Below are 114,181 nucleotides of genomic sequence, written 5' to 3'. Positions count from 1 at the left end.
GCTGGTGTGCGAGCGAGCCGGCGGTGCGAGTGATGCCATCGTCCATCGTCGAAGTGTAGGCCGGAAATATGTTTGACACAGAACTAGTTTGGTCACAAACTCATTCCATGGAGATCACCACCACCGTCGCCCGCCCCGAACCTCCCCAGGACCTGTCCGGCATCGTCGGACATCGCTTCATCTATACCTACGCCAACGGCTGGCAATACGAGATGTACGTCAAGAACGCCACCACGATCGACTACCGCATCCACAGCGGTCACGTCGGCGGCCGCTGGGTGAAGGATCAGACCGTGGACCTCGTCGCTCTCGCGACGGATGTCTACAAGGTCTCGTGGAACGAGCCGACGGGTACGAGCGTCGTCGTCAATGTGCTCCCCGCGTCGCGCGTGCTGCACGGCACCATCTTCTTCCCCCGCTGGATCGAAGTCGACGGGCACAAGACCGTGCTCTTCCAGAACGACCACCTCGACGACATGCAGCGCTATCGCGACGAGGGTCCCACTTACCCGATCTACGTCGTTCCGGAGTTCGCCCACATCACGCTCTTCGAGCACGTCGGCGAGAACGACGAGACCGTGATCGACACCGCCCCCGGCGACCTGCCCGCCGGCTGGTCGGACCGGACGAACTGATGGCCGCCGACGCGCACCTCACCCCCCTCACCCTCTCCCACGGCGATCGCACCCTGCGCGGGTGGCAGTGGGAGCCCGTCGCCGGCGTTACCGATGCCGCCCCGCGCGTGCTGCTCGTGCACGGATTCAGCGCGGACGCGACCGGCGGGCATCAGCTGTTCGTTCAGGCCGCGCGTCACCTCGTCGAGCGCGGCGCCGTGGTTCGCAGTTACAGCCGGCTCGGTCAGGGCATGAGTGATGGTGTTTTCTCGGAGATCACGATCGGCGACGAGGTCGACCAAGTGGTGGGCATGATCCGTGCCTTCGCCGTCGAGGGGCCCGTCCATGTCGTGGCGCACAGCCTCGGCGCGGTGGAGTCCGCTCTCGCCGCGGCTCGCGTGCCCGAGCTCGTTCGCACGCTGACGCTGTGGTCGCCGGCGGGCGTCGTCGTCGACGACATCACGGTGCACGACGCGATCCAGGGCCAGTCCCTCGCGCCGGCTCGCGAGCAGGGATGGTTCGATTTCGGAGGGATGCCGCTGGGCATGGCGTTCATCGACGAGGTGACCGCGGGCCTCGACGTCTACGGGCCTGTTACGACCTACACCGGTCCTGCCGACGTCGTGCACGGAACGCAGGACACGATCGTGCCGGTGGAGTACGGCGCTCGGTACGCAGAACTGTTGCCGGGTGCGTCGCTCACCGTCGTCGACGGTGCGGACCACGGCTGGTCGTCGACCCCGTGGCGTCGGCGTCTGTTCGAGATCCTCGACGCACGAGTGGGCTTTGCGGACTGACTTCGGGCTCGCCGTCGCGTCACGTGGGGCGCGACGGCGAGCGCTCGGCTAGCCGCCGTAGGGTGCCCGGGTCGCGATGATCGTGATCATGCGCTCGAGAGCGAAGACGGGGTCTCGCGACGCGCCTTTGACCTCGGCGTCGGCGCGTGCGGTGGCGTGGATCGCCATGCCCAGCGTGTTTCCGGTCCACCCGACGAGGTCGCGGCGGGCGCGGTCGACCTGCCAGTCCTTCATGCCGAGGCGCTGGGCGAGCACCGACGACGACTCCCGGGTTCCCGCGACGCGGGCCATCGTGCGCAGCTTCATGGCGACGGCGGCGACGAGCGGCACCGGGTCGGCTCCGGATGCCAGCGCGTGCCGCAGCGCGAGAAGAGCGGGGCCGTACTGGCCGGCGATGGCGGTGTCGGCCACGGTGAAGGCCGAGGTCTCGACGCGCCCCCCGTAGTAGCGCTCGACGGTGCGCTCGTCGATGTCGCCGGGGACGTCGGAGATGAGCTGCTGGCAGGCGGCGGCGAGCTCGGTGAGATCGTCGGCGAACGCCGAGACGAGAGAGCGCAGAGCGACCGGGGCGATGCGCTTGTGCGCAGCCTTGAACTCGCCGACGGCGAAGTCGAAGCGGTCGGAGTCGCGCTTGACGGCGGGGCAGGCGATCTCTATGCCATTGCCCTGACCGGCACGGATGCCGTCGAGCAGCTTCTTGCCGCGAACGCTCGCGCCGGTGTGCCGCAAGACCACCGTGGCGCCGTCCTGGGGGTGGGCGAGGTACGACACCGCCTCGGTGAGGAAGGTGTCGGTGCACTTCTCGACGCCGCTGACGCGGACGAGACGCGGCTCGCCGAACAGGGAGGGCGACGTGACACTGAGCAGGGTGCCGGCGGCGTAGTCGTCGGCACGGATGTCGGTGACCTCGAGGCTGGGGTCTTCGCTCTTCAACATCGATCGGATGCCCGCGATCGCGCGCTCCGCGCAGACCTCTTCGGGGCCTGAGACGAGGACGAGGGGCGCGGGTTGCGGAGAGCGCCACGAGACCTGAGGAATGGTCGACTTCGCCTTTGCGGGGGCGGAGCGTCGGGGAGCCGGGGTCACTCTCCCAGCCTACCGATCGGTTCCGACATCGCCGGGCGGCGGCGAGTCGCCGATCCCCGCGTCGGCTCGCTCCCGCCACAGCGTCAACCGTCCGTCTGCATCGAGCCAGACCGCGAGTGCGCCGTCACGATCGGTGCGTGCCGCGGTCGTTCCGAGAGCCGTCAGGAGGCCGAGGAGCTTCGCGGTCGGATGACCGTAGTCGTTGTCGGCGCCGACGCCGATGAGCCCGACCGTGGGGTGCAGAGCGCGGTAGAGCTCGGCATCCTGATCGGCGCTGCCGTGGTGCGAGACCTTCACGACCTGCACGCGGGGGACGTCGATGCGCCGGCGGAGGGTGTATTGCGCCTGCTCACCCAGGTCGCCCAGGAGCACGGTGCGCGGGAAACCCGCTCCGACGACGTCGAGGGCGACCGAGGCGTCGTTGCCGGGTTCGACGTTCGGCAGCGGGCCGAGCGCCTGCCATCGCGTGGTGCCCACGGCTCCCGTCATCCCGATCGTCGCGAGCTGGAGGCGGGCTCCTGCGGCCGCGAACCGGTCGAGGAGCCGCTCGTCGTTCGCCTCGTCGGGCGGCCCGTGGACGAGGAGGTCCACCCGGCCCACGATCGCCGACGATCCGCCCACGTGGTCGAGATCGAAATGCGTGAGGACGACAACGGCCAAGCGCTCCACCCCGAACGTCTGCAGGCAGTGGGTCAGAGCCTCCGGCTCGGGTCCGGTATCGACGAGAGCCACGGCGTGCCCCGATCGCCACAGCGTCGCGTCGCCCTGGCCCACGTCGCACATCGCCACCTGCCACGCGGCAGGAACCGTGAGCGGCCCTGCCACCGTGCGCACGGCCGTCTGCCCGAGCACGAGGCCGAGCACGACGGCGACGGCGGCGGAGGCCAGAGCGGTGATTCTCGGCAGCCTTCGAGGCCGGATGACGGCGAGGCTGATGGCGGCTCCGACCGCAGCCAGCAGCGTCGCCCCGAACAGCCCGTCGGGCCACGGCAGGTTCTGCGCCGCCACCGCCGCGGTCGTGTGCGCGACGGCGGCGATCCAGGCCGCCGGCACCCAGGCGAGTGCGGTCAGTCCGTCTCGTAGCCAGGGCAACGGGGCGATACAGGCCAGGGCCCCCGCGATCGTCGCCGGGGCGGCGGCCGGGTCGGCGACGAGGTTAGCCGCGACGCCCAGCAAGGGGACGTGCGGATCGATCAGCACGATGAGCGGTCCGCAGACGAGCTGGGCCGAGGTGGGCACCGCCAGGGTCAGGGCGAGGGCGCGTGGCATCCATCGTTCCAGGCCGGTGGCCAGCGGCCGGGCGAGCACCAGCAGAGCCCCGGTGGCGGCGGCCGAGAGAGCGAAGCCGAGGGATCGGGAGAGCCACGGGTCGATCACGAGAAGAACCGTCACCGCGAGCGACAGCACCGCCACACCGATCGCGGGGCGCCCGAGCGCGAGGGCGATCATCGCCACCGTCGCCATGGCGGCGGCGCGGACGACGCTGGGCTCGGGCGTCACGAGAGCCACGAAAGCGGTCAGCACCAGCATCGCCCCCACCACCCGTGCGCCTCGGGACGCTCCGCAGAGAGCCAGCACGGCGAACGCCGCACCGACGACGATCGCGCAGTTCGCGCCAGAGACCGCGGTGAGGTGCGACAGCGACGAGGCGTTCATGGCGGCCTCGGTGGCGGGGTCGAGGCTGGAGGTGTCGCCCACGGCGAGTCCGGGGACGAGACCTGCCCCCGGCTGTGGGAGGCCCCGTGTCGAGGCCACGAGACCGTCGCGGAGCCCCTCGAAGACGGCCCACACCCCGCCCGGGGCCGAGGCGGTTTCGATCGAGCTCGCCCGCACGACGAGAGCGGCTCGATCCGCCGGGTCGGAGGGCACGGCCCGTCCGGTCAGCCGGACCTCGCTCCCCATGCTCGCATCGGCCAGCGCCGAACGTCCCTCCGGATCGACGAGGACGCGAGCGGGGATCGTGCCCGTCACGGCGAGCTTCCCCGCGCGAACGCGTGTGGCGACCGCGTCGAACCAGGCACCGCCGTCGGGCGAACCGTCGATGCGCCCGGTGACGACGACCTCGAGCTCGAGGTGTCGTCCCCCGTCGGTCTCGAGGGCGGCGATCTGCCCCCGGGCCGGACTCACCGACGCCACGGCCCCCGCCGTGGCAGCCGAACAAGCGAGGGCGACGGCCACGACGGCGAGGAGCGCGGTGCGTCGCCACGCGTAGAGTGCGGTGGCCGCGGACGCAGCGACGGTGAGCACCACCGAGAACACGGTGGCATCCGAGACCATCGTCGCCCCGCCCGCGGCGGCCCAGGTCGCTGCGGCGACGGAGACCGCACGAAGAGAACGTCGGCGCGCACCGGGTCGGCCCTTCACACGCGCACCAGGTCGCGAAGTCCGGCGAGCATCTTCTCGCCGATGCCCGGGACCGACAGCAGATCGTCGACGCTCGTGAAACGCCCATTCGTCTTGCGCCACTCCAGGATGCGGTCGGCCATCGCCGGCCCGACGCGCGGGAGCTCGTCGAGTTGTTCGCGTGTGGCGGTGTTGAGGTCGAGAGGTCCGCTGGCGCCGCCGCCCGCACCGGAGGCGGGGGCGACGGTCTCGGCGCCGACAAGGGGAACGACGATCTGCTCGCCGTCGGCCACGGGACGCGCCAGGTTGACCGCGTCGCGCTGCGCATCGTCGGAGAAGCCTCCGGCGCGACCGATCGCATCGGCGACCCGGTCGCCGGCATCCAACCGGTACAGCCCCGGCTCACGCACCGCGCCCGCGACGTGGACGTACAGTCCCGTTCCGGCGGGCAGACCCGCGGGCGACGAAGAAGATGACGGCGTCGGTTCGACGATCTGGGCACCCGTCGCGCCCCGCAGCATGCCGATGCCGATCGTGACGGCGAAGGCGAGGAGCACCAGGACGATCACCGCCCCGATTCCGAGGCGGGCTCGAGGGGGCAGTGCGCCCATCGCGGGTCCGGCGGAATCACGCTCTGCGCTGCCTGGACCCTGCTCCGTTTCGCGCGGGGCGCCCGGCGTCGCCGCGTTCGTGGAGAGGGGCCGGTCGGTCACGCCACGACGCTAGACAAACGGTCCTCCTCCGCGTGGAGTGCAAACGCCAGCCGGTGGACAGCCACATGCATTCTTCTGATGTGGAGGACCCGCACGCCCTGCTCGCTCAGGCCTTCTCCTCCTCGGTGGGAGGCGGGGAGTTCTCCGCCTCCGGAGCCATCACCGTTTTCGCGGTCGTCGTCCCGCCCATGCCGTACCCTCGCTACACCGCGTTCGTAGACCAAGGGATCGGCATGCAGCACCGCGACCACTCGCAGCAGATGAAGACCCATGCGCAACGGCGCGATTTGTGGCGTCGGCACCCCCTATGGGTATACGACCCGGACGACTGGAAGCTGATCACGGGGAGCCAGACGGGTGATTTGATCTGTCCGAAGCCGGGATGTCGGGCTGAACTGGTCAAGGTCCAGCGATCGAACGGGACCCGCTTCCTCAGGAACAGGCCGGGAACCGTCGATTGTGGGCACGCGTTCGGAAGGGTTTCTCGCGGCGGCCCTCCGTCCGCCGAGCACACTTGGCTCCAGCAGAGGCTGGCCATGCTCTGCGCCGACCTCGGCTACGCAGCGTTCCCGGAGTACGCCCACGCCGACGTGTGGGTGGACGGACCGCGTCCGCATGCCATCGAAGTGCAACGCTGGACGACCGATTTCGCCGCGCGCACGAGCGCGCGAAGACACGCCGGTGCCGACGTGATCTGGTTACTTCCCGAAAGCGCCACCAGTCCCCAGCTGAAGCGCGCGCTTTTCCGGCAGCCAGCGGCCCGCCTTCGCGTTTTCCAAGCGCCTGGTCGCTCCGTGGAGGCGCGTCCGTGGGAGCCGGGGCACACGGGGCGAGTCCGCCTGTGGGTGGGTGCCACGGTGATGCGCATGGCCGATGATGGACGATCCCTCACGAGCGCGGGAAACTACGACGCACGAGAATTCCTACGGGAAGTCCTGAGCGGTGAGCGGCTATGGTACGGACCCAACGCGGTCGGTTTCGCCTACGGTTCCGGGTGGGCGCGGGTGGAGGATGTCGCGGCCGTGCGTGCCGTACATCGGCGGCCGGCCCGACCGAGAGTGCAAACAGAGCCTGCAGCTGCTGCCACAACGGGGTCCCCACCTTCTCCGCAGCCGAGCGACCGTCATGCGGGGAACGTGAGCGCGACTCCCCCGTCACCCCAGGCTGAGCCCACGGTCACGATCACGGCGACGGAACGCGAGACGGCTCCCTCCGCGGACATACGTCTCACACCGACCGACGAGGACGCAACGCCACCCCTTTCGATCGATGGGGCGGGGCATAGCCGCATGAGTGGAGACAGCTCACAGCCGAAGCGCTGGATCCATCGGCTCCTCTCCTGGCTCTTCCACTGACCCGCCTCAAAGCTACTTCGTCGACGCCGGGCTTCTCGATCGCGCCCGCGACGGAACGATCTACTTTCGCCCTCGCTGAATCCCTCGACGCCGCCCCCGAGAACGACGGAGGCCACGGCCCCCCGCACTCCGCAGAGCGCCGGGGACGTGGCATCCGGAGCGAGAACCTACTTCGTCGAGAAGCTGACCACCTTCGGCGGACGCACCACCGCGCGCACGATCTCCCGCTCGCCCAGGGCGCGGACGATGCGCTCGTCGCCGCGGGCGAGGGCCTCGAGCTCGTCGGCGCCGATCTTGGCCGAGACCTCGAGCGTGCCGCGCACCTTGCCGTCGATCTGCACGACGGCGGTGACCGTGTCTTCGACGAGAAGCGTGGGGTCGGCCTGACGCCAGGTCGCGAGTCCCACGAAACCGTCGTAGCCGAGCGTCGCCCACATCTCTTCGGCGGTGTGCGGGGCAAAGAGGTCGAGGGTCATCGCGATGACCTCGGCCGCCTCGCGGACGGCGGGGTCGCTCGCGCCGGCCTTTCCGTCGATCGCCTTGCGGGTGGCATTGACGAGCTCCATCAGGCGGGCGACGACGACGTTGAACTTCGTCTGCTCGATGAGGTTCGCGGCATCCGCCAGCAGGCGATGCGTGACACGGCGGAGCGAGGAGTCGCCCTCGGCCCAGACCACGTCGGTCTCGCTGTCGACGTCGTGAGCGATGCGCAGGGCGCGGGCGAGGAACTTGGCCGCACCCGTCGTCGAGACGTCGTTCCAGTCTTTGTCGTCTTCCACGGGGCCCGCGAAGGCGAGCGCGACGCGCAGGGCGTCGGCACCGTGGGCGTCGAGCTCCTCCTGGAACAGCACCAGGTTGCCCTTGCTCTTCGACATCTTCGTGCCGTCGAGGATGACCATGCCCTGGTTGATGAGGCTCGAGAACGGCTCGGTGAACTCCACCAGGCCCATGTCGAAGAGGGCCTTGGTGATGAAGCGCGCGTACAGCAGGTGCAGGATCGCGTGCTCGACGCCGCCGATGTAGAAGTCGACGGGGCCCCACTTGTTCGCCTCGCGGGCGGAGAACGCCTCGGTCTCGCTGTTCGGCGACAGGAAGCGCAGGTAGTACCACGAGCTGTCGACGAAGGTGTCCATCGTGTCGGGGTCGCGCAGCAGCGTCTGGCCCGTCTCGGGGTCGGTCACCTGCACCCAGTCGGTGGCCGCGCCGAGCGGCGAGGTTCCCTTGGGCTTGAGGTCGAGTCCCTCGACCGAGGGCAGCGTCACCGGCAGCTGGTCGGCGGGAACCGGCGTGATCGAGCCGTCCTCCCCGTGCAGCATCGGGATGGGCGTCCCCCAGTAGCGCTGACGCGAGATCAGCCAGTCGCGCAGGCGGTACGTCTTGGCGGCGCGGCCGACGCCCTTGGCTTCGAGCTCCTCGATCATGCGGGTGATCGCGTGACGCTTCGACAGCCCGTTGAGCGAGCCCGAGTTCATCATGCGACCGTCTCCGGTGAGCGCGATGCCGGTCTTGACCGGATCCAGGTCGTCGATGTCGCCGAGCGGGTCGATCGGCACGCCCTCGTCGTCGAGCTCGATGACCGGGATCGCGCCGGTGATCGGCGCGGTCGTGTCGACGACGACCTTCACGGGCAGGTCGAAGGCACGGGCGAAGTCGAGGTCGCGCTGGTCGTGCGCGGGCACGGCCATGACCGCGCCGTGACCGTAGTCGGCCAAGACGTAGTCGGCGGCCCAGATGGGCAGCTTCTCGCCGTTGACCGGGTTGATCGCGTGGTGACCGAGGAACACCCCGGTCTTGGGGCGGTCGGTCGCCTGACGCTCGATGTCGGTCGCGCGCTGCACCTGAGCCAGGTACGCCTCGAACGTCTCGCGCACCCCCTGATCCGCGGATGCCGCGAGCTCGGTCGCCAGATCGGACTCGGGCGCGACGACGAAGAACGTCGCTCCGTGGAGCGTGTCGGGGCGGGTGGAGAAGACCGTGATCTTGTCGTCGCGGCCCTCGATCTCGAACTCGATGTCGGCGCCGATCGAGCGGCCGATCCAGTTGCGCTGCATCTGGATGACCTTGCTCGGCCAGAAGCCCTCGAGCTGGTTCAGATCGTCGAGCAGGCGGTCGGCGTAGTCGGTGATGCGCAGGAACCACTGCGTCAGCTTCTTCTTGACGACGACGGCGCCGCTGCGCTCGGAGGTGCCGTCGGGCAGCACCTGCTCGTTGGCGAGCACGGTCTGATCCACCGGGTCCCAGTTGACCAGGGCGTCCTTGCGGTAGGCCAGGCCCTTCTCGTACAGCCTCTGGAACAGCCACTGGTTCCAGCGGTAGTACTCGGGGTCGCTGGTGTGCAGCACGCGGCTCCAGTCGAACGAGACGCCGTAGTCTTTCAGGCTCGCCTTCTGCTGCGCGATGTTGGCGTAGGTCCACTCGACGGGGTCGGCGCCGCGCTTGATGGCGGCGTTCTCTGCGGGCAGGCCGAACGAGTCCCAGCCGATCGGGTTGAGCACGTTGTAGCCGCGGTGGCGCCAGAAGCGCGCCACGATGTCGCTGTAGAGGTAATTCTCGGCGTGGCCCATGTGCAGGTCGCCCGAGGGGTAGGGGAACATCGCGAGCACGTACTTGCGGGGGCGCGTGTCATCGTCGCCCCCGGCACGGAACGGGTCTTTCTCGGCCCAAGCCTGCTGCCACTTCGCCTGGATGGCGTGGGTGTCGAAGCCCCCCTCGCGGGGGTCTGCTGCGGAGTTCTGAGACACGGGTGAAGCCAATCGTGAAGGTCGGGGGGCCGCGGGGACCAACTCCCAGGCTATCGGACCCGCCGTCACCACCCGGGCGGTACTCGGGCACCGAGAGCGGCGAGGGGCGCTCGCGCTTTGATCCCCACCTCGGCGACCTCGGATGCCGCGACCGAGCGCCACGTGATCCCGCCGCCGGCGCCGACCCAGGCGGCATCCCGCTCCACGACGACGCTCCGGATGACCATCGCGAGGTCTGCCGCCCCGTCGTCGCCGATCCAGCCGAAGGCGCCGGAGTAGATGCCGCGCTCGGCTCCCTCGAGCTCGGCGAGGATCTGCATCGCAGACCTCTTCGGAGCCCCCGTCATGCTTCCGGCCGGGAACGCGGCGTCGAGCAGCTCCGCGATCGTGGTCCCGGGCAGGAGTCGCCCCGACACCTCGCTCACGAGCTGATGCACGGTCGGATACGTCTCCACGTCGAGGAGTCGGTCGACCCCGACCGTCGACGGTTCGCAGACGCGCGACAGGTCATTGCGCATCAGGTCGACGATCATGACGTTCTCGGCCTGCTCCTTGGCATCCGCCCGCAGCTCGTCGGCGAGGGCGCGATCGCGAGCGGGATCGGCGGAACGCGGACGCGTGCCCTTGATGGGGTGGGTGTGCACGCGGCCGTCGTGCACCTCGAGGAAGCGTTCGGGAGAAGCGCTCACCAGCGTCGCGCCACCGATACGGACGAAACCCGCGTGGTGCGAGGCGGAGGCTTGCCGCAGCCGCCGGAACACCGCGACCGCGTCGTGCTCACCCGGCACCGTGAAGCGGGTGGTGAGGCACAGCTGGTAGGCGTCGCCCTCGCGGATCCGAGCGCGGCACGCCTCGATGAGCTCGGCGTAGCGGTCGGGACTCACGCGAGCGGATGCCATGCCCCGGTTCGCCGCGGGATCGACGGCCGCGGCCGGCGGCGCGGCGGCGGCCCGTGCGGCGAGGTCGGCGTCGCCGAAGACGTGCACGCGTCGCCGGGTGTGGTCGAACGCGAGGAAGGTGTCGACACGGAGCCAGGAGTCCCGGCCCTCGTAGGAGCGCCAACCGACCCATCCGCCGCGGAACGGACCGGCGTCATCGGCCGCGTCGCCGAACGTTGCGACATCGCTCTGCAGGGCCCGGTCACTCGCGTCAAGGCGTCCGGTGCCCATCCAGCTCCACCCCGATGAGGCGTCGCGGCCGGCGTCGAGCCAGAACGCATCGCCCGCCGCAGCGAAGAGGTGCAGGAACATCGCCTCGGGGTCTTTCCACCGCGCCAGGGTGAACGGGGGAAGCGAGCGGGGCACGCTCCCAGGCTAGAGCGGTGCGGCGGGCCTAGGCTGACGGAGGTGAACGATATTCTCACGTCACTGCTCGACCTGGTCCGCGACGTCGACCCGGTGCTGCGTACCGTGGTCGCGGGCGTGGCCATGATGCTCGAGACCAGCGTGCTCGTGGGCCTCATCGTTCCGGGCGACACCATGGTGATCGTCGCGGGAACCGCCGTCGCCTCGCCGCTCGAGGGTGTCGTGCTGGCCGCGGCCATCGTCGTCGGGGCCCTGATCGGCGAGAGCTTCGGGTTCTGGCTGGGCCGTTATTTCGGTCCGCGCATCCGCTCGTCGCGCCTCGGACAGAAGCTCGGCGAACGCAACTGGGAGCGCGCCGACCGGTACCTGCGTCGGCGCGGCGGACCGGCGATCTTCCTGTCACGATTCCTGCCGGTGCTCCATTCCCTGGTGCCGCTGACGGTCGGCATGAGCGGCTACAGCTACCGTCGCTTCCTCGCGTGGACGACTCCCGCGTGCCTCGTCTGGTCGAGCCTGTACGTCACGGTGGCGGCCTCGGCCGCGGGTACCTACCGCGAGCTCTCCGACCGCATCCACTACGCGGGCTATGTCTTCGTCGGCATCCTCGTGGTCTTCTTCGTGCTGGTCTTCGTCGGCAAGAAGATCATCGAGCGCATGGAACGCCGTCACCTCGCCGATGAGGCCGCCCCCCTCGAACCGGTGGACGGTGACGTGAAAGACTGAGGGAGATGCCTCGCTCTCCTCGCGCCAAAGTGCTCTGGTTCGCCCGACTCGAGCGCCGTTTCCACCGCTGGCGCGAACGTCGAGCGCGCGCACGCGGCCTGCGTCCGGCCGTCACCGGGTTCCCGGGGTACGGCTCCGAGGAGTGGGTACGCGTTCTCGGCCGCGTGCTGATCGCCCCGCCCATCAAGCGCACCTCCACGGGGGAGTTCGCGAGCCTGCGGGGGTGGCGCAGCTTCGCCGCCGTTCCCGTCGGCTTCGCCCAGGTCGATGTCGTCATCGACGGGGTCACGCACCGCGTCGTGGCGGATCGCGGCGGAGTGATCGACGCGAAGCTCCCCGCGACCCTCTCCCCCGGCTGGCAGACCATCACCATGTCGGTCGAGGGCAGCGAGCCCGCCGAGACACGCGTGTTCATCGTGGGCTCCGGCGTGCGGTTCGGCGTCGTCAGCGACATCGACGACACCGTCATGGTCACGCTGCTCCCGCGCCCGCTGCTCGCCGCCTGGAACTCGTTCGTCGTCGACGAGCACGCGCGCCAGCCCGTGCCGGGCATGGCCGTGATGCTCGAACGCCTCACTCGCGAGCACCCTGGTACGCCGGTGATTTACCTCTCGACCGGCGCATGGAACGTCGCACCGACCCTCACGCGCTTCATGCGCCGACATCTCTTCCCCGCGGGATCGTTCCTGCTCACCGACTGGGGCCCGACGCACGATCGCTGGTTCCGCAGCGGTCGGGAGCACAAGGAACAGAACCTCCGCCGCCTCGCTACGGAATTCCCGCAGGTGAAGTGGCTGCTGGTCGGCGACGACGGGCAGCACGACGACGCGATCTATACCGGGTTCGCCATCGAGCACCCTCAGAACGTCGCCGCGGTGGCGATCCGCAAGCTCCTCCCTGCCGAAGCGGTGCTCGCCGGTGGCCGCACCGTGGTCGACGACCACTCCGCGGCCGAGGTGCCGTGGGTGACCGAGTCCGACGGCGCGGGCCTTCTCGACCGACTCCGCAGCACGGGCGTCATCTCGAACGACGCCTGATCCCGGATGCCGCGGCGCCGGTCGCCGTGCGCTTGTTCGGCGACAGGCGCGATGGCGGTCGCACCAGAGATCGAGGTGGCGCATATCGCGAGGCCGTCCGCGGCCGCGGCCCGGCCCGCGGTCCGATGTCGGAGGGGACGCGTACGGTGGAGGCATGTGCGGTCGATTCGTCGTAGCCAACGTGGCCTCCGAGCTCGTGGGGGTGCTGCGCGTCGACGTCGAGGCCGACGAACTGCCGAAGCCCTCGTACAACATCGCTCCCACCTCGCAGGTGGCGATCGTGCTCGACTCGATCAAGAGCGAGCCACCGGTGCGCCGCCTCGAGGTGGCGCGGTGGGGCCTCATCCCCGGGTGGGCGAAAGACCGTGCAATCGGCGCGCGGGCGTTCAACGCGCGCAGCGAAGACGTCGAAGACAAGCCGATGTTCCGCAACGCGCTCATCAAGCGACGCGCCGTGATCCCGGCATCCGGGTACTACGAGTGGAAGACCACCGACGAGGGCAAGACGCCGCACTACATCCACCCCGCCGACGGGTCGCCCCTTTTCTTCGCGGGGCTCTACGAGTGGTGGAAAGACCCTGCTCTCGCCGACGACGACCCGGCGCGCTGGGTGCTGAGCTGCACGATCCTCACCCGTGACGCGATCGGGCGACTGGGATCCATCCACGACCGCATGCCGTTGTTCATGGACCCCGACTTCGCCGACGCCTGGCTCGACCCCACGACCGAGAACGTCGGAGACATCCTCGATGCGGCCATCGACGCCGCTCCCGACATGGCCGAGACCCTCGACGACCATGTGGTCTCTTCGGCGGTGGGCAACGTCCGCAACGACTCCCCCGAGCTCATCGAGCCGGTCGAGTGACGCAACTCGCGACTCACAACGTCCTGACGCGCGAAGAGTGGACGGCCGCCGTCGAGGCACACGCGGCACGAGCCGACGCGCTCACGGCCGATCACCGCGCTCGTGCGAGCCGGGCGCAGAAGCACCCGGTCGAGGACTTCCTCTTCACGTACTACTCCTACAAGCCCGCGATTCTGCGACGGTGGCACCCGGGGGCGGGCGTCCTGCTCGAGGGGGCCGGAGAGCGCTCCACATGGCGCTGGTACCGGACCGAGGGCGCCGGAGTCGAGGTGGATGCCGAGCGTTTCCGTACCGAGAAGGGGTCGATGTACCGCGGGATCGTCAACCTGCTGCGTGCAACGCTCGACCGACCCGCACGGTTCGGATGCTTCGGGCTGCACGAGTGGGCGATGGCCTATCGCTCCGACGAGGTGCGGCACGCCGTTCCGCTGCGTCTCGGCCGCGACGGTACGGACGCGGTGGTCGACGCCCACGACCTCACGTGCACGCACTTCGACGCTTTCCGGTTCTTCACTCCCGAGGCGGTACCACTCAACCGCACACCGCTCCGACGCGAGGACCAGGCCGCGCGCGAGCAGCCCGGGTGCCTGCACGCCGGAATGGATGTCTACAAGTGGGCCGTGAAGCTCGGACCCTTGGTTCCCGGTCCGCTGCTGCTCGACGCGTTCGAGCTCGCGCGCGACATCCGCGCGCTCGATATGCAGGCCTCGCCGTACGATCTCACCGCGTGGGGCTATGCGCCGGTGCCCATCGAAACGCCCGAGGGGAAGAGCGAGTACGTTGCGCGACAGAGAGCCCTCAGCGCTCGCGCCCAGCGGTTGCGAAGGGCCGTCCTGCTCGCGGTGGCGGCATCCGACGACACGCCCGGCGGCGCCGATTTCTTGCACTCCCGATCTGTGTTGTAAGCTCATGGAGTTGCCTCAAACGGGGCGGAAAACAGAAAATGGGCCTGTGGCGCAGCTGGTAGCGCACCTGCATGGCATGCAGGGGGTCAGGGGTTCGAGTCCCCTCAGGTCCACCACAAGAGAAAGCCTCCGCTTCTGCGGGGGCTTTCGTCGTTCGGTGAGCGCTTCTCGGGCTCCCGCTGCGCACCGGATTCGGATCTTCGCATCGATAGCGGATGCAAGGGGCCGCGGCATCCGATTCTGCTGACGCGATCCGATTCCGGCGCGTTTGGTGACCGACGCGACGCGACGCGCGAAGGGCTGGACCTCGACCCCGGATGCCGCGACCCGGCGCACGCGCGGACGATCCCCACCCCGCGTGGTGAGGGCGCCTCCCCCGACGGAAGAGGCGCCCTCACCACGGTCTCAGCGGGCCACCACCGTCTCGCGCGACTTCTGCTGCTGCGCCTCGCGCATCACCAGTTCGTCGTCGAGCCAGTTCGGTGCCTTATTGCGCAGGGCGAAGACGTACACGGCGAGAGATGCGGCGATGATGACCGTCACGTAGACGATGAACAGCGGCACCTGCTCGGCCGACTGCGCCCCGGCGTAGAGCAGCGGCGCCGTCCCGCCGAACAGCGAGTTGGCGAGGGCGTAGCCGAGCCCGACGCCCAGGGCGCGCACGTGCGTCGGAAACAGCTGCGCCTTCACGAGCGCGTTGATCGAGGTGTACCCGGTGAGGATCACGAAGCCGCCGAGGAGGATCGCGAAGGCGGCGAACTCGTTGGTCTGCTGCGGAAGCATGGTGATGAGGAACCAGGTGTACAGCACACCGCCGACGCCGAAGAAGACCAGGAGCGACTTGCGTCCGACCTTGTCGGACAGCCAGCCGCCGAGGGGCTGCATGAGCATCAGCGCGCTCAGCGCGATGAGGTTGATGACGGTGCCGGTGACGACGTCTCCCCCCGAGAAAGCGGTCTTGACGATGTTCGGCCCGGTGACCGAGTACGTGTAGAACGCGACGGTGCCGCCGGCGGTGATGGCGAAGCACAGTAGGAGCGGTCGCCAGTTGTTGACGAGAAGGTCGCTCATCGACCCGGAGTCCTTCGCGCGACCGGCCTTGGTGTCGTCGAGCACGTGCTTCTCGAGCGACTCGTCCATGGTGCGACGCATCCAGAACACCGCCACCGCTGCGACGCCGCCGATGGCGAAGGCGACGCGCCAGCCCCAGGTCGAGATGGCCTCTTCGTCGAGGGTCAGCACCATGATCAGCAGTGTCGTCTGAGCGAGGACGTGTCCGCCGACGAGCGTGACGTAGTGGAACGACGAGAGGAACCCGCGGCGGCCGGGCATGGCCGCCTCGGACATGTACGTGGCACTCGTGCCGTACTCGCCGCCGGTGGCGAAGCCCTGCAGCAGGCGCGCGAACACGAGGATCACGACGGCGCCGACGCCGATCGCCTCGGCGGTGGGCGCGAACGCGATGATCAGCGAACAGAACGCCATGAGCGACACCGACACGGTCAGCGACAGGCGGCGGCCGTATCGGTCGGCGAAGCGGCCGAAGAACCACGAGCCGATCGGCCGCATGAGGAAGGTGACGGCGAAGATCGCCCACACGTAGATGGTGGAGTTCTTGTCATCGGAGCTGAAGAACTGCGACTCGAAGTACACCGCGAAGACGGAGTAGACGTAGACGTCGTACCACTCCACGAGGTTGCCGGCCGAGCCTTTGAGGGTGTTCGAGATCGAACGCCGCAGACTCGTGGGGATCGTTGTCGTCGTCGACATGAGGAATCCGATCGGTCGAGGGACGTTGGTCGTCTCGTCACCGCCGGCAGAGGAGCCTCCGGCGGCGGTGACGAGGCGTATGGGCCATCGTGGTGGCCGACGGCTCGGTCGATCGAGATCCTTACAGTGGCCTTACATTGGGCACCACGGCGACGTGGAGCCTGTGTCTACGATGGAGCATGCACGTACTCGTCGCCGAGGACGACGGCTCGGTCGCCGCGGCCCTCGTCTCGGCCCTGAGCCGCGCCGGCCACACGTGCACCCGCGTCTCGCGGGGCAGCGACGTGCTTCTGCGCCACCGCGAGGTACAGGCGGTGCTGCTCGACCTCGGCCTCGAGGACAGGGACGGGCTCGACGTGCTGCGCGATCTGCGCGACGTGAGCCAGATCCCCGTCATCGTGGTGACCGCACGCGGCGACGAGCGCTCGACGGTCCGTGCCCTTTCTCTCGGTGCCGACGACTACCTCGTCAAGCCCGTGCGCCTCCACGAACTCCTCGCCCGCCTGATCGCCGTCACGCGCCGATACAATCCCCCCGCAGAGCCGACGCGGGTAGAGACATCGGCGCTGTCGATCGACGTCGACGCGCGGCGCGTCAGCATGGCGGGCCGCGATGTCGCCCTCACGCCGAATGAATTCGGCATCCTGCTCTCGCTCGCCCGTCGGGCGGGGACCGTCGTGAGTCGCCGGGTCATCCTCGACGAGGTGTGGGGCGACGCCTACGCCGCGTCGTCGCGCTCGTTCGACGTTCACATGGGGCAGGTGCGGCAGAAGCTGCCCGATCTCACCATCACGACGGTCCGCGGCTTCGGCTACCGCCTCGAGGACGCACCGTGAGACGGCGCGTTCTGCTCCCCCTGCTCGTCTTCGGGCTCATCGCTGTGATCGCGGTGCTCATCCCGATCGCCCAGTCCATCGCCGACTCGCGCACGCAGCAGATCGCCCTGCAGCGCCAGGCGTCTCTCGATCAGGTCGTGCAGCGCGCGAGAACCGCTCTCGTGCAGGGAGGGACGTCGAGCCTGCAGGCGTACGTCGACCGCTTCCACGCCGTATACGGCGAGGCGGTGCTCGTGCTCGATGAGAAGGGAGATGCGGTCGCCTCCGCGGGCGGCCTCTCCCCCGGTCTCGACGTGCGATCCATCGCCGGAGCGGCGTCGCGGGCGATCCCACAGGTGTCGCTGCCCCGCGTCACGCCCTGGGCGCCGGACACCGCGCTGGTCGCCGTACCGGTGATCTCGGCGGGTGACCTGTCAACGGGAGTGGTGGTCCTCGAGGTCGACTTGGCGCGCGCGAAGGCCGACGTCGCGTCGGCCTGGGTGCTGGTGGTCATCGTCGGGCTGCTGCTGCTGGCCGCTCTCATGGGGGCCTCTCTGCTCTGGACGCGGTGGATTCTGCGCCCCGTGCGCGCTCTCGACTCCGCCGTAGCCGCCCTCACGGCCCATCGTGAGGCGGTTCCGCTGCGGCCGACCGGGCCGCCCGAGCTGCGACGCCTCAGCCGCGCCTTCACGACCATGACCGACGAGGTCGAGAACACCCTCGAGCAGCAGCGCGGCTTCGTGGCCGACGCGTCGCACCAGTTGCGTACTCCCCTCGCCGCCATCCGGCTTCGCGTCGATTCGCTGCCCCGGGATCCGGATGCCGCGGACGACCTCGCCGCGGTCGACCACGACCTCGACCGACTCGAGCACACGGTCGAGCGCATGCTGACCCTCGCCAACGCCGAGCACCGCGCCTCGGCCTCGCGACAGGGATACGACGCCGCGCGGGACGAGGGGGCTCAGCGCGAGTGCCGGGTGTCGGCATCCGAACTCGGCGATCTGCACCGGTGGCGACTCGACGAGGCAGGCGTGATGCTCGACGCCTCGGACGACACCGTCGTCGTCGTCCCGTGCGGCCGCGCCGACCTCGAAGAGATGGTGCAGGTGCTGCTCGACAACGCCGCGAACTACGCCGGCCACGGGGCGCGCGTGCGCCTCGCCCTGCGCGAAGACGATCGGGGCGTGTCCCTGCACGTCGACGATTCGGGCGCGCACCTCGCGGACGCGGATCTCGACAGCATGGGAACACGCTTCTGGCGTGCGGGGGCCCACCGGTCATCGCCCGGCACGGGCCTGGGCCTCGCGATCGTCGCCGAGCTGATGCGCACCGCCGGCGGCAGCCTTCGCCTCGAGCGCTCACCCCTCGGCGGGCTCGGGGCCCGGCTCGAGTGGACGCGGCCGTGAGTACGCTGACCCGCCGCGCGTTCCTCTCCGTGGCTGCCGGAATGGGAGCGGCCTCGCTCGTCGCCTGCTCCACGCCCGCGACGACACCGCTGGTGCTGGGGTGCGGTGAGGCGGGCGGAAGCTACCTGGAGTTCGGTCATCTGCTGGCCGCCGCGACGCGATCGTCGAGCGTCGTGACCGTCTCGCCGCTCGCCACCGAGGGCAGCATCGACAACCTCCGCCTCCTGCGGGAACGCGCCGTAGACCTCGGGCTGTCGCTGGTGGATTCGGCAGCAGATGTCGGCAACGACGTCGTCGCGATCGGGCGGGTCTACCAGAACTACCTGCAGTGCATCGTGCGCGCGGACGCGGGGATCTCGCAGCTCGCCAACCTCGCGGGGCGCACGGTCTCGCTGGGCGCCCCGGGATCCGGCGCGGCCGCGACCGCCCGACGCGTCCTCGATGCCTCGGGGGTGATTGCGGCGGGGCCGGGGCGACCGAACACGGTGGAGCGCACGTTCCGCGAAGCCGTGGACGACGTGGCCGCGGCGCGGATCGACGCGTTCTTCTGGTCGGGCGGCGTTCCCACCCCGCAGATCTCGGAGCTGGCGCAGCAGGTACCGGTCATGGTCATTGACACGACGCCCGCTCTCTCCGTCCTGAGCGCGCGGTACCCCGACGTCTATGCGGCGACGACGATCCCTTCCGGCGTCTACGGCGCGGCGCGGGCGGTACCCACGATCGGCGTCGCCAACCTCCTGCTCGCCCGCGCCGATCTCGCCGACGGTGTGGCCCGTGCGCTCGTCGACGCCCTCATCGATGACGCCCCGGGCCTCGTGCCCCCCGATGCCCTCGGCATCCAGTACCTGACTCCTGCGAGCCTCATCGACACCTCGCCCCTCGCGCTGCACCCCGCGGCCGAGCGTCGGTATCGCGAGCGGTACGGCTGAACGGCCTCAGTTCACGCAGGGTACCGACCCCGCTCGCATCGGTTGCTGCGAGTCGGTGTACACCGACGACGTCGGGCTGGGCGACGCCGACGGGGCGGTCGTCGCGGGGGCGTCGGTCGCCGACGGGGCGGCACTCGTGCCGGCATCCGGGGTGGCGGCGGGCGCCGGGTGAAGCAGGGCGGCGACCTGGGCGGCGATCGCCTTCTGATCGACGATGTTCACGCTCTCGCCGTCGATCGTGCCGAAGCGCTCGACCGGCAGGGTCTGGAACGTGACGTCTCCCCCGGCGAGGCGCTGGGCGGTCGAGGCGAGGCTGAGCAGGTCGAAGCCCTTGTCGACGGCCACGTACTGCTTCGCGGTGTCGAGCAGATCCTGCAGGCGTCCGAAGTCGGTGAACGTCTGGGCATCGCGGAGCTTCAGGGCGAGCGACACCATGAAGGCCTGCTGACGGCGCGTGCGGTCGAGGTCGGTGAGGAAGACGTTCCGGTACTCGGTGTCGCGACGCTGACGCACGAAGGCCATCGCCTGCGACGCGTCGATCTGCTGCGGCCCCGCCGCGAAGTCGGCACCGGAATAGGTGTCGGCCGTCGCGTGGTTCAGACACACCGAGATGGGCTGCACGGCCTGGGCGACCCGGTAGAACGCCGCCATCGTCACCTCCACGAAGTGGTCGATCGGCACGCCACCGAGGAACTGCGACACCGTCTGCATCTCCTCGGTGCGAGCGGCGTCGCGTGCCTGTTGATACGCGTCGTCTTCCGAGACACCCGCAGCGCGGAGCTCGTCGTCCTTCGCGGCGAAGGCTCGTCCGTAGGCCTCTTTGATCTTGCCCTTCTTCGTTCCGCCAGGGGCGCCCGCATAGTCGACGTAGTCGTCGCGCGGGATCGACACGGCGACCGCCTGGCCGCCGCCGGCCGGGATGTGCACGTACATCAGGACGTTCGTGTTGTAGCCGCCGACGGAGGCGTCCTCGGCATGGATCGCGTCGTAGATCTCCTGCGGGTAGGGCTTGCCGTCCTCATCCACGCGGCTGTCGAGCCCCATGATGAGGATGTTCTGCTCCCCCTCGTCCTGGGCGACCCCCGGAGCGGCGACCGGCATCACGGCATCGGAGTGATGGATGCCGCTGGCCGCCCCCGCGAGATTCACGGCGACGAACGCCACCGTACCGACGACCACCGTGGTGGCGACAGCGGCGACGATGAGCAGAAGCCGGCGACGGTTGCGCCGGACGCGATGCGAGGTCGGTGACACCGCCCCAGCATGCGCCACCGCGGCTATGAATCCGGCGTATGAACGAGAACGCCCCCTGCCAGAGGCAGAGGGCGTCGACGGGGAGAACGTCAGTCGGCGGCGTGTGCCGGCGTGGGCAGCTCGATCGGAACGACCGGGCAGTCCTTCCACAGGCGCTCGAGGCCGTAGTACACGCGCTCTTCCTCGTGGAAGACGTGCACGACCAGGTCGCCGAAGTCGAGAAGGATCCAGCGGGACTCCTGGCGACCCTCGCGACGCACGCGCTTGTGGCCGTGCTCGAGGAGCTTTTCCTCGACCTCGTCAGCGATCGCGGCGACGTTGCGCTCGTTGCGACCGGTGACGAGGAGGAAGATGTCGACGAGCGGGAGGGGCTCGGAGACGTCGAGGGCGACGATGTCATCGCCGCCCTTCGCGTCGGCGGCGAGGGCGGCGATCTGCGCCATCTCGCGACCGTTATCGGTGGCTGTCATCGGAAGACTCCTGTCGTGAAGGCGAGGCCGAGGGTGACGGCCACCGCCAGGAAGAGAGCACCGGTCGTGATGATGAGCCCGATGAGGAGCTTGCTCCCCTTCTCGGGCGCCGGCGGACGAATGATCTCGCCGGGTTGCTTGACCGTGCTGATCGCGGCACTCGCAGCGATCGGGGTGGGTGACGAGGCGGGCGGGAGCTCGCCGTCGAGGAGCACCGCGTCGGCGTCACGGCCGTCGGTGGTGCCGGGTGCGTGGCCGACCGAGCCCAGGCCTTCGGGCAGTTCGAAGGTGCCCGTGATCATGACCTCGCCGGTCGCGGTGACGGGGCCCACCAGCGGAACGCCGGTCGGGGTCTGCGACAGGATCAGCGCGTTCGGGGTCGACACGCCGCCGCTCGCGGCCGCGTTGCGTGAGAGCAACTGGTCGAACGAGTCGGGAAGGGTGACCCCGGGTGTCGCACCGTCGAGCAGGTCGGAACCGAGGGCCGGGTTCACGACCGAGGCACCGGTACCGGAGTCGGCGGCGACCGGAGCCTCCGCGGTGTCGGGGGCGGCGGGACGGAAGATCGCGGGTTGAACGGACTCGTCTTCGACCTGCGCGGCGGGCGCGGCGTTCTGGCGCGGCATCGACGACTCGAGGTCGGAGCTGATCACGGGCACCGCGGCGGTGCGGATCTTCTCCTGCGCGCGCACCTGGCGGCGGGTGAGTCCGGTGACACCGAAGTCGCCGTCGCGAAACGCGCCGTCGAACGACTCGGGGCGGAGCGCGGGAGCGAAGGACTCGTCGCGCGCGGCGACGCGCGCGGGCTCCTCCGAGACGGCGGGTCCGTGGTCGGGCGATGCCTGGTCGTCTGTGGCGTGCTCGACGGTGGGCTCCGCCACAGCGGGCTCGGAAACCCGGTCGACGACCGGCGCTTCGGGAGCTTCGACCGGTGTCTCGGCATCCGGACTCTCGCCCTGGGGCTGCGGAACGATGATGGGCGTCGCGCCGGTCTGGCGGAGCTCGCGCAGCTGACGACGGGTCAGCGCGGGAGTCTCGGGGTTCTCGGGAGTGCTCATGCTGTGCTCCGGTAGAGGTGGTGCTTCGCGATGTACTGCACGACGCCGTCGGGCACGAGGTACCACACGGGGTGGCCTCGGCGCACACGGGCGCGGCAGTCTGTGGACGAGATCGACAGGGCGGGGATCTCCAGCTGGCTCACGTTCTCGGACGGCAGGCCCTCCGTGGTGAGGACGTGACCCGGGCGAGAGACGGCGACGAAGTGCGCGAGGTCCCACAGTTCCTGGTGGTGACGCCAGCCGAGGATCTGCGCAACCGCGTCGGCGCCGGTGATGAAGAAGAACTCCGCACCCGGGCGCTGACGCTGCAGGTCACGCAAAGTATCGATCGTGTACGTGGGCCCCGCGCGATCGATGTCGACGCGGCTCACGGTGAACTGCGGATTGGATGCCGTGGCGATCACCGTCATGAGGTAGCGGTGCTCGCTCTCGGTGACGTCGTCTTTCTGCCACGGGCGGCCCGTCGGCACGAAGACGACCTCGTCGAGATCGAACGATTGAGCGACCTCGCTGGCGGCGACCAGGTGACCGTGATGGATGGGATCGAACGTCCCACCCATGACCCCGATGCGAGGGGCGCGCGTCACCGACATACGGTGGGCCTCAGTGGCCGTGCGCCTCGGGGGTGGGCGTCCCGTGCTTCTGGGTGTACGCCGCAGCCTTGTGCGCGTGACGGTTCGACACGTTGCGGTATGACAGGGTCACGAGGCTCAGGGCGACGAAGGTCAGGAACGCCACGGCGCCGTACCAGAAGGTCTGGGCCTGGACGTTGCCGCCGTGGTGGGCGCCTTCTTCTGCGGCGTGGGCCAGAAGTGCGACGAAAGTCATCAGTGCTCCGATCAGAGGTCTGCGCGAGGCGCGCGTCCCATTTTAGGCGGTCAGGCGCGTACCTGGCCGTCGCCGCGCCCGAGCCACTTGGTGCTCGTCAGCTCGGCGAGGCCCATGGGTCCGCGGGCGTGAAGTTTCTGGGTCGAGATCCCGACCTCGGCGCCGAAGCCGAACTCACCCCCGTCGGTGAAGCGGGTCGAGGCGTTCACCAGCACCACGGCGGAGTCCACCTCGGCGAGGAAGCGGTCGGCCGCTTCGGGGTCGTCGGTGATGATCGACTCGGTGTGGTGCGTTGAGTACCGACGGATGTGCGCCAGCGCGTGATCGAGGTCGTCGACGACGCGGACGGCGAGGTCGAGGGTGCCGTACTCGCGCGACCAGTCGTCATCGGTCGCCGGGACGACCCGCGAGTCGTGCGCGCGCGTCTCGTCGTCGCCGTGAACGGTCACGCCGGCAAGGTCGAGGGATGCCAGCAGCTCCGGCAGCAGCCGGTCGGCCGCCGTGCGGTGCACGAGCACCGTCTCGACGGCGTTGCAGACGCTCGGGCGCTGTGTCTTGGCGTTGAGCACGATGTCGTGGGCCCAGTCAACGCGCGCGGTGGCGTCGAGGTAGATGTGCACCACCCCGGCACCGGTTTCGATGACCGGAACGGTCGACTCGGTGACGACGGTCTCGATGAGCCCGGCGCTCCCGCGCGGGACCAGGACGTCGACCAGCCCGCGGGCGTTCATGAGGGCCTTCGCCCCGTCGCGGCCGAAGTCGTCGACGCTCTGGATCGCCTCGGGGCTCACGCCCTGGCTCGCCAACGCGTCGCGCATGATTTGCACGAGCCGCGCATTGGTGCTCTGCGCCGCCGACCCGCCGCGCAGCACGACCGCATTGCCGGAGCGCAGCGCGAGCGAGGCGATGTCGACGGTGACGTTGGGACGGGCCTCGTAGATCGAACCGACGACGCCGAAGGGCACGGCGACCTTCTCGAGCGAAAGCCCGTTGGGCAGCGTCCGACTGTCGAGCACGCGACCGACAGGGTCGGGGAGCCCGGCGACGTCGCGGACCGCGGCGGCGAGGGCCGACACGCGCTTCTCGTCGAGCCGCAGCCGATCCAACAGCGCCTCGCCGATGGCATCGTGCCGCCCTCTCTCGAGGTCGAGAGCGTTGGCCGCGACGATCTCGGTCGACGATGCCTCGAGGGCGTCGGAGATCGCGTGCAGGAGCACGCTCTTGCGCCCGGAATCGAGCAGTCCGATCTCGCGCGCGGCGTCTTTGACCAGACGCAGGCGCTCGTCGACGGAGGCGGCGATCACGGTCATGCGCTCAGTGTACCGGCGCGGGTCACGGCACCCACGGGGCCGGTCGACAGGGTCACGGGATCGGGGTGAGGGGCGAACCAGGTGCCCACCGACTCCCCCGAAAGAGCGGATGCGACGAGGTCGGCGCTCGTCACGAGCACACCCACCCCAGCGGTGGAGGCGAGCTTGGCCGCGGAGGCCTTGGTCGCCGCTCCCCCAGTGCCGACGCCGTTGACGACACCCGCGCCGAACTCGAACTCCGATAGGTCGTCGCCCCAGGCGACGTCGGTGATCGGACGCGCACCGGGCTCGCTCGGCGGCCGGGTGAAGAGTGTCTCGATGTCGCTGAGCAGGACCAGCGCATCGGCACCGATCAGCTGCGCTACGAGGGCGGCGAGCCGATCGTTGTCACCGAAGCGGATCTCGTGGGTGGCGACGGTGTCGTTCTCGTTGACGATGGGCAGGATGCCGAGACCCAGCAGCCGCTCCATGGCGCGACGCGCATTGGAGCGGTGCGTGGCGTTCTCGAGATCGCCGGCCGTGAGCAACACCTGCCCCGCGAGAAGGCCGAAACGGTCGAGCGAGGTCTGGTAGCGCCACATGAGGACGTTCTGTCCGACCGCGGCGGCGGCCTGCTGGGTTGCGAGGTCGTGAGGACGGCCTTCGAGATCCAACAGGGGGAGGGCAGTCGCGATGGCACCCGAGGACACGAGGACGACCTCGGTGCCGGCGCCGTGAGCGCGAGACAGAGCCTCGACGATGGTGTCGATGCGGTGCGCACCGTCGCCGCTGATGGACGACGACCCGACCTTCACCACGACGCGAGCGGCGCCGGGGATATCGGCGCGCGTCGTCGCGGTCACCGCTCCTCGTCCTCGAGAGAAGCCGAGGAGGACTCGCCGTCGGGCGAGATCCCCACCGCACGCGCCGCGCGTCGCTCGGCCTCGAGCTCGGCGCGGGCGTCGGCTTTGGCATCCATCCGCTCGTGATACTCGGCGCGACGCTCCGACGAGGTGCGGCGGGAGTTCTGCACCAGGCGCGGGTCGGTACCGCGCGGGGCCGTCATCAGCTCGGCGGCCGAGGTGAGGGTGGGCTCCCAGTCGAAGACGATGCCGTCGCCGGGCCCGATGACCACGGTCGCGCCCGCCACGGCACCGGCGCGGAACAAGCCGTCTTCCACGCCGAGGCGCGCGAGGCGGTCGGCGAGGTAGCCCACGGCCTCCTCGTTCTGGAAGTCGGTCTGCTGGACCCACTTGACCGGCTTGTCGCCGAGGATGCGGTACACGGGACCGTACGTGCCGCCCTCGACCTTGATCGTGAAGTCCTTCTCGGCACCGCGGGGGCGGATGACGACCCGCTCGGCGGGCGTCTGGTCGATCGTGGCCAGGCGGTGCTGCTCGACGATCTCTCCCAGCGCGAAGGTGAGCTCGCGCAGGCCCGACCGGCTGACGGTCGAGATCTCGAAGACGCGGAAACCGCGGGCCTCGAGGTCGGGGCGCACGAAGTCGGCGAGCTCGTGCGCCTCGGGGACGTCCACCTTGTTCAGGGCGATGATCTGGGGGCGGTCGAGCAGGGGAACCTGCCCCTCGGGCACCGGGTAGGCGGCGAGCTCGGCGAGGATGATGTCGAGGTCGCTCAGCGGGTCACGACCCGGGTCGAGCGTGGCGCAGTCCAGGACGTGCACGAGCGCCGTGCAGCGCTCGACGTGGCGGAGGAACTCCAGCCCCAGCCCCTTGCCTTCGCTCGCGCCCTCGATGAGGCCCGGGACGTCGGCGATGGTGAAGCGCGCGTCGCCCGCCTGCACGACGCCGAGGTTCGGGTGGAGCGTGGTGAACGGGTAGTCGGCGATCTTGGGGCGCGCGGCCGACACCGCCGCGATCAGGCTCGACTTACCTGCCGACGGGAAGCCCACCAGCGCGACGTCGGCGACGGTCTTGAGCTCGAGGACGACGTCGCCCTCGTACCCGGGCGTGCCCAGCAGGGCGAAACCGGGAGCCTTGCGCTTCGGCGAGGCGAGGGCCGCGTTGCCGAGGCCGCCCAGACCGCCCGGAGCCGCGACGAAGCGCATGCCGGGGGTGAGCATGTCGACGAGCACGTTGCCGTCGGTGTCCTTCACCACGGTTCCGAGTGGAACCGGAAGTTCCTGGTCCTCGCCGAGGGCACCCGACCGGTGGTCGCCCATGCCGAATCCGCCGTTGCCCGCGGAGCGGTGCGGCGAGTGGTGGTACGACAACAGGGTCGTGGTCTGCGGATCGGCGACGAGCACGACGTCGCCACCGCTGCCGCCGTTTCCTCCGTCGGGACCGGCCAGCGGCTTGAACTTCTCACGGCGCACCGAGACGCAGCCGTTGCCGCCCTTTCCCGCACGCAGGTGCAGGGTCACGCGGTCGACGAAGGTGACCATGGCGGGTCCTTCCGGGTGTGGCCGGCGAAGCCGACTCGAAAAAAGAAGAGGGGGTGGGCAGCGCCCACCCCCTCGTGCGCCGAAGCGCGGGAATTACTCCGCTGCTGCGGTGACGATGTTGACGACCTTGCGGCCGCCCTTCGCGCCGAACTGGACCGCACCGGGTGCCAGGGCGAACAGCGTGTCGTCGCCACCGCGGCCGACGTTGGCGCCGGGGTGGAAGTGCGTGCCGCGCTGGCGGACGATGATCTCGCCGGCGAGAACGACCTGGCCGCCGAAGCGCTTCACGCCGAGGCGCTGTGCGTTGGAGTCACGACCGTTACGGGTGGAGCTTGCGCCCTTTTTGTGTGCCATCTCTGCGTCTCCTGGCTCTTACTTGATGCCGGTGATCTTGACGCGCGTGAGGTCCTGACGGTGGCCCTGGCGCTTCTTGTAGCCGGTCTTGTTCTTGAACTTCTGGATCACGATCTTCGGACCGCGCTCCTCGCCGAGCACCTCGGCCGTGACCGAGACCTTCGCGAGCTTGTCGGCGTCGGTCGTGACCGCGTCGCCGTCGACGAACAGGACGGCGGGCAGCTGGATGCTCTCGCCGATCTTCGCCTTCTGGCGGTCGAGCACGACGACCGTGCCGACCTGGACCTTCTCCTGGCGGCCGCCGGCGCGCACAACTGCGTAAACCACTTCACACCTGTTTTCGTTCGGGAGCGCGGAGCTCCGGTTGTCTGATGACGTCGGGAGGGCCTCACGGCCCAAGTCTCGGTGCGATCCGGCGAGCAAACCCGCGGGGTCACGCTCCCCACGGGAGTGGACGCGACGCACCAAGGGTCAAGTTTAGCTCACCTCACGGCATCCGGCAAAAGCATTCGACCCGCGTGTCGATCGTAGGATTCTCGGATGGCGATCCTGATCGACGACCCGCAGTGGCCCGCGCACGGACGGCTGTGGGCTCATCTCGTCAGCGACAGCGATCTCGACGAGCTCCATGCCTTCGCCGCGGCGGCCGGAATTCCCAGACGGGCATTCGACCTGGACCACTACGACGTCCCCGACGAGCGGCACGCCGATCTGGTGCGCGCGGGAGCCGAGCACGTGGGCGGTAAGGAGCTCGTGCGACGGCTGCGCGCCTCGGGACTTCGAATCACGGCGCGAGAACGGCGTCCCACACGGTGAGGGGTCACCGTCGGTCACTGCGAGCAAAGCTCTGCGACCGAAGGTGACCCCTGACGCGAGGAATCGCGGGTTCAGGACTCGGTCGACGGCTGTGCGTTCACCGGGGTGCCCGTCAGGGCCGCGGTGGTCACACGACGACGCGAGCGCCCCTGACCCGGAGCCTTGGGCTCGGGCAGGGCCTCGAGCACCGACTCGAGGAGCGCGTCCTTCTCCGTGCGCGGAGCCTTCGGCTCGCGCTTCTTGCGGGGTCGCTTCTCGCGAGCCGGCGCAGGGGCTTCGGAGACGGCTTCGCTCTTCGACTCGAGGACAGCCTCGACGGATGCCACGACCGCCGCTTCGACGACGGCAGGGTCGTCGAGGTTGGGCTTGACGGTCGATGCAGCGATCTGTGCGAGAGCGGACTTGACGCCCTCGGTGATCACGTGGGTGCCCCCTGCCTGGGCAGCCGCTCCCCCGGCGCTGTTCTGCGCGGAGGCGTTGCCGCCACCGTTGCCGTTGCTGTTCCCGTTCCCGTTCGAGGCGCCGCTGTTGCCACGGCCGCGACGGTTGGTCGAGCCGTTGCTGTTGCCGTTCGACGAGCCCGAGGGACGGTGCTTCGCCACCGGGTCGTGGTGCACGATGACGCCGCGACCGGCGCACACCTCGCACGCCTCGCTGAAGGTCTCGAGCAGGCCCAGGCCGAGTTTCTTGCGGGTCATCTGCACGAGACCGAGCGAGGTGACCTCGGCGACCTGGTGCTTCGTGCGATCGCGGCTGAGGCACTCGATGAGACGACGCAACACGAGGTCGCGGTTCGATTCGAGCACCATGTCGATGAAGTCGACGACGATGATGCCGCCGATGTCGCGCAGGCGAAGCTGGCGCACGATCTCTTCGGCAGCCTCGAGGTTGTTCTTCGTCACGGTCTCTTCGAGGTTGCCGCCCGAACCGACGAACTTGCCGGTGTTGACGTCGACTACCGTCATCGCCTCGGTGCGGTCGATCACGAGCGAGCCGCCCGACGGCAGCCAGACCTTTCGGTCGAGTGCCTTCTCGATCTGCTCGGTCACGCGGAACGCGTCGAACGGGTCCTGCTCGCCCTCGTACTTCTCGACCCGCTCGAGCAGGTCGGGGGCGACGCCCTGCAGGTACGACGAGATCGTCTGCAGTGCCTCGTCACCCTGGATGAGCATGCGCGTGAAGTCCTCGTTGAAGACATCGCGCACGATCTTCACCAGCAGGTCGGGCTCGGAGTGCAACAGGGCGGGTGCCTGGATCGTCTTGACCTGGCTCGACACGTGCTCCCACTGGGAGGTGAGGCGCTGTACGTCGAGGGTCAACTGCTCCTCGGTAGCGCCCTCCGCGGCCGTGCGCACGATCACACCGGACGACTCGGGGAGCACCTCTTTGAGGATCTTCTTCAGGCGCGCACGCTCGGTGTCGGGAAGCTTGCGGGAGATGCCGTTCATCGTGCCGTTCGGCACGTACACGAGGTAGCGGCCCGGCAGCGAGATCTGGCTCGTCAGGCGGGCGCCCTTGTGCCCGACGGGGTCTTTCGTGACCTGCACGAGGACGCGGTCCCCCGACTTCAGGGCGAGCTCGATGCGGCGAGGCTGGTTGTTGGTCTCGACGCCGTCCCAGTCGACCTCACCGGAGTACAGCACGGCGTTGCGGCCGCGACCGATGTCGACGAACGCGGCCTCCATGCTGGGGAGCACGTTCTGCACGCGACCGAGGTAGACGTTGCCGATGAGCGAGGCGTCCTGGTTGCGTGCGACGTAGTGCTCGACGAGCACGTTGTCTTCGAGGACGGCGATCTGGATACGACCGGACTTCGAGCGCACGACCATGACGCGGTCGACGGCCTCGCGACGGGCGAGGAATTCGGCCTCGGTGACGACGGGGCGACGACGCCCGGCCTCGCGACCGTCACGGCGACGCTGCTTCTTCGCCTCGAGACGCGTGGAGCCCTTGATGCGCTGCGGCTCGGTGATGACCTCGACCGCGCGCTGACGCACGGGCGGAGTGGTGGGAGCATCGGGGGCATCGTCACGGGTGTCGTTCGCTCCCCCGCGGCGGCGGTTACGACGGCGGGCGTTGGCCGAGACGCGCTCGCTGGGGCTCTCGTCATCTCGGTCGTCGAAGTCATCGCGGATCACGACGGGCGGAAGCGCGGGCGCATAGAAGTGAAGGGCCGTCGAGACGGCGGATACGAAGTTCTCCGGAAGCAGGCCGAGCGACACGGCGGTCGGACGGGCGGGCGTCTCGGGCTCGGCGGGGGTCACGGCCTGAGCGGGAGCGACCTCGGGCTGCTCCGTCTCCCTCTCGGCGGGTGTCGAGTCCTCCGAGGCGGAAGCGGATGCCGGCACCCCGGCCTCAGCGATCGGCGCGACCTCATCCGCAGTCGGAGCGGACTGCTCCGACGCGTCGACCTCAGACCGGTCGTCCGCGGCGGCGGGGATGTCCTCCACGTCGAGCACCGCGGGCGCCTCGGTGTCGTCGGCGGCCGCGTCTTCGGCATCCTGGACCGCAGCCTCTTCTTCGTCGACGACGGGGGCGACGTCGGAGGTGGCGGTGTCGCGAGAGATCGGCGTCTCGTCGGTGGGGTTCTGTTCGTCTGTCACATCGGCCATGTCGGGGTACTCCCTGGCGGACGACACCGCGCGTCGTCCGACGAAATCTCATGCGGCGCCGCACCCGGCGGGGCCGCGAACTCACTCGGTCTGCAGCCGGCCTGCGGCCCGGGCTGCGAAGGGCGGTCATCGCCCGAAGTCTTCTGGGTGATGTTCCTGCGGCGCGGCCGCGGTCACATCGGCCTTCATTATCGCACGAAGTGCCGGGAACGCCCACGACCGGCGCGATTGCCGATACCCATCGACGGGGACATTTCGCGCCGGGCGGGGCCTCGATATGGTCGAAGCTCCGGCGAAGGGGGCCAGCCGGGGAGGGATCATGCCCGCTCATCCCTCTTCGGATCGCACGTTCGCCGACAACACCGTGGGTGTCGTGACGAACGGATCGCCCATCGACTTCTTCGGCATCCTGCGCGACGTTCCCGTTCATGCTTTCCCGCACCTCGCGGAGGTTGTGCCGACCCTCGACGGGCACGCGTTCGACGAGACACCGCCCAATGTGAACCGGGTGCTCATGCCCGGGCCTGCGAGTCCGCTTGACACCCACAACGACACGGCGTACGCGAACTCCGTCGCCGTATGGGAGGCGCACTATGCCGCGCGAGACAGCGGTCCTCCCCCGGGTCTCGACCTCTTCACGGGCGAGGTCGTCGACCACAGCGTCTTCGCGACTCACGAGTGAACCCGTTCAAAGCGACCCCATAGCGGCGCGGTGAGAGAATCACGGCATGAGCGAAACCGTCATTCCCCGCCGTCCGATCGTCGTCGCGATCTGGCTGGTCTTCGCGGGGGTGGTGGGCTGGTGGGCGGCGTTTTCACTCACCATGGAGCGCTTTCATCAGCTGATGAATCCGGGGGCCGCGGCATCCTGTGACTTCAGTGTGCTGGTCCAGTGCTCCACGAACCTCGAGTCCGCGCAGGGCAGCGTGTTCGGCTTCCCCAACCCGATCATCGGGCTGGGTGCCTGGATCGCCCCCATCGTCGTCGGAATGGCACTGCTGGCCGGTGCCCGGTTCGCACGGTGGTTCTGGGCGCTGTTCTGGCTCGGCTTCGTCTTCGCGTTGTGCTTCGTGATCTGGCTCATCGGGCAGAGTCTTTTCGTGCTGGGGACGCTGTGCCCCTGGTGCATGGTGACATGGTCGGTCGTCATCCCCTCGTTTTTCGTCGTGACGTTGCACGTGCTGCGCGAGGGGGTCATCCCCCGCCCCCGCGTGCAAGAGATCGCCGACCGTCTCATGGTCTGGGTGCCGCTCATGACCATCGTGGCTTTCGCGGTCGTCGCGGTGCTGGCGCAGGTGCGCCTGGACGTGCTGTCTCAGCTCTGAGCCGTCGGGTCGCCGCGCAGTCCGGGAAGGTCGCCCGGCCGCCACGACCATCGCGGGTCCCCTCCACGCGGGGGCCGAGGCGCGCGGGGCCGGGCTTCTCAGACAGTCGGCGCACAACGACGAAGGCCGCCACCCCTCACGGGGCGGCGGCCTTCATGGCATCCGGGATCAGGCGAACCAGATTGCGAGCTCGCGCTCGGCGGACTCGACGCTGTCGGATCCGTGGACGAGGTTCTGCTGCACCTTGAGGCCCCAGTCGCGGCCGAAGTCGCCGCGGATCGTGCCGGGGGCGGCGGTGGTGGGATCGGTCGTGCCCGCGAGCGAGCGGAAGCCCTCGATGACGCGGTTGCCGGCGAGGCGGATCGCGACGGAGGGGCCCGACATCATGAACTCGAGCAGCGGCTCGTAGAAGGGCTTTCCCTCGTGCTCGGCGTAGTGCCGGGCGAGGGTCTCGCGGTCGGGCTCGACGAGGCGGATGTCGACGAGGGCATAGCCCTTCGCCTCGATGCGCGCGAGGATCGCGCCGGTGAGGCCGCGGGCGACGCCGTCGGGCTTGACGAGGACGAGGGTCTCTTCGGTAGCCATGGGTCATTCTCCGTTCGAGAGGTCGGGGGAAGCGGCGCGTCGGGCGTTCTGCCGGTCGAGCGCCGCTCCCTTGATCGTCGCATACGCCCACATGCCGCCGAAAATGACGGCGACGACGGCGAGGGCCGGAACGAGGAAGCCTCCGAGCAGCAGCACGACCTGCAGCCCCCACCCGGCGAACAGCGCCCAGCGGTGCCGGAGCGATCCCGATACGGCGACCATCGCGATCGCCATGACGACGCCTCCGACGATCCCCCACCACGGCTCGATACCGAGGGGCAGCACCTTGAGGCCGTAGACCACGAGGCCGCCGAGGAACACGATGATCGACTCGAAGCCGAGGACGACGGCGCCGAGAGACTCCTGGGCGCCGCGTTGACGACGGGGGCGCGGGACGCGAGATTCGCGGGGGCTCATCCCTGCGACCCGGACTTCCAGTCTTCGAGGTCGGCGAGGCGCAGGGCTTCACCGGCGAGCACGACGGACCCGGCGATGACAACGGCTCGGCGGTCCGACTCCGCAGCCCACGACCGAGCCGCGTCCGCGGCGTCTTCGAGCGTGGAGTGGACGGTGACCGGCAGCTCGGCCGCCTCGGCGATGTCGGCGATGACGTCGGGATCGGTCGCGCGGTCGCTGGCGGGGGCGGTGGCGAACACACGGGCAACTCCCGGGACGAGCGCCGACACGATGCCGGCGGCATCCTTTCCCTCGAGGATGCCGATCACGGCGCCCCACTCGTCGATGTCGAACGACTCCTCGAGTGCGGCGACGAGGGCGCGCGCGCCGTGCGGGTTGTGCGCGGCGTCGACGAAGACCGTGGGCGACGTGCCGAGGAGCTGCAGGCGACCGGGTGAGGTGGCGTTGCCGAGACCATCGGCGATCACGTCGGCCGCGAGGGGCTGCGTGCCGCCGCCGATGAGCGACTCGACCGCGGCGACCGCGAGGGCGGCGTTGGCGCCCTGATGCGCACCGTAGAGGGGGAGGTAGACCTCGGAGTACGTGCCGGCGACACCGCGGATATCGAGCTGCTGCCCGCCCACCGCCAGGGTCTGGCCCTCCAGGGCAAAACCCTCGCCGGCCACGGCGACCGTGGCCCCCTCCTTCTCGGCGCGAAGGCGGATCACCCGCAGCGCTTCCTCCGGCTGCGCGGCCGACACGACGGCGGCGCCGGGTTTGATGATCCCCGCCTTGACGGTCGCGATCTCGGCGATCGTGGAGCCGAGACGGTCGATGTGGTCGATGTCGATGGGGGCGAACACCGCGACATCGCCGTCGGCGGTGTTGGTGGAGTCCCACTCCCCGCCCATGCCGACCTCGAGCACGAGCACGTCGATCGGGGCATCGGCGCACACGACGAAGGCGAGCACGGTCAGCAGTTCGAAGAACGTCAGCGGCGCGTCGTCGGCCGCGGCCAGCTCGGCATCCACCATCTCGACGAACGGCTGGATCTCGTCCCACGCGTCGGCGATCGCCGCATCGGCCACGGGCTCGCCGTCGATGAGGATCCGCTCGGTGAAGCGCTCCAGGTGCGGGCTGGTGAACAGGCCCGTACGAAGCCCCATCGCGCGCAGCAGGCTCTCGATCATGCGGCTGGTCGACGTCTTGCCGTTCGTGCCCGTCACATGGATGACGCGGTACGTGCGCTGCGGGTCGGCCAGCAGTTCGAGCACGCGGCGCGTGCGCTCGACGCGCGGCTGCACCCACTGCTCGCCCTGTCGTTCGAGCAGCGCCGAGTAGACGGCATCCGCCCTGGTCCGGTCGCTCATGCGGAGGCTCCGATCCGTGCGACGGCCACCGTGACGGCACCGACGTTCGCGTAGGTCTTGGCGGCGATCACCGTCTCGTATTCGGCGGGCGCGAAGTCGCCGCGCTCGATCAGGCGACCCTCGGGACCGGCGAGCACGACGGCCTCGGCGAGGGTCTCTGATGCCACGCCCGCACCGTCGAACGCCTGGGCCACGGCCTGTGCGTCGGCGTCTTCGACGAAGGTGAGCGAGAGGAAGATCCGGTCGCTCACGTCGAAACCGGCGGCCTTGCGGGTGTCCTGGATGCCGCGGATCATGTCTCGCGCCAGGCCCTCGGCCTCGAGCTCGGGGGTGGTAACGGTGTCGAGCAGCACGAAGCCGCCGCCCGCGAGCACGGCCAGCGCCTCGCCCTCGGGGCGACCCGCGGTCTCGACGACCAGGTCGTACTCGGCGGGATCGAGGGCGATGCCGCCCGCGACGACCTGTCCGTCGACCTCGCTCCAGTCGCCCTCACGGGCGGCCTTGATCGCCTGCTGCACCTGCTTGCCCAGGCGAGGTCCGGCCGCGCGCGCGTTGACCGAGAGGCGGTGCGTGATGCCGTACTCGGCGGCCGTGCCGTCTTGCAGGGCGACCTGCTCGACGCTCTTCACGTTGAGCTCCTCGCGGAGGATGTCGTCGAACTGCGCCAAGCCCACGGCATCCGGGGTCACCACCGTCAGACGCGGCAGCGGCAGGCGCACGCGCTTTCCCTCGCGCTTGCGCAGCGCGTTGGCGACGCTCGAGACCTCGCGCACGGTGTCCATCGCGGTGCGGATGTCTTCCGCGGCGGGGAACGCCGAGGCGTCGGGCCAGTCGGTCAGGTGGACGCTCCGTCCGCCCGTGAGGCCCTGCCACACGCGCTCGGTGACCAGCGGCAGCAGCGGGGCGGCGACTCGGGTCAGCGTCTCGAGCACCGTGTACAGCGTGTCGAAGGCCTCGCGGCTCGTCGGGTCGTCGGTCACGCCCACCCAGAAGCGGTCGCGCGAGCGGCGGATGTACCAGTTGGTCAGCACCTCGGCGAAGTCGCGCAGGCGCTCGGCCGCGGTCGTGGAGTCGAGTCCCTCGAGGTCGGCGGCGACGCCCTGCACGAGGTCGCCGGTCAGGGCGAGGATGTAGCGGTCGAGCACGTCGGTCGAGTCGGTGCGCCACTCGGCGGTGTAGCCGTCGGTGCCGGAGGCGTTCGCGTAGGTCGCGAAGAAATACCACGCGTTCCACAACGGCAACAGGAACTCGCGCACGCCCCCGCGGATGCCCTCCTCGGTCACGACGAGATTGCCGCCGCGCAGCACGCTCGACGACATGAGGAACCAGCGCATGGCGTCCGAACCGTCGCGGTCGAACACCTCGCGCACGTCGGGGTAGTTGCGAAGCGACTTCGACATCTTCTGGCCGTCGTTGCCGAGCACGATGCCGTGGCACGACACCCCGGTGTACGCCGGGCGGTCGAACAGCGCGGTCGAGAGCACGTGCATGACGTAGAACCAGCCGCGGGTCTGACCGATGTACTCGACGATGAAGTCGGCCGGGGCGTGCTCGTCGAACCACTCGTGATTCTCGAACGGATAGTGCACCTGCGCGAACGGCATCGAGCCCGAGTCGAACCACACGTCCAGCACGTCTTCGATGCGGCGCATCGTCGACTGCCCGGTGGGGTCGTCGGGGTTCGGGCGCGTGAGGTCGTCGATGTAGGGGCGGTGCAGGTCGACCTCGCCGTCGGCGTTCACCGGCAGGCGACCGAAGTCGGCCTCCATCTCGGCGAGAGACCCGTACACGTCGACGCGCGGGTGGTTCGGGTCGTCGCTCTTCCACACCGGGATCGGCGAGCCCCAATAGCGGTTGCGGCTGATCGACCAGTCGCGCGCGCCCTCGAGCCACTTGCCGAACTGGCCCTCCTTGACGTTCTCGGGCACCCACGTGATCTGCTGGTTGTTCGCCAGCAGATCATCCTTGATGTCGGTCACGCGCACGAACCAGCTCGACACGGCCTTGTAGATGAGGGGGTTCCGGCAGCGCCAGCAGTGCGGGTACGAGTGCTCGTACGACGCTTCGCGCAGCAGACGCCCGCTCTGCTTGAGCATCCGGATCAACGGACGGTTCGCGTCGAGCCACAGTTCGCCCTCGACGTCGGTCACGGCCGACAGGAACCGGCCGCCGTCATCGAGCGAGATGATCGTGGGCAGGCCCGCCGCATCCGCGAGGCGCTTGTCGTCCTCACCGTAGGCCGGCGCCTGGTGCACGATGCCGGTGCCGTCGGACACGGTGACGTAGTCGTCGACGAGGATCTTCCAGGCGTTGCCGGTCCCCCACGTCTCGGCGTCGGCGTAGTAGTCGAACAGGCGGTCGTACGACACGCCCTCCAGCTCGGAGCCCAGGATCGTTCTCTGAACGGCCTCGCGGGCGGCATCCGCGCTGTCGTATCCGAGGTCTTTGGCGTAGTTCGCCAGCAGGTCCTCGGCGAGCAGGTACCGGTGCGCGACGGCCTCGAACGCCTCGTCGGGAGTGCCGTCGGGCGCGCGGTGCACGTCGGCGGCGCCGCCGGGTCCGCCCTCGATGACCGCGTACCGGATGCCGGGACCCACCGCCAGCGCGAGGTTCGTGGGCAGCGTCCACGGCGTCGTCGTCCAGGCGAGCGCTCGGACGCCGGTGAGGCCCAGCGCTTCGGCCTTCGCCCCGACGAGCGGGAAGGTCACGGTGACCGAGGGGTCCTGCCGCATCTTGTAGACGTCGTCGTCCATACGCAGCTCGTGCGTCGACAGGGGCGTCTCGTCGCGCCAGCAGTACGGCAGCACGCGGTAGCCCTCGTAGGCGAGGCCCTTGTCGTGGAGCGTCTTGAACGCCCAGAGCACGCTCTCCATGTAGGTCGTGTCGAGCGTCTTGTACCCGCGGTCGAAGTCGACCCAGCGCGCCTGGCGCGTGACGTAGTCCTGCCACTCGCGCGTGTACTCGAGCACCGACTCGCGGGCCTTCGCGTTGAAGGTGGCCACGCCCATGGCCTCGATCTCGTCCTTCTCGGTGATGCCGAGCTGCTTCATCGCCTCGAGCTCGGCGGGGAGCCCGTGCGTGTCCCACCCGAACACGCGGTCGACTTTCTTGCCGCGCATGGTCTGGAAGCGCGGGAAGACGTCTTTCGCGTACCCCGTGAGCAGATGTCCGTAGTGCGGCAGACCGTTGGCGAAGGGCGGGCCGTCGTAGAACACCCACTCTTGGGCACCCTCGCGGTTCGCGATCGAGGCGCGGAACGTGTCGTCGCTCTTCCAGAAAGCGAGCGTGTCGTCTTCGATGGCCGGAAAGCGGGGGCTCGGGACGACGGATGCCGACGACGCAGCTCCCGGGCCGGACATCGGGGTCGTGGCATCCGGTGTCGTGTTCGACGCGTCGGCGGCCGAGCCGAAGGATGAGGGGCGTGGGTAGGTCATGTCACTCCGCGGGTCGAGGTCTCCTCGCCGGGACGACCCTGTCAGGCCGCGGTACCACCCTGCATTGCGCCATCTTCCGAGGGCGCCGCTCTCACTGCGGCTGTGACGGGCCTGCCCCGCGCGGTTCTACTCCGAGCCTGGACCCGTTTCTTCCGCGAGCTCCCCGGTGATGGCCGGATCGATGCGTGTGCACCCAGTCTACGTCAGCCGCGCGGAGCGCGGTGCGGTCGATGCTTGACCATCGAGTGTCCGAGAAACCCGGACGCGGGGCCGGTGTCGTCCGGGTGTTGTGGACACTCGCCCCCTGCACGGATCCCGCCGCGTCAAATGTTCCGAACGTCCTGTTCATCCTGCGCGACCTGAACTGCCCTCGAGTGTCCGAGAAACCCGGACGTAGGGCCGGTATCGTCCGGGTGTTCTGGACACTCGACCCCTCCGTTCGGGCCGCAACCCGGCGAACGCGGACTCAGGCGCCCGGCGGGCGGACACCCGCGGCCGCCAGCAGTTCCCGGGTGAACGGATGCCGCGGCGCGGCGAAGACGCACGACACGGTGCCCGAGTCCACGACGCGCCCATCCTTCATCACGATCACGTCGTCGGCGATCGCGGCCACGATGTCGAGGTCGTGCGTGACGAAGATCATCGCGAGGTCGCGCTCGCTCTGGAGGGCGAGAAGACGATCGAGGATCTTCGCGCGCACCGAGGCGTCGAGCGCCGAGACCGGCTCGTCCAGGACCAGCAGGTCGGGCGACACGGCAAGGGCACGGGCGATGGCGACGCGCTGGCGTTGTCCACCCGACAGCTGCGCGGGCCGACGGCGGGCGAACGCCGGAGACAGCCCGACCTCCTCCAGCAGAGCGGCGACCGCCCGGCGCCGCTCTGCGCGGCGCACCCCGCCCGCGGCGACCGCCTCGGTCAGGGTACGACCGACGCTCCAACGGGGATCGAGAGCGCCCCAGGGGTTCTGCTGTACGAGCTGAACCCGGCGGCGGTCCGATCCGCGAGCCGCATCGGGCGTCCACGGGCGGCCCTCGAACGAGAGGGCGCCCGCGTCGGCCGCGGTCACACCGACCGCGAGACGCGCGAGCGTCGTCTTCCCCGACCCCGACTCCCCCACCACCGCGAGAGTGCGACCGCGGCGGACCTCGAACGACACGTCGTCGACGGCCACTCGTTCACCGAACCGCTTCGTCACGCTCCGAGCGGTGAAGAGCGGTGCGTCGGTGCGGGGGGCTCGACCGAGCGGCTCGTGGGACACCGCCGCGACGAGCTCGCGCGTGACGGGATCGCGAGGGGATGCCAGCACCTCGGCCGTGACGCCGGTCTCGACGACCCGTCCTTCGTGCATCACGACGACGCGGTCGGCCACCCGGGCGACGGCCCCCAGATCGTGGCTGATGAACACCACGGCGACGCCGTCGTCGGCGATTCGGCGCACAAGGTCGAGCACGCGGACCTGCACCGTGGCATCCAGGGCCGTGGTGGGTTCGTCGGTCACGAGGACGGCGGGCTTCGCCGAGAGAGCCGAGGCGATCAGGGCGCGCTGACGCAGCCCGCCGGAGAGCTCGTGCGGGTACTGGCGCGCGCGCTCGTCGGGCTCGGACATCGACACTCGGTCGAGGCTGTCGCGGACGCGGTCCGCGAGGGCGTCTCCGCGCACGGCGGGCTCGTGGATGCGCACCGGCTCGGCGACCTCGGCGCCCACGCGGCGCAGCGGGTCCAGCGAGACGAGAGCGTCCTGCGACACGAGGGCGATGCGCCGCCCGCGCAGGGACCGCCACTGACGCTCGGTCAGCGAACGCGCCGAGGGGCCGTCGATCTCGAGGTCGTCCACCGACCAGGACAGACCCTCGGGAACGAGCCCCAGCAGGGCGCGCGCGCTCATGGACTTGCCCGCGCCCGACTCGCCCACGATCGCGACGCACTCCCCCGGCGCGACATCGAGGTCGAGGCCGCGGACGATCGCACCTTCGGGGCCATCGACGCGCAGACCGCGTAAACGGAGGCCGCTCACGCGCCCCGCTCCTCGGAACGCGCCCGGACGATGCGACCGATGACGCTCACGCTCACAACGGTCGCGGTGATCGCGAGGCCCGGGAACACCGCGACCCACGGGGCCTGCAGCAGGAGGTTGCGGCCCGCCGAGAGCATGAGCCCCCACTCGGCCGTGGGTTCGGTCGGACCGAGGCCCAGGAAGCTGAGGCCCGCCGCCGCGAGGATGCTCGTGCCGATACCGATGGTGGCGAGGACGCTCACGGCACCCAACACCCCGGGCAGCACGTGCCGCACGTGCACGATGAGCGCGGGAACGCCGATGATGCGCGCTGCCTCGACGTGTTCGGTCGCGGCGAGGGAGCGGGTCTGCGCCCGCGCCAGCCGGATGTACACGGGCACGGCGGCGATCGTCACGGCCACGGCGATATTGGTCGGCCCCGGTCCCAGCACGGCAACCACGAGGAGGGCGACGAGGAACTCGGGAAAAGCCGAGAGGACGTCGACGACCCGCATCGCGGCGGCATCGACGCCGCGTGGGGAGACGGCCGAGAGCGAGCCCGCGATCACACCGACGAACAGAGCAAGACCGGTCGCGAGAAGGCCGATCCCCACCGATCGACCCGCGCCGAACACGACGCGCGAGTACACGTCACGCCCGCTCTGGTCGGTACCGAACCAATGCGCGGAGCTCGGCGGCTGCAGGGCGGAGCGGACGTCGGTCAGCAGCGGGTCATGTGTCGCGAGAAGATCCGGGGCGATGGCGGCGAGGGCGATGGCCGCGAGCACGGCGCCCGAGATCGATAGCGCGACGGTGCGCCCGGGCCGGGTGCGCGGAGCGAGCGCGGTCACGCGGGCACCCCCGCCCTCGCGCCCAGTGCCGGCTCGGCGACACGCAACCGCGGATCGATGAGCGGCACGACGAGATCGACCAGGGTGTTGACGACGACGAACACGAGCGCGCTCAGCAGGATGACGCCGGTGATCACGGGAAGATCGCGGTCGGTGATCGCCGCGAGCGTCACCCGGCCGATGCCGGGCCGCGCGAAGACCGTCTCGACCAGGACGGCGCCGCCGAGAAGCGACCCGACGAGGTATGCGGCGAGTGTGACTCCCCCTGCTCCCGCGTGACGCAGCGTGTGGCGCAGCGTCTCGCGCCGCGGCGTAGCGCCGCGGGCGCGGACCGTCAACAAGAACGGCTCGCGCTCGGCCGCTTCGATGCCGTCCCGCAGCACTTGAGAGAGCAGAGCGGCAACCGGCAGGGCCAGGGTCACCGACGGCAGCACGAGCGACGCGGCATCCCGCCCTCCCGACACCGGGAACCACCCGAGCTGGAACGAGAAGACGCTCAGCAGCACGAGCCCCGTCCAGAACACCGGCGACGACAGGACGACGAGCTCGACGCCCGAGGCCACCGCCCGACCCCGACGCCCACGCACGAGCAGCGCCGTCGCGAGGGCCAGCAGCAGGGCGATCACGAGCGCGAGTCCCGTCAGCTGCAGGGTGGGTCCGAGCTGGCGACCGATCACCTCGGTCACGGGGAGGCGCAGCTGGTACGACTCCCCCAGATCGCCGCGCACGAGACGCCCGAGGAACGCCGCGTACTGCTCGAGCACGGGGCGATCCAGGCCGAGATCGCTGCGGATCCCCGCTTTCACGGCGTCACTCACCTGCGCCTGTGGGCCGAGCATGACGTCGACGGGGTCGCCCGGAATGATCCGGAACGCCACGAACGCGAGCGTCGCCGCGCCCCACAGGACGAGAACGACGGATGCCACGATCCCGCCGAGGCGCCTCAGCAGGGCGCGCGAGCGAGAACGTGGCATCCGACCAGTCTGTCCGAAACGCGGCGGCTCAGCCGACGGAAGCCGTCGCGAAGAGCGGGCGACCGTAGAGGTCGAACGTCAGACCCGACACCTTCGGGGTGACGGCGCTGATCAGCGCGGGACTGTACAGCGGCACGATCGCCGCCTGCTGGGCGTTCCACTGCTGCACCTGTGCGTAGATCGCGTTACGGGCGGCCGGGTCGGTCGTCGAGGCGGCCTGCTCGAGCAGAGCGTCCATGGCCGGGTCGCTCACTTGCGAGGCGTTCTGGAAACCGTCGGTCGCCAGGTGGCTGCGCAGCAGATCGGCGTCGACGCCCGAGAAGCCCCAGTCGGTGACGTCGTAGGTCTTCGGGCCGTACTGCTCGTTGTAGGCGCCGGGCTCCAGCACCTCGCGCTGCAGGTCGAAGCCGACGGCTTTGAGGTCGCTCTGCACGGCGTTGGCCAGTGCCGCACGATCGTCGGGCACCGGGGTCCACGCGATCCAGCGCGCGGTGAGGCGCTGGCCGTTCTTGGTCCGGATGCCGTCGGCATCGCGCCCCGTCCAGCCCGCCTCGTCGAGGAGGGCGTTGGCGGCTGCCTGATCGAACGGCCACGTCTGCTCGAGGCTCGCGTCGTACCCGGGAGTGGTGGCTCCCAGAATGCTCCAGGCGCGGGGGTACTGGCCGTAGAAGATCTCCTGCACGGCGGTGTCGACGTCGATCGCCTTCGAGAACGCCTGGCGCACCTTCTGGTCGGCGAAGACGCCGTACTTCTCGTTGAGGAAGAGCGAGTACGGCAGGCCGGGGTAGGCGATGGACTCGACGGTGTCGTCGGACGGGACCTGCGTCACGAGGTTCGGCGGAAGGTTGGTCACGACGTCGGCCTGTCCGCTCGACAGAGCACCGAGACGCACCGAGGCCTCGGGGAGGATGTCGACGCGGAGGGTCTTGAACGCCGGCTTGCCGCCGCCATCGGGGCCCCAGGCGTAGTCGTCGTTGCGGGTGTAGACGATGTCCTGGTCGGGCGTGTACTCGGTGAGTTCGAAGGGACCCGTGCCGACGGTGACGTCGGGACCGCCGGCCTTGAGCTGGTCGGCCTTCGTCGACAGCACCGCGGGCGAGTAGAAGCCGAGCAGAGCCGTACTGGCCGCCTGCAGGAACGGCGCGTAGGGTTGGGTGAAGCGCACGCGGACGGTGTGCTCGTCGACCACGTCGGTACCCGCATACAGGTCGCCGCCGAGCATGCTCGCCGCCTGCGCCGAGGCCGTGTCGGGGTTGGCGATGCGGTCGAAATTCGCCTTGACCGCGGCGGCGTCGAAGACGGTGCCGTCGTGGAAGGTCACGTCGGTGCGCAGGCGGAAGAGGTAGCTCGCGCCGCCGTCCTCGACCTCCCAGGACTCGGCGAGCCACGGCGAGAACGTGCCGTCCGGCTCCTGGAACACCAGCGAATCGAGCACGGCTCGCTGCACCATGGCGGAGACGTCGAGCTGGCTGGTCTGCGGGTCCATGTGACCGGCCGACAGGTTCGCGCCCTCGATCGCCCAGACCACCTCGCCGTCGCCCGAGGCGGCGGGATCGGTCCCCGCGCACGCCGAGAGCGAGAGGGCGGCGACGGCCGCCACAGCGACCGCCGAGAGCACGCGGCGCGAAAGCGAAGAAGGCATGGGGAAACCTCGGAATCTCTGGTGGGAAGGCTTTCAGCTTACCGGGGTTCCTGTACCCGGTGCGGAAAGTCACCGGTCGATCGCGCGCTGACAGCGAGCGGGGGCGGGTCCGCGCCCCGCCTGCGAAGACCTGACGCTCATCCGCATCTGCGAGGGCGCGCCACGACGCGCGCTCCCGCGAGACCCCCGGTATCGTGGATGCCACACCCATCAGGCACGCTCACACAGTGCCGCCCATATCGCTCGAGGAGTACCCTATGGCCACCATTCCCGACAAGCCCGCCCTGGAAGGCCTCGAGCAGAAGTGGGATGCCGCGTGGAACGAGCGCGGCACGTACGTCTTCGACCGGATCCGCGCCGCCGAGGCGGGTCGACAGGGCGTCTACTCCGTGGACACCCCTCCGCCCACGGCATCCGGGAGCCTCCACATCGGCCACGTGTTCTCGTTCACGCACACCGACGTGAAGGTGCGCTTCGAGCGCATGCGCGGAAAGACCGTGTTCTACCCGATGGGCTGGGACGACAACGGCCTGCCGACCGAGCGCCGCGTGCAGAACTACTACGGCGTGCGCTGCGACCCCTCGCTCCCCTACGACGCCGACTTCACCCCGCCGTTCGCGGGCGGCGACAACAAGAGCAGCAAGGCCGCCGATCAGGTGCCCATCAGCCGCCGCAACTTCATCGAGCTGTGCGAGCAGCTCACGATCGAAGACGAGAAGCAGTTCGAAGACCTGTTCCGCGAGCTGGGCCTGAGCGTCGACTGGACGCAGACCTACCGCACGATCTCCGACGACTCGATCCGCACGAGCCAGCTGGCGTTCCTGCGCAACATCGAGCGCGGCGAGGCGTACCAGTCGATGGCGCCGACGCTGTGGGACGTGGACTTCCGTTCCGCGATCGCCCAGGCCGAGCTCGAAGATCGCGACCAGCCCGCGGCCTACCACCGCGTGGGCTTCGCCAAGACCGACGGCTCGGGTGACGTGTTCATCGAGACGACCCGCCCCGAGCTGCTGCCCGCGTGCGTGGCCCTCGTCGCCAACCCCGACGACGAGCGCTACCAGCCGCTGTTCGGCACGACCGTGCGCACCCCGCTGTTCGACGTCGAGGTGCCCGTGCTCGCGCACCCCCTCGCGCAGAAGGACAAGGGCTCGGGCATCGCCATGATCTGCACCTTCGGCGACGTGACCGACATCATCTGGTGGCGCGAGCTCGACCTGCCGAACCGCACGATCATCGGCAAAGACGGGCGGATCGTGGCCGAGGCTCCCGACGTGATCGTGACGGATGCCGCGAAGGCGGCCTACGACGAGCTCGCGGGCAAGACCGTGTTCAGCGCCAAGAAGCGCATCGTCGAGCTGCTGCAGGAGTCCGGCGCCATGGAGGGCGCTCCCAAGCCCTTCACCCATCCCGTGAAGTTCTTCGAGAAGGGCGACCGGCCGCTCGAGATCGTGTCGACGCGCCAGTGGTACATCCGCAACGGAGCACGGGATGCCGAGCTGCGCGAGCGCCTCATCTCGCTCGGTCGCGAGATGTCGTGGCATCCCGACTTCATGCGCGTGCGATTCGAGAACTGGACCAACGGGCTCACCGGCGACTGGCTCGTGTCGCGTCAGCGCTTCTTCGGCGTGCCGATCCCGGTCTGGTACGGCCTCGACGACAGCGGTGAGCGCGACTACTCGCGCGTGCTGACGCCCGACCTCGCGTCGCTGCCCGTCGACCCGACGGTGGATGTGCCCCCGGGCTACACCGAGGACCAGCGGGGCGTTCCCGGCGGCTTCGATGCCGAGCGCGACATCCTCGACACGTGGGCGACGTCGTCGCTCACCCCCCAGTTGGCCGGCGGCTGGCAGCGCGACGAGGAGCTGTGGAACCTCGTCGCTCCGTTCGACCTGCGCCCGCAGGGACAGGACATCATCCGCACCTGGCTCTTCTCGACCATGTTGCGCAGCACCCTCGAAGACGACCGGAGCCCCTGGTCGGATGCCGCCATCTCGGGCTTCATCGTCGACCCCGACCGCAAGAAGATGTCGAAGTCGAAGGGCAACGTGGTCACGCCCGCAGACATTCTGAAGCAGCACGGCTCCGACGCGGTGCGCTACTGGTCGGCGTCGAGCCGCTTGGGCACCGACGCGGCGTTCGACCCGCAGAACCCCACGCAGGTGAAGATCGGCCGGCGCCTCGCGATCAAGCTGCTGAACGCGGCGAAGTTCGTGCTGTCGTTCCCCGTGCCCGAGGGTGCCGAGGTGACGCACGCGCTCGACGCGTCGATGCTCGCGACGCTGGATGCCGTCGTGCGCGACGCCACCGCCGCGTTCGAGGCCTACGACCATGCGCGGGCGCTCGAGATCACCGAGTCGTTCTTCTGGACCTTCTGCGACGACTATCTCGAGCTGGTCAAGGAGCGCGCGTACGACCAGACCGACGTGGGCCAGGCTTCGGCGGCCCTCGCGCTGCGCACGGCCCTGTCGACGCTGGTGCGCCTCTTCGCGCCCGTGCTGTCGTTCGCGTCCGAAGAGGTGTGGTCGTGGTTCGAAGAGGGCTCGGTGCACACCGCCGCGTGGCCCGAGCCGCTCGGCATCGAGGGTGACCCGGCCGTGCTCACCGCCGTGAGCGCCGCGCTGATCGGCATCCGTCGCGCCAAGACCGAGGCGAAGGCCTCGCAGAAGACCAAGGTCGCCTCGCTCACCGTGTCGGGCCCGCACCTCGAGGCGCTGCGCCTCGCCGAGGGCGACCTGCGCGCCGTGGGCCGGATCGAGACGATCTCGTTCGCCGAGGCCGACACCACCACCGTGACCGACATCGTGTTCGCACCCCAGGAGGCCTGATGCAACTCGGAACCCGTTGGACCGCCCGCGAGCAGCCGCCGAAGGCTGTGCCCGAGGCGCTGCACGCGCAGATCGCCGCCGTCGAGGCCGCGCTCAACCCCGATGGCCTCAGCGCCCCCGCGCCGCGGTGGACGTTGACGTTCCTCGAGGGGCGCCCCGTCGCCGAGCTCGACACCGGGGTCGTCGTGTCCCAGGATGCCGCGGGCGAGGTTGTCGTGCGCTACGACGACGACGCCGAGTTCGCCTGAGTCGAATCGCTCACGACCGCGAAGAACCCGCCGACGCCCTCACGGGTCGGCGGGCTCGATCCGTGAGGGCCGGGGGCCACATCTCTGCACGGCGAGGGGTCCGGGGCGGAGGAGAATCGGGCTGCGGAGGACGAATCCGCTCGATGAGTCCTCCGCCAGCAGAATCCCCTCCCCGAACGCGCGGGCGAGCCTCCGGTCTCTCGCGCCGAGGTCGCCCGACCTACCGGGGCAGCAGGTACCGTGCGACGTCGTCCGACATCGCGCGGGATGCCGCGAGCCCAGCGCGACGAGCCGGCTCGGTCTCGAGGCGTGCGACACGTCGACGCATGCGACGCTCCGCGATGGTCGCCATGGCCTGGGCGCCCACGAGGAGGGCGTTCTCGAGGGGCGTCGGCCGGGCGGAGACGGCGATGGTCTGCGTGATGGCGCTCATGCGGAGCCCCTCTCGGTCGGAAGCGGAAAGATGTCGTTGCGGATCGTGACGGGGCGCACGCCTTCGCCGGTCTGATCGCGGTAGCGCGCCACGGTCTCGTCGACGAGCGCGTGGATACGCCTGACGAGGTCCTGCGACTGCTCCGCGGTCAACCGGGCGGTCGCGGTCGAGATGATCGCGGCATCCCGCCACTCCTCGGCCTCGGCCCACCCGTGATTCGCGAAGTGCATGAGCTGTTGGTGGCGCAGCGTGAGTGTCTCGGACTGCACGGCCTCCATCACGGCTCGCCCCGCGGGGGTGTTGTGCATCTCGGGATTCGTGAGCGTCACCATTCCGGCGGGGCGCTCCCACCATCGCTCGCGCGCGGTCCCCCGCCCGGCCACCTCGCGGATGAGATCGTGTCGAGCCAGAGCCCGGAGGTGATAGCTCGTCGATCCGGTCGACTCTCCCGTGAGTTCGGCGAGGCTGCTCGCCGTCTGGGGGCCGTACTGGCTGAGGATGTCGTAGAGCCGCACACGCAGGGGATGCGCGAGCGCGCGAAGTGCTCCCGCATCCAGAACCCTCTCGGGGTGGGGTGTCGGCTGATCGGGCATGACCACAAAGATACCTTTGCAAACGTCTATATGCAATGACATCTTTGCATGCGTCGAGAGACGGGCCGTAGGCTGGAGAGATGTCGGATGCCGTGAACAATCCCCTCCTCGCGCCGCCCTCGCTCCCCTACGACCTGCCGCCCTACGGCAGTATCGCCGTCGAGCACTACCTCCCCGCGTTCCACGCCGCCTTCGCGGCGCAGCGGGCCGAGGTCGACGGGATCACCGCTCAGACCGCGGAGCCCACCTTCGAGAACACGCTCATCCGCCTGGAGCGCAGCGGCGAACTGCTCGACCGCGTCGCTCGCACGTTCTACACCGTGGCATCCGCTGACGGCACTCCCGAGATCCAGGCCGTTGAAGAGGAGCTCGCTCCCCTGATGTCGGCGCACCGCGACGCGATCCAACTCGATGCCGATCTGTTCGCCCGTATCGCCGCCGTGCACGCGCAGCTCGACGACCTCGACCTCGACGCCGAGAGCCGCTACCTCGTCGAGCGGTACCACCGCGAGATGTCGCTGGCCGGCGCCGGTCTCGACGACGCGCAGAAGCGGACGCTCACCGAGCTCAACCAGCGCTTGTCGGTGCTGACGACCACGTTCGAGAAGAACCTGCTCGCCGACACCAACGAGCTCGCGGTGGTGTTCGACTCCGCCGACGAGCTCGACGGCCTGAGCGAGGGCGAGCTCTCGGCGGCGGCGCAGGCGGCCACGAGTCGCGGTCTCGACGGGCGCTATGTCGTAAATCTCACGCTGTACACCGGTCACCCTCTGCTCGCGTCGCTGACGAACCGAGAGAGCCGCCGCCGTCTGCTCGAGGCCTCGCGCTCCCGCGCCACGCGCGGCAACGACAACGACAACCGCGCGGTCCTCCGCGAGATCGTGCGCCTGCGGGCCGAGCGCGCCGCGGTGCTCGGCTATCCCTCGCACGCCGCCGCCGTCCTCGCCGACCAGACGGCGGGGTCTCCGGATGCCGCGCGCGACCTGCTCCGCCGACTCTCCACCCCCGCTGCCGCCAACGCGCGCGCCGAGCAAGAGGCTCTGCAGAGGATCGCCGAGGCTGACGGCATCCGGATCGAAGCCCACGACTGGGCGTTCTACACCGAGAAGGTCCGCGCCGAGCGGTATGACCTCGATCGGGCGGCTCTGCGTCCGTGGTTCGAGGCAGAGCGGGTGCTGCGCGACGGCGTGTTCTTCGCGGCCGAGAAGCTTTACGGCATCCGCATGACCGAACGCCACGACCTGCAGGGCTATCACCCCGACGTTCGCGTCTTCGAGGTGCACAACGCCGACGGCAGCGAGCTCGGCCTGTTCCTGCTCGACCTGTACACGCGCGACAGCAAGCGCGGCGGCGCGTGGATGAACTCGATCGTCACGCAGTCGGCCCTCCGCGGCACGGCCCCCGTCGTGGTCAACAACCTGAACGTGAACAAGCCCGCCCCGGGCACCCCGACACTGCTGACCCTGGATGAGGTCACCACCCTCTTCCACGAGTTCGGGCACGCCCTGCACGGCCTGTTCGCCACCGTGACCTACCCGCACTTCGGCGGAACGGCCGTCTACCGCGACTTCGTCGAGTTCCCCAGCCAGGTGAACGAGATGTGGATCCTGTGGCCCGAGATCCTGACCAACTACGCGCGGCACATCGACACCGACGCACCGCTGCCGGCCGATGTCGTCGAGCGTCTGCACGCCTCCGATGCGTTCAACCAGGGCTTCGCGACGAGCGAGTATCTCGCGGCCTCGTGGATCGATCAGGCGTGGCACGGACTGTCGGTCGCCGAGGCGTCGGCCGACATCGACGTCGCAGCGTTCGAAGCGGAGGCCCTCGCGGACATCGGGCTCGACAACCCCGCCGTACCCACCCGCTACGCCTCGACGTACTTCGCCCACGTGTTCTCCGGTGGCTACAGCGCCGGGTATTACTCCTACATCTGGAGCGAGGTGCTCGACGCCGACACCGTGGAGTGGTTCCGCGAGAACGGCGGGCTCACTCGCGAGAACGGCGACCGTTTCCGCCAGCGCCTTCTGGGCGTCGGCGGGTCCGGCGATCCCCTGGCCGCATACCGCGACTTCCGGGGCCGGGATGCCGAGATCCGGCCGTTGCTGGAACGTCGCGGACTCGCGGGCTGAGCTCGGTGTGCCCGGCCGCTCTCGGCGTCCGGGCACGCGGGCTCACACCGCGTACTTGAAGCCGACGTGCGAGTCGGCGAAACCGAGTCGCGTGTAGAACCGGTGGGCGTCCACGCGGGCGGCGTCGGAGGTCAGCTGCACGAGGGCCGCGCCGGTCGCGGGTGCGGCGACGTGCATCACCCAGCGCATCACCGCGCTACCGATCCCACCGGAACGCACACTCGAAGACACCCTGACCGCCTCGACGAGCAGCCGGGTGGCCCCCTGACGCGCCATACCGGGGATGACGGTGAGTTGCAGGGTGCCGATCACCTCCCCCGCCGCATCGTCGACGACCATCAGATCGTTCAAGGGCGCCTCGAGGACGCTCCGCAATGCGGTGGCGTACGTTCCTTCGTCCGCAGCGTCGCCGCGATCGCCGCGCGCCGCACTGACGGGGTCATCTGACAGGAGCGCCATCAACGCGGGCAGGTCGGTCGGCTTCGCCCGGCGGACGGTCACCTCGCCGATGCGCGCGGTCACCGTCGTGGGCAGATCGAGGTTGGAGAGCACGCTCTCCATCCTGCCCTGCGCGTCAGCGCCAGCCGAGCACCTCGCGCACGACGGCTTGCGACGCCGGTGAACCGTCGTTCTTGATGGAGAGCAGCTTCTCGCTGGAGACGAGGGCCCCCGACGCTCCGTACGCGTCCGAAAGGCCCTGAACCGCCTGACGGACGAGAGGCGCCGCGTCATTGCGATCGGCACCGCCGCGCACCGAATAGTGGGGGTAGACGAGCAACTCGGTCCCGTCGGCCGTCCGTCGCGCACAGGCGACGACCACGGTCGGAGTCGCTCCTCTCCAGAACTTGGGGAAGAACTCCAAGCCCGTCCCCTCCGCGAAGAACTCGACGACTCCGCGCTTCCACGACTTCGCCACGTCGCCGAGGCGGACGTCATGGGCGGTCCACTCCGAGCCGCTCTCCCGGATCGCGGTGGCGAAGGCGTCGCCTCCGTCGGAGAATCCCGCCGCGATGAGCGCATCTGTGGCGCGGCGGACAGCCGAGGCGGGCTCGTCACGAACGAGCATCCGCGCCCCACCCCGCGTCAGTCCGTTCCATCTGACGGGACCGACGTGGGCGTCTTCTCCGGATCCGCGCATGATCACAGCGACCACGCCCTCCCCACGGCGTCATCGGCTTCGCGGTAGGCCTGGGCCGCCGTCCGAGCCGCGTCGGCGGCGGCGCGGCCGACATCGGCCAAGCGGTTCATCTCGGAGAGCCAGGCCCCCTGCTTGGCGGCGTACGCGTCAGCCGCGTCGCCCTGCCACCCCCCGAGAAGGGTGTTTCGTGCAGAGGCGAGCGTCGCAGTTTCGGCGGCGGTGCGCTGAACGGCGGCATCGATGGACGAGGCCGTCTCTACGAGCCGATCGGGCTTGATCGAAAAGGACGTCATGCGCGCGGACTCTCCCTTCACATGTCGCGACGCGCGAGTTCGAGCGCGTCACGGATCTTGGCGAGAGCTTCGGTGTAGCGCTCGTGCGATTGGCGGACGGCGGCGTCGAACTCAGCGTCGGGTGAGGGACGATCGTCGTCCTCCGTGACGTCGTCGTCGACTTCGTCCCACGAGTCACGCAGTGCGCGGAGATTCTCGGATGACATCTTCCGCAGAGCCTGGGCAGCAGAAGTCTGGTCCTCGCCGCGGAAGACCGCTTCGAGGCTGGTCTCACCGAGGTCGATACGCGACTGCACGGTGCGCCACTCCGCGCCCATCTCGCCGGCGCGAGCACGGGCGGCACGATGCTCGTCGGCCTTTCGGCGCTCCTCGGCCTCGATCGCGGCGCGCGCGTTCTCGCGCTCGTCGTCTTCGCGGAGAAGCCGTGCGAAGGTCTCCGCCATCGTGCGGAAGTCGCCGACCAGCCGATCGTCGTCGGGGCCGGGAAGGTGATCCATCATCGGGTCGTCGATGCGCGCCATCAGACTCGCGCCGCCGCTCCGCGCGCCAGGCCCTCGTACAGATCGGCCATGCGCATCGCACTGTCGGTCATCGTGCCGATGTTTCCGACCATCCCCGAAACGAGGTCGTAGATCATGTTGATCCACTTGTACGCCCACCGCGCATCTTGAATCAGGTCGTACACCGCGATTCCCGCTTCGACGGCCGCTACGAGCCAGCCCGCCACGGGAACCGCAGCTTCGGCCGCGATCCGCAGGAGCTTCTGCGCGAGACGGTCGAGGATCTTCAGGATCTTGCCGACAGCTTCTTTGCACAACAGGATCAGCACCTTGATCGCCGTCGCCACGGTGCCCGCGGGTCCGGCCACGACGGTGTGGGCCTGCGACATCACGCCGGCCGCTGCGACGAACGCCTCGGAGCCCTTGCCGGTCCACGACGCGAGGGGCGGGAGAAGCCCCATCGCGTTCTGACCGATCGCGCTCATGGCATCGCCCGCGTGCGTCCAAGCGAACTGCGCCTCGCGCATGCGCTCCCAGTCGCCCGAGAAGGGCTTCGTCACCTCTTCGAGGAGCGAGTAGCCGACGAGCTCTTCGAAGAGCCAGTCCACTCCGCCGAAGATCGGACCCGCCTTCCAACGGATGCTCTCGATCTCGGGATCCTCTCCCTGGGGTCGAGGGAGGAAGGAGCGCACGTCCTGCTTCTCGGTGACCGTTCGAGACGCGGACAGTCCGTCTCCCACGCGGTCGGAGATTCCCGATGCCGTCCCGTCGGCCCACTCGACGGCCGAGTAGCCGTCCCAGAAGGCTTGATTGAACAGGTTCCCGTCGGGCTCGCCGTAGCGACTCGACGCCCCGCCCTGCGCAGCGCCGAGAGTCGGCGCGGTGCCCGGCGAATAGGGCGGCGTGTCGACGCCGAGCGACGCGGCGACCTGAGCGATCGCATCGTGCGCCGTCTGCTCGGCAGCGCGATACGCGGCGACCGTCTCGCCCATCCGCTCGGTGCCGATGCCGAAGGCCTGCGACGACATGTCGGCGACGCGCTTTCCCACGTCGACGATGCCGTCGCTGATCGGCTGGAACAGCTGCAGGATGAGGCCCAGCTCTCCCGCATTCAGGCGGGCGTACGTTTCGAGGTGTTCCCCGATCGCCTGCCCGTGTCCGGCTTGCCTCTCCAGCACCTGCTGCGCAAGCGACAGCTGGTCGGTATCGACATCCATTCGGTCCCCCCGGTCCGTAGGTGAAGGTGTGAGCGAAGCGGGTTACGCGCTCCGTCGCTTCTGTGCCAGCACGATGGTCGGCTGCGCGCGGTCTTCGACGGCCGCGCGCGTGATGACGACCTTAGCGATGTCGTCGGCCGAGGGCACGTCGAACATGATCGGGCCCAGGACGTCTTCGAGGATCGCGCGCAGACCGCGCGCGCCGGTCTTCCGCAAGACGGCGAGGTCGGCGATCGCGCGCAGCGCGTCCTCTTCGAACTCGAGCTGCACACCGTCGAGCTCGAACATGCGCTGGTACTGCTTGACCAGCGCATTTCGCGGTGCCGTGAGGATCTCCATCAACGCGTCCTGGTCGAGGGGCGAGACGGATGCCACGACGGGCAGGCGACCGATGAACTCGGGGATCAGGCCGAACTTGTGAAGATCCTCGGGCAGGGCCTCGCTGAACAGGTCGGGCGCGTCTTCCTTGCGCTGCAGCGGAGCGCCGAAACCGACTCCGTGCTTGCCGACGCGTGCCGAGATGATCTCTTCGAGGCCTGCGAAGGCACCGGCCACGATGAACAGGACGTTCGTCGTGTCGATCTGAATGAACTCCTGGTGCGGGTGCTTGCGGCCGCCCTGCGGCGGAACCGAAGCGACCGTTCCCTCGAGGATCTTCAGCAGCGCCTGCTGCACGCCCTCGCCCGACACGTCGCGCGTGATCGAAGGGTTCTCGGCCTTGCGGGCGATCTTGTCGACCTCGTCGATGTAGATGATGCCGGTCTCGGCACGCTTGACGTCGAAGTCGGCGGCCTGCAAGAGCTTCAGCAGGATGTTCTCGACGTCTTCACCGACGTAGCCGGCCTCGGTGAGGGCGGTGGCATCGGCGACCGCGAAGGGGACGTTGAGGCGCTTCGCGAGGGTCTGAGCGAGGTAGGTCTTGCCGCAACCGGTGGGCCCGAGCAGCAGGATGTTGCTCTTGGCGATGTCGATCTCTTCGGCGCGCTGCTCCGCGGGCTGAAGGGTGCCGTGCGAGCGCACGCGCTTGTAGTGGTTGTAGACGGCGACGGCGAGGGCGCGCTTGGCGGCCTCTTGCCCGACGACGTACTCCTCGAGGAACGAGAAGATCTCGCGCGGCTTCGGCAGGTCGAACTCGGCGACCTCGCCGGCCGACGATTCGGCCATGCGCTCTTCGATGATCTCGTTGCAGAGCTCGACGCACTCGTCGCAGATGTAGACGCCCGGACCGGCGATCAGCTGCTGCACCTGCTTCTGGCTCTTGCCGCAGAAGGAGCACTTGAACAGGTCGGCGCTCTCACCGATACGTGCCATGGCCGGTTCCTCCCGTCACCCGGCCCCCGCCGGTGTGTTACCCGAGCCTAACCCGAGCCCGGGTGATCCAAGGGCATTCGCGCGCGCGGCGGTGTCGTGATCGCCCACGGCGGACTCCCGGCATCCGCTCTCCCACCCTGTCGTCGCGAACGTAGAGCTGCAGCGATGGCCACCCCGCCGCGGCGGCAGGCGGCGCCGAGACGGCATCTCGCTGACGAGTCCGTCGCATGGTGACGCCGGTTCGTCAGCCGGCTGCAATCTCGCGATCCGCGGTGCCCGCTGACCACGACGCCCCCCCACGCACGACGACGCCCCGCAGACCGAAACGGGTCTGCGGGGCGTCGTCGCGTCGCGAGCGCGTCAGGCGGTGAGCGCCGCCGGGGTGCGCTTGCGGGTAGTGAGCACCTGGTCGACGATGCCGTACTCCGCCGCTTCGGCGGCCGAGAGGATCTTGTCGCGGTCGATGTCCTTATTGACCTTGGCGACGTCCTGACCGGTGTGGCGCGCCATGGTCTCTTCGAGCCAGGTGCGCATACGGAGGATCTCCTGCGCCTGGATCTCGATGTCGGACGCCTGACCGTGACCGGCCTCGCCCATGGCGGGCTGGTGGATCAAGATGCGGGCGTTCGGCAGGGCGAGGCGCTTGCCGGGAGCACCGGCGGCGAGCAGGACGGATGCCGCGGACGCGGCCTGTCCGAGCACGACCGTCTGGATCTGCGGCGAAACGTACTGCATCGTGTCGTAGATCGCCGTCATGGCCGTGAACGAGCCACCGGGCGAGTTGATGTACATGATGATGTCGCGGTCGGGGTCCTGCGACTCGAGGACGAGAAGCTGGGCCATGACGTCGTCGGCCGAGGCGTCGTCGACCTGCACGCCGAGGAAGATCACGCGGTCTTCGAAGAGCTTGTTGTAGGGGTCTTGACGCTTGTAGCCGTAGGCCGTGCGCTCCTCGAACTGAGGAAGGACGTAGCGGCTCGACGGCATGTGGGCTGCGGTGCCGCCGAAAGTGGGGATGTTCATGTCGGTGTCCTTTTCCTGTCGCCTCAGACCGCCGCGGTTCCGCCGCCGCCGGTGACGTCGGTGGCGTGTTCGCGCATGTGGTCGACGAAGCCGTACTCCAGGGCCTCTTGGGCGGTGAACCAGCGGTCGCGGTCACCGTCGGCGTTGATCTGCTCGACGCTCTTGCCGGTCTGAGCCGCGGTGATCTCGGCCAGACGACGCTTCATGTCGAGGATGAGCTGCGCCTGCGTCTGGATGTCGCTCGACGTTCCGCCGAAGCCTCCGTGCGGCTGGTGCAGCAGCACGCGGGCGTTGGGCGTGATGTACCGCTTGCCCTTGGTGCCGCTGGTGAGCAGGAGCTGCCCCATCGAGGCTGCCATGCCGATGCCGACGGTCACGATGTCGTTCGGCACGAACTGCATGGTGTCGTAGATCGCCATACCGGCCGTGATGGAGCCGCCGGGCGAGTTGATGTAGAGGTAGATGTCCTTCTGCGGGTCTTCTGCGGCAAGCAGCAGGATCTTGGCGCAGATCTCGTTGGCGTTGTCGTCACGCACCTCGGAACCGAGCCAGATGATGCGGTCCTTGAGCAGTCTGTCGAAGACGCTCGTTGCCATAAGGGGTTCGGGCATGTGTGCTCCTCTTCCGTGATCTGAAATGAATCTACCGGCGCGTTCCGGGGCGGGATGCCGTGTTCGCCGCGGGCGGATCAGCGCGGTTCCTCGGCGATTTCTCGCGCGTATCCGGTCACGGAACGGGTATAGCGCGGCAGGTGCGGGGCGAGGGCTTGAAGAGCAACGGATGCCGCTCGCTCGGGCATTCCGCTCGACACGAGGGCGAGGGCGTAGAAGGCGGCCGCCGCGTCGTGAAGGTCGCCGTGGGGTTCGCGCTCGTACTCGACTCGGAGCATCTCGAGCGCCTCCTCCGTCTTGCCGAGGTTGCGGATCGTGCTCGCGAGCTGGATCGTCGCCCGGGTGCGGCGCTCGTCGTCGAGCCCGATCTCCAGGGCGCGACGGTAGAGCTGCTCGGCCTCGTCCTCGACGCCGGCGGAGTCACGCGCCCCGGCTCGCTCGAACAGCGCGACGGCGTCTTCCGCGGGCCGCTCGGCAGCCAGCGCGTCAATGCGTTCGATCACGGCCTCGGGGCTGAGCGCCTCGTCGGTCCAGACGGCATCCACTCGACTTTGCCAGTCGTTCATCTCACGTGCTCTCTCTCGGGTTGGGTGTCCACAACACCCGGATATTTCTGAAACGTCTCCGGGTGTTCTGGACACTCGACACGCCGCAGCTGCGTGCGCGGCATCCGGGAACGGAAAAGGGGGCGGATGCCACGGCATCCGCCCCCTCGTCTCGACTTACTCGCTGTCTGCGGCCTCGTCGTCGGCCTTCTTCTTCGCGGGCGCGCGCTTCTTGGCCGGAGCCTTCGCGGGCGCCTCGTCGGCGGGAGCCTCGTCAGCGGCGGGCTCCTCCGTCGCCTTCTTCTTGGCGGGCGCGCGCTTCTTGGCCGGAGCCTTGACGGGGGCTTCCTCGGCGGCGGGAGCCTCGGCGGCCTCCTCGTCGTCGTCGCCCTCGACGGGCTCTTCGCCCTCGACGGCGACGAAGCCGGTCAGGTCGACGGGCTTGCCCTCGGTGTCGACCACGGTGACCTTGCCGAGCGCGATGGCCAGGGCCTTGTTGCGGGCGACCTCACCGACGAGCGCGGGCAGCTGGTTGCCCTGCTGCAGGGCGTTGACGAAGTCCTGCGGCGCCATGTTGTACTGCGCAGCCGACTGGATGAGGTACTGGGTCAGCTCGTCCTGTGACACCTGGACGTTGGCGTCTTCGGCGATCTTGTCGAGAACCATCTGCGTGCGGAACTGCTTCTCGCTCGCCTCGGTGACCTCGGCGCGGTGCTCATCGTCTTCGAGGCGGTTCTCGCCCTCGAGGTGCTGGTGCACCTCGTCTTCGATGAGCTGCGGCGGAACGGGGATCTCGACGGCCTCGAGGAGCGCCTCGATGAACTTGTCGCGCGCGGCGGAGCCCTGCGTGAAGACGGACTGCTGCGACACGCGCTCGCTGAGCGACTCGCGGAGCTCGGCGATGGTGTCGAACTCCGACGCCATCTGAGCGAAGTCGTCGTCGGCCTCGGGAAGCTCGCGCTCCTTCACTGCGGTGATGGTGACCGAGACCTCGGCCTCCTCGCCAGCGTGCTCGCCGCCGACCAGCTTCGAGCGGAACGTGGTCTGCTCGTCGGCCGTGAGCGACTCGATGGCCTCGTCGATGCCCTCGAGCAGTTCGCCCGAGCCGATCTCGTACGAGACGCCCTCGGCGCGGTCGATCTCGTTGCCGTCGATGGTGGCGACGAGATCGAGCTCGACGAAGTCACCGGTCTTGGCGGGACGGTCGACCGTGATGAGCGTGCCGAAGCGGGCGCGCAGGCGGTCAAGCTCGGCGTCGATGCCGGCCTCGTCGACCTCGGCGGCGTCGACCGTCACCGTGATCGAGTCGTAGGCGGGCAGGTCGAACTCGGGACGCACGTCGACCTCGACGTCGACGATGAGGTCGCCGGAGAAGTCCTTCAGCTCGGGGAGCTCGACGATCTCGGCGTTGGGGCGGCCGATCACGCGCAGCTCGTTGGCCTCGACGGCCTCGCGGTAGAAGCCGTCCAGGCCCTCGTTGACGGCGTGCTCGATGACGGCGCCGCGGCCCATGCGCTGGTCGATGATCGGCGCGGGCACCTTGCCCTTGCGGAAGCCGGGAATCTGCACGTCGCGGGCGATGTGCTCGTAGGCGTGGGCGATGCTCGGCTTGAGCTCGTCGGGCGAAACCGTGATGTGGAGCTTGACCCGGGTGGGGCTGAGCTTCTCGACGGTGCTGTTGACCATGCGGTTCGTTCTCCTCGTGTGGCCCGCGCGCACGCGGGGGCCGGCTAGGCCTGTGGTCTGTGGGGCCGTGACGTCGGGGCGACAGGATTTGAACCTGCGGCCTCCCGCTCCCAAAGCGGGCGCTCTACCAAGCTGAGCTACGCCCCGGGGCGGCGCGCGGTACGCGCCGACGAAACGACCGCTGAAAGTCTAGTCGATCGGCCTGGCTGCACCGATTTCGCCGCCGCTCTTGCGCGAGAGGGCCGATGGGTGCCGACTCCCCGCGTTCGCGAGGCGCCTCGAGGTGTCGTAGAGTGGGTGTCGTCCGACTTCCCGGTTCCTCCGAAATCCGCGGAAATTCGGGGCTGTAGCTTAGTGGTAAAGCCTCTGTCTTCCAAACAGATGATGCGAGTTCGATTCTCGTCAGCCCCTCCACCTTCTGTTCGAGCCGATCCCATCGCATCGCGCATCACTGCCCGACGGCCTGCGCCTCGTCGGCAATGCGCTCGGGTTCGGCCGCTGCCGACGGCGGTTCAGGGGTCGAGCTCCCTCGCGAACGACTCCGGCAGAACCACGTTGTCGCTCGCGCCCGCGAAGAAGCTCGCGACCTGCGCGGGTCGGTACCCGGCGATGCCGCAGCCCACCTCGGTCACGAGGAAGCTCAACTCGGCATGCTCCGCGGCGAAGGCGACGAAGCGCCGCGCCTGCTCCTCGAAGACGTCGAGTCCCGACATCGTGTCGATCCCGTACGACTGCCCCTGCAGGCCTTCGCTCTGACCCCAGATCGCGCCGAAGCGGTCCATCGCGAACCGTGCCGCTCCCCCGCCGTGCGCCCCCGACGAGTTCGAGCCGAAGACGAAGATCTCGTTCGGGGCGAGCGATGTGATGTGCATGCGCGCGAGGTTACGCGCCGGAACTGTCGCCGTCCGCCGGGGTTGCGGCATCCTGAATCCGCGTCGCCGAGCCGTGGCGTTCGACGTGCGCGAGATACGTCTGCGCGTTACGGAGGATCTTCGCCCGCTCCTCCGGCGTGAGCGCACGCCTCACCTTCGCGGGGACGCCCGCGACCAGCGACCCCTCGGGGATGACGGTGCCCTCGAGCACGACAGCTCCCCCGGCGATCAGGCATCCGGGACCGATGTCGGCGCCCGACAGGACGACGCTGCCCATACCGATCAACGAGCCGTCGCCGATCGTGCAGCCGTGCACAACGGCGTTGTGCCCCACCGAGACGTCGGCACCGATAGTGACCGGGCGCCCGGCGTCGACGTGCACCGACACGTTGTCCTGCAGATTGCTGCGTGCGCCGAGGACGATGCGCGCGCTGTCACCGCGCACGACGGCGTTGTACCAGACGCTGGCCTGTTCGCCGAGAGTGACATCGCCGATGATGCGCGCACCGGATGCCACGAACGCGGTGTCGTGCAGGCTCGGAGCGGCTCCGCTGAGAGCGACAACAGAGGCATCGAGGGCGATCGGCATGAGCCCGAGGCTAGCCCTACCGAGGAGCTACCGAGAAGCGCGAGAGCACTACCGAGCGCGGACGAACACCGTAGCTCCGGCCCGCGGATCAGTAGCGGCGATCCTGATCACGGCTCATAGTTTCGGTCCCACCACACCCGCATCGCCCTTGGAGACCTCATGTCGCAGTCGACCGAACCCGCTACCCGCACCCGCGCCGACCGCCCGGCCCGGCGACACCGCCGCACCAAGGCGATCCTCGCGATCGCGGCCGGCACGGCCCTGCTTCTCGGCGGGGGCGGCACCTACGCGTTCTGGAGCACGCAGACCGCGTTGACCGCGGGGACCGTGAGTTCCGGGAACCTCGCCCTGTCGCTCGGCACGGGCTCGTGGAGCCTGAAGGGAGTCCTCGGGCAGGCGACGTCGGTTTCGAACCTCACCAACGTCAAGATCGTCCCCGGCGACGTACTCACGCTCACACAGCCGGTGACCGTCACCCTCGTCGGCGACACCCTGGCCGCCGACCTCGCGGTCACCCAGGGCGCCAGCTTCGTCACGGGTCCCGCAGCCCCCTACGTGAAGGTCGCTGTGAACATCACCGGCCTGGGCGCGCAGACGGGGACCAACACCTATCGCGTGACTCCCGCCACGGCCGGAACCCTGACCGCCACCGTCACGGTCACCTTCGATTCGACAACCCCCAACCTCGTGGGCGTGAACACCCCCGTAGACCTCAACCAGCTCGCGTTCTCGCTGACCCAGGCCTCCAGCTGAGGAACGACCCATGCACCGTCGCGACGATCGCGTTCCACGGCGCGTCCGGTGGACCGCGGTCCTCGTCGCAGCGCTCGTGCTGGGCCCCGGCACACTGGCGGCACACGCCGTCTGGTCGGACCGCCACCCGGTCACCACTGGGGTGACCTCGACCGGCTCACTCGGAGCGACCGCGAGCTGGGCGGGGAGCTGGAGCGCGTGGCAACCGCTCGTGCCGGGGCGCTCCAGCGACACCGCGGCCCTGCGTGTGAGTGCGACCGGCTCGGGCGACACGTTGCGCTGGCGAGTGAACGCCACGGCGTCCGTGTCGACCTCGCTCGCGCCGTACGTCTCGACGCAGGTGTTCGTCGGCGCCTGCGGGACCGGCACCCCCCTCCCCGCGGGTGGGTTCGCGCCAGCCGGCGGATATGCACTCGGAGCATCGGTGGACCTGTGCCTGCGCGTCACTCTCGACGCGAGCGCTCCGTCGACGACCCAGGCGACCGCTCTCACCCCGCAGATCACCGTCACCGTCGATCAGGCGACGTCATGAGCCGTCGCCTCGCGATCGTCGCCCTCGCCGCCGCCCTGGCCCTGGCGCTCACCGTGCCCACCGCCGCCGCGGCCGCCTGGCGTGCGACCACCTCCGCGCCGGTGTTCTCGCTCAGTACGTCCGCGCTCGCGGCGCCCGTCACGACGTGCACGTCGAAACCGGCGGTGCTCGGTGTGTCGTCGTACGCGCAGATCTCATGGTCCCCGGTCACCGATGCGACGTCGTACACCGTCACCGCCACGAACTCTGCGAACGGCGCCAACCAGGTGGTCGCCACGGGCGTGACCGCCACGACGATCGATGTGACCGGCTCGGTGCTGACATCGCTCCTGTCGTCGGTGGTGAGGGCGCTGCTCGACGGTGGCAGTGTGGTGATCACCGTCACCGCCGTCACCCGGAATTGGACCTCACCGCCTAGTAACGGGCAGCCGATCGTCCTCTCCAGTGTGGTCGGCGGACTGCTCGGGGGCGTCAAGTGTCAGAGCTGATCGAGGATCCCCGCACTCCCGGCTCCACCGCTTCACCGCCGGAGCGGCCGGGGTGGACTCGGGCGCGCGCCATCGTGGGCAGCATCGTTCTCGTCGCGGTGTCGCTCTTCGCCCTGATCACCGTGGTGATCCCTCTGCTCCTCGGCGCGCAGACGTACACCGTTCTGACCGCGAGCATGCAACCCGGCATGCCACCGGGGACGTTGATCGCGGTTCGCCCGTCGTCGATCGACGACGTCCGGGTCGGGGACGTCGTGACTTATCAGCTGCGCTCGGGTGAGCCCGCCGTGGTCACGCACCGCGTCGTGGGCACGACCAGCAGCACCGGTGGCGCGCGGCTGTTGATCACCCGAGGAGACGCCAACGACGCCGACGATCCACCGGTGCAGAGCGAGCAACTTCGCGGGACGGTGGTCTTCGCGGTGCCCTATCTCGGTTACCCGGGGGTCGTCTTCGGGGGCCAGGAGCGCGGGATCGTCATCGCGGCGGTCGGTGTCGCGGTCGTCGGCTACGGCCTGGTGCTGCTCATCTTCGATCTCGTCCGTTCGCATCGCCACCGCAGAGCGACCACGGCGTTCACGCTGATCCTCGTGATGGCATCCGTCCCCTTGCTGATGCCGACTCCCGCGTCGGCGTCATCCACCCGGCTGCTCGTGAGCGAGGATGGGGCGCGCTTCGTCTCCGACGGAGCGGTGCGTCTGTTCGACCAGCCGGACCGCATCGTTCCGGGCGGCACGCTCACCTCCACCCTCTGGATCCGAAACGCGAGTCCCGATCCGGCGCGGGCGGGGCTGCGCCTCGATACCGCCCCCGTCGACACGGACCCCGTCGACACGTCGTTCGCGCGCTCTCTCACCCTGATCGTGGCCTCGACCCCGGTGCCACAGGGGGACCAGTGGGTGAGCTCGGTGATCGCGCCGGGTGACACGCTCCGCGTCGACCTCGGAGTGAGAATGGATGCCGCATCCGGCAACATCTCGCGCAACGCTGACGCCGTCGTAACTCCCGTCGTCCAGCTCACGGACGCGACAGGGACCGACCCCGTGATCGGGGAGCCCGGTCCGACCCTCGCGGACCCGTCCCGGACCGGAGGAGCGCTCGCGTGGACCGGCATCCGCTCCACACCCTGGGGCATGCTCGTCGCCGGGGCCGCCGCGGTGGTGACCCTTGGTCTCGCCCTGGGACTGAGACGCGACCAAGGAAGGTGAGGATTGCCTATTCACCAGGGATTTAGCCGAGCCTCATCTTGCTTGCGGAATGCTCCCACGTGAGTAGCGTTGCATTCAACGAGACTTCGAACGTCGCCTAAGGAGCACACATGAGCACCGTCCAGACCCCCGCCGCCACCACCGTCGACCCGACCATGGCCGCCGGCACGGCGCAGTTCCTCTCCCCCGTCGTCATCGGCCTCGAGGCGCTTGTCGTCAACGGCAAGCAGGCGCACTGGCACGTCCGCGGCGCCAACTTCATCGGTGTGCACGAGCTGCTCGACTCGGTGGTCGCGCACGCGCAGGAGTGGGCCGACCTGGCCGCCGAGCGCATCGTGGCCCTGGGTCTTCCCATCGACTCGCGCCTGTCGACGGTCGCCGCAAAGGCGAAGGCCACCGAGGTGCCGGCCGGTTTCGCACAGTCCGACGTGGTCATCCGTGCCGTGATCGCCGACATCGACGCGGTCCTCGTCGACATCGAAGCCGCCATCGAGGGTCTCGACGAGATCGACATGTCGAGCCAGGACGTGGCGATCGAGATCAAGCGCGGCCTCGACAAGGACCGCTGGTTCCTCTTCGCGCACCTCGCCGCGTAAGACATTCCTCGAAGGGGGTGGTGCTTCGGCACCGCCCCCTTCGTCCTTCTCGGGCGTGGATCGTCCTGTCCCGTCCGCCGCCTCGTGGGCCCTGCAGCCCGCCGCGCGCGTGAGGGGTCACTCTCTGTCGCCGAGCGCCGCTCCCTGTGACACATCCCGACCTCTCACGCGAAGCCGAGATGGTGTTTCCGCGCCGCGCGTCAGGCGCCGTGCGTCACACGACCGGCCAGGAGCGTCGCGCGGACGGGCATCGCGCGCAGTCCACGCTCGTCGGCGGTCAGCGGGTCGGCCCCCACGATGACGAGATCGGCGACGGCGCCCGGTGAAATCTCCGCGGGTGCGGTCGATCCACCCGCCGTCGAGGCGGTGATCGCGGTGTCGATGTCGATCCGCTGATGCGGGTGCCACGCGTCGCGTCCGTCGCGCGTGCGGAACACCGCCGAGGCCATCGCGGCCCAGGGGTCGAGGGGCGCTACCGGCGCGTCGGAACCGAAGCGGAGGTTGGCGCCGCTGTCGGCCAATGCCCGCAGCGGATAGGGCTGTGCGGATTGCTTGGCCCAGATGGCATCCGTCATGTCCCGATCGTCGAGCGCGTGCTCGGGCTGCACGCTCGCGGCGACCCCCAGACGGGCGAAGCGAGGAATGTCGGCGTGCGCCACGAGCTGCGCGTGCTCGATGGTGCCCACCGCGCCGGTGAGGGCGTACGCGTCGAGCGCGTGCGCGTTCGCCACGTCGCCGATGGCGTGGATCGCGCACTCTAATCCGGCCGCCGTCGCCCGCGTCATCATCTCGATGAGCTCCTCCGGCGGGACGGTCAGCAACCCGTGGTTGCCGGTGTCGCCCGGATAGTGGTGGGCGCACGCCGCCGTGCGGGTGCCCAGCGAGCCGTCGGTGATCACTTTGAGCGGCCCGACCCGCACGAGACCGTTCGACGAACCCCTCACGGGATCGCCGGTGCGCAGGCCCTCGGCGATGGCCCGGTCCAGATCTTGCGGGTACGTGCCGTACGAGATGCGCAGGGTGTCGAAACCGCGCGCCGCTCGCCGCTGCCAGGGCTCGTCGTTCCAGGTCATGTCGAGGTCGACCAGGCCCACGACCCCGCGTGCCGCGGCCGTGCGGGCCATGCGCTCCACCGCGGCATCGGCGACGGCGGCGTCGACGGCGTTCAAACGGCGCGAGATCTCGAACGCGTCCTCTTCGACGAGCATCCCGGATGCCACGGGCTCGAAGCCCTCGCGCCGGAAGGCCGCCGTGTTCATCCACACGCTGTGCACGTCGGCGTTGATCAGGTACGTCGGGACGCCCGCGGTGGTGGCATCCAGCAGCTCGAGGCTCGGCACGTCGGACCAGAGCCCGTCTCGGAATCCGGAACCCACACGGCGGCCGTCGGACTCGGGGGCGAGCGCCATGATCGTTGCGGCGTCGTGGGCGCTCGCCACCTCGCCGAGGGGCACACGATCCGCCGCGAGGGCCCACTGGAGCACGTGCACGTGGTGGTCCCAGAGCCCGGGGAGGAGCCATCCGCCCTCCGCGTCGATCAGGGCGCCGGTGGGTCGCAGGTTGCCGGTCGGCGCGATGTCGACGATCCGTCCGTCGGCGATGACGATGTCGACCGGCTCGGACGTCGGGAGGAATTCGCGTCCGGGCCCGGCGACACGCACCGCGCGGACGAACCCGACGTTCTCGCCGATCACGGGCGGACCCGCGCGTCGGCCGCGCGACGCATCTCGGCGGAGAGCTCGTGGCGCCCCTCGGCGGTCAGACCCTCGATGATCGTGTCGACGACCTCCGCGGAGCGGTTCTGGCTGAGCTTGCGCTTCGCCGTCACGCGCGTCGGCGTGAGACGGAACCCCACGGTCCCGCGTTCGAGCCTCTCGACGAAGGCGGCGTCGTTGGGCAGGGCGTACAGCCCTCTCGCGTCGTCACCGTGACCCTCGAAATGCTCGACCAGGCGCTCGAGTACCCGCAGATTCTCCTCCGGAGAGAGGAGTTCCGGGATGCCGCTGAGGTGCGCCGTCACGAAATTCCATGTGGGCACGGCCGGGACGTCTCCGTACCATCGCGGCGTGATGTAACCGTGCGGGCCCTGAACGACGACGAGCAGTTCCCGGTCGCCGAGACCGAGGATCGCGTCGTCGGGTCTGCCGACGTGACCCACGATCGTGAGGTCGTCGCGGGTGTCGTCGAGCATGACCGCGTAGTGCGACGCGATGAGGCCGTCGTCGGTCTGACTGATGAGGGTCACCCACGGGTTGAGGTCGATGAGACGGCGGATCTCACCGACGTCGGTCATCGCGAAGCTCGGATTCTGACGCACCGGATCAGCCTAGAACGCGCCGCCTCGCGGCTTCGACAGGCTCAGCCGCCTCCGGCCCCGGTCGCCGAGCCCGTCGACGGACCGGAGCCCCGCGCGAACCGCTCGGGTCTCAGACTCTGTCGAAGGGACTGGAACCCACGCACTCACGCCTGGCACTTCGGACACCAGTACAGCTTGCGCCCGGCGGCCTCCTCCATCACGATCGCCGTTCCGCACACGCGGCAGGGCAGTCCTTCGCGGTGGTAGACCCAGTGCCGGTCGTCTCGATGGGCCATCGCCCGACGGTACGCCTCGGGATCGAGGTCGTCCATGGTCATCATCTGGCCGGTCTCGACGCCGATCGGGAGCAGTCGCGCCCAGTCGCGCCAGAGGCCGCGAACGACCTCTTCCGGCACATCACGGCCGGGCGTGTGCGGATTCTGCCGCGCCCGGAACAGCAGTTCGGCGCGGTAGACGTTGCCGATCCCGCTCACGACCGACTGGTCCATGAGCAGCAGGCCGATCGCGGTGGGCTTCTTGCGCACGGTCGCCGTGAACTGCTCTTCGCCCTCGGCGAGATCGTCGACCAACGGGTCGGGTCCGAGTTTGGCGATCGTCGCCGCCACCTCGTCGGGCGTCTGCAGCGCACAGGCCGTGGGTCCACGCAGATCGGCACATGTCGTCTCGGTCAGCAGGCGCAGTCGCACCGCACCGACGACGGGTGGGGGCCACTCGTTCTGCTCCTCGAGCCCCGTCGTCTGCTCCGACATGCGCACCCGAGCGCGCCGCGGGGCGCCGATCGATGTCAGGGAGTTCTCGCCCGCGGCATCCATGATCGGCCCGTCGTCGAGCACGGTGCCGCGCTGATTGGTCTGGCCCATGCGCCCGTTCGCCGAGGCGATCGTGGCGTCGACGACCACCTCGCCCGAGAAGTCCCACGCACCGTACATGCCGAGGTGCACGCGCAGCCACACGTCGCCGTCGAATCGCAGGAACATCTGCTTCGCCACGGCTCGCACCTCGAGGGCCTCGCGGCCGTCGATCACCTGTGCGCCCTCGACGAAACGCCCCTGCGGACTGGATGCCGAGACTGTGCGGCCCACGATGTTGCGCTCGAACTGGCGCGCGATGCGATGGACGGAATGCCCTTCGGGCATCAGCCTGCCTCAGGGTCGAACGAGTCGCTGGCGTCGCTCATCGTGTTGCGCGTGTGCCCGGCGCGGGGGTCGGGGAGCAGCACTCCGTCTTGCTCGTAGGCGGCGAGCTGGCCGATACGGCGCGCATGGCGCTCTTCGCCCGAGAAGGGGGTGGCGATGAAACGGTCGATGAACGACGCGGCCTCACCGAAGGTGTGCTGGCGCGCACCGATCGAGATGACGTTCGCGTCGTTGTGCTCGCGGGCGAGCTCTGCGGTGGAGATGTTCCAGACGAGCGCGGCGCGCACCCCGAGCACCTTGTTCGCGGCGATCTGCTCGCCGTTGCCCGAACCGCCGAAGACGACACCGAGGGCCTCGACGCCCGCGGCCTGGTCACGGACGACCGCCTGGGCGGCGCGGATGCAGAACGAGGGGTAGTCGTCGAGGGCGTCGTACTCGATCGGACCGTGGTCGACGACCTCGTGGCCCTGCTCGGCCAGGTGGTGCTGGATCTGGGTGGAGAACTCGAGACCGGCGTGATCGGTGCCGATGTGGATGCGCATGCGGCAAGTCTATTGAGACCGTCCGACATCGCGGGCGGACATGACGACGCCGCCCGCTCCTCGAAAGGAACGGGCGGCGTCGAGGATGGTCAGGGGCGCAGGCCCGCGGCGACCGGCTTGAAGCCGGCACGGATGTTCTCGCAGCATCCGGGGCGGCAGACGTCGTACCAGGGACCGAGGTCGGTGAGGTGCGGGCGCTCCGACTTCGGCGTGCCCTTCAGACGCTCTTCCACGAGGTCGATCAAGCCCGAGACGTACGCCGGGTCGATACCCGGGGTCGGCGTGCGCACCGCGCGGATACCGGCCTCATCGGCGGCCTCCATGGCCTCGGTGTCGAGGTCCCAGAGCACCTCCATGTGGTCGCTGACGAACCCGAGCGGAACGATGACGACGGCCTCGGCGCCGCGGCCCGGCAGCTCCGCGATCACGTCGTTGACATCCGGCTCGAGCCAGGGCTGCGTCGGCGGACCCGAACGCGACTGGTAGACCAGCTCCCACTCCACATCGGCGACGGCCGCGGCGACCTCGGCCATGACGAACGCGGCGACGGCCTTGTGCTGCGCCTCGTACGCTCCGCCCTCGCCGAAGTCGACATCACGGGGGCCGGAGCGCTGTGCGTCCGCCGTGGGGATCGAGTGCGTCGAGAACAGCACACGGATCTTCTCGGGCGCGATCCCCTCGGCGACGTACGCCGAAACGGCATCCGTCACTCCACGCACGAACGTGGTGACGAAGCCGGGGTGGTCGAAGAACTGGCGGACCTTGTCGATGGTGACCGTCTCGCCGAGACCGGTGGCCTCGAGCACGCGCGCGTAGTCCTCGCGGTATTGGCGGCAGCTCGAGAACGAGCTGTAGGCGCTCGTGGCGATCGCCAGAAGAGTCGTGTCCCCCGCTGCTGCTGCCTCGGTCACGGCCTCTTCGAGATACGGCGACCAATTGCGGTTGCCCCAGTACACCGGGAGCCCCAGTCCGCGCTTGGCGATCTCGGCCTCCAGGGCCGCTTTGAGCTCGCGGTTGTGCTGATTGATCGGGCTCACCCCGCCAAAGTGGCGGTAGTGGTGCGCGACCTCTTCGAGGCGCTCGTCGGGGATGCCGCGACCGCGCGTGACGTTGCGCAGGAACGGGATGACGTCGTCCTGGCCCTCGGGCCCGCCGAAGCCGGCGAGGAGGATGCCGTCGTACGCCACCGGCGTCTCGACCCACTTGGGCCCGGACGCCGCGGCGGGCGACGCGTAGAGGACGGTCTCGGGGCTGATATCCGTGTCGGTCGTGCTCACGATGACATCCTCCCACCTGCCCGACGAGCCCGGACGCGAGATATCTCGCTACTAGGCTTATACGGTTGTCAGCGACGTCAACCGCGTCACCCGCGACAATTCCACCCAGATCCCCGGGAGTACGCCAGTGCCAGGAGAGAACCTCACCCGCCTCGAAGCGCAGGAGCGCCGCGCGATCGTCGACACGCACTCCTACGACGTGCAGCTCGACCTCACCCGCGGAGACGAGACCTTCTCCTCGCGGACCGTCGTGTCCTTCGCCTCCACCGAGGGGTCCTCGACCTTCATCGACCTCATCGCACGGACGGTGCACTCGGTGACGCTCAACGGTCGCTCGCTCGACCCCGCCGCGGTCTTCGCCGATTCGCGTATCGCGCTCGACGACCTGGCCGCGCAGAACGAGCTCGTCGTCGAGGCCGACTGCGAGTACACCAACACCGGTGAGGGCTTGCACCGCTTCGTCGACCCCGTCGACGGCGAGGTCTATCTCTACTCGCAGTTCGAGGTGCCCGACTCGCGCCGCATGTACACGGTGTTCGAGCAGCCCGATCTCAAGGCCGAATTCACCTTCTCGGTCACGGCACCCGCTCGGTGGAAGGTCGTCTCCAACTCCCCCACCCCGGAGCCGGTTCCCGTGACCGACGACACCGCCCGCTGGGATTTCCCCGCGACCCCGCGCATCTCCTCGTACATCACGGCTCTCGTCGCCGGCCCCTACGAAGCCACCTACAGCGAGCTCACCAGCGCCGACGGCCGCGTCATCCCGCTCGGTGTGTTCGCTCGCAAGAGCCTCTGGCAGTACCTCGATGCCGACTACGTCTTCGAGAAGACCCGTCAGGGCTTCGCGTACTTCGAGGAGAAGTTCGGTTTCCCGTACCCCTTCGCAAAGTACGACCAGCTCTTCGTCCCCGAGTTCAACGCGGGCGCCATGGAGAACGCGGGTGCGGTGACCTTCACCGAGACGTACGTCTTCCGCAGCAAGGTGACCGACGCCGTCAAGGAACGCCGCGTCGTCACGATCCTGCACGAGCTGGCCCACATGTGGTTCGGCGACCTCGTCACGATGAAGTGGTGGAACGACCTCTGGCTGAACGAATCGTTCGCCGAGTGGGCGTCGACCATCGCGACCGCCGAAGCCACCGAGTGGGAGGCCGCCTGGACGACCTTCAACGCGATGGAGAAGACCTGGGCCTACCGTCAGGACCAGTTGCCCTCGACCCACCCGGTCGTCGCCGAGATCAACGATCTCGAAGACGTGCAGGTCAACTTCGACGGCATCACCTACGCCAAGGGCGGCTCGGTGCTCAAGCAGCTCGCCGCCTGGGTGGGCATCGAGCAGTTCTTCGCCGGTGTCGCGGCGTACTTCCAGAAGCACCAGTGGTCGAACACCGAGGTCGGCGACCTGCTCGTCGAGCTCGAGGCCACCAGCGGTCGCGACCTGGGCGACTGGGCCAAGAAGTGGCTCGAGACCGCCGGCGTCAACACCCTGACCCCGCTCATCGAAGAGGGCGCCGACGGAACGATCACGCGCTTCGCCATCGTGCAGACCGCTCCGGCCGACTACCCCACCATCCGACCGCACCGCCTGGGTGTCGGCTTCTACTCGCTGAACGATGCGGGCGCCCTCGAGCGCGTGCACCGCGTCGAGATCGACGTCGACGGCGACCGTACCGAGGTCGCCGAGCTGCGTGGCATCCGTCGTCCCGACCTCGTCCTGCTCAACGACGACGACCTCGCGTACGCGAAGATCCGCCTCGACGAGCGTTCGCTGGCCACGGCCATCGCGCACCTGAAGGACATCTCCGACCCCCTCGCACGCTCGCTCGTCTGGGGTGCGGCGTGGGATCAGACGCGGGATGCCGAGGCCTCCGCGACCGATTACCTCGACCTCGTCCTGCAGAACATCGGCTCCGAGACCGAGTCGACCACCGTGCGCACGACCCTCGGTCAGCTGCAGCTCGCGGCGAACTCGTACGTCGCCCCGGCGAATCGCGAGGCCGCGCGCGAGCGCGTCGCCGACGGACTCTGGACGCTCGCGCAGTCGGCGGAGGCCGGCAGCGACAGCCAGCTGCAGTTCGTCACGGCCTTCGCCTCGGCTGCCGCCACCCCGGCGCACGCAGAGACGGTCCGGGCCCTGCGCGACGGCGACGCGACGCTCGAGGGGCTCGAGATCGATACCGACCTGTCGTGGCAGCTGCTGGTCTCGCTCGCCTCCGCTGGTGTGGTCACCGCCGTGGACATCGACGAAGCCCGCGCCGCCGACAACACCGCCAAGGGCGGCGAGTTCGCGGCGATGGCCAAGGCATCGCTGCCCTCGCACGCGGCGAAGCAGGAGGCATGGGACTCGCTCATCGAGCGCACCGACGCCCCCAACACGATCGTGCGCTCGACGGCCGCCGGCTTCACCAACCCGGCGACGGTCGACGTGCTCGCCGACTTCGTCGAGCCGTACTTCGCGATGCTGCTGCCCATCTGGGAGTCGCGCAGCTACCAGATCGCGAACTACCTGATCGTGGGGCTGTACCCGGCCGCACTGGCGAACACGGCTCTGCGTGACGCGACGCGCGCATGGCTGGCGCAGAACGCCGACGCCGCTCCCGCACTCCGTCGTCTCGTCGGTGAAAACCTCGCCGGTGTCGAGCGCGCACTCGCCGTGCAGGAGCGCGACGCCGCCTGAGTTCACCTCGACCGAGTGCCCCCTCTCCCTCCGGGGAGGGGGCACTCGTCGTTTCCGGATCATCCTCGCGGTGCGCCGCATCATCCTTCCGAAGGACGCGGCTGCAGGCCCTGCTTCGTAGCGTGGAAGCATGATCGTTGCAGAGAACCTCACCAAGCGTTACGGCGACAAGACCGCCGTCGACGGCGTCTCGTTCACGGTGGCCCCGGGACGGGTGACCGGCTTCCTCGGGCCGAACGGCGCGGGCAAGTCGACGACGATGCGCATGATCGTGGGCCTCGACCGACCCACGGCGGGACGCGTCACCGTCGGAGGCCAGGACTACCGCCGGCTTCGCTCGCCTCTCACCGAGGTCGGGGTGCTGCTGGATGCCAAAGCCATCCACACCGGCCGATCGGCGCGCAACCATCTCCGCGCGATGGCCGCCACACACGGAATCGGCGCGCAGCGGGTCGACGAGGTCATCGAACTCACCGGCATCGGTGCCGTCGCCGGAAAGCGTGCCGGTGGCTTCTCGCTCGGCATGGGCCAGCGGCTCGGGATCGCGGCGGCCCTGCTCGGCGACCCGCACACGCTCATCCTCGACGAGCCGGTCAACGGCCTCGACCCCGAGGGAGTGCGCTGGGTGCGCCAGTTCGTCCGGCACCTCGCCGGCGAAGGGCGCACCGTGCTGTTGTCGAGCCACCTGATGAGCGAGATGTCGCAGACCGCGGACCACGTGATCGTCCTCGGTCGGGGCCGCGTGCTCGCCGACGCCCCTCTTCCGGAGCTCGTGCGCACCTGGACCACGACCACGCTGCTGGTGCGCTCCCCCCGCCTCTCTGATCTCGTCACCGCCCTTGAGATCCCGGATGCCACCATCTCCGCCGTCGAGCCCGGAGCGGCCCAGATCACCGGGATCACCCCCGAGACCGTCGGCGACATCGCCGCAGCTCATGGCATCCCCCTCTACGAACTCAGCCCACGGGTGGGTTCCCTCGAGGACGCCTACCTCGCCCTGACCGACGACTCCGTCGAGTACAAGACCAAGGAGATCGCATGACCGCCCTCACCGCCGCGCCCCGCCGGGCGACGCACACCGATACCCACCGACTGAGCTTCGCGCACCTGCTGAAGAGCGAGACGATCAAGATCCTCACGCTCCGCTCGACCTGGTGGTCTCTCGGGGTCACCGCGGCGCTGTCGGTCGGGATCTCGCTCTTGATCGCTCTGGCGACCAGCGGTCACAACGCCGGCATGGCGCCCACGACCATCATCCTGGCGCCCACCCAGTTCACGATGCTCGTCGCCGGCATCCTGGGTGCGATCGTGGTGACCGGGGAGTACTCCACCGGCATGATCCGCTCCACGCTCACCGCCGAACCGCGCCGCGGCGCGGTGCTGCTCGCGAAGGCGATCGTGGTGGCGCTCACGATGATGGTGACCACGGTCGTCATCTACGCCGTCGCGATCGCAGCCACTGCTCCTCTGCTGGGCACGAGCGTCGATTGGTCGACGCCGGCCGACTCCGTCGTACCGCTGGCGCTCGGCGTGGTCTCGATGGCCTGCTTCACCCTGATGGGTGTCGGGTTCGGCTTCCTGCTGCGCAGCGGCGCCGGCGCGATCGCCGTGACGGTCGGCGTTCTCTTCGTTCTGCCGATCATGCTCAGCCTGTTCTCGATCGCCGGCCCGGAGTGGATGTGGGTCGTCGAGTCCGGCAGGTACCTTCCGGTCAGTGCGGCGGGGTCCCTGACACAGCCCGGAGTGGAAGACGTTCTCGAGCCCGCCGTGACGATGGCCGGGTGGGTCGTCGGTCCCCTCGTCCTGGGATGGACGGCCCTGCGCTCGCGCGACGCGTGACACTTCCTCCTCACGGATGCCTCGACGCTCAGCCAGCGCCGAGGCATCCGTCGTTAGTCTGAATCCGATGTTCGTTCTCGCCGAAAATCCCTCCCCCTCGCCCTCGATCACGTCGCCGAGCGACCTCACCAACCCCGATACGTGGGGCTGGATCGGCGGACAGCTGCTGAGCTTCGGCGGCACACTGCTGCAGATCCTCGGAATCGTCGTGGGCGTCGCCGTCGCCGCGTGGATCCTTCGTGTGATCATCCGCCGCGTCGTCGACCGCATCGTCAACGGTGCGAAGAGCAAGGCCCGCGTCGACGACACCCAGGCGCTCGACCGTTCGCCGCTGAGCGCCGTGCGCCTCGTGCAGCGCACGCGCACCCTGGGGACGATCCTGCAGAACATCGTCAACGTCATCCTCGTGATCGTGGCGCTCGTGTGGATCGCCAGCATCGTCGCGCCCGACGCGCTCGCCTCGCTCACGCTGCTCACCGCCGCAATCGGTGCAGGCCTCGGCTTCGGCGCCCAGAACATCGTCAAAGACGTGCTGAACGGGATCTTCATCGTCGCCGAAGACCAGATCGGCATCGGCGACGTCGTCGACCTGGGCCTCGCGACGGGCATCGTCGAGTTCGTCAGCGTCCGCATCACCCACGTCCGCGACGTCAACGGCACGCTCTGGTACGTCCGCAACGGCGAGATCACCCGCATCGGCAACATGTCGCAGGGCTGGTCTCGCGTCATCATCGACCTCGCCGTGCCCGTGGATGCCGACATCGACGATGTCGAGAAGGCCATGCTCACCGCGGCGAAGACGATGGCGAAAGAGACGAAGTGGCGCTCGCGCATCATCGAGCAACCCGAGATCTGGGGTCTCGAGTCGATCAGCGGCGACGCCCTCGTCATCCGGCTCGTCATGAAGACGCGCTCGAGCGCGAAAGACGACGTGGCCCGTGAGCTCCGAGCGCGACTGAAGAAGGCGATCGACGCGATGGGCATCGCTCTCCCGCAGCTGAACTCCATCGTGCTGACGGGCGCCGAGGGTGCGCAGAGCGTTCGCGGGGCGCACCCGCCCAAGACCAAGGAGACCCAGGTCGCCGTCGGTTCCGGCCGCCCGATCTGGCGGCCGCGGCGCAACAGGCTCGACGTGTCCGAGACGGTCGAGGGCCACACCACCGACGCCCCCGCGCCGAAGGTCACCAAGAAGCCCGTCCGCGATGACACTCCCACCGCCGTCGTCGATCTTCCCGCGGCTCCGGGCGCCGCTCAGCCCAAGCCCACGCCTCCCGCTGTGCGCGCCGACGACAAGGACGACTCATGACCGAGCCCGTCAGCTTCTACGACCAGGTGGGCGGCATGGACACGTTCCGCCGGTTGGTCGACGCGTTCTACCGGGGGGTCGCCTCCGACGACGTGCTCAAGCCGATGTACCCCGAGGAAGACCTCGGTCCGGCCGCCGAGCGCCTGACGCTGTTCCTCGCGCAGTACTGGGGCGGCCCGACCACCTATGGCGAGACGCGCGGACACCCGCGCCTGCGCATGCGCCACATGCCGTTCCACGTCGACCCCGATGCCCGTGATCGATGGTTGCGCCACATGCGGGCAGCCGTCGACGAGGTCGCGCTGCCGCCCGCCTTCGAGGCACCCCTGTGGGACTACCTCGAGCGGGCGGCCTACGCGATGGTCAATACGTTCGAAGCCCGCGGGATCGGACCGCAGCAGGGCGGGCGCTCCGAGGACGGTCTCCCGATCCGCGCGAGCGACTGATCACCGACCGAGGAAGTCGCCGAATCCGGGGATGTCGAGGTTCGACAGTCCTTCACCGAACCCGCTGAGGTGCTCCCCCGCCCCCGATACGGCATCCTGGGCGCCTCCGGCCCACTCACCGATGCCCGTCCCCTCCGCGAGCGACGCGAGATCGACCCCGGATGCCATCGCCTCCAGGTCGACGCCCTCCGCGAGTCCCGCGAAGTCGACGCCCAGCTGTCCGGCTTGCGCGAGCAGGGGGCCGGCGACGGCGCTGACGATAGCGCCGCCCGCTACCGCGGCGAGCAGTCCTCCGGCGCCCACCACGCCGACGCCGATGAGTCCGCCGCGTCCCGCTTTTGCCAACAACCCCGACATGCGACCGGGGCGTGCAGCCTCCGCGCGTGCAGCGGTGCGCGCGAGGTCATCCGCGGTGTCGGTACGAGGACGCTCGTGCGGGGCCAGGTCGGCATCCATCCGCTCCTTCACGTGCGCGCGTTGCGCCGGTGTGAGCCGGGCGAATGCCTCGCGGTGCATCTGCTCGACCCGGTCGGGGTCGGCGGTGCGCAGAAGGTAGTCGTAGCGGGCGATCGCGGCGCGATCGTCGGTCGTCAGTGACGATGACGCACCGGATGCCGCGGGCGGGGCGTACCGACCGTTCGATGCGGGCGGCATGGAGCCGCGCGACGCGGCAGGCGGAGTCTCGACGCGGCGATCGCCCGTCACGGCGTCCGCGGCGGAGCGGACCATGTCGCGCCAGTCCTTGCCCCCGGACGGGTTCGAGGTCCGCTGAGACGACGCGGCCTTGCCGGCGGCTTTGGTGGCCAGATCGAACAGGCGGGAGAACGAGACCATGAAGGTACCTCTCGACGGGCGGCACGCGGCCGCGACGTCAAGGTCTCCTCCGCCCCTTCGGGCCGACGTACCCGGAGTCCAACCGTGGACTCGTGATGACGGATATGCCGCGTCGGGAGTACTCCCCTTGCTGCCTTCAGCGTAAAGAGGCCACCTGTGCGCTTGCTGGATCAGCTCCCGGTGGTGCGCACGGCGGTGAGCCCCGAGCGCACCGGCCCTCGGACGAGCACGTGGCCGCGCGCGAGGCTCACGCGTGTCCACGCGCCGCTCCTGCGCACAGGTGCAATCTCCGACCCGGCGATGAAGCCGAGGGCGAAAGCCGCGAAGGCGGTTCCGAGCGGCAGACCACCCAAGGCGTCGTCGGGCTGGCCCCACACCTGCGCGCGGACGAGCCGCACGACGTCCTCGCCCGCGTCGGCGGGAAGAGCGTCGGCGACCGCGGCGACCCCGTACTGGGCTCGAGAGGCCAGGACGGCCGCGTCGATGGCATCCGTCTGCTCCCATCCCCCGCGCGGGGGTGAGATGCCCGCCCAGGCGGGAGACGTCGCCGTGGCGGGGAGCGCGACAGCGGACGCGTCGTCGGGAGCGGGAAGGAGCGCAGAAGCATCGACGACCAGATCGCACTCGAGGTCGGGGTCGATCGCCGACACCCGCAGCCCCAGGACCGTCGGGGTCGCGTCGAGCAACCCGCGCGGAGCGAGCGGGGCCGCGGTCGCGACGAGCACTCCCCCGTCCGCGCGCAGTCGCACGGTGCCGTCGCCGAGGCGGATCGTTCGGGCGGCGAAAGTGAGCAGGTCGGCTGCCGCCTGCGGGTCGGGAAACAACAGGCGCGCGGACACCCGCCCTAAACTATCAAGCGGTGCGGGTTCGTCGTGCCGGAACGGGAGTCCGTGTGTCCGAAGCCATCGATCCCGTGGCGTCCCTGCTCTCCGTGCTCGATCTGCGCGACGCTGGAGCGCGCACGACCGAGGACATCTTCACGGGGGTGTCGCAGCCTATGCCGACCGGCCGCGTCTACGGCGGCCAGGTGCTTGCTCAGACCATCGTGGCAGCTTCGCGCACCCTCCCGCCCGAGCGCTCCGTGCACTCGATGCACGGGTACTTTCTGCGCCCCGGCGATCCGGCCGACGGCATCACCTTCTCGGTCGATCGCATCCACGACGGCCGGTCGTTCTCGACCCGCCGCACGCAAGCGTTCCAGTCCGGCGTGCCGATCTTCTCGATGATCGCGTCGTTCCAGGACGAGGACCCGGGTCTCGAGCACTTCGAACCGATGCCCGACGGCATCCCGCAGCCCGAGGACGCCCCCGTGCTCGACGTCGAAGCGCTGCATCCGATCAGTCGGCGGATCTTCTCCGAGAGCCCGGTCGACGTCCGCCACGTGACCTCGCCCCTGTACGCCTCGGTCGAGGGTCCGCACGTTCCACGTCAGGCCGTGTGGATGCGACTGCGTCGCCCGATCACCGACGACCCGGCGGTGCACCGCGCCGCCCTCGCCTACCTCAGCGACCTCACGATCCAGGAGTCGATCATGCGCGCGCACGGCGTCGCGTGGAACGCCGCCGGGCTCAAGGTCGCCAGCCTCGACCACGCCATGTGGTGGCATCGTCCCGGCCGTGTCGACGACTGGCTCCTGTACGTGCAGGAGTCGCCCAACGCGCGCGGCGGCCGCGGTCTCGCCACGGGCCGGATCTACGCTCGCGACGGCGCCCTCCTCGCCAGCGTCGCGCAGGAGGTCATGGTGCGCGTCCCTCGCAACTGATCCGGGATGCCGCTGTCCCGGCGCTTCTGCTCGAGGGTGCCGGCACGGTCCGGGGTCGGCGATCGGTGGGACGGCACCGGGTCGTGTTGCGGGCGGTGTGCAGATCGCGGAGCGGAGCCGGCGCCACGTGTCAGCCGCGCGACGAACGGCGGCGGTACTCGATCGGGTCGCCGATGTACGGGGCCCACGCGGTGCGCTCCGCCTCGGTCCATCGCGTCGGCCGCCCGGTCGCCGTGTCGACGAGCACGGTGACCGCGGTCGCGCGCGCATACAGGACGGGCTCGGCGTCTCCGACGGGAGAGTAGACCTCGTAACAGATGTCGGCGCTGGATCCGCCCATGGCTCCGATCCACATCCGCACGTCGAGGGGACGCTGGGTGTAGGGAACCGGACGCAGGTACTCGATCTCCTGCCGCGCGATGAGCGTGGCACGGTCGCCCCCGCTGTCGAGCACGTCCATGTCGAAGACCGCTGTCGGGAGCGGTTCTCCCTCGCCGTCGCTGAACCAGAACGCGCGCAGACGAGCCTCTTCGAGGAGCTTCAGCATCGACGTGTTGTTGACGTGCCCGAGTGCGTCGAGATCGCCCCACCGGAGGTGGATCGGCACGTGGACCCGCGAGGGACCGGCGGATGCCGGGCCCTCGCGGGGGGTGCTCGCGGCGGAGTTCTCAGTCACGCGTGAGCTTGCGGTAGGACGACCGCGACGGGTTGGCGGCATCGGCGCCGAGGCGCTCGATCTTGTTCGCCTCGTAGGCTTCGAAGTTGCCCTCGAACCAGTGCCACTGGTCGGGATGCTCGTCCGTGCCCTCGTAGGCGAGGATGTGCGTCGCGATGCGGTCGAGGAACCACCGGTCGTGAGTGATCACCACGGCGCAACCGGGGAACTCGAGCAGCGCGTTCTCGAGCGAGCTCAGCGTCTCGACGTCGAGGTCGTTCGTCGGCTCGTCGAGGAGCAGCAGGTTGCCGCCCTCTTTGAGCGTCAGGGCCAGGTTGAGGCGGTTACGCTCACCGCCGGAGAGCACGCCCGCCTTCTTCTGCTGGTCGGGGCCCTTGAAACCGAACTTCGACACGTACGCACGCGAGGGGATCTCGGTCTTGCCGACGGTGATGATGTCGAGACCGTCCGACACGACCTCCCACAGCGTCTTCTCGGGGTCGATGTTGGCGCGGGACTGGTCGACGTAGCTGATCTTGACGGTCTCGCCGATCTTGAGCGAACCACCGTCGAGCGGCTCGAGGCCGACGATGGTCTTGAAGAGCGTGGTCTTACCCACACCGTTGGGGCCGATGACGCCGACGATACCGTTGGGAGGCAGGTTGAAGCTCAGGTTGCTGATGAGCGAGCGGTCGCCGAAGCTCTTCTCGAGCTTCTTCGCGTCGATCACGATGCTGCCCAGGCGGGGGCCCGCGGGGATCTGGATCTCGTCGAAGTCCAACTTGCGCGTGCGCTCGGCCTCGGCGGCCATCTCTTCGTAGCGGGCGAGGCGCGCCTTCGACTTGACCTGGCGGCCCTTCGCATTCGAGCGGACCCACTCGAGCTCTTCCTTGAGGCGCTTGGCGAGCTTCGCGTCCTTCTTGCCTTGGACGTCGAGACGCTGGCCCTTCTTCTCGAGGTAGGTCGAGTAGTTGCCCTCGTAGGGATACAGGTGACCGCGGTCGACCTCGGCGATCCACTCCGCGACGTTGTCGAGGAAGTACCGGTCGTGGGTGATCGCGATGACGGCGCCCTTATAGGCCTTCAGGTGCTGCTCGAGCCAGAGCACGCTCTCGGCGTCGAGGTGGTTGGTGGGCTCGTCGAGGAGCAGCAGATCGGGCTTCTGCAGCAGCAGCTTCGCCAGTGCGACGCGACGACGCTCACCGCCGGAGAGCGGGACGACCGAGGCGTCGGCGGGCGGGGTGCGCAGGGCGTCCATCGCCTGAGCGAGCTGCGAGTCGAGGTCCCAGCCGTCGGCCGCGTCGATCTCTTCCTGCAGCGTTCCCATCTCGGCCAGGAGCGCGTCGAAGTCGGCGTCGGGATCGGCCATCAGGGCGGAGATCTCGTTGAAGCGGTCGAGCTTGGGCTTGATCGCCACGCCGTCCTGGATGTTCTCCAGCACGGTCTTGGTGTCGTCGAGCTCGGGTTCCTGCATGAGGATGCCGACGGTGAAGCCCGGGCTCAGCCGCGCCTCGCCGTTGGACGGGACGTCGAGCCCGGCCATGATCTTCAGGATCGTCGACTTACCCGCACCGTTCGGCCCGACCATGCCGATCTTGGCACCGGGCAGGAACGACATGGTGACGTCGTCGAGAATCAGCTTGTCGCCCACAGACTTTCGGGCGCGGACCATGGAGTAGATGTATTCCGCCATAACCCGTCCAGTCTAGGGGCGGTGGAGCGGTCCGCCGACGAGACGTCGGCGCGGGTTCACCAGTCGATCGCTCGGGTCTGACCGATCAGGCACCCTCCGGACGACAGACCCGGCAGCACCGCGGTGACGGGATTGCCGATGGAGGGACCGACCTGGCCGACGAGGCATTGATCGCCGATGCGGACGGAGAACTCGATGCTCTCCGCCGGGTTGTCGACGGTGGTCTGATCGGCGGTCACCTGCATCGCGGCCTTGTCGAAGCCCGCCGCCGCCAGGGCGTCGATGTAGGCACGCCCGGCGACCTGGTTCGGTCCCGACCAGACTCCGTCGACGACCGTGGTGAAGAACGGCAGGTTCTCGGCGGCCGACCCTCCCGGGATCAGCGCCGGCGCCGCGGGGGTCGTCGGCGCCGACGACGGAGTGTCGGTCGCTGACGCTGACGGCTCCGTCGTCTCGACGGGCGCGGGGGTGGGCGACGGGCCGGTGCACCCGGCGAGGCCCAGCGCCGCGACGAGGGTCAGGGCGGCGAGGGGACGACCGAGGAGGCGAGACACGCGAACGAGTCTACGGACCCTCCCGCGTCGCCCCTGTCCGCCGCACGCGGACGCGCGCCGACTCGACCCCCGCGCCGCCTCGACGACCGCCTCAGAACGGACGGCTCTCCCCCGCGACCGACAGCGGGGCACCCCCGCCTGCGCCGGCTTCCGCGCCGACCGTCTCGGCGCCGCCCGCGCCCTCGTCGCCGCCGCCGGGGAGGGCCCACGCCTCGTCGGTGGGCTCGTCCGCGTCCTGGCCGTTCGCGGCGGCGGAGGAGTCCGATGACCTGGCCGCCTTCTCGAACCGCGTGGTGCCCCACCGCAGGTCGTGTCCGATGGCATCGGCCACGACATCGGCGCTGACCCCGCGCTTGGCCTCGTTCTCCCACTCGCGCAGGCGCAAGCGGCCGGCGAGGACGACCCGCTGTCCCTTTCGAAGCGAATGCAGGGCGTGAGCGCCGAGGTCGCCGAAGGCGGAGACGTTGTAGTAGTTGGTATGACCGTCCACCCACTCTCCGCGCTCGCGGTCGAGCCTGCGCTCGCCCACTGCGATGCGGAAGGCCGCGATGGGCCCTCCCCCGCGTGTCGAACGCTGTTCCAGCTCGCCGACGATGTTCCCCACCAGGGTGATGTGATCGCTCATGTCCGTGCTTCCTCTCGACGTGGTGTGCGCTCCGGCATCCGTGTGCCCGACGGATGCCGGAGCCACACCCAGAATGACCTCCTCCGCCCGTCCGGGAATCGTCGTATCCGCTCTTCTGGGGAGGGATTGCGACGTCGCCCGGCTGGGGAGGAATCGTCGGGTCGCGGCACCCGGTCGATGTCGGAGGTTGGTTCTACCGTCATCGCATGAGCACCGCACTGTGGAACGACCTCGCTCCGGCCCCGCGTCCGGCCGGGTGGGGAGCGGCGACGCACGTCGCCGCGGGCCTGTGGCGCATCGCCGACCCGCGCGGCATCGTGGTCGGTCACGTCCGCGCGATCGCCGCCGAAGGCGGCTGGCGCTACGCCGCCGAGCGCTTTCACACCGCCTCCGGCAGTTTCCGACGGCTGGGGGAGTTCTGGTCGTCCGCCGACGCCGTCGAGTGCCTGCGCTACCTGCGGTGAGTCGCCGACCGGTGGGGAGGGCACCGCGGCGCGCACGGGGCTGCACCGGTCATCACACGACCGTCGCGAAGTCGGTCCGCGCAGGCACCGCGCTTCCTCCTCGCACGTCGTCCCACGCTCCACGAAGGATGCCGACCGCTCGGCGCAGTGTCGCCGGCGACGCCGTGAACGGCATCCGCAACCGGCGGTCGTGTCCGCCTTCGACCGCGAATCGCGAACCGGCCGACAGTGCCAATCCTCGCGCACGCGCCGCCATGACCAGAGGAGTGCTCAGCGGCTCGCCGATGCTCACCCACAGGGAGACACCTCCGTGAACCTCCGGGATGTCCCATTCGGGGAACACCCGGCGCAGCTCCTCCACGACACAGTCACGACCTTCGCGCAGGAGCGTTCCTCGCTGTGCGGCGATCTCGCCGAGACGAGGAATGAGCCGAGCGGCGATGGCCTGCTCGAGCTCAGGGGTGCCCAGGTCGTGCACCGGACGGCCGCTCGCCAATCTGCGGACGATGTCGGGCGCGGCCCGCACCCACCCGACGCGCAACCCGCCCCACACCGTCTTGCCCAGGGAGCCGACGCGGATGACACGCTCATCGTCGATGAAGGGCGCAGGCCCCGCTGCGCGGTCGATGTCCAGTTGGGCGGTGGTCTCATCGATCACCAGCAGAGTGCCGACCGATTGCGCGCCGAGGAGGAATGCCTCGGTCTCGGTGGTGTCCATGGTGCGGCCGGTCGGGTTGTGGAAGTCGGGCATGAGATACGCCAACGAGGGCAGTGTCCGCGCGAATGTCTGCTCCGCTCGTTCCAGGTCCCACCCGTGAGCGGAGTCGACCGGCACCCCCACCAGGCGAGCGCCCACGCGGCGGAAGGCGTCCGCGGCGTGCGGGTAGGTGGGCGTCTCGATCATGACCCGGTCGGCCCGGTGCAGGAGCACCGAGGCGATCAGGTGGATCGCGCTCTGGGCGCCCGTGGTGACGAGGATCTGGTCGGGAGAGGTTGCGAAGCCCCGGTCGCGATAGTGCTCGGCGATCGCCGTACGCAGCCCGAGGTCGCCGACGACGTCGTAGCCGATCCGCGCCACGAGGGCGGGAGCTTCTTGGACGACCTCGGCAATGACCCCCGGAAGGCCAGGCCACGCCGCCGGGCTCGCCTGCTGCAGGTCGATGGTCTCGGCGTCCAGCTCGTGACGACCGGGATCGGTGCGGCGCAGGGGCAATGTCACGCTGCCACTGCCGCGGAGGCTCTCGATGTGTCCGCTGTCCCGGAGGCTCCGGTACGCGGCCGCAACCGTCGTCCGGCTCACCCCGAGGGCTGCGGCGAGCTCACGCTCGGCGGGAAGCGCGGTGGCGGGAGCGAGCCGGTTGTCCAGACAGAGCAGGCGGACCGCATCTGCCAGAGCCTCATAGGCCGGGCCGTTTCCGCGCCAGCCGCCGAGAGACGAAGCAAGAGTGCGAGCGGATACGCGAGAGTCCATGCGGCCACAATAGTCAAATTGGCATCACTGCAGAAAGCCAATCGGATGATTGGATCGGTCCATGCCTTCTCGGATCGTGCGCCTCTTCGTCGGACTCGTGTTGTACGGCTTCGGCTGTGCCGTCACCGTCGCCGCCGGTCTCGGTGTCGACCCCTGGACCGTCTTCGCGCAGGGACTGTCGCGCGTCTCAGGAATCGGCATCGGCTGGATCACCAACATCGTCGGCCTGGGTGTCCTCCTCCTGTGGATCCCCTTGCGACAGAAGCCCGGTGTCGGAACCGTCGCCAACATCCTGCTCGTCGGCACGAGCCTGCAGCTCGCCCTCGGGTTCCTCCCTCACCCCGACGTGTTCTGGCTCCAGGCGGTCATGCTCGTCGTAGGCGTCATGCTGGTGGCCGTGGCATCCGGTCTCTATATCGGAGCCCACTTCGGCCCCGGACCGCGCGACGGCCTCATGACGGGAATGAACGCGCGCTTCGGTTGGCCCATCTGGGCGTGCCGGCTCTCGGTCGAGGGGTCCGTCCTGGCCTTGGGATGGCTCCTCGGCGGAACCGTGGGAATCGGCACCGTGGTGTTCGCCGTCGGGATCGGACCCCTGGTCCACCTCGCTCTGCCGCTGTTGGCCGCGCCGAAGCCCGTTGGTCGTCGGCACGACGTGGTGAACGCCTGACCGCGGACGAGCGTCCGACCTCAGTGCTCGCGGAACTCCGGCCGCTCACTCCCGGGCTTCAGGTGCGAGTGCACCGCGTTCTTCGCGATCTCCATGGAGGGGTACACGCCCAGCGGCTCGTCCTTCCCCGCCATGTGGACGCGGTAGCCGTCGGCATCCTTCTGGATCTTCCCGACCACCCCATTGGGCCCGTACGCCACCCAGATGCGTCGTGTCACCGTCTCGGACATGAGTGCTCCTTTGCTCTCGTTGCGCGAAATGTACCGCCGCCCGGCCGGCCGCGCCAGGGGCTGGCTCGGCGGAAGGCGGTCGAGCGATATCCTGATGACGACCCCCAGTAGCTCAGTGGATAGAGCAGCGGCCTTCTAATCCGCCGGTCACACGTTCGAATCGTGTCTGGGGGACCAGAGCCGGCGTCGGGACCCCTCACTAGGATGTGGGGATGGTAAACGCCTCCGAGAACGACCGGCTCGTCTGGATCGACTGCGAGATGACGGGCCTCGACCTCGGCGTCGACGAGCTGGTCGAGATCGCTGTCGTCATCACCGATTTCGAGCTCAACGTGCTCGATCCCGGTTTTCAGATCGTCATCAAGCCCGACGATTCCGCTCTCGCCAACATGGGCGAGTTCGTGACCGACATGCACCGCTCGTCGGGACTGCTCGACGAGATCCCCAACGGCGTGAGTCTCGCGGATGCCGAGTTCCAGACGCTCGAATACATCCAGCGGTTCGCACCCGTCGAGGGCAAGGCACCCCTCGCCGGTAACACCATCGGCACCGACCGCATGTTCCTGGCCAAGTACATGCCGCGGGTCGACCGCTGGCTGCATTACCGCAACGTCGATGTCTCGAGCATCAAAGAACTTTCGCGCCGGTGGTATCCGCGTGCGTACTTCCAGGCGCCGGCCAAGAACGGCGGACATCGTGCCCTCGCAGACATCCGCGAGTCGATCCGCGAACTCGCCTACTACCGCGCCGCGGTGTTCGTGCCGCAGCCGGGCCCCACGAGCGAAGAGGCCAAGGCAGTCTCCGCGTCGGCCGTGTCGTCGTTCGCGCTCGACGTATGACATAATCGTTCAGTTGTCTGCTTCGGCAGACACATGGTGGCTATAGCTCAGTCGGTAGAGCACCGCGTTGTGGTCGCGGGGGTCGCGGGTTCAAGTCCCGTTAGCCACCCCATTACTCGAAGGCCCGGAAGAGCAACGCTCGCCGGGCCTTCGTCGTTCGAGACCGGCACTCCCCCGAGCCATAGAATCGACGAGGGGATGCCGGAGCAAGATGCCGGCCGCCCTCAGACGGCTCGAGACCCCCGGGAGGCCCGCCGTGAACGATGACGTCGACGCGCGCCCGGCGCTCGAGATGGACGCCACGACGTTCGAGAGGCTCGTGGTCGACGAGCTGGATCGGCTTCCCGACGATATGGTCGACGGGCTCGACAACGTGGTGTTCGTCGTCGAAGACCGCCCGGAGGACGGCTCGCTCGATCTGCTCGGCCTGTACGACGGCTGGGCTCTCACCGAGCGAGAGAGGTACGGGGTCGGCGAACTCCCCGACCGCATCATCCTGTATCGCGAACCGCACCTCGCCGCGTGCGACGACGAGACCGAGCTGAGGGACGAGATCCACACCACGCTGGTCCACGAGATCGCGCACTTCTACGGAATCGACGACGAGCGCCTGCACGAGCTGGGGTGGGCATGATGGCGGGCCTGGCCACTCCCGATCTCGACATCGAACGCGAAACGAACCTGTCCGCCGCACCCCCGTCGTCCTGGCAGACGGTCGTGTGGAACGACCCCGTCAACCTCATGAGCTACGTCACCCACATCTTCCGCACCTACTTCGGCTACGACGCCTCCACCGCGAACAGACTGATGCTCGCCGTACACCACGACGGTCACGCCGTCGTCGCCCGCGGGCCCCGAGAGGTCATGGAAGCACACGTGCAGGCGATGCACGACTTCGGTTTGTGGGCCACCGTCCGGAAGGATCCCGCGTGAGCGAGCGGATCGTCGTCCTCGAGATCAGTGGACTCGAGGCCCTTCACCTCGCCGGCATCGTCGGACAGTTCCGCGATCTGCTTGCGGACTCGCACTCCGAGAACGACCCCGCCATCGAGCGTCTGCTCCCCGACGCGTACCCCGACGACGCTGCCGCGAGCCGCGAGTTCCGCCGCCTCACCGGTTCCGACATCCTCGAGCGCCGGTCTCAGGATGTCGCGACCGTGCTGCACACGCTGGGGCTCGACGGCGCCGATCTCGACCCCGACAGCGACCCCGACGCGACGATCGCCGTGGCCCTCGGCGAGACGGAGGCGCTCGCCTGGATGCGAACCCTGTCGGCGCTCCGGCTGGTCATGGCGACGCGTCTCGGCATCCGGAACGACGACGATCACGACCCCGAGGATCCTCGATACGGCGTGTACGACTGGATCGGATATCGCCTCGACGGCCTCATGGCCGCTCTCGACAGATCCTGACGCCCCTTCTCGTCAGTCGCCCCGACCCGTCGGCCATTCCGGTGCTTCCGGGGGACACTCGATGGGCTCACTCGTGACGCGAGAGGGCTGGACCACGTACCGCCGGCACGCCTGGCCCCAGTAGTCGCCTGTCCGCCAGAGGAGGCTCGCGTCTCGTTCGAAGCGGTAGGCGGCCGCCACGAAGACGTCGCCTTTTTGCGAAAGCAGCCGCAGGTCGAAGGGGAAGAGTGTCTCGCCGGGCGATGCGGGACGGCCGAAAAAGGCGGCGACGTCGCCAGGGGGAGCACCGGGGACGGCAGCCAGGCGTCGCAGCTGTTCAAGGACCTCCCCGTCCGCGTAGGCCGACGCGGCCCGATCTCCCTCGCGCTCGAGCGGAGCGGGTGCTTCTGCGACCGCCCGAGACGCGATCGATGCCACCACGACGGCAACGCCCAACGACGCAAGCCACACGCGCCTCGTTCTGGTCAGCCGGATCATGCCGTGTGACCGATCGTCACGGGATGGTGACGACGAGGTCGGCGAGGTGCGCGGGATCGTGGGCGGCGAGGTGGTGCTCCTCTTGCGCGGCCCACCGGTCCCAGTGAGGGCGGTAGGTCTCGCCGTCGCGACCGAGGGCACGCGTCTTCCGCGACGACAGCGGGGCATCCACCCACACCGACACGTCCGCGACCCGAGCGACCTCGGGAGTCAGAAGGCCGGCGCCCTCCACGAGCAGCGGCAGCGAGGGATCGACGGCATAGGCCTCCGCGCGCGAACCCGTCTCCCAATCCCATCTCTCCCAGACGCCGACGAGACCGCGCGCGTGAGGCGAGAGTATCGTCCGTCGGGCGTAGTCGACGCCGTCGGCCAGGCCATCCCACCCCGGGTAGACATCGTCGAGCGCAACGAGCTGCACGCGACTGCGGCCCGGCCACGTCGCGACGAGGCGCCGGGCCAGGGAGCTCTTCCCCGCGCCGCTGCGGCCGTCGAGGACGACGACGGGATTCGCGGCGCCCACCGCGACGACGCGTGCCGACACGGCAGCCACCGCCGCCGTGAGGGCGTCGTCGACCGGGTCTGCGCTACTTCTTGAGAGCGCGGATGACACGGCTGAGGGCTCGGCCGGCCACCCACACGAACGGGATGCCGACGGCGAGCAGCGAGACGAGATTCGGGTCGAACCGCAGGTCGTCGCCGCGACGGATGTAGGCGCCGAGCGGAAGCGTGTAACCGCCCCCGCCGCCACCGCCGTTCCCCTGCTCGTCGGATCCCCCGCCATAGCCGGCCCAGACGAGGGCGACGGGGACGATGCGCACGCCGTCGACGTCCTGCTGCTCGCCGTAGGCGGAGGTGACGCCGAAGCTCGTGGCCTGCTTGCCGAGTTCCAATGCGATGTTGGGCATGAGCCCACCGTAGCGGCCCGCCGGCGAGCAGCCCAGGGGCGTTGCGTCCGGTGTCCGCGCGTGCCATCGGCGGCGACGGACCTCGCCCGGTGTCGCCTCAGTGGTCGTAGGACGGTCGCGGGTTCGTCGGCAGGGCTCCCCCGCCGCGCGACGGGCCCAGGAGCGATCCTCTCGTCACCGCTCCGCGGCCGAAGCGCGCGGTGGCGCCGTCGAGAGCGCCCTCGACGCGGCGCCACTCGGCGTCGTCGTCCCACAGCGTCGCCGCCATCGCCGCGGGCTTCAACTTCTCGCCTCGCACACCGACCAGGCGCACGGCCTGTCGCCGGTCGAGGGAGTCGAAGAGCTCGATCGCGGCGTCGCCGATGCGTTGGCCGACAGAAGTCGGTTCGTTCAGCGTGCGCGACCGGCTCAGCGTCGTGAAGTCGGAGAAGCGGACCTTGATCGCGATCGTCGACGCCTCGTACTGCTGGCCGCGGAGGCGGGCTCCGACGCGGTCGGCCAGTCGTCGCAGCTCGACGTGCAGCAGGCGCGTGTCGGAGATGTCGGTGTGGAACGTCTCTTCGTGTCCGATGCTCTTCTCGGAACGCCCCGTGTGCACCTCGCGCGCGTCGATCCCGCGGGAGAGGTGCCAGATGCGCTCCCCCATCGCCGCGCCGAGCACCTGGTCGAGCGCGTGCCGCGGGGTGTCGAGGATGTCGGAGACGAGACGGATGCCGCGCGATTCGAGCGCCTCGGCGGCCTTCGGCCCCACGCCCCACAGCGCCCGCACCGATCGGGGGCGGAGGAAGGCCTCGGTGTCGGCGGCGGCCACGACGAGCAGACCGTCGGGCTTCGAGATCGTCGAGGCCATCTTGGCGACGTGCTTGGTGGCGGCGACACCGATGCTGCAGGTGAGACCCGTCTCGGCCTTCACTCGCGCGCGGAGGTCGCGCGCGATCGTGCCGGGACTGCCCCACAGCCGGCGTGCGCCGCGGACGTCGAGGAAGGCCTCATCGATCGACAGCGGTTCGACGAGCGGCGTGACGTCGTGGAAGATCGCCATGACCTGACGCGACATCTCGGTGTACCGGTGGTACGGCGGGTTCACGACGATCGCCGTCGGGCAGAGGCGCAGGGCGATGGCGACCGGCATGGCCGATCTCACCCCGTAGCGGCGCGCCTCGTACGAGGCGCTCGAGACGACACCGCGCCCCTCGGACCCGCCGATGATCAAGGGCTTGCCCGCGAGCGAGGGGTCGTCGAGCACGGCGACCGACGCGAAGAAGGCGTCCATATCGACGTGCAGGATGCCCGTACCCGTGTCGTCGGCGTCGGGGCGCGAGACGATGCGTCCCGATCCGTCGCCTCGTCCCATGGCATCCATTCTCCCTCGGACCTCCGACATCGGCCCCGGCGCGGGCGTCGGAGCCCGGAATGACGGATGCCACGACCCCGAGCCGTACGAGACGGCCGCGGTCGTGGCATCCGGTGTCTTACTGAGCGGCGCGCTCGAGGACCAACTCACGCACGCGCGCGGCGTCGGCCTGGCCCTTCATCGCCTTCATGACCGCGCCGATGACGGCACCGGCGGCCTGCACCTTGCCGTCGCGGATCTTGGCGAGCACATCGGGCTGAGCCGCGAGCGCTTCGTCGATCGCGGCGATGAGCGCTCCATCGTCGGAGACGACGGCGAGACCGCGCGCGTCCACCACCTCTTGCGGGGTGCCCTCGCCGGCGATGACGCCCTCGAGCACCTGACGCGCGAGTTTGTCGGTGAGGGTTCCGGCGTCGATCAACCTCTGCAGCGCGGCGACGTTCTCGGGCGACACGAGGTCGGCTGCGTCTCGCTCCTGCGCGTTGGCGACGCGGGTGATCTCCCCCGTCCACCACTTGCGCGCCGACGCGGGCGCAGCGCCCGCGGAGATGGTGTCGGCCACCGCGTCGAGCAGACCACCGTTCGCGACGTCCTGGAACTCGAGGTCGGTGAAGCCCCACTCGGCCTTCAGTCGCCGACGACGCGCGGCCGGGGGCTCGGGGAGGGCGGCGCGCAGCTCTTCGATCAGTTCCGGAGCGGGCACGACCGGGAGCAGGTCCGGCTCGGGGAAGTAGCGGTAGTCGTCGGCATCCGACTTCGGGCGACCGGGCGAGGTACGCCCGGTGTCCTCGTGCCAGTGACGCGTCTCTTGCGTGATGGTGCCGCCCTTGGCGAGGATCGCCGCCTGACGCTGGATCTCGTACCTCACGGCGCGCTCGACCGAGCGCATCGAGTTGACGTTCTTCGTCTCGGTGCGGGTACCGAGCTTCTCCTGGCCCCGGGGACGCAGGGACACGTTGGCGTCGCAGCGGAGGTTTCCGCGCTCGAGCTTGGCTTCGGAGATTCCGAGACCGCGCACGATGTCGCGGATCGTGGCGACGTACGCCTTCGCCAGGGCCGGGGCCGAGTGCTCGGCGCCGAAGATCGGCTTGGTGACGATCTCGACGAGCGGGACGCCGGCGCGGTTGTAGTCGACGAGCGAGTACTCGGCGCCCTGGATACGACCGGTCGAGCCACCCATGTGGGTGAGCTTGCCCGCGTCTTCTTCCATGTGCGCGCGCTCGATCGGCACGGTGACGATCGTGCCGTCTTCGAGCTCGACCTCGACCGAGCCCTCGAAGGCGATCGGCTCGTCGTACTGCGAGATCTGATAGTTCTTGCCGAGGTCGGGGTAGAAGTAGTTCTTCCGCGCGAACCGGCTCGACGGTGCGATGGAGCAGCCGAGGGCGAGGCCCAGGCTGATCGACGAACGGATCGCCTCGGCGTTCACCACCGGCAGGGCGCCGGGAAGACCCATGTCCACCGGCGCGACAAGGGTGTTCGGCTCGGCGCCGTGGTGGGCTTCGTTCGCCGGATTCGGCGCGGCCGAGAACATCTTGGTCGCCGTGTTCAGCTCGACGTGCACCTCGAAGCCGAGGACCGGCTCGAACAGCTCGAGCGCCTCGTCGAAGTCCATGAGTGCGTCTTTCGCCATCAGAGCGACGCTCCGTTCGTGAGGGAAGGGGCTTTGTCGAGAAGAGGTCCGCCCCACTGGTCGACCAGCAGCGCCTCGAGAGCCGCGCCGACGCGGTACAGACGCGCGTCTTCGCGAGCGGGAGCGAGGAACTGGATGCCGACGGGCAGGCCGTCCTCGGCCGCGAGACCGCTGGGAACCGAGATGCCGGGAACGCCCGCGAGGTTCGCGGGGATCGTCGTCACGTCGTTGAGGTACATCTGCAACGGGTCGTCGATCTTCTCGCCCAGGCGGAACGCCGTGGTCGGCGCCGAGGGGGTCGCGATCACGTCGACCTGCGCGAAGGCGGTGTCGAAATCCTGCTGGATGAGCGTGCGCACCTTCTGCGCGCTGCCGTAGTAGGCGTCGTAGTAACCCGCCGACAGGGCGTACGTGCCGAGGATGATGCGGCGCTTGACCTCGGGGCCGAAGCCGGCGTCACGCGTCGCGGCCATGACGTTCTCTACCGTGGCTGCTCCCTGCGGGGTCACCCGCATGCCGAAGCGCACGGAGTCGAACTTCGCCAGGTTGCTCGAGGCCTCGGCGGGCAGGATCAGGTAGTACGCGGCGACGCCGTACTCGAAGTGCGGGGCGCTGATCTCGACGATCTCGGCGCCCTGCGCCTCCATGGCCGCCAGCGACGCGCGGAACGAGTCCGACACGCCTTTCTGGAAGCCGCGGTCGTCGAGTTCGCGGATGACGCCGACCTTGAGGCCTGTGAGCACCTGACCGGTCGCTCCCTCGCGGGCGGCCGCGGCGAACGAGGGCCACGCGTCCGAAAGCGACGTCGAATCGTTCGCGTCGTGCCCTCCGATGACGTCGTGCAAGAGCCCCGCGTCGAGCACGGTGCGCGTGACCGGCCCGACCTGATCGAGGCTGGATGCCAGAGCGATCGCGCCGTACCGGCTGACCCCGCCGTACGTGGGCTTCACGCCCACCGTGCCGGTGACGTGCGCGGGCTGGCGAATCGAGCCACCGGTGTCGGAGCCGAGGGCGAGGGGCGCCTCGAAGGCGGCGACGGCAGCGGCGGATCCTCCGCCGGACCCGCCGGGGATGCGATCGAGGTCCCAGGGGTTGTGCGTGGCGCCGTACGCCGAGAACTCGGTCGAGGAGCCCATGGCGAACTCGTCCATGTTGGTCTTGCCGAGCGGCACGAGACCCGCGGCGCGAGACCGCGCGACGACGGTGGCGTCGTAGGGCGACATGTAGCCCTCGAGGATCTTGGAACCACTCGTCGAGGGCATGTCGGTCGTGACGAGCACGTCCTTGATCGCCAGCGGGACCCCCGCGAGCTCGTGGAGCTGCTCGCCGGCAGCGCGACGGCGGTCGATATCGGCCGCGACCTCGAGAGCGTGGTCGCTCACGTGCAGGAACGCGTGCACGGCGCCGTCCACGGCGGCGATGCGATCCAGGTGAGCCTGCGTCGCCTCGACGCTCGAGACCTCGGACGACGACAGCTTGGCAGCCAGTTCGGCGGCGGTCAGGCGGGTGAGATCGGTCACTGCTCTTCTCCCAGGATCGCGGTCACGCGGAATCGGCCGTCGGCCTGGTCCGGGGCATTCCGCAGCACCTGCTCGCGCGTCAGCTGCTGCTGCACGACGTCGGGGCGGAAGACGTTCTCGAGCGGGATCGGGTGGCTCGTCGCGACGACCTCGGGGGTCGCCACCTCGGACACCTTCGCAATGTTGTCGACGATGGCATCCAGCTGGCCGGTCAGGCTCTGGACCTCCTCGTCGCTCAACTGGATCCGGGCGAGCACACCGAGATGGCGCACGAGATCAGGAGTGATTTCAGACACTCGGTCAGTCTAGTTCGCGCACCGTGCCGCGCCCGCCTCGACCCCGTCGCGCGCTCGCCCTAGGCTGGCCGCGTGACGAGTTTCGATCCGCCGCGCCCCTGGACCTCGAGCTACGCCGCGGGGGTGCCCGAAGATCTGGACCCTCAGAGCGGGTCTCTCGTCGACATCGTCGACGCCTCGGTACGGGATTATCCGGACGCCCCGGCCCTGCAGTTCTTCGGCCGCGAGACCACCTACGCCGAGATGTCAGCCCAGATCGCCCGCGTCGCGGCCGCTCTCGCCGAGCGGGGAGTCGTCGCAGGAGACCCGGTCGCCATCGTGCTGCCGAACTGCCCGCAGCACATCGTGGCGTTCTACGCCGTGCTGCGCCTCGGTGCGGTCGTCGTCGAGCACAACCCGCTCTACACGCCGCGCGAGCTGCGCAAGCAGTTCGAGGACCACGGCGCCAAGCACGCGATCGTGTGGAGCAAGGTCGTCGCCACCGTGCAGGACTTCCCCGCCGATCTACGAGTCGACACGCTCGTGTCCGTCGATGTGACAACGGCCATGCCGATGCGCACCCGCCTCGCCCTGCGCCTGCCGATCCCCCGGGCGCGCGAAGCCCGCGCCGCCCTGACGACGAAGACACGGGATGCCAACGACTGGGCGGACCTCCTCCGCCACGCCCCCCTTCCCGAGACGCACCCGCGGCCGGGCTCGACGGACCTGGCGATCATCCAGTACACGAGCGGCACGACCGGAACCCCCAAGGGGGCGATGCTCACCCACGCGAACCTCCTCGCCAACGCCGCTCAAGCGCGGGCATGGGTGCCGCAGATCGTGCGCGGTGAGGGCTGCGTCGTCTACGCGGTGCTCCCGATGTTCCACGCCTACGGGTTGACGCTGTGCCTGACCTTCGCGATGTCCATGGGCGCGCGTCTGGTGCTCTTCCCGAAGTTCGACCCCGACCTCGTCCTGGAGGTGACGAAGAAGCACCCCGCGACCTTCCTGCCGCTGGTCCCGCCGATCGCAGAGCGGCTGCTCGCGGCGGCGGACGAGAGGGGGGTGTCCCTCACCGGAACCGACGTCGCCATCTCGGGGGCCATGGCGCTCCCGCACTCCCTCGTCGTACCGTTCGAACAGGCGACGGGTGGGTTCCTCGTCGAGGGGTACGGGCTGAGCGAGTGCTCCCCCGTGCTCATGGCCAACCCCGTCGCGGCCAACCGGGTTGCGGGCACCGTCGGTCTGCCTCTCCCCGGTACCGAATGCCGGGTCGTCGACCCCGACGACCCGCGCATCGACGTCGAGCGCGGCGAGCTGCTCGTGCGCGGCCCCCAGGTGTTCTCGGGCTATTACGGCAAACCAGAAGAGACCGAGGCGGTCTTCGTCGACGGGTGGTTCCGCACCGGCGACATCGTCACGATCGACGATGGCGGATTCGTCCGCATCGTCGACCGCATCAAGGAGCTCATCATCACGGGCGGGTTCAACGTCGCCCCGACCGAGGTCGAGAACGTTCTGCACCAGCATCCCTCGGTCGCAGATGTCGCGGTCATCGGCATGCCGAGCGAGCACTCCGGCGAGGAGGTCGTCGCAGCCGTGGTGCCGTCGACGCCGGACGACTTCGACGCCGAAGCGGTGCGAGCGTTCGCACGCGGCATCCTGACGCCGTACAAGGTGCCCAAGCGCATCGTGGTGGTCGATGAGCTCCCCCGCTCGCTGATCGGCAAGGTGCTGCGCCGCCAGGTACGCGACCGACTTCTCGAGGGCTGACGATTCCCCTGCTACATCCGGGCCCCGCGCGCAAGGGCAGGGGTGAATTGGCCTGCGCGCGCCCCGGATCGATACCGTCGGAGTAATCCGGGCCATGTGACGCCCGGACGTGACCTTTGGGGGGACTCACATGATCATCAAGCGCGCTCCATTCGCTCTCGTCGCAGCCTCGGCGCTGCTCCTTCTCGCCGGCTGCTCGGGCGGCTCAGGAACTGCCTAGTCGAGTGACGACAGCATGGCCGACGGCGGCACCACGACGACACAGGAGACGACGGCACCCGCGACGCCGTCGGCGCCCGCCGGTGACCAGACCAAGGCAGAGGCCTGCGACATCGTGCGCGAACAGTTCCAGGCCGTCAGCGGTGCGGGCAGCACGGTCAACAGCTCCGACCCGCAGGCGACGTTGACGGCGTTCAAGCAGCTCGCTTCCGACGTGGGCACGCAGTTCTCGTCGATCACGAATGAAGAGATCGCGCCCTCCGCCCAGAAGGCGAGCGGCGCACTGAACGACTACGCCGCGTACCTCGAGACCGTCGTGGCCGACCCGTCCAAGGCCAGCGGCCTCAGCGACCAGATCAGCACGCTGCAGGCGAGCTTCACCGAGGCCGCTACGGCCTGCGCCGGTTGACGCGACGCACGACGGAACGACAGGAGGGCGGGGGCTTCGGCTCCCGCCCTCCTCGTCTCTCAGCCCTCGGAAGCGGCCGGCCCGTCCTCGGCGTCGAGCCCATCCGTGGATGCCCGGCCCGTTGCGGCGTCGAGAGCCGCAGGGCCCTGCTCCACGAGGATGCGGAACTGCGCAGCATCCAAGATCCGCAGACCCAGTTCTTCCGCCTTGGCGAGCTTCGACCCCGCGCCCGGACCTGCGGCGACGAAGTCGGTCTTCTTCGAAACGCTCGACGCTGCCTTGCCACCCGCCGAGAGGATCGCCTCTTGCGCACCCTCACGGGTGTATCCCTCCAACGAGCCCGTGGCCACGACCGTCAGACCCGCCAGCACCCCGCCCGCGGCCGCCGCCGCCCCCGGCCCGGGATGACCGGGGATCGAGAAGCGCACCCCGGCGGCCTCCCACCGCTCGACAATCTCGCGATGCCAGTCGACCTCGAACCAATCGACCACGGCATCGGCGATGATCCCCCCCACGCCCTCGACGGCGGCGAGCTCTTCCCGCGAAGCCGCGCGAATGGCATCCAGCGATCCGAACCACTGCGCGAGAGCGCGGGCCGCAACGGGACCGACGTGTCGGATGTTCAGCGAGACGAGCAGCCGCCACAGATCTTTCGTCTTGGCCTTCTCGAGTTCGACGATGAGCTTCGTCGCCTGCTCCGAGGGGCGGACCTCGCGATAGTCCTTGCGGATGCCGCGCCGACGGCGCTCCGCGGGATCGAGGTCTTCGGAGCCCGGAGGGTACGTCGCGGGCGAGAGCTTCTGGAAGGGCAGACGCCGCACGAGCTCGCCGGAGTCGGGGTCGACTTTTCGCTCGCCCGTCTCGGAGTCGCGCACGACGACCTCGATCGGCACGAGTTCCTCGACGGTCAGGTCGAACAGTCCCGCCTCGGTGTCGAGCGGAGGCTCATCGGGTACCTCGGGCTGCGTCAACGCTGCTGCCGTGACCTCGCCCAGCGCTTCGATGTCGAGCGCGCCGCGCGAGCCGATGTGCTCGACACGTCCGCGCACCTGCCCGGGGCAGGAGCGCGCATTCGGGCAACGCAGGTCGATATCGCCCTCTTTCGCCGGGCGCAAAGGAGTGCCGCACTCGGGGCAGTCCGCGGGCATGACGAACGCACGCTCGCTGCCGTCGCGCAGCTCGACCACGGGCCCGAGAACCTCGGGGATGACGTCGCCCGCCTTTCGCAGCACGACCGTGTCGCCGATCAGCACGCCCTTGACCTTCACGACGTCCTGGTTGTGCAGGGTGGCCTGGCGGACGACGCTGCCGGCGACCTTGGCGGGCTCCATCACAGCGAAGGGGGTCGCGCGACCCGTGCGTCCGACCGACACCACGATGTCGAGCAGCTTGGTGTTCACCTGCTCGGGCGGGTACTTGAAGGCGATCGCCCAGCGCGGAGCCCGGCTGGTCGCCCCGAGCTCGTCGTGGAGCGCGAGCTCGTCGACCTTGACGACGACGCCGTCGATCTCGTGCTCGACGTCGTGGCGATGCTCTCCGTGGTGCGCGACGAAGCCCAGGACGCCGTCGATCGTCGACTCGACGCGGGAGTACGGCGAGGTGGGCAGTCCCCAGGACGCCAGCAGATCGTAGATCTCGCTCTGGGCGGCCACGGGAGGGTTCTGCCAGGCCCCGATGCCGTGCACGTAGAGCTTGAGGGAGGCGATGCGCGCGAGACCGGCCTCGAGTTCGAGGCCCGTCTTCTTCTCGATCTGCTGGCGCAGTCCGCCGCTGGCCGCGTTGCGGGGGTTGGCGAACGCGGGGAAACGTCGGGCCGCGGCGATCTCGGCCTTCTCTTCGTCGAAGGCGCGCCCCCCTCGTCGGCCGGCGGCCCGCTCGCGCGCCTCGGCGAACGCCCGCCGGCGGAACTCGTCCTGCATTCGGTTGAGGTTCTCGAATGCGGCGACGGGGATGAAGACCTCGCCGCGCACCTCCACCATCGGCGGATGCCCTTCTCCCGCGAGCTCGCGCGGGATGTCGGCCAGACGCAGAGCGTTCTCGGTGACGATCTCTCCGACTCGCCCGTCGCCGCGGGTCGCGGCGGAGGTGAGCACGCCGTCTTCGTAACGCAGACTGATGGCGAGCCCGTCGATCTTGAGCTCGCTGAGCCAGTGCACGGCGCGCCCCGCGGCGGCCTCGGTCTTGACGGCCCAGTCGCGCAGCTCCTCGGGTGAGAAGACATTGTCGAGGCTGAGCATGCGTTCGGCGTGCTCGATTGTTGCGAGGTCGGTGGCCTCGGCCGCACCCACCGACAACGTCGGACTGTCTTGCCCCTGAAGCTCGGGGTGCAGACGCTCGAGGGCCTCGAGCCGGTGCATCCATCCGTCGTACGTCGCGTCGTCGACGACCTCGGCGTCTCGCCCGTAGTACGCGTCGCGCGCCCCGATGATCCGCTGAGTGAGGTCTGCGGCCTCGGCGCGCGCCTCGTCGAGGGTGATATCGGGAAGCTGATCGTGCTCGGTCACGCATCCAGCTTAGGGAGGGGTTCCGACATCGACCCCGAGGTGCCACCTGTCCACCACACCCTCGACAGCTTCTCGGGGTTCGATACGCGTCGGACCCCGGCGATCAGTCCACCCCTCATCTCGAGGGAGATGACGTCGGCCATCCCGCCCACCGAGAGCGAGAGCCCCCTCTCGCCGTTGACGTCGACGACCCCGACGGAGATCGCGGCGCCGGAGGCCGCCGCCTTGTCCAGGATGCCGACGAAGAAGCGGACGATCCTCTCGGCGCCGAAGATGGGGTTGAGAGCGCTCTTGACCCGCCCGCCTCCGTCCGCCCAGAGGATCGCGTCGTCGGTGAGGATGCCCGCCACGCCCGCGACGTCTCCCGTCTCGATGGCGGTGACGAGAGCACGCAACGCCGCGACGTCAGCCCCTGACGCCGCCGGCTCGTCGCGCAGCTGGAGCCTTTTCTCTCCGCGCGAGATCAGCTGTCGCACCGATGCGGGTGAGCGATCGAGGATTCGCGCGATCTCGACGGACGTCATTGCGAACGCCCGATGAAGCACCACCGCGGCACGTGCCGCGGGCTCCAGCTGCTCCGCGAGGTGCAGGACCGCCAGCGACAGCATCTCGCGGTCCGCGACCACGTCATCGGGCAGACGCTCGGTGGCGACCGGCTCCGGCAACCACGGCCCCGGATACTCCTCGCGAGCGGACTGCACCCGACGCAACTGGTCGATGGATCGTCTGACACACACCGTCGTCAGCCATGCCGCCCACGAGCGCACCTCGTCACCGCTGCTCTCCGCCCGCAGTGCCTCGAGGGCGACGTCCGAGACGATGTCCTCCGCAGCGCCGAAGTCGCCGAGCATTCGATAGGCGATTCCCACGAGTCGATTCCGCTCCGTGCTCCACGCGAGGCTGGCCGTCGTCACGTCGCCGAGGCTACCGGCAGGGCTGACGAAGCTCATGCGACGGGGTGGGCGGCGTCGACCGGCGGCGTCATCCCCGTCGCCAGAGCGATGCGATTCCAGACGTTGATCGTCGCGATGGCGACCACGAGGGAGCCCAGCTCCTTCTCGGAGAAGAAGACGGCCGCTCGTTCCCACACCTCATCGGTCACGCTCTCCGGCCCGACGAGCGTCACGGCATCGGTCAGCGCGAGGACCGCGCGTTGACGGTCGTCGAGAAGCTCACCGGCGTGCTGCCAGGCCGCGACCGCATGAAGCGTCCGCGCGGGTACGCCGTGCGTCGCGGCAGCGGTGGCGTGCATGTCGACACAGAAGCCGCATCCGTTGAGGATCGAAGCCCGCAGTTTGAGCAGCTCGTAAAGCGTCTTGTCGACGTGGGTGCGCGCGTACGCCTCGAGGGCGAGCACGGCGGCGTAGCCGCCGCGGTTGGTGCGGGACAGGTCGATACGGGTCATCGGGGACTCCTCGCGGTAACGGACGCGAACATCGCGTCTCTGAGAGGAGTCGGATGCCGACAGCGAAGTGTGACAGCCCTCAGGCCTCGACCGGGACCGCCGACACCGTCCGGTCGATCGTGAACTGTCCGAGCACGCGCGTGCCGTCGTAGAGCACCGCGGTCTGCCCGGGCGCGACGCCGTCGAACGGCGTCTCGGGGCGCACCGTGAGGACGCCGTCGGCGATCTCCGCCGTCGCGGGAACGGGATCGGCGTGCGCGCGGATCTGCGCGTGGCACGCGAACGAGCTCGACGAGGGCGCCCGCCCGGCCCAGGTGAAGCGCTCCCCCGCGATCTCGGAGCACGCGAGCGCCTCCTTGGGGCCGACGACGACGGTGTTGTTGATCGGACGCACTTCGAGGACGAAGCGGGGCTTGCCGTCCGCCGCCGGAACGCCCAGCTGCAAGCCGCGGCGCTGCCCGACGGTGAAGGCGTGCGCTCCCTCATGGGTGCCCACGACGGCGCCCGTGCGGTCGAGGATCTCACCGCGCTCGGCACCCACCTTGTCGGCGAGCCAGCCGCGCGTGTCGCCGTCGGGGATGAAGCAGATGTCGTGACTGTCGGGCTTCTGCGCCACGGAGAGCCCGCGCTGCTCCGCCTCGGCGCGCACGAGCGCCTTCGAGGGGGTCGATCCGAGCGGGAAGTACGTATGGGCGAGCTGCTCCGCCGTGAGCACGCCGAGCACATAGGACTGGTCCTTGGCGTTGTCGGAGGCCCGGTGCAGCTCGCGCCCCTCGGGCGTGTCGACGAGCGTGGCGTAGTGCCCGGTGCACACCGCATCGAAGCCGAGTTCGAGCGCACGCTCGAGCAGCGCTGCGAACTTGATCTTCTCGTTGCACCGCATGCAGGGGTTCGGCGTGCGGCCAGCGCGGTACTCCGACACGAAATCGTCGATGACGTCGTCGCGGAACCGCTCCGAGAAGTCCCACACGTAGAACGGCATGCCGAGCTTGTCAGCCGCCCGCCGCGCGTCCATCGCATCTTCGATCGTGCAGCACCCACGGCTGCCGGCCCGCAGCGTGCCGCCGGCGCGAGAGAGCGCCAGGTGCACGCCGACCACGTCGTGGCCCGCCTCCACCGCGCGGGCCGCAGCCACCGCGGAGTCGACTCCACCGCTCATCGCCGCCAGAACTCGCATCGTCCCAGTCTACGAACGTCGGTCTGAACGGGCGCCGGATGCCACGGCACGGGCGTACGCATCGGGAAGACGGGTGAGGACGGCGTCGACGTCGGCGTCAGTGGAGGTGCGGCCGAGGGTGAATCTCAGCACCGAACGGGCCGCGCGATCGTCGAGCCCGAGAGCGAGCACCACGTGCGACGGCTCCGCGACACCGGCCTGACACGCCGACCCCGTCGAGACGGCGATCTGCTCCATGTCGAGCAGGAACAGCAGCGTCTCGCCGGCGGCATCCGGGAACAGCACGTGAGCGTTGCCGGGAAGGCGCTCGGTGGGGTGCCCGAGCAACCGGGCCGAGGGAATCGACGACAGGATGCCGGAGACGAGGCGATTCCGCAGCGCTGCGAGACGCACGGCCTCGTCGCTCCGCTCGCGCTCGGCCGCGGTGACCGCGGCGGCGAAGGCCGCGGCTCCGGCGACGTCCTGCGTCCCGGCGCGCAGGGCACGCTGCTGCCCGCCGCCGTGGACGAGCGGGGTCAGCCGACCGTGACGCGACACGACGGCCGCGCCGACTCCGACCGGACCGCCGACCTTGTGCGCCGACACCGACATCGCGACGAGCCCGGACGAATCGCCGCCCGTCCCGCGCCACGCGGCGAAGTCGACTGGAATCTGGCCGAGCGCCGAGACGGCGTCGAGATGCAGAGGTACACCGGCGTCACGTGCGCGGGCCGCGAGGTCGGCGGCATCCTGGATCGTGCCCACCTCGTTGCTCGCGGCGAGGGCCGTGGCGAGGGCGGCACCGGGAAGGGCGCTCGCGAAGGCATCGACGTCGATGCGTCCGAGCGGGTCGAGGGGCACCGCCCGCACATGCGCGCCCTGCGTCGAGGAGAGCCATGCCACGGCGTCGAGCGTCGCGTGATGCTCACCGTCGGGCAGCACGATCACTCCCGCCCCGGCCGCACGCGACCACCACAGGCCCTTGAGAGCGAGGTTCGCGGCCTCGGTGCCGCCGGAAGTGAAGACCACCTCGATGGGCTGGCACCCGAGGACCGCCGCGACGGCCTCGCGCGCGTCTTCGAGCAGACGGCGGGCCTCCTGCCCCGCGGCATGGATCGAGGAGGGGTTGCCGAGCACGTCGTGCGCGGCGAGCCACGCCTCGCGCGCCTCGGGGCGCAGGGGGGTGGTCGCCGCGTGATCGAGGTAGATCCGCATCGTCGCCCTCCCGGTATCGCCAGCGCCTTTCACTACCCTAAGACGCATGGTCCGACCCGAGACTGTCCTGTCCGCCCGCCCCGCCCTGCTCCGTTCGTCGCTCGACGACCTGGGTGTGCGCCTCGACCCCGACGGCGGCACCCTGCGCGTCTGGTCGGGCTCCGCCGACGCGATGCAGCTGCTCGTCTTCGACGAGGTCGATCTCGACTGGGCGACCGAGACCATCGCCATGACCCCCGTCGGGGGCGGAGTCTTCGAAGCGAGCACTCCCCTGCTCCGGCCCGGTGCCCGCTACGCGATCCGCGTCGGCGGCCCGCACGGCCCGGGGCACACCTTCAATCCGCAGTCGCTGCTCATCGAGCCGTACTCGCGCGGGCTCGTCTCGGGCAGCTACGGCGATTGGCGCTCGGTAGTGGTGGAGGGCTCCTTCGACTGGGGCAGTTCGACGAAGCCTCGCGTACCGCTGGACCGCACGGTGATCTACGAGGGGCACGTGAAGGGGCTCACCAAGCGGCATCCGTTCATCCCGCCCGCGCTGCACGGTACCTACGCGGGACTCGCGCACCCCGCGATGATCGACCACCTGCTCTCGCTCGGCGTGACCAGCGTCGAGCTGTTGCCGGTGCATGCGTTCGCCACCGAACCGCGCCTTCTGCAGCTCGGCCTGTCGAATTACTGGGGGTACAACTCGCTGAACTTCTTCACGCCGCACGCCCCCTACGCCACGGCCGCGAGCCGCGCCGAGGGGCCCGAGGCGGTGCTGCGCGAGTTCAAGGGCATGGTGAAGCTCCTTCACGAGGCCGGCCTCGAGGTGCTCCTCGATGTCGTCTACAACCACACGGCGGAAGAGGGCATCGGCGGCCCCCGCACGAGCTTGCGCGGCATCGACAACAAGGCCTACTACCGCCAGACCGCCGACGGCGCGTACATCGACGAGACCGGCTGCGGCAACGCGCTGAACACCTCGACGGATGCCGCCGCGCGTCTGGTGCTCGATTCGTTGCGGTACTGGAGCGACGACGTGCAGATCGACGGCTTCCGCTTCGATCTGGCGGTCACGCTCGGTCGTGACGAGAACCACTCGTTCACGCCGGACCATGCCCTGCTGAAGGCGATCCGCGACGACGAACGCTTGGCGGGCACCAAGCTCATCGCCGAACCGTGGGACGTCGGCATGGGCGGTTGGCAGACCGGCAACTTCGGAGACGGCTGGTTGGAGTGGAACGACCGCTACCGCGACCGCGTGCGCAACTTCTGGCTGAGCGACATCGACTACGCCCGCCGAGCCGACACCGCGCCGGTCGGGATCGGCGGCTTCGCCACACGCCTCGCGGGCTCGTCGAACACCTTCAGCGAGGAGCGCGGCCCCCTCGCGAGCGTCAACTTCGTCACCGCGCACGACGGCTTCACGCTGCGCGATCTCGTCTCGTACGACGTCAAGCACAACCTCGGAAACGGCGAGCAGAACCGCGACGGCGCCGACACGAACCGCTCGTTCAACCACGGTGCCGAAGGCCGGACCGACGATGAGGGGGTGCTCGCCACGCGGCGCAAGGCGATGCGCAACCTCATGGGCACCCTGCTGCTGTCGGCGGGCGTGCCCATGATCACGGCGGGAGACGAGATGGGACGCACGCAGCGCGGCAACAACAACGCGTACTGCCACGACTCCGCTCTCACGTGGCTCTCGTGGGATCTCGCGGAATGGCAGCGCGACCTCTTCGCCCACACGCAACGGCTGACGCAGCTGCGCCGCGACAACCCCGCGCTCCGCCCCAGGCGGTTCGCCCGGCTCGGCGAGGTCATCCCCTCGGCATCCGTCATGGACTGGTTCGACGAACACGGCGAGACGATGTCGAGCGACCGTTGGAACGACCCCGCGCACCGGACCCTGCAGTACCTGGCCACCTCGACGCCCGAGGACGAAGAGCCCAATCGCGTCCTGCTCGTCGTGCACGGCACCGAGTCCGCCACCGAGATCGTGCTGCCCGGGATCGACGGGGCCGAATACGTGTCCCTCTGGTCGAGCGCTGACGAGAAGCCGTCCGACGACGTCGAGCGCTTCTCACCCGGAGACCTCGTCCCGATCGCGAGTGCCTCGATGCGTCTGTTCCGCGTCGACTGATCCGGGCCCGCTGTCAAGGCCGAGCGAAACCGTACGGCGAGGTGGGCGGCCCGCGATAGGTTCGGACCGTGGCCACCACGACGACTCCCTCGCCCGAGCTGCCCTGGCGCAGCGCCGCCTCGATTCCCGTGCGTCCGGTCAAGCCGACGCCCACTTCGCGCAGCGTGGTCACCCCGCGCATCCCCCTGGCTCTCCCGCACCCGAGCGTGCCGGGCGGGCAGTTCCGCCCGTCCGCGTACGTCGGCGAGGCGGTGCCGTTCACCGTCACGGCTTTCCGCGAGGGGCACGACCGGATCGGCGTGCAGTTGCGCCTCTTCTCGCCGTCGGGCGACGAGTCGCTGCACCGCTTGAGCCCGCTGAACGACGGCTTCGACCGCTGGTCGACGCTCGTTGCGCCGCTCGAACAGGGCGTGTGGCGTTTCCGCTTCGAGTCGTTCGCCGACGATTTCGCCACGTGGAAGCACGCGGCCGAACTCAAGATCGCGGCGGGCGTCGACGTCGCTCTCATGCGCGAGATGGGTGCACAACTCTTCGACCGCGCGCGGGGCGAGAAGAAGCGTCCGGGCGTCGACAAAGACCGTCTGTACGACGCGGCCCGCGCGCTCCGCGATCCCGACGTGCACGACGACACGGCCCTTCAGATCGTCCGCGACCCCGAGATCGCCGCGCTGTTCGACGCCCGACCGCTGATGGGTCTGGTCTCGGTCGGACGGGATGCCGAGCTGCTGGTCGAACGCGAGCGCGCCGGCGTGGGCGCGTGGTACGAGTTCTTCCCCCGCTCCGAGGGTGCGCATCGCGCCGAGGACGGATCCGTCATCAGCGGGACTTTCCGCACCGCCGCGGAGCGTCTCCCGGCCGTGGCCGACATGGGCTTCGACGTGGTGTACCTCCCACCGATCCACCCGATCGGTCAGACGAACCGCAAGGGCCCGAACAACACCCTCGTCACCGAGCCGGGAGACCCCGGTTCGCCGTGGGCCATCGGTGCCGCCGCGGGCGGGCACGACACGGTGCACCCCGATCTCGGCACGCTCGACGACTTCCGCGCGTTCGTCCAGACCGCTCGGGAGAACGCCATCGAGGTCGCGCTCGACCTGGCGTTGCAGGCCTCGCCCGACCACCCCTGGGTCACGGAGCACCCCGAGTGGTTCACGACCCTCCCCGACGGCTCGATCGCGTTCGCCGAGAACCCGCCGAAGAAGTACCAGGACATCTATCCGATCAACTTCGACAACGACCCCGAGGGCATCCGCGCCGAGGTCCTGCGGATCGTGCGGCACTGGATCGCGCAGGGCGTCACGATCTTTCGCGTCGACAACCCGCACACCAAGCCCCTGCAGTTCTGGGAGTGGCTCATCGCCACCGTCAGCGCCGAGGAGCCCGCAGCGGTGTTCCTCGCGGAAGCATTCACCCGCCCGGCGCCCCTGCAAGGCCTCGCGATGGCCGGATTCCAACAGAGCTACACGTACTTCACGTGGCGCAACACGAAGGAGGAGCTCGAGGAGTTCCTCGGCGGTCTCGCTCACGAGACCTCCGACTTCCTGAGGCCCAACCTGTTCGTCAACACCCCCGACATCCTCACCGAATACCTGCAGTTCGGAGGCCGGCCGGCGTACAAGGTCCGCGCCGCGATCGCCGCCACCGCCGCGCCCACCTACGGGGTGTACGCCGGCTACGAACTCTTCGAGAACGTGGCGCGCCCCGGAGCCGAAGAGAACATCGACAACGAGAAGTTCGAATACAAGTTCCGCGACTGGGGCGCCGCGGAGGCCGCAGGAGACTCGCTCGCCCCCTACCTACGGATGCTCAACGGGGCACGTCGTGCGCACCCGGCGCTGCGGCAGCTGCGGAACCTCGACATCCACTGGAGCGACGACGACTCGATCCTCGTCTACTCCAAGCACCTGGCCGCCGCCCTCTCCCCCACCGGCGAGAGCGACACGATCATCGTCGTCGCCAACGTCGATCCGCATTCCGCCCGCGAGACCACCGTGCACCTCGACACGACCGTGTTCGGCATCGAACCCGGTGCCTCGTACGAGGTCGAAGACCTGGTCACCGGCCAGGTCTGGAGCTGGGCCGACCACAACTTCGTCCGCCTCGACGCCTTCGTCGAGCCGGTGCACGTCCTGCACGTCAAGGAGAACCGATGACAGCTCTTCCCCCCGAGATCCTGGACGCCGTCGCTCACGGCGCCCATCACGACCCGCACAGCGTGCTGGGCGTGCACGAGACGGGCGCGGGGTGGGTCATCCGCTCGCGTCGCCCCCTCGCCCGCGAGGTGGTCGCCGAGCTCGCCGACGGTACGTCTGTCCCGCTCGCGCACGTGCGCGGAGGAATCTGGGAAGCACCCGTCGCGGCCTACCCCGGTGCCTACACCGTTCGCGCGTCCTACGACGGTTCCGAGCACGTGTCCGACGACGGGTACCGGCACGCACCCTCTGTGGGCGAGCTCGACCTGCACCTCATCACCGAGGGCCGTCACGAGGAGCTCTGGCGCGTTCTCGGCGCTCACGTGCGCGAGCTCGACGGTTCGACCGGCACGGCTTTCACCGTCTGGGCTCCCGACGCGCGCGCCCTTCGCGTGATCGGCGACTTCAACGGCTGGGACGGCTCCGGCCACGCCATGCGTTCGATGGGTGGGAGCGGCGTCTGGGAGGTCTTCATCCCCGGTATCGGCGCCGGTACCCGCTACAAGTTCGAGATCCTCACCCGCGCAGGGCAGTGGATCGAGAAGGCCGACCCCATGGCCCGCCTCGCCGAGGTGCCCCCCGCCACGGCATCCGTCGTCACCGACTCGGAGTACGTCTGGGCCGACAGCGACTGGATCGACGAGCGTTCGCGCACGGCGCCGATCGACCGACCGATGTCGATCTACGAACTCCACTTCGGCTCCTGGAAGCCGGGCCTGTCGTACCGCGAAGCGGCAGACGAGATCATCAGCTACGTCGGCGCCCAGGGCTTCACCCACGTCGAGTTCCTCCCCCTCGCCGAGCACCCCTTCGGCGGATCATGGGGCTATCAGGTGTCGGGCTACTACGCCCCGACCAGTCGCTTCGGCTCCCCCGACGACCTGCGCTACCTCATCGACCGCCTGCATCAGGCCGGCATCGGCGTGATCATGGACTGGGTCCCGGGGCACTTCCCCAAGGACGACTTCGCCCTCGCCCGCTTCGACGGCGAGGCCCTGTACGAGCACCCGGACCCCCGTCGCGGCGAGCACAAGGACTGGGGCACGCTCATCTTCGATTACGGCCGCAACGAGGTGCGCAACTTCCTCGTCGCGAACGCGCTGTACTGGTTCGAGGAGTTCCACGTCGACGGCCTGCGAGTGGATGCCGTGGCATCCATGCTCTACCTCGATTACTCCCGCAACGACGGCGAGTGGGCGCCCAACCAGTTCGGCGGCCGTGAGAACCTCGAGGCCATCCGCTTCCTGCAGGAGGTCAACGCGACGTCCTACAAGCGTTATCCCGGCATCGCGCTGATCGCCGAGGAGTCGACCAGCTTCCCGGGCGTGACCGCCCCCACCTCGCACGCGGGCCTCGGCTTCGGGTTCAAGTGGAACATGGGGTGGATGAACGACTCGCTGCAGTACATCGGGCGCGACCCCATGTACCGTTCGCACCACGAGGGCGAGCTGTCGTTCTCGTTCGTCTACTCGTTCAGCGAGAATTTCGTCCTGCCGATCAGCCACGACGAGGTCGTGCACGGCAAGGGGAGCCTTTTCGGACGGATGCCGGGCGACCACTGGCAGAAGCTCGCCAACATGCGCGCGTTCCTGGCGTACATGTGGGGCCACCCCGGCAAGCAGCTGCTCTTCATGGGCCAGGAGTTCGGCCAGATGTCGGAGTGGTCGGAGTCGCGCAGCATCGACTGGTGGATGCTCGATCAGCCCTCCCACAAGCAGCTGCACTCGTTCGTCGCCGAGCTCAACCGCGTCTATCGCGACCAGGCGGCGCTGTGGGCGCGCGACCACGACGGCGCCGCATTCTCGCGCCTCGGTGCTCCCGCGTGGAACACGAATGTGCTGGCGTTCGCCCGCCGCGACCACCACGGGAACACGATCGCGGTCGTCTGCAATTTCTCGGGTGTCCCGCTGACGGACTTCCCGCTCGATCTGCCCGAATCGGGTATGTGGACCGAGATCCTCAACAGCGACGCCGAGGCGTTCGGCGGTTCGGGTCAGGGCAACTTCGGCGCCGTCGAGACGGACGACCGCGGGAGCGCCACTCTGACCCTCCCGCCCCTCGGCGTGCTCTGGCTCCACCACCGCGCGGGGGGCTGACACCGGCACCACAGACCCCGGGTACGGGACCGCGAGCTGCGTCCCGGTACCCGGGGTCTCTCATGTAGGTACCTTCGCGAACGACGACGGCCCCGTCCTCCCGAGGGAGTCCGGGGCCGTCGTCGTCCGGGCGTCAGAAGAGCAGCGACGCCAGACGCGAGCGCGCACGGATGACCCGGGCGTCGTCGTCGCCGACAAGGCCGAACAGGTCGAGCAGACGCTCGCGGACCGGCGCGCGCTCCTCCGCCGGCAGTGCGGCGAATAGATCGAGCAGACGGCCGAAGGCGTCATCGACGTGACCGCCCACGACATCGAGGTCCGCGACGAGGAACTGCGCCTCCAGACCGGTCGGCGCAGCGGCCGCGGCAGCACGGGCCGCGTGAAGGTCGGCACCCTGAACACGATCGAGCAGGCGCACCTGTCCGAGACCTGCCCGTGCGTCGGCGTCGCGAGGGTTCTCCGCGAGAGCCTGCTCGTACGCGCTGATCGCGCGGGCGTAGTCGCCCTCTTCGATGGCGGCGAACGCCTCTGCGTGCAGCGGGGGAAGCTCGGGCTCTGCGGCAGGAGCATCGGCGGCGGGGGCCCCGCCGACCGGCACGGTTCCCGTCACGCCGTGCTGGGCAGCGAGCTGCAGGAGCTGTGCGAAGACGTCACGTACCTGCTGCTCGGGCACAGCGCCCGTGAACAGGGGTACCGGTTGGCCGGCGACGAGAGCGAGCACCATCGGGATCGACTGCGCGCGGAACCCCTGAGCGAGCTGCGGGTTCGCGTCGACGTCGACCTTCGCCAGAACGAGGCGTCCGGCGAGGTCGGTCACGACCTTCTCGAGGACGGGGCTGAGCTGCTTGCACGGTCCACACCACTCGGCCCACAGATCGATGACCACCGGTACCGTGCGCGAGAGCTCGAGCACCTCTCCGAACGTGTCATCGGTCGCGTCGAAGACGAGCGGCAGCGCGCCGGCAGGGCGGGCGGGGGCAGCGGGATCACCGGCCGCGGGAGCGGCGGGCGGCTGAGGGCGGTTGCGCAGGGACGAGAGGTCGACGGCGCCGCGCATCACGGAACCGGGGGCGGGAATACTCACGGGGACACCTTCGCTTCGAGGAGGCTGGATCGGTAGCCGAGCAGGCGGATCTGGTCGTCGGAGCCCTGACTGGGCACGTAGAAGAAGACCTGATCGGAATACGTCGTGGTGAAGCCTGTCGCAGACTGGTCGACACCGGTGAGGGCCTTGACCGCGGGGTTGTTGTCCAGCTTGATCACGGCGTCTTTGTTCGTCGGCTTGGCCGTATCGCTCTCATACACGTTGACGGCGACGATGGCCCCCGTGTCGAGCGTGGCGAGGGCGATCGGTGTCGCCGTTCCGGCCGAGGCGGAGAAGCTGATCTCGGCCGTTCCCGCACCGGTCTGGTTCAGCTCGTCGGTGCGCTTGGTCTTGTTGTCCTGGATCGCGGCCAGCAGGAGATCGTTGGCGGTGTCGAATTTCGCGAACGAGGCACTGTTCTGCCCGTTGTTGATGACGTCGGCGTAGGCCGCAGCGACCTTCTCGGGTGCCATGACGAGGAACGACGAGTCCGGCGGCACCTGCGTGGCGCCCACGTACGGCGCCGCCAGCTCGGGCAGGTTGGTGGAGGCCTCGAGGTTGCCGACGTAGGACGCCTTGTACTCCTCCCACGGCGTCTGCTGGGTCATCATCATGATCGTGGTGGTGGGGGTCGCGGCATCCGCCGACTCCACCACCGTCATCAGCGTGCGGGGCCACGTTCCCGTGGTCTGCGGCAGGACGATCTGCACGGGCTCCGCCGGGATCGCGGGCAGGGCCGGACGGTCCGCGATCGCGGCTCGCAGCTTGTAATTGGTCTGACGCTCGGCCAGGGCCGGGCCCGCGAGGCGCTCGGCGACGACGTTCGCGTCGAGGGAGGCGTCCGCCTGAGCAACGGTCGACGACACCTTCGACACGATGCGCTGAGCCTGCGCTTCGGTCACCGCGGGCGGGAACTGTCCCTCGGGAACGATCACGGTGGGCGTGGGGCTGGGAGACTCTGTCGCGGCGAGCTGCGGCCACGCATCTGCGGAGCATCCCGCGAGCAGGGCCACCGACAGACCGAGGGCCGGCACGGCCACCAAGGCTCGACGACCGCCGAGGGCACCGCGGACCCGCGATCCTCCCCGACGAACGGGGCTCTGGCTCACGACGCCCTTGCTCTCGGCATCCGCGCCGACCGTCGAGATGGGCTCGGTTACGGGCAGGGGAAGACCCTTGCGGCGCGGGCGCCGCTGTCGCCGAACGTGACGGATGCCGAGCAGGTACAGAACCAGTCCGATCAACAGCACGATGCCGCCGCCGACGATCAGGGGCCCGGCCCACGGCGTGGAGTCGTCGATCGGCCAGGTGAGACTGATGTTCGCGGGCGCCGGAGCGGTGCCGTCGGAGGCCACGAGGACACTCATGTCGCGGGGAAGCTGGAGGGTGGTCGACAGCGACCCCGTCTGCTCGAACTCATCGAGCCAGAGATCGGAGTCCACGGGCGAGCGACCCGCGGTCGCGGTGCCGGAGGCGGGGGTCACCGTCGGCTCGACCTCCGAGGTCTGCACCGTGCCCGCGTCGTCGAGCGTGGCGGAGGTGTACGCGACGTCGGCGAGCCATGCTTTCACGTCGGCGGTGCGACCGTACGAGGCGAACACCGCACCGTCGCCCTGCACGCGCAGGGTCTGGGCGCCCGGCACGCTGTTGAGTACCGCGCCGTCGATCAGCGTGAACGCCGTCGACCCCTCGGTCTGCACGTTCGCCGAGGTCTCGGACGGTCCGTGGAAAACGGTTCGTTGAGCGATACCGGCACCGATCATGGCCGCAGCGATGACGAATGCCACCACGGCCCAGACGAATCTCACGCTTCACACCATCCCCACCGGTGGCTCGGGCGCCACCGAATCGACGTTTCAGACTATCCGAGGGTGCCTGAAAGTTCCCGACAAGGCCCGTCGCGCGCTCCGACGCGCCGACGGCTCAGTATCCTGACGACACGGGCGCACCTGCCCGGCTGATGCGGGAGTCGTTCGGCATGAAGATCCACAACCCCTTCCGGGTCGCTCTGCTCGCCACACTCGGCGTCGGGGTCGGCCTTCTGCTCATCGGCAGCGTGCAGAACCTGTCGACGATCCTGCTGTACGTCGGAACGGCCCTGTTCCTCTCCCTCGGGCTCGATCCGGTGGTCTCGTTCCTCGAGCGACGAGGTCTCCCCCGATGGGCCGCCGTGCTCGTGACGATCCTGGCCGTGCTGGGCGTTTTCGCCGGCATCATCTTCATGGTCGTGCCGATCATCGTCAGTCAGATCGCGCAGCTCGTGACCCAGATCGAGCAACTGCTCCAACCCGGCCGCTGGAACGAGATCGTCACCGACGTACAGACGTGGGTCTCGCAGACGCTCCCCTGGCTGAAGATCGACGAGGTCTGGGCCGGAATCCAACACTGGTTCTCGACGCTCGACGTCGGGAGCATCTCGACCATGATCGGCAACAGCCTGCTGACGATCGGCGGAGCGGTCGCGGCGGGCCTCGGCGGCGCGTTCATCGTGCTGATCCTCACGATCTACTTCACGGCATCCACCCCGTCGCTGAAGTCGGCCGTCTATCAACTCGTACCGGCATCGAAGCGCGCGCGCTTCATCGAACTCGCCGAGAAGATCACGGATTCCGTGGGCTACTACGTGATGGGACAGGTGAGTCTCGGCGTCATCAACGGTGTCCTGAGCGCGATCTTCCTGTCGATCATCAACGCCCCCTTCCCCGCCGTCCTCGCCGTGATCGCGTTCTTCTTCTCGCTGATCCCGCTCGTGGGTACGCTCACCGGCTCGACGATCATCGTGCTCACCTGCCTCATCCCCGGTCTCGGAACGCCCACGTGGGCCATCCTCGCTGCGGCGATCTACTACCTCGTCTACATGCAGGTCGAGGCCTACGTGATCTCGCCGCGCATCATGAACCGCGCGGTGTCGGTGCCGGGCTCGGTCGTCGTCATCTCGGCGCTGGCCGGTGGCGCACTACTGAACCTGCTCGGCGCGCTCATCGCTATCCCGGTGGCGGCGAGCATCCTCATCATCTACCGCGAGGTCATCATCCCCCGGCAGAACGAACGCTGAGCCTCAGCCCGCGAGCTCGCCGTCCCACTCGACGGGAAGCGGCAAGGCATCGGGATTCACCGCGGCGACGATCTCGGTGAGCACACGGCGGGTCTGCGTCTCGCCGACCCACAGGTGCTTGCCGCCCTCGACCGCGATGAGGGTGGCATCCGGAACCGAGGCGAAACGCTCCCGAGCCTCGTCCGGACGCAGGTAGTCGTCGTGTTCGGGAACCAGCACGACCATTCGGCGCGGGTCTCCCGCCCAGGCGGCGACCTCGTCGGCGGTCGCCCGGTGCAGTGGAGGCGAGAGCAGGATGACGCCCTCGATGTCGTGGTCGCGTCCGTACTTCAGCGCGAGCTCGGTGCCGAACGACCATCCCACCAGCCACGGGCGCGGAAGACCGCGCTCGCGCACGAAATCGACCGCCGCGGCGACGTCGAAGCACTCTTTCGCACCCCCGTCGAAGGAACCTTCGCTCGTACCCCGCGGGGACGTGGTGCCGCGCGTGTTGAACCGCAGGACCGCGAGGTCGGCCAGCGCCGGAAGGCGACCGGCGGCCTTGCGCAGGATGTGCGAGTCCATGAAGCCGCCCGCGGTGGGGAGGGGATGAAGCGTCACCAGGGTGGCCGCGGGTTCGCGGTCGGCGGGCAGAGCCAGCTCTCCGACGAGGGTCAGCCCGTCGACAGTGCGCAGCTCGACATCTTCGCGGCGGGCGGGGAGCAGAACGGGTCCGCGAATCTCCATCAGGCAATCCTCCAACAGTGCGTGTGCCAGTGGCGTCGGGCGGCGAGGTCGGCGGCGTCTCCGAGGACGCCGTCGGCGCGCCAGACGACCACGTGGGCACTTCCGGCGGCAACCGTGCGGCCGCAGCCCGGGCACACATAATCTTTGACGGCCTGAGGAGCCGAGATCGGCTGCACCGTCCACTCCCCGCCACGCCTGACCTCGGTGCGCTTCCACCCCGCGATCAGACGGTCGAGAGAGTCGTCGCCGCGCGATGAATCGGTGCGTCTCTTACGTGAGCGGGGCATGGATGCCGCTCACCACCAGTGGTTCGCGGTCCAGAAGGCGTAGGCGCCGGCCCAGCCGCCGTACCGGCCAGTGGCGTATCCGGTTCCCCAGCGCAGGTTGTCGACGGGGTCGTAGCCGTTGCCCGGTACCTTGCCGCACGGAAGAGCCTGGACCAGACCACACGCCCCCGACGAGCGATTCGTCGCATTGGGATTCCAACCGCTCTCGCGGCTGACGATGTAGTCGACGAAACCCATATCGGACTCGGAGATGCCCGCCGCGGCCATCCACTCGGCGGGGGCGCCACCGCCGGAGTACAGCACCGGACCGGAGCTTCCCGACGACGACTCCGAGCCCGTGTCCTTCGAGCGCGACGGAGCCGGAGTGGGCGTCGGGGTCGGCTTGGGCTTGACGTAGACGTTGTAGCTCGCACGATCGAGCTGGGGGGCCTGCTTCTCGCCCGACGTCGAGACGGCCTGCGTGTCGCCGAGCCCCTCGGCGTAGAGAGTGACGGTGTGCGGCTCCTCGGCCTGAGCGGGGAGCAGGGATGCCCCCATAGGGCCGACGTACGCTCCGACGAACAGCACCGCGGCGGCGGCGCCGAAGACCCCGACCACGCCGCGGCGGCGCGACCATCGCGGCCCGGAGCGACGAGGGAGCGTCGGCGGGACCACGTCGACCGATGCGCCCCGGCGGCCGACGGGGGAAGCGGATGCGCGCGAAAGTTCCGAACCTGAAGTCACAGTGCGCTCGATTCTACCGACGCTCGAGCAAGGATGCCACGCGCGGTGGTCATCCGACGGCGAGCATGACTTCGACGACCGCATCGAGCACCGCATCGACCTGCGTCTCGCGATACCCGCCGCGCTGCATGCGGAACGCGACGGAGCGGACCTGTTCCGGTGTGATCGGATCGCCCGCCGCCAGGTAACGTGCGATGCGATCCGCGACGACGTCGACCTCGTCCACGCGATAGCCGTACCGGAAGAACCCGACGCGGTCGAACCGCGACCCCCGCGGTCGACGGAGACGGTCGAGCACCACCTGCGCCGTATCGCGCGTCTCCGCGACCCAGGCGCGCGCACCGAGACGCGACAGGGCGTAGTCGCGTTCACGCGCGGCGAAGGCGTCTTCGACCCGTCCGAGGGCGGCGTCGACCGCGTCGACTCTGTAGCCTCCCCGGACGAGGGGAAACGCCGCGATGCGCACCTCGGACGAACGCAGCGCTCCGAGGTCGTCAGCCTCGAACGCCTCGCGCGCGCGGGCGAGGAACACGTCGACGGCGCGCTTCTCGTACCCCTTCGTGCGACCGGAGGTCGTCGGGAACGGTGTCGCTGCCACGGTGTCGTGGATCGGCGTCTCGGTCATGACACTCCCAACGGGGCGAGCAGATAGAACATCACCAGGGCGGCCGTCGCCGACGGCAGGATCGAGTCGAGGCGGTCGAGTACTCCCCCGTGGCCCGGGAGCCACGAGCTCATGTCCTTGATACCCAGGTCGCGCTTGAGCATCGACTCTCCGAGGTCGCCGACGGTGGCCGTCGCGAGCACGACCGCCCCGAAGATGAGCCCGGCCCACCACGGCACCTGCAGCATGAACGCGGCGAGCAAAGCGCCGGCGACCAGGGCGGCGAGGCATGCACCCGCGAAACCCTCCCACGTCTTCTTCGGGCTGATGCGAGGGGCCATCGGATGCCGCCCACCCCGTCCGAAGGTCAGGCCTGAGACGTAGGCACCGGTGTCGGCGGCCACCGCGAGGATGAGGAACGCGAGCACCCACCACTCGCCTCGAGGCTGGGCGAGGAGGATCATCGCCACGCTGGTGAGGAAGGGGACGTACAGCTGCACGAAGCTCGCGACCAGGACGTCGCCGATGACCTCGATGTGCGCGCGACCGTCGGACGCGAACATCTGCGCCGTCAACCGCCACACGACCACCACGACGACAGCGACGAGGGTCGCGATCCAGTGCACCCAGGGTCCGAGGAAGAACCCGCTGAGCAGCAGCAGGAAGCCCATGGCGAGCTGCGGCACGACGTCGACGCGACGGCCCGACACCTGCAGGGCGCGCGAGAACTCGAGCACGCCCAGCACCATGGCGGCCGCTGCGAACAGCACGAACAGCCACTTGATGAAGATGAGCGAAGCGACGACGATCGCGCCGATGCCCACACCGATCAGGGTCGCGACGATGAGGTCGCGGCCGGTTCGCTGTTTGAGCCGCTCGTTCGCCTGGTCGAACTCCGCACGCGCGTGCGCGATGTGCTGCTCGGCATCCGATCGCATAGAGCGCAGCTGCGACTCGATGGCGGTCACGCCCTCGCCTGTGGTCGGCGAGCGGCGAGCCGAGTCGGCCCGGCGAGGCGAGGCGGTCGGATCGACCGGCTCCCCC

The 114,181-nt window shown here is 69.3% G+C and carries 109 protein-coding genes and 5 tRNA genes (1 of these 114 cut by a window edge); 42 read left to right on the top strand and 72 right to left on the bottom strand.

What is annotated here, in order from left to right:
• Nucleotides 1-46 carry the 5' end (the start) of a MarR family winged helix-turn-helix transcriptional regulator gene (locus tag MTE01_RS12495; protein ID WP_116239842.1) on the bottom strand. Its footprint begins 404 nt before the window's first position, so the window shows 46 of its 450 coding nt (coding positions 1-46); it begins with the start codon at nt 44-46; its stop codon lies off the left edge, out of view.
• Between the two features lie 61 nt (nt 47-107).
• Between MTE01_RS12495 and MTE01_RS12490 the strand changes: the two genes are divergently transcribed.
• Together MTE01_RS12490 and MTE01_RS12485 are read left to right on the top strand one after the other, a co-directional pair.
• Nucleotides 108-635, top strand: a complete 528-nt coding sequence (locus MTE01_RS12490; RefSeq protein WP_116239843.1) for a phenolic acid decarboxylase — start codon at nt 108-110, stop codon at nt 633-635.
• Entirely contained in the window at nt 635-1,411 is a 777-nt protein-coding gene (locus MTE01_RS12485; protein WP_141377829.1) for an alpha/beta fold hydrolase, read from the top strand. The genes MTE01_RS12490 and MTE01_RS12485 overlap by 1 nt, the downstream gene beginning before the upstream one ends.
• A 48-nt stretch (nt 1,412-1,459) precedes the next feature.
• On the opposite strand, the gene holA is transcribed toward MTE01_RS12485, so the two are convergent.
• The 5 genes from holA to MTE01_RS12460 all read right to left on the bottom strand — a co-directional run bounded on the left by holA (nt 1,460) and on the right by MTE01_RS12460 (nt 10,953).
• Nucleotides 1,460-2,497 carry a DNA polymerase III subunit delta gene (gene holA / locus MTE01_RS12480; protein WP_141377827.1) on the bottom strand — a complete coding sequence of 346 codons (1,038 nt, stop codon included), beginning with the start codon at nt 2,495-2,497 and terminating at the stop codon, nt 1,460-1,462.
• 9 nt (nt 2,498-2,506) lie between these two features.
• Complete coding sequence (locus tag MTE01_RS12475; RefSeq protein WP_246078295.1) at nt 2,507-4,861, bottom strand: ComEC/Rec2 family competence protein; 2,355 nt, start codon at nt 4,859-4,861, stop codon at nt 2,507-2,509.
• Nucleotides 4,858-5,553, bottom strand: coding sequence for a helix-hairpin-helix domain-containing protein (locus MTE01_RS12470; RefSeq protein ID WP_307723128.1), 696 nt, complete (start codon nt 5,551-5,553; stop codon nt 4,858-4,860). The genes MTE01_RS12475 and MTE01_RS12470 overlap by 4 nt, the downstream gene beginning before the upstream one ends.
• A gap of 1,522 nt (nt 5,554-7,075) precedes the next feature.
• The gene (gene leuS / locus MTE01_RS12465; protein WP_218026359.1) at nt 7,076-9,649 is read right to left on the bottom strand and encodes a leucine--tRNA ligase; all 2,574 of its coding nucleotides are present in this window, start codon (nt 9,647-9,649) and stop codon (nt 7,076-7,078) included.
• 65 nt (nt 9,650-9,714) lie between these two features.
• Nucleotides 9,715-10,953, bottom strand: coding sequence for an anthranilate synthase component I family protein (locus MTE01_RS12460; protein WP_246078293.1), 1,239 nt, complete (start codon nt 10,951-10,953; stop codon nt 9,715-9,717).
• 42 nt (nt 10,954-10,995) lie between these two features.
• Between MTE01_RS12460 and MTE01_RS12455 the strand changes: the two genes are divergently transcribed.
• From MTE01_RS12455 to MTE01_RS12435, 5 genes are all read left to right on the top strand, one after another.
• Entirely contained in the window at nt 10,996-11,676 is a 681-nt protein-coding gene (locus MTE01_RS12455; RefSeq protein WP_141377823.1) for a DedA family protein, read from the top strand.
• 5 nt (nt 11,677-11,681) lie between these two features.
• Nucleotides 11,682-12,713, top strand: a complete 1,032-nt coding sequence (locus tag MTE01_RS12450; protein WP_103209186.1) for an App1 family protein phosphatidate phosphatase — start codon at nt 11,682-11,684, stop codon at nt 12,711-12,713.
• A 154-nt stretch (nt 12,714-12,867) separates the two neighbouring features.
• Nucleotides 12,868-13,578 carry an SOS response-associated peptidase gene (locus tag MTE01_RS12445; RefSeq protein WP_103209184.1) on the top strand — a complete coding sequence of 237 codons (711 nt, stop codon included), beginning with the start codon at nt 12,868-12,870 and terminating at the stop codon, nt 13,576-13,578.
• A complete protein-coding gene (locus tag MTE01_RS12440) occupies nt 13,575-14,483 on the top strand; it encodes a 3-methyladenine DNA glycosylase (protein WP_141377821.1) in 909 nt (302 codons plus the stop codon). The genes MTE01_RS12445 and MTE01_RS12440 overlap by 4 nt, the downstream gene beginning before the upstream one ends.
• Nucleotides 14,484-14,523: 40 nt before the next feature.
• Nucleotides 14,524-14,599, top strand: a tRNA-Ala gene (locus MTE01_RS12435).
• A 289-nt stretch (nt 14,600-14,888) separates the two neighbouring features.
• Here the strand turns inward: MTE01_RS12435 and MTE01_RS12430 are convergent.
• Nucleotides 14,889-16,253 carry an MFS transporter gene (locus MTE01_RS12430; protein ID WP_141377819.1) on the bottom strand — a complete coding sequence of 455 codons (1,365 nt, stop codon included), beginning with the start codon at nt 16,251-16,253 and terminating at the stop codon, nt 14,889-14,891.
• A 179-nt stretch (nt 16,254-16,432) separates the two neighbouring features.
• On the opposite strand from MTE01_RS12430, the gene MTE01_RS12425 reads away from it, so the two are divergent.
• Genes MTE01_RS12425 through MTE01_RS12415 form a run of 3 tightly spaced genes read left to right on the top strand, consistent with a single transcriptional unit; the run spans nt 16,433 to nt 19,403 of the window.
• Complete coding sequence (locus MTE01_RS12425) at nt 16,433-17,089, top strand: response regulator transcription factor (protein WP_103209175.1); 657 nt, start codon at nt 16,433-16,435, stop codon at nt 17,087-17,089.
• Nucleotides 17,086-18,474, top strand: a complete 1,389-nt coding sequence (locus MTE01_RS12420; protein WP_141377817.1) for a sensor histidine kinase — start codon at nt 17,086-17,088, stop codon at nt 18,472-18,474. The genes MTE01_RS12425 and MTE01_RS12420 overlap by 4 nt, the downstream gene beginning before the upstream one ends.
• The gene (locus tag MTE01_RS12415) at nt 18,471-19,403 is read left to right on the top strand and encodes a TAXI family TRAP transporter solute-binding subunit (protein WP_141377815.1); all 933 of its coding nucleotides are present in this window, start codon (nt 18,471-18,473) and stop codon (nt 19,401-19,403) included. The genes MTE01_RS12420 and MTE01_RS12415 overlap by 4 nt, the downstream gene beginning before the upstream one ends.
• Nucleotides 19,404-19,409: 6 nt before the next feature.
• Here the strand turns inward: MTE01_RS12415 and MTE01_RS12410 are convergent, their stop codons facing one another.
• From MTE01_RS12410 to rplU, 10 genes are all read right to left on the bottom strand, one after another.
• Complete coding sequence (locus tag MTE01_RS12410) at nt 19,410-20,657, bottom strand: LCP family protein (protein ID WP_103209166.1); 1,248 nt, start codon at nt 20,655-20,657, stop codon at nt 19,410-19,412.
• An 89-nt stretch (nt 20,658-20,746) separates the two neighbouring features.
• A complete protein-coding gene (gene rsfS / locus MTE01_RS12405) occupies nt 20,747-21,127 on the bottom strand; it encodes a ribosome silencing factor (protein WP_103209164.1) in 381 nt (126 codons plus the stop codon).
• Nucleotides 21,124-22,185, bottom strand: a complete 1,062-nt coding sequence (locus tag MTE01_RS12400; protein ID WP_141377813.1) for a hypothetical protein — start codon at nt 22,183-22,185, stop codon at nt 21,124-21,126. The genes rsfS and MTE01_RS12400 overlap by 4 nt, the downstream gene beginning before the upstream one ends.
• Nucleotides 22,182-22,778: a nicotinate-nucleotide adenylyltransferase gene (gene nadD, locus MTE01_RS12395; RefSeq protein ID WP_103209159.1), complete on the bottom strand. Its 597-nt coding sequence runs from the start codon at nt 22,776-22,778 to the stop codon at nt 22,182-22,184. The genes MTE01_RS12400 and nadD overlap by 4 nt, the downstream gene beginning before the upstream one ends.
• Before the next feature lie 10 nt (nt 22,779-22,788).
• Nucleotides 22,789-23,013: a hypothetical protein gene (locus MTE01_RS12390; protein ID WP_103209158.1), complete on the bottom strand. Its 225-nt coding sequence runs from the start codon at nt 23,011-23,013 to the stop codon at nt 22,789-22,791.
• 50 nt (nt 23,014-23,063) lie between these two features.
• Nucleotides 23,064-24,323, bottom strand: a complete 1,260-nt coding sequence (locus MTE01_RS12385; RefSeq protein WP_103209155.1) for a glutamate-5-semialdehyde dehydrogenase — start codon at nt 24,321-24,323, stop codon at nt 23,064-23,066.
• On the bottom strand, nt 24,320-25,165 hold the full coding sequence (gene proB, locus MTE01_RS12380; protein WP_141377810.1) for a glutamate 5-kinase: 846 nt from the start codon (nt 25,163-25,165) through the stop codon (nt 24,320-24,322). Before proB ends, MTE01_RS12385 begins: the two co-directional genes overlap by 4 nt.
• Nucleotides 25,162-26,706, bottom strand: a complete 1,545-nt coding sequence (gene obgE / locus MTE01_RS12375) for a GTPase ObgE (RefSeq protein WP_141377808.1) — start codon at nt 26,704-26,706, stop codon at nt 25,162-25,164. Before obgE ends, proB begins: the two co-directional genes overlap by 4 nt.
• A gap of 93 nt (nt 26,707-26,799) precedes the next feature.
• Nucleotides 26,800-27,060: a 50S ribosomal protein L27 gene (rpmA, locus tag MTE01_RS12370; RefSeq protein ID WP_055836932.1), complete on the bottom strand. Its 261-nt coding sequence runs from the start codon at nt 27,058-27,060 to the stop codon at nt 26,800-26,802.
• 18 nt (nt 27,061-27,078) lie between these two features.
• Nucleotides 27,079-27,387, bottom strand: a complete 309-nt coding sequence (gene rplU, locus MTE01_RS12365) for a 50S ribosomal protein L21 (protein WP_055836929.1) — start codon at nt 27,385-27,387, stop codon at nt 27,079-27,081.
• A 213-nt stretch (nt 27,388-27,600) separates the two neighbouring features.
• Between rplU and MTE01_RS12360 the strand changes: the two genes are divergently transcribed.
• Nucleotides 27,601-27,876, top strand: coding sequence for a DUF4031 domain-containing protein (locus tag MTE01_RS12360; protein ID WP_103209149.1), 276 nt, complete (start codon nt 27,601-27,603; stop codon nt 27,874-27,876).
• Between the two features lie 71 nt (nt 27,877-27,947).
• On the opposite strand, the gene MTE01_RS12355 is transcribed toward MTE01_RS12360, so the two are convergent.
• Entirely contained in the window at nt 27,948-30,488 is a 2,541-nt protein-coding gene (locus tag MTE01_RS12355; protein WP_141377806.1) for an Rne/Rng family ribonuclease, read from the bottom strand.
• Between the two features lie 319 nt (nt 30,489-30,807).
• Here MTE01_RS12355 and MTE01_RS12350 point away from each other — a divergent pair, with 319 nt between their 5' ends.
• Both MTE01_RS12350 and MTE01_RS12345 read left to right on the top strand, forming a co-directional pair.
• On the top strand, nt 30,808-31,170 hold the full coding sequence (locus tag MTE01_RS12350) for a hypothetical protein (RefSeq protein ID WP_141377803.1): 363 nt from the start codon (nt 30,808-30,810) through the stop codon (nt 31,168-31,170).
• Between the two features lie 46 nt (nt 31,171-31,216).
• The gene (locus tag MTE01_RS12345) at nt 31,217-31,813 is read left to right on the top strand and encodes a vitamin K epoxide reductase family protein (RefSeq protein ID WP_103209142.1); all 597 of its coding nucleotides are present in this window, start codon (nt 31,217-31,219) and stop codon (nt 31,811-31,813) included.
• Nucleotides 31,814-31,981: 168 nt separating this feature from the next.
• Here MTE01_RS12345 and ndk read toward each other — a convergent pair whose 3' ends face one another.
• The 8 genes from ndk to MTE01_RS12305 all read right to left on the bottom strand — a co-directional run bounded on the left by ndk (nt 31,982) and on the right by MTE01_RS12305 (nt 43,058).
• The gene (gene ndk, locus MTE01_RS12340; RefSeq protein WP_103209139.1) at nt 31,982-32,398 is read right to left on the bottom strand and encodes a nucleoside-diphosphate kinase; all 417 of its coding nucleotides are present in this window, start codon (nt 32,396-32,398) and stop codon (nt 31,982-31,984) included.
• Nucleotides 32,399-32,401: 3 nt separating this feature from the next.
• Nucleotides 32,402-32,815, bottom strand: coding sequence for a DUF4233 domain-containing protein (locus MTE01_RS12335; RefSeq protein WP_141377801.1), 414 nt, complete (start codon nt 32,813-32,815; stop codon nt 32,402-32,404).
• Nucleotides 32,812-34,164: a bifunctional folylpolyglutamate synthase/dihydrofolate synthase gene (locus MTE01_RS12330; RefSeq protein ID WP_141377799.1), complete on the bottom strand. Its 1,353-nt coding sequence runs from the start codon at nt 34,162-34,164 to the stop codon at nt 32,812-32,814. Before MTE01_RS12330 ends, MTE01_RS12335 begins: the two co-directional genes overlap by 4 nt.
• Entirely contained in the window at nt 34,161-37,598 is a 3,438-nt protein-coding gene (ileS, locus tag MTE01_RS12325; protein ID WP_141377797.1) for an isoleucine--tRNA ligase, read from the bottom strand. Before ileS ends, MTE01_RS12330 begins: the two co-directional genes overlap by 4 nt.
• A 466-nt stretch (nt 37,599-38,064) precedes the next feature.
• Nucleotides 38,065-39,612 (bottom strand): dipeptide ABC transporter ATP-binding protein, encoded by a 1,548-nt coding sequence (locus MTE01_RS12320; RefSeq protein WP_141377795.1) that lies wholly within the window; start codon nt 39,610-39,612, stop codon nt 38,065-38,067.
• Entirely contained in the window at nt 39,609-40,442 is an 834-nt protein-coding gene (locus tag MTE01_RS12315; protein ID WP_103209129.1) for an ABC transporter permease, read from the bottom strand. The genes MTE01_RS12320 and MTE01_RS12315 overlap by 4 nt, the downstream gene beginning before the upstream one ends.
• Entirely contained in the window at nt 40,439-41,416 is a 978-nt protein-coding gene (locus MTE01_RS12310; RefSeq protein WP_103209127.1) for an ABC transporter permease, read from the bottom strand. Before MTE01_RS12310 ends, MTE01_RS12315 begins: the two co-directional genes overlap by 4 nt.
• 28 nt (nt 41,417-41,444) lie before the next feature.
• Nucleotides 41,445-43,058: an ABC transporter substrate-binding protein gene (locus tag MTE01_RS12305; RefSeq protein ID WP_141377793.1), complete on the bottom strand. Its 1,614-nt coding sequence runs from the start codon at nt 43,056-43,058 to the stop codon at nt 41,445-41,447.
• A 257-nt stretch (nt 43,059-43,315) separates the two neighbouring features.
• Between MTE01_RS12305 and valS the strand changes: the two genes are divergently transcribed.
• Nucleotides 43,316-45,883, top strand: a complete 2,568-nt coding sequence (gene valS / locus MTE01_RS12300) for a valine--tRNA ligase (protein ID WP_141377791.1) — start codon at nt 43,316-43,318, stop codon at nt 45,881-45,883.
• The gene (locus tag MTE01_RS12295; protein WP_103209121.1) at nt 45,883-46,131 is read left to right on the top strand and encodes a hypothetical protein; all 249 of its coding nucleotides are present in this window, start codon (nt 45,883-45,885) and stop codon (nt 46,129-46,131) included. Before valS ends, MTE01_RS12295 begins: the two co-directional genes overlap by 1 nt.
• Before the next feature lie 220 nt (nt 46,132-46,351).
• On the opposite strand, the gene MTE01_RS12290 is transcribed toward MTE01_RS12295, so the two are convergent.
• Complete coding sequence (locus tag MTE01_RS12290) at nt 46,352-46,564, bottom strand: hypothetical protein (protein WP_103209118.1); 213 nt, start codon at nt 46,562-46,564, stop codon at nt 46,352-46,354.
• Complete coding sequence (locus MTE01_RS12285; protein ID WP_141377789.1) at nt 46,561-47,157, bottom strand: winged helix-turn-helix domain-containing protein; 597 nt, start codon at nt 47,155-47,157, stop codon at nt 46,561-46,563. The genes MTE01_RS12290 and MTE01_RS12285 overlap by 4 nt, the downstream gene beginning before the upstream one ends.
• An 80-nt stretch (nt 47,158-47,237) precedes the next feature.
• Here MTE01_RS12285 and MTE01_RS12280 point away from each other — a divergent pair, with 80 nt between their 5' ends.
• The gene (locus MTE01_RS12280) at nt 47,238-49,289 is read left to right on the top strand and encodes a M3 family metallopeptidase (RefSeq protein ID WP_141377787.1); all 2,052 of its coding nucleotides are present in this window, start codon (nt 47,238-47,240) and stop codon (nt 49,287-49,289) included.
• Between the two features lie 42 nt (nt 49,290-49,331).
• On the opposite strand, the gene MTE01_RS12275 is transcribed toward MTE01_RS12280, so the two are convergent.
• The 11 genes from MTE01_RS12275 to MTE01_RS12225 all read right to left on the bottom strand — a co-directional run bounded on the left by MTE01_RS12275 (nt 49,332) and on the right by MTE01_RS12225 (nt 57,760).
• On the bottom strand, nt 49,332-49,841 hold the full coding sequence (locus tag MTE01_RS12275; protein ID WP_116240068.1) for a GNAT family N-acetyltransferase: 510 nt from the start codon (nt 49,839-49,841) through the stop codon (nt 49,332-49,334).
• Between the two features lie 22 nt (nt 49,842-49,863).
• The gene (locus tag MTE01_RS12270; RefSeq protein ID WP_141377785.1) at nt 49,864-50,355 is read right to left on the bottom strand and encodes a hypothetical protein; all 492 of its coding nucleotides are present in this window, start codon (nt 50,353-50,355) and stop codon (nt 49,864-49,866) included.
• A gap of 74 nt (nt 50,356-50,429) precedes the next feature.
• Nucleotides 50,430-50,720 carry a WXG100 family type VII secretion target gene (locus tag MTE01_RS12265; RefSeq protein WP_141377783.1) on the bottom strand — a complete coding sequence of 97 codons (291 nt, stop codon included), beginning with the start codon at nt 50,718-50,720 and terminating at the stop codon, nt 50,430-50,432.
• Nucleotides 50,721-50,737: 17 nt separating this feature from the next.
• Nucleotides 50,738-51,241 carry a hypothetical protein gene (locus tag MTE01_RS12260; RefSeq protein WP_116239868.1) on the bottom strand — a complete coding sequence of 168 codons (504 nt, stop codon included), beginning with the start codon at nt 51,239-51,241 and terminating at the stop codon, nt 50,738-50,740.
• Nucleotides 51,241-52,437 (bottom strand): hypothetical protein, encoded by a 1,197-nt coding sequence (locus MTE01_RS12255; RefSeq protein WP_141377781.1) that lies wholly within the window; start codon nt 52,435-52,437, stop codon nt 51,241-51,243. Before MTE01_RS12255 ends, MTE01_RS12260 begins: the two co-directional genes overlap by 1 nt.
• 42 nt (nt 52,438-52,479) lie before the next feature.
• Nucleotides 52,480-53,748, bottom strand: coding sequence for an ATP-dependent Clp protease ATP-binding subunit ClpX (gene clpX, locus MTE01_RS12250; protein ID WP_116239870.1), 1,269 nt, complete (start codon nt 53,746-53,748; stop codon nt 52,480-52,482).
• A 360-nt stretch (nt 53,749-54,108) separates the two neighbouring features.
• Nucleotides 54,109-54,771, bottom strand: a complete 663-nt coding sequence (locus tag MTE01_RS12245) for an ATP-dependent Clp protease proteolytic subunit (protein WP_103209095.1) — start codon at nt 54,769-54,771, stop codon at nt 54,109-54,111.
• A 23-nt stretch (nt 54,772-54,794) separates the two neighbouring features.
• Nucleotides 54,795-55,382 carry an ATP-dependent Clp protease proteolytic subunit gene (locus tag MTE01_RS12240; protein WP_174799692.1) on the bottom strand — a complete coding sequence of 196 codons (588 nt, stop codon included), beginning with the start codon at nt 55,380-55,382 and terminating at the stop codon, nt 54,795-54,797.
• Between the two features lie 77 nt (nt 55,383-55,459).
• Complete coding sequence (locus MTE01_RS12235; RefSeq protein WP_141377779.1) at nt 55,460-55,948, bottom strand: tetratricopeptide repeat protein; 489 nt, start codon at nt 55,946-55,948, stop codon at nt 55,460-55,462.
• A gap of 156 nt (nt 55,949-56,104) precedes the next feature.
• Nucleotides 56,105-57,613, bottom strand: a complete 1,509-nt coding sequence (gene tig / locus MTE01_RS12230; RefSeq protein ID WP_141377777.1) for a trigger factor — start codon at nt 57,611-57,613, stop codon at nt 56,105-56,107.
• A gap of 73 nt (nt 57,614-57,686) precedes the next feature.
• Nucleotides 57,687-57,760: transfer RNA gene (locus MTE01_RS12225), tRNA-Pro, on the bottom strand.
• Between the two features lie 193 nt (nt 57,761-57,953).
• On the opposite strand from MTE01_RS12225, the gene MTE01_RS12220 reads away from it, so the two are divergent.
• Nucleotides 57,954-58,027 (top strand) — tRNA-Gly (locus MTE01_RS12220).
• Between the two features lie 98 nt (nt 58,028-58,125).
• Here the strand turns inward: MTE01_RS12220 and MTE01_RS12215 are convergent.
• Together MTE01_RS12215 and MTE01_RS12210 are read right to left on the bottom strand one after the other, a co-directional pair.
• The gene (locus MTE01_RS12215) at nt 58,126-58,485 is read right to left on the bottom strand and encodes an A1S_2505 family phage non-structural protein (protein WP_141377775.1); all 360 of its coding nucleotides are present in this window, start codon (nt 58,483-58,485) and stop codon (nt 58,126-58,128) included.
• 10 nt (nt 58,486-58,495) lie between these two features.
• Entirely contained in the window at nt 58,496-59,074 is a 579-nt protein-coding gene (locus tag MTE01_RS12210; RefSeq protein ID WP_141377773.1) for a gamma carbonic anhydrase family protein, read from the bottom strand.
• Between the two features lie 159 nt (nt 59,075-59,233).
• Between MTE01_RS12210 and MTE01_RS12205 the strand changes: the two genes are divergently transcribed.
• From MTE01_RS12205 to MTE01_RS12180, 5 genes are all read left to right on the top strand, one after another.
• On the top strand, nt 59,234-59,827 hold the full coding sequence (locus MTE01_RS12205; RefSeq protein ID WP_141377770.1) for an alternate-type signal peptide domain-containing protein: 594 nt from the start codon (nt 59,234-59,236) through the stop codon (nt 59,825-59,827).
• A gap of 10 nt (nt 59,828-59,837) precedes the next feature.
• Complete coding sequence (locus MTE01_RS12200) at nt 59,838-60,359, top strand: hypothetical protein (protein WP_141377768.1); 522 nt, start codon at nt 59,838-59,840, stop codon at nt 60,357-60,359.
• Nucleotides 60,356-60,847, top strand: a complete 492-nt coding sequence (locus MTE01_RS12190; protein ID WP_170210694.1) for a hypothetical protein — start codon at nt 60,356-60,358, stop codon at nt 60,845-60,847. The genes MTE01_RS12200 and MTE01_RS12190 overlap by 4 nt, the downstream gene beginning before the upstream one ends.
• A 74-nt stretch (nt 60,848-60,921) precedes the next feature.
• A complete protein-coding gene (locus MTE01_RS12185) occupies nt 60,922-62,055 on the top strand; it encodes a signal peptidase I (RefSeq protein WP_170210693.1) in 1,134 nt (377 codons plus the stop codon).
• Nucleotides 62,056-62,165: 110 nt separating this feature from the next.
• Entirely contained in the window at nt 62,166-62,651 is a 486-nt protein-coding gene (locus MTE01_RS12180; RefSeq protein ID WP_056231037.1) for a Dps family protein, read from the top strand.
• 200 nt (nt 62,652-62,851) lie between these two features.
• On the opposite strand, the gene MTE01_RS12175 is transcribed toward MTE01_RS12180, so the two are convergent.
• From MTE01_RS12175 to MTE01_RS12155, 5 genes are all read right to left on the bottom strand, one after another.
• Nucleotides 62,852-64,345 carry an amidohydrolase gene (locus tag MTE01_RS12175; RefSeq protein ID WP_141377762.1) on the bottom strand — a complete coding sequence of 498 codons (1,494 nt, stop codon included), beginning with the start codon at nt 64,343-64,345 and terminating at the stop codon, nt 62,852-62,854.
• On the bottom strand, nt 64,342-64,968 hold the full coding sequence (locus MTE01_RS12170; RefSeq protein WP_174799691.1) for an FMN-binding negative transcriptional regulator: 627 nt from the start codon (nt 64,966-64,968) through the stop codon (nt 64,342-64,344). The genes MTE01_RS12175 and MTE01_RS12170 overlap by 4 nt, the downstream gene beginning before the upstream one ends.
• Before the next feature lie 143 nt (nt 64,969-65,111).
• A complete protein-coding gene (locus tag MTE01_RS12165; protein WP_141377760.1) occupies nt 65,112-66,104 on the bottom strand; it encodes an Fpg/Nei family DNA glycosylase in 993 nt (330 codons plus the stop codon).
• Nucleotides 66,104-66,646: a ribose-5-phosphate isomerase gene (locus MTE01_RS12160; RefSeq protein WP_103209067.1), complete on the bottom strand. Its 543-nt coding sequence runs from the start codon at nt 66,644-66,646 to the stop codon at nt 66,104-66,106. The genes MTE01_RS12165 and MTE01_RS12160 overlap by 1 nt, the downstream gene beginning before the upstream one ends.
• A gap of 89 nt (nt 66,647-66,735) precedes the next feature.
• On the bottom strand, nt 66,736-67,923 hold the full coding sequence (locus tag MTE01_RS12155) for a ferrochelatase (RefSeq protein ID WP_116239880.1): 1,188 nt from the start codon (nt 67,921-67,923) through the stop codon (nt 66,736-66,738).
• Nucleotides 67,924-68,050: 127 nt separating this feature from the next.
• On the opposite strand from MTE01_RS12155, the gene pepN reads away from it, so the two are divergent.
• From pepN to MTE01_RS12130, 5 genes are all read left to right on the top strand, one after another.
• Nucleotides 68,051-70,600, top strand: a complete 2,550-nt coding sequence (gene pepN / locus MTE01_RS12150; protein ID WP_141377758.1) for an aminopeptidase N — start codon at nt 68,051-68,053, stop codon at nt 70,598-70,600.
• A gap of 130 nt (nt 70,601-70,730) precedes the next feature.
• Nucleotides 70,731-71,642 (top strand): ABC transporter ATP-binding protein, encoded by a 912-nt coding sequence (locus MTE01_RS12145; RefSeq protein ID WP_103209060.1) that lies wholly within the window; start codon nt 70,731-70,733, stop codon nt 71,640-71,642.
• Entirely contained in the window at nt 71,639-72,439 is an 801-nt protein-coding gene (locus MTE01_RS12140; protein ID WP_103209057.1) for an ABC-2 transporter permease, read from the top strand. The genes MTE01_RS12145 and MTE01_RS12140 overlap by 4 nt, the downstream gene beginning before the upstream one ends.
• 67 nt (nt 72,440-72,506) lie before the next feature.
• On the top strand, nt 72,507-73,745 hold the full coding sequence (locus MTE01_RS12135; protein ID WP_141377756.1) for a mechanosensitive ion channel family protein: 1,239 nt from the start codon (nt 72,507-72,509) through the stop codon (nt 73,743-73,745).
• Nucleotides 73,742-74,191, top strand: a complete 450-nt coding sequence (locus MTE01_RS12130; RefSeq protein ID WP_141377754.1) for a globin — start codon at nt 73,742-73,744, stop codon at nt 74,189-74,191. Before MTE01_RS12135 ends, MTE01_RS12130 begins: the two co-directional genes overlap by 4 nt.
• On the opposite strand, the gene MTE01_RS12125 is transcribed toward MTE01_RS12130, so the two are convergent.
• A complete protein-coding gene (locus MTE01_RS12125; RefSeq protein ID WP_141377752.1) occupies nt 74,192-75,025 on the bottom strand; it encodes a cation-transporting ATPase in 834 nt (277 codons plus the stop codon). It lies immediately after the preceding gene.
• 170 nt (nt 75,026-75,195) lie between these two features.
• The gene (locus MTE01_RS12120; protein ID WP_103209045.1) at nt 75,196-75,864 is read right to left on the bottom strand and encodes a DUF8185 domain-containing protein; all 669 of its coding nucleotides are present in this window, start codon (nt 75,862-75,864) and stop codon (nt 75,196-75,198) included.
• 53 nt (nt 75,865-75,917) lie between these two features.
• Here MTE01_RS12120 and MTE01_RS12115 point away from each other — a divergent pair, with 53 nt between their 5' ends.
• Complete coding sequence (locus tag MTE01_RS12115; protein ID WP_174799690.1) at nt 75,918-76,787, top strand: acyl-CoA thioesterase; 870 nt, start codon at nt 75,918-75,920, stop codon at nt 76,785-76,787.
• A gap of 130 nt (nt 76,788-76,917) precedes the next feature.
• Here the strand turns inward: MTE01_RS12115 and MTE01_RS12110 are convergent, their stop codons facing one another.
• The 4 genes from MTE01_RS12110 to MTE01_RS12095 all read right to left on the bottom strand — a co-directional run bounded on the left by MTE01_RS12110 (nt 76,918) and on the right by MTE01_RS12095 (nt 80,314).
• Entirely contained in the window at nt 76,918-77,463 is a 546-nt protein-coding gene (locus MTE01_RS12110; protein ID WP_116239886.1) for an acyl-CoA thioesterase, read from the bottom strand.
• Nucleotides 77,456-79,135 (bottom strand): energy-dependent translational throttle protein EttA, encoded by a 1,680-nt coding sequence (gene ettA / locus MTE01_RS12105; protein WP_103209039.1) that lies wholly within the window; start codon nt 79,133-79,135, stop codon nt 77,456-77,458. The genes MTE01_RS12110 and ettA overlap by 8 nt, the downstream gene beginning before the upstream one ends.
• Nucleotides 79,136-79,191: 56 nt before the next feature.
• Nucleotides 79,192-79,689, bottom strand: a complete 498-nt coding sequence (locus MTE01_RS17105; RefSeq protein WP_170210692.1) for a DUF6993 domain-containing protein — start codon at nt 79,687-79,689, stop codon at nt 79,192-79,194.
• Between the two features lie 91 nt (nt 79,690-79,780).
• Entirely contained in the window at nt 79,781-80,314 is a 534-nt protein-coding gene (locus tag MTE01_RS12095; RefSeq protein ID WP_141377750.1) for a single-stranded DNA-binding protein, read from the bottom strand.
• Nucleotides 80,315-80,520: 206 nt separating this feature from the next.
• On the opposite strand from MTE01_RS12095, the gene MTE01_RS12090 reads away from it, so the two are divergent.
• On the top strand, nt 80,521-80,778 hold the full coding sequence (locus tag MTE01_RS12090) for a hypothetical protein (RefSeq protein ID WP_103209032.1): 258 nt from the start codon (nt 80,521-80,523) through the stop codon (nt 80,776-80,778).
• Between the two features lie 52 nt (nt 80,779-80,830).
• On the opposite strand, the gene yczR is transcribed toward MTE01_RS12090, so the two are convergent.
• Complete coding sequence (gene yczR, locus MTE01_RS12085; RefSeq protein ID WP_141377747.1) at nt 80,831-82,249, bottom strand: MocR-like transcription factor YczR; 1,419 nt, start codon at nt 82,247-82,249, stop codon at nt 80,831-80,833.
• A gap of 61 nt (nt 82,250-82,310) precedes the next feature.
• Here yczR and yczE point away from each other — a divergent pair, with 61 nt between their 5' ends.
• Entirely contained in the window at nt 82,311-82,919 is a 609-nt protein-coding gene (yczE, locus tag MTE01_RS12080) for a membrane protein YczE (RefSeq protein ID WP_141377745.1), read from the top strand.
• A gap of 20 nt (nt 82,920-82,939) precedes the next feature.
• On the opposite strand, the gene MTE01_RS12075 is transcribed toward yczE, so the two are convergent.
• Nucleotides 82,940-83,149 (bottom strand): methyltransferase, encoded by a 210-nt coding sequence (locus MTE01_RS12075; RefSeq protein WP_103209024.1) that lies wholly within the window; start codon nt 83,147-83,149, stop codon nt 82,940-82,942.
• A gap of 101 nt (nt 83,150-83,250) precedes the next feature.
• On the opposite strand from MTE01_RS12075, the gene MTE01_RS12070 reads away from it, so the two are divergent.
• The 6 genes from MTE01_RS12070 to MTE01_RS12045 all read left to right on the top strand — a co-directional run bounded on the left by MTE01_RS12070 (nt 83,251) and on the right by MTE01_RS12045 (nt 85,400).
• Nucleotides 83,251-83,326, top strand: a tRNA-Arg gene (locus MTE01_RS12070).
• A 35-nt stretch (nt 83,327-83,361) separates the two neighbouring features.
• Complete coding sequence (gene orn / locus MTE01_RS12065) at nt 83,362-83,988, top strand: oligoribonuclease (protein ID WP_103209021.1); 627 nt, start codon at nt 83,362-83,364, stop codon at nt 83,986-83,988.
• Nucleotides 83,989-84,024: 36 nt separating this feature from the next.
• A tRNA-His gene (locus MTE01_RS12060) sits at nt 84,025-84,100 on the top strand.
• A 180-nt stretch (nt 84,101-84,280) separates the two neighbouring features.
• A complete protein-coding gene (locus MTE01_RS12055; protein ID WP_103209934.1) occupies nt 84,281-84,622 on the top strand; it encodes a metallopeptidase family protein in 342 nt (113 codons plus the stop codon).
• Complete coding sequence (clpS, locus tag MTE01_RS12050; protein ID WP_371861623.1) at nt 84,622-84,921, top strand: ATP-dependent Clp protease adapter ClpS; 300 nt, start codon at nt 84,622-84,624, stop codon at nt 84,919-84,921. Before MTE01_RS12055 ends, clpS begins: the two co-directional genes overlap by 1 nt.
• The gene (locus tag MTE01_RS12045; protein WP_246078289.1) at nt 84,918-85,400 is read left to right on the top strand and encodes a DUF2017 family protein; all 483 of its coding nucleotides are present in this window, start codon (nt 84,918-84,920) and stop codon (nt 85,398-85,400) included. Before clpS ends, MTE01_RS12045 begins: the two co-directional genes overlap by 4 nt.
• 493 nt (nt 85,401-85,893) lie before the next feature.
• Here the strand turns inward: MTE01_RS12045 and MTE01_RS12040 are convergent, their stop codons facing one another.
• From MTE01_RS12040 to gatC, 6 genes are all read right to left on the bottom strand, one after another.
• On the bottom strand, nt 85,894-86,487 hold the full coding sequence (locus MTE01_RS12040) for a nucleoside/nucleotide kinase family protein (RefSeq protein ID WP_246078287.1): 594 nt from the start codon (nt 86,485-86,487) through the stop codon (nt 85,894-85,896).
• The gene (locus MTE01_RS17375) at nt 86,462-86,782 is read right to left on the bottom strand and encodes a hypothetical protein (protein WP_246078284.1); all 321 of its coding nucleotides are present in this window, start codon (nt 86,780-86,782) and stop codon (nt 86,462-86,464) included. Before MTE01_RS17375 ends, MTE01_RS12040 begins: the two co-directional genes overlap by 26 nt.
• A gap of 97 nt (nt 86,783-86,879) precedes the next feature.
• Nucleotides 86,880-88,136 (bottom strand): DNA polymerase IV, encoded by a 1,257-nt coding sequence (locus MTE01_RS12035; protein ID WP_141377743.1) that lies wholly within the window; start codon nt 88,134-88,136, stop codon nt 86,880-86,882.
• A gap of 118 nt (nt 88,137-88,254) precedes the next feature.
• Entirely contained in the window at nt 88,255-89,769 is a 1,515-nt protein-coding gene (gatB, locus tag MTE01_RS12030) for an Asp-tRNA(Asn)/Glu-tRNA(Gln) amidotransferase subunit GatB (RefSeq protein ID WP_141377741.1), read from the bottom strand.
• Entirely contained in the window at nt 89,769-91,289 is a 1,521-nt protein-coding gene (gene gatA / locus MTE01_RS12025) for an Asp-tRNA(Asn)/Glu-tRNA(Gln) amidotransferase subunit GatA (RefSeq protein WP_141377739.1), read from the bottom strand. The genes gatB and gatA overlap by 1 nt, the downstream gene beginning before the upstream one ends.
• The gene (gene gatC, locus MTE01_RS12020) at nt 91,286-91,585 is read right to left on the bottom strand and encodes an Asp-tRNA(Asn)/Glu-tRNA(Gln) amidotransferase subunit GatC (protein ID WP_116239896.1); all 300 of its coding nucleotides are present in this window, start codon (nt 91,583-91,585) and stop codon (nt 91,286-91,288) included. Before gatC ends, gatA begins: the two co-directional genes overlap by 4 nt.
• Nucleotides 91,586-91,657: 72 nt before the next feature.
• Here gatC and MTE01_RS12015 point away from each other — a divergent pair, with 72 nt between their 5' ends.
• Together MTE01_RS12015 and MTE01_RS12010 are read left to right on the top strand one after the other, a co-directional pair.
• Complete coding sequence (locus MTE01_RS12015) at nt 91,658-93,337, top strand: long-chain-fatty-acid--CoA ligase (RefSeq protein ID WP_141377736.1); 1,680 nt, start codon at nt 91,658-91,660, stop codon at nt 93,335-93,337.
• Nucleotides 93,338-93,572: 235 nt separating this feature from the next.
• Nucleotides 93,573-93,965, top strand: a complete 393-nt coding sequence (locus MTE01_RS12010; protein ID WP_141377734.1) for a hypothetical protein — start codon at nt 93,573-93,575, stop codon at nt 93,963-93,965.
• Between the two features lie 59 nt (nt 93,966-94,024).
• Here the strand turns inward: MTE01_RS12010 and ligA are convergent, their stop codons facing one another.
• The 5 genes from ligA to MTE01_RS11985 form a co-directional block, all read right to left on the bottom strand.
• The gene (ligA, locus tag MTE01_RS12005) at nt 94,025-96,469 is read right to left on the bottom strand and encodes an NAD-dependent DNA ligase LigA (RefSeq protein WP_141377732.1); all 2,445 of its coding nucleotides are present in this window, start codon (nt 96,467-96,469) and stop codon (nt 94,025-94,027) included.
• Nucleotides 96,466-97,383 carry a sigma-70 family RNA polymerase sigma factor gene (locus MTE01_RS12000; protein ID WP_246078280.1) on the bottom strand — a complete coding sequence of 306 codons (918 nt, stop codon included), beginning with the start codon at nt 97,381-97,383 and terminating at the stop codon, nt 96,466-96,468. Before MTE01_RS12000 ends, ligA begins: the two co-directional genes overlap by 4 nt.
• A gap of 32 nt (nt 97,384-97,415) precedes the next feature.
• A complete protein-coding gene (locus MTE01_RS11995) occupies nt 97,416-97,874 on the bottom strand; it encodes a carboxymuconolactone decarboxylase family protein (RefSeq protein WP_103208994.1) in 459 nt (152 codons plus the stop codon).
• A 79-nt stretch (nt 97,875-97,953) separates the two neighbouring features.
• Nucleotides 97,954-99,051, bottom strand: coding sequence for a tRNA 2-thiouridine(34) synthase MnmA (gene mnmA / locus MTE01_RS11990; protein ID WP_141377728.1), 1,098 nt, complete (start codon nt 99,049-99,051; stop codon nt 97,954-97,956).
• Between the two features lie 9 nt (nt 99,052-99,060).
• Nucleotides 99,061-100,245 carry a cysteine desulfurase family protein gene (locus MTE01_RS11985; RefSeq protein WP_141377726.1) on the bottom strand — a complete coding sequence of 395 codons (1,185 nt, stop codon included), beginning with the start codon at nt 100,243-100,245 and terminating at the stop codon, nt 99,061-99,063.
• 46 nt (nt 100,246-100,291) lie between these two features.
• On the opposite strand from MTE01_RS11985, the gene glgX reads away from it, so the two are divergent.
• The 3 genes from glgX (at nt 100,292) to glgB (ending at nt 106,658) form a co-directional block, all read left to right on the top strand.
• On the top strand, nt 100,292-102,370 hold the full coding sequence (gene glgX, locus MTE01_RS11980; RefSeq protein WP_141377724.1) for a glycogen debranching protein GlgX: 2,079 nt from the start codon (nt 100,292-100,294) through the stop codon (nt 102,368-102,370).
• A 68-nt stretch (nt 102,371-102,438) separates the two neighbouring features.
• Nucleotides 102,439-104,523, top strand: coding sequence for a maltotransferase domain-containing protein (locus tag MTE01_RS11975; RefSeq protein ID WP_174799689.1), 2,085 nt, complete (start codon nt 102,439-102,441; stop codon nt 104,521-104,523).
• Nucleotides 104,520-106,658, top strand: a complete 2,139-nt coding sequence (gene glgB, locus MTE01_RS11970) for a 1,4-alpha-glucan branching protein GlgB (RefSeq protein ID WP_116239903.1) — start codon at nt 104,520-104,522, stop codon at nt 106,656-106,658. The genes MTE01_RS11975 and glgB overlap by 4 nt, the downstream gene beginning before the upstream one ends.
• A gap of 133 nt (nt 106,659-106,791) precedes the next feature.
• Here glgB and MTE01_RS11965 read toward each other — a convergent pair whose 3' ends face one another.
• Both MTE01_RS11965 and MTE01_RS11960 read right to left on the bottom strand, forming a co-directional pair.
• Nucleotides 106,792-107,742, bottom strand: coding sequence for a tetratricopeptide repeat protein (locus tag MTE01_RS11965; RefSeq protein WP_103208984.1), 951 nt, complete (start codon nt 107,740-107,742; stop codon nt 106,792-106,794).
• The gene (locus tag MTE01_RS11960; RefSeq protein WP_141377722.1) at nt 107,739-109,550 is read right to left on the bottom strand and encodes a DUF8094 domain-containing protein; all 1,812 of its coding nucleotides are present in this window, start codon (nt 109,548-109,550) and stop codon (nt 107,739-107,741) included. The genes MTE01_RS11965 and MTE01_RS11960 overlap by 4 nt, the downstream gene beginning before the upstream one ends.
• 170 nt (nt 109,551-109,720) lie before the next feature.
• Here MTE01_RS11960 and MTE01_RS11955 point away from each other — a divergent pair, with 170 nt between their 5' ends.
• Nucleotides 109,721-110,797 carry an AI-2E family transporter gene (locus MTE01_RS11955; RefSeq protein WP_103209927.1) on the top strand — a complete coding sequence of 359 codons (1,077 nt, stop codon included), beginning with the start codon at nt 109,721-109,723 and terminating at the stop codon, nt 110,795-110,797.
• 3 nt (nt 110,798-110,800) lie between these two features.
• On the opposite strand, the gene MTE01_RS11950 is transcribed toward MTE01_RS11955, so the two are convergent.
• From MTE01_RS11950 to MTE01_RS11930, 5 genes are all read right to left on the bottom strand, one after another.
• A complete protein-coding gene (locus MTE01_RS11950) occupies nt 110,801-111,523 on the bottom strand; it encodes an alpha/beta hydrolase (RefSeq protein ID WP_141377720.1) in 723 nt (240 codons plus the stop codon).
• Nucleotides 111,523-111,810, bottom strand: a complete 288-nt coding sequence (locus MTE01_RS11945; protein ID WP_141377718.1) for an Rv1322 family protein — start codon at nt 111,808-111,810, stop codon at nt 111,523-111,525. The genes MTE01_RS11950 and MTE01_RS11945 overlap by 1 nt, the downstream gene beginning before the upstream one ends.
• Nucleotides 111,811-111,819: 9 nt before the next feature.
• Entirely contained in the window at nt 111,820-112,533 is a 714-nt protein-coding gene (locus MTE01_RS11940) for an aggregation-promoting factor C-terminal-like domain-containing protein (RefSeq protein ID WP_246078277.1), read from the bottom strand.
• Nucleotides 112,534-112,582: 49 nt separating this feature from the next.
• Nucleotides 112,583-113,158, bottom strand: a complete 576-nt coding sequence (locus tag MTE01_RS11935; RefSeq protein WP_103208974.1) for a DivIVA domain-containing protein — start codon at nt 113,156-113,158, stop codon at nt 112,583-112,585.
• The coding region (locus MTE01_RS11930; protein WP_246078276.1) for a phosphatidate cytidylyltransferase at nt 113,155-114,181 on the bottom strand (1,027 nt) is incomplete at its 5' end. The genes MTE01_RS11930 and MTE01_RS11935, both read right to left, overlap by 4 nt.

This window comes from Microbacterium testaceum, assembly GCF_006539145.1.
Lineage (GTDB): Bacteria > Actinomycetota > Actinomycetes > Actinomycetales > Microbacteriaceae > Microbacterium > Microbacterium testaceum.
The sequence above is the reverse complement of the archived record's forward strand: the minus strand, read 5'-3'. Positions and strand labels throughout refer to the sequence as shown.

Coding starts and splice junctions, on each gene's coding strand:
- MTE01_RS12490 (WP_116239843.1), top strand. CDS start 108: ATGGAGATCACCACCACCGTCGCCCGCCCCGAACCTCCCCAGGACCTG.
- MTE01_RS12485 (WP_141377829.1), top strand. CDS start 635: ATGGCCGCCGACGCGCACCTCACCCCCCTCACCCTCTCCCACGGCGAT.
- MTE01_RS12450 (WP_103209186.1), top strand. CDS start 11,682: ATGCCTCGCTCTCCTCGCGCCAAAGTGCTCTGGTTCGCCCGACTCGAG.
- MTE01_RS12445 (WP_103209184.1), top strand. CDS start 12,868: ATGTGCGGTCGATTCGTCGTAGCCAACGTGGCCTCCGAGCTCGTGGGG.
- MTE01_RS12430 (WP_141377819.1), bottom strand. CDS start 16,253: ATGTCGACGACGACAACGATCCCCACGAGTCTGCGGCGTTCGATCTCG.
- MTE01_RS12425 (WP_103209175.1), top strand. CDS start 16,433: ATGCACGTACTCGTCGCCGAGGACGACGGCTCGGTCGCCGCGGCCCTC.
- rsfS (WP_103209164.1), bottom strand. CDS start 21,127: ATGACAGCCACCGATAACGGTCGCGAGATGGCGCAGATCGCCGCCCTC.
- MTE01_RS12400 (WP_141377813.1), bottom strand. CDS start 22,185: ATGAGCACTCCCGAGAACCCCGAGACTCCCGCGCTGACCCGTCGTCAG.
- nadD (WP_103209159.1), bottom strand. CDS start 22,778: ATGTCGGTGACGCGCGCCCCTCGCATCGGGGTCATGGGTGGGACGTTC.
- MTE01_RS12390 (WP_103209158.1), bottom strand. CDS start 23,013: ATGACTTTCGTCGCACTTCTGGCCCACGCCGCAGAAGAAGGCGCCCAC.
- MTE01_RS12385 (WP_103209155.1), bottom strand. CDS start 24,323: ATGACCGTGATCGCCGCCTCCGTCGACGAGCGCCTGCGTCTGGTCAAA.
- obgE (WP_141377808.1), bottom strand. CDS start 26,706: ATGGTCACCTTCGTCGACCGCGTGACCCTGCACCTGCGTGCGGGAAAG.
- rpmA (WP_055836932.1), bottom strand. CDS start 27,060: ATGGCACACAAAAAGGGCGCAAGCTCCACCCGTAACGGTCGTGACTCC.
- MTE01_RS12360 (WP_103209149.1), top strand. CDS start 27,601: ATGGCGATCCTGATCGACGACCCGCAGTGGCCCGCGCACGGACGGCTG.
- MTE01_RS12355 (WP_141377806.1), bottom strand. CDS start 30,488: ATGGCCGATGTGACAGACGAACAGAACCCCACCGACGAGACGCCGATC.
- MTE01_RS12350 (WP_141377803.1), top strand. CDS start 30,808: ATGCCCGCTCATCCCTCTTCGGATCGCACGTTCGCCGACAACACCGTG.
- MTE01_RS12345 (WP_103209142.1), top strand. CDS start 31,217: ATGAGCGAAACCGTCATTCCCCGCCGTCCGATCGTCGTCGCGATCTGG.
- ndk (WP_103209139.1), bottom strand. CDS start 32,398: ATGGCTACCGAAGAGACCCTCGTCCTCGTCAAGCCCGACGGCGTCGCC.
- MTE01_RS12335 (WP_141377801.1), bottom strand. CDS start 32,815: ATGAGCCCCCGCGAATCTCGCGTCCCGCGCCCCCGTCGTCAACGCGGC.
- MTE01_RS12330 (WP_141377799.1), bottom strand. CDS start 34,164: ATGAGCGACCGGACCAGGGCGGATGCCGTCTACTCGGCGCTGCTCGAA.
- ileS (WP_141377797.1), bottom strand. CDS start 37,598: ATGACCTACCCACGCCCCTCATCCTTCGGCTCGGCCGCCGACGCGTCG.
- MTE01_RS12310 (WP_103209127.1), bottom strand. CDS start 41,416: ATGCCACGTTCTCGCTCGCGCGCCCTGCTGAGGCGCCTCGGCGGGATC.
- MTE01_RS12305 (WP_141377793.1), bottom strand. CDS start 43,058: ATGCCTTCTTCGCTTTCGCGCCGCGTGCTCTCGGCGGTCGCTGTGGCG.
- valS (WP_141377791.1), top strand. CDS start 43,316: ATGGCCACCATTCCCGACAAGCCCGCCCTGGAAGGCCTCGAGCAGAAG.
- MTE01_RS12295 (WP_103209121.1), top strand. CDS start 45,883: ATGCAACTCGGAACCCGTTGGACCGCCCGCGAGCAGCCGCCGAAGGCT.
- MTE01_RS12290 (WP_103209118.1), bottom strand. CDS start 46,564: ATGAGCGCCATCACGCAGACCATCGCCGTCTCCGCCCGGCCGACGCCC.
- MTE01_RS12285 (WP_141377789.1), bottom strand. CDS start 47,157: ATGCCCGATCAGCCGACACCCCACCCCGAGAGGGTTCTGGATGCGGGA.
- MTE01_RS12280 (WP_141377787.1), top strand. CDS start 47,238: ATGTCGGATGCCGTGAACAATCCCCTCCTCGCGCCGCCCTCGCTCCCC.
- MTE01_RS12270 (WP_141377785.1), bottom strand. CDS start 50,355: ATGCTCGTTCGTGACGAGCCCGCCTCGGCTGTCCGCCGCGCCACAGAT.
- MTE01_RS12265 (WP_141377783.1), bottom strand. CDS start 50,720: ATGACGTCCTTTTCGATCAAGCCCGATCGGCTCGTAGAGACGGCCTCG.
- MTE01_RS12260 (WP_116239868.1), bottom strand. CDS start 51,241: ATGGCGCGCATCGACGACCCGATGATGGATCACCTTCCCGGCCCCGAC.
- MTE01_RS12255 (WP_141377781.1), bottom strand. CDS start 52,437: ATGGATGTCGATACCGACCAGCTGTCGCTTGCGCAGCAGGTGCTGGAG.
- clpX (WP_116239870.1), bottom strand. CDS start 53,748: ATGGCACGTATCGGTGAGAGCGCCGACCTGTTCAAGTGCTCCTTCTGC.
- MTE01_RS12245 (WP_103209095.1), bottom strand. CDS start 54,771: ATGAACATCCCCACTTTCGGCGGCACCGCAGCCCACATGCCGTCGAGC.
- MTE01_RS12240 (WP_174799692.1), bottom strand. CDS start 55,382: ATGCCCGAACCCCTTATGGCAACGAGCGTCTTCGACAGACTGCTCAAG.
- MTE01_RS12235 (WP_141377779.1), bottom strand. CDS start 55,948: ATGAACGACTGGCAAAGTCGAGTGGATGCCGTCTGGACCGACGAGGCG.
- tig (WP_141377777.1), bottom strand. CDS start 57,613: ATGGTCAACAGCACCGTCGAGAAGCTCAGCCCCACCCGGGTCAAGCTC.
- MTE01_RS12215 (WP_141377775.1), bottom strand. CDS start 58,485: ATGCACATCACATCGCTCGCCCCGAACGAGATCTTCGTCTTCGGCTCG.
- MTE01_RS12210 (WP_141377773.1), bottom strand. CDS start 59,074: ATGCCGATCGCCCTCGATGCCTCTGTTGTCGCTCTCAGCGGAGCCGCT.
- MTE01_RS12205 (WP_141377770.1), top strand. CDS start 59,234: ATGTCGCAGTCGACCGAACCCGCTACCCGCACCCGCGCCGACCGCCCG.
- MTE01_RS12200 (WP_141377768.1), top strand. CDS start 59,838: ATGCACCGTCGCGACGATCGCGTTCCACGGCGCGTCCGGTGGACCGCG.
- MTE01_RS12190 (WP_170210694.1), top strand. CDS start 60,356: ATGAGCCGTCGCCTCGCGATCGTCGCCCTCGCCGCCGCCCTGGCCCTG.
- MTE01_RS12180 (WP_056231037.1), top strand. CDS start 62,166: ATGAGCACCGTCCAGACCCCCGCCGCCACCACCGTCGACCCGACCATG.
- MTE01_RS12165 (WP_141377760.1), bottom strand. CDS start 66,104: ATGCCCGAAGGGCATTCCGTCCATCGCATCGCGCGCCAGTTCGAGCGC.
- MTE01_RS12160 (WP_103209067.1), bottom strand. CDS start 66,646: ATGCGCATCCACATCGGCACCGATCACGCCGGTCTCGAGTTCTCCACC.
- MTE01_RS12145 (WP_103209060.1), top strand. CDS start 70,731: ATGATCGTTGCAGAGAACCTCACCAAGCGTTACGGCGACAAGACCGCC.
- MTE01_RS12140 (WP_103209057.1), top strand. CDS start 71,639: ATGACCGCCCTCACCGCCGCGCCCCGCCGGGCGACGCACACCGATACC.
- MTE01_RS12135 (WP_141377756.1), top strand. CDS start 72,507: ATGTTCGTTCTCGCCGAAAATCCCTCCCCCTCGCCCTCGATCACGTCG.
- MTE01_RS12130 (WP_141377754.1), top strand. CDS start 73,742: ATGACCGAGCCCGTCAGCTTCTACGACCAGGTGGGCGGCATGGACACG.
- MTE01_RS12125 (WP_141377752.1), bottom strand. CDS start 75,025: ATGGTCTCGTTCTCCCGCCTGTTCGATCTGGCCACCAAAGCCGCCGGC.
- ettA (WP_103209039.1), bottom strand. CDS start 79,135: ATGGCGGAATACATCTACTCCATGGTCCGCGCCCGAAAGTCTGTGGGC.
- MTE01_RS12095 (WP_141377750.1), bottom strand. CDS start 80,314: ATGAGCGATCACATCACCCTGGTGGGGAACATCGTCGGCGAGCTGGAA.
- MTE01_RS12090 (WP_103209032.1), top strand. CDS start 80,521: ATGAGCACCGCACTGTGGAACGACCTCGCTCCGGCCCCGCGTCCGGCC.
- yczR (WP_141377747.1), bottom strand. CDS start 82,249: ATGGACTCTCGCGTATCCGCTCGCACTCTTGCTTCGTCTCTCGGCGGC.
- yczE (WP_141377745.1), top strand. CDS start 82,311: ATGCCTTCTCGGATCGTGCGCCTCTTCGTCGGACTCGTGTTGTACGGC.
- MTE01_RS12075 (WP_103209024.1), bottom strand. CDS start 83,149: ATGTCCGAGACGGTGACACGACGCATCTGGGTGGCGTACGGGCCCAAT.
- orn (WP_103209021.1), top strand. CDS start 83,362: ATGGTAAACGCCTCCGAGAACGACCGGCTCGTCTGGATCGACTGCGAG.
- MTE01_RS12055 (WP_103209934.1), top strand. CDS start 84,281: ATGGACGCCACGACGTTCGAGAGGCTCGTGGTCGACGAGCTGGATCGG.
- clpS (WP_371861623.1), top strand. CDS start 84,622: ATGGCGGGCCTGGCCACTCCCGATCTCGACATCGAACGCGAAACGAAC.
- MTE01_RS17375 (WP_246078284.1), bottom strand. CDS start 86,782: ATGCCCAACATCGCATTGGAACTCGGCAAGCAGGCCACGAGCTTCGGC.
- MTE01_RS12035 (WP_141377743.1), bottom strand. CDS start 88,136: ATGGGACGAGGCGACGGATCGGGACGCATCGTCTCGCGCCCCGACGCC.
- gatB (WP_141377741.1), bottom strand. CDS start 89,769: ATGGCGAAAGACGCACTCATGGACTTCGACGAGGCGCTCGAGCTGTTC.
- MTE01_RS12010 (WP_141377734.1), top strand. CDS start 93,573: ATGGCCGACGGCGGCACCACGACGACACAGGAGACGACGGCACCCGCG.
- MTE01_RS11995 (WP_103208994.1), bottom strand. CDS start 97,874: ATGACCCGTATCGACCTGTCCCGCACCAACCGCGGCGGCTACGCCGCC.
- mnmA (WP_141377728.1), bottom strand. CDS start 99,051: ATGCGAGTTCTGGCGGCGATGAGCGGTGGAGTCGACTCCGCGGTGGCT.
- MTE01_RS11985 (WP_141377726.1), bottom strand. CDS start 100,245: ATGCGGATCTACCTCGATCACGCGGCGACCACCCCCCTGCGCCCCGAG.
- glgX (WP_141377724.1), top strand. CDS start 100,292: ATGGTCCGACCCGAGACTGTCCTGTCCGCCCGCCCCGCCCTGCTCCGT.
- glgB (WP_116239903.1), top strand. CDS start 104,520: ATGACAGCTCTTCCCCCCGAGATCCTGGACGCCGTCGCTCACGGCGCC.
- MTE01_RS11955 (WP_103209927.1), top strand. CDS start 109,721: ATGAAGATCCACAACCCCTTCCGGGTCGCTCTGCTCGCCACACTCGGC.
- MTE01_RS11950 (WP_141377720.1), bottom strand. CDS start 111,523: ATGGAGATTCGCGGACCCGTTCTGCTCCCCGCCCGCCGCGAAGATGTC.
- MTE01_RS11945 (WP_141377718.1), bottom strand. CDS start 111,810: ATGCCCCGCTCACGTAAGAGACGCACCGATTCATCGCGCGGCGACGAC.
- MTE01_RS11935 (WP_103208974.1), bottom strand. CDS start 113,158: ATGACCGAGACGCCGATCCACGACACCGTGGCAGCGACACCGTTCCCG.